Below are 115,343 nucleotides of genomic sequence, written 5' to 3' on the forward strand. Positions count from 1 at the left end.
CGCCACCGCGGCGATTTCTGTCCCCGGGACCGTTCTTCCGGGCAAAGGCGCAGAGCTCCGCACTCCGCTGATCCCGACGGTTTCCCGCCGTTCACCAATGCCACGTCCAGCCAGCATGAGTGGCAGACCCCCGTAGTGGGGCCGGACGGTGACCCAAGGCCTCCCGAGTGCGCGGGGTACGTCACCCCACACCCGCAGGCGCCGCATCCCTGTTCCACCTCAAGACGCCTCTAGAAGCGCCCCTCGCGAACCGGACAATTCGGATAATAATCCCTCAAGGAATATTGTCAACACCTGCGAAGGTCAATATGCGCATGAACTTCGCGGCGCGTGGTGCGACCAACCGGGATGACACAGCATTCAATCGCCGGCTTTCGCCGCTTCCTGCTCGCTCCCCTGCTCTCGCTCGCCCTGCTTGGCACGGCGCAGGCCGGCGACGCCGCCGCGCGCAGAGTGATCGGCTTCTCGCCGGACGGCGCGCATTTCGCCTTCGAGCACTATACGCAGCTCTATGATGCGACCGAGATCGTCGCCGAGATCCAGGTGATCGACACGCGCAGCGACGACTTTGCGAAGGGCACGCCCTTCTCCCTTCGTACCAAAGACGATGACGAGCGCGAGGTGGATGCCGTGCGCGCCGAGCTGATGGCCAGGGCCAAGCCGCTGCTGGGCAGGCTTGGTATTACCGAGCCCGGCACGCGCTTCGCCGGCAAGCCGTCGATGGATCTCGACGAGATCGGCATCTATCAGATGGACTCGAAGCCGCTCGCCACCACGCAGGCCATCACTTTGCAGGACGGCCGCAAGCTGGTGCTGACGATCTCCGATCAGGCGCTCGGCAAGGCGTCATGCTACGGCGCCGGCGGCCGCGGCACCACTGGCAGTGTCATTGCCACCGGCATGACACTGCTACTGAGCATCGATGGCACCGCGCCCATCACCCTGCAGCAGGACAAGCAATTGCCGAAGCGACGCCGCTGCGTCACCGCCTACGGGATCGCCGATGTCTATCATCACCAGGCCAAGGACGGCGCGCAGACGCTGGCTGTGCTGGTGGAGACCGTGGACGCCCACGAATTCCACGCCGGTCCGAACCGGCGGTTCATGGCGGTGACGACGAGGCTGCCGCCGAAATAGCGGCCACATGGCTGCCGCTAACACAACAGAATCGATTATTGCCGGCGCAGCTCCTGAACCCGTTTTGGAAAAATGCTTTCAGCAAACCTAGCCCGGATAAGCGCCGCGATATCCGGGACCCGGGTCACAATGGGCTCGCTACGCGCTAAGAAAAACTTAGATTGAACATGGTCACATCATACGGTTTTAGCTCAACCGTAATGACTAAACAGACCTGCCTTCGATCAGCATCGGCATTGCCAGAGGGTGGAATTAGAAGCGTATCAGTCTCTACAGAAATTTGCGAAACTAGGTCGTCGTCTTCCAACAAAACAAAAAATGGATCTTCGTCTGCTCCGGGTGTCTCATTGCCCTGCAACTCGTTTGCACTTTTGGGTCGCCTTAAGGTGTCGACCAACGTCTTCACTCGATTATCTAAGTCTCCAGCGCTTAATACACTTCCGGGAATATCGCGCCTAAGAAACAGAATATTGAGCGAACAGAGAAGTGATAGCTCCTTACGAACCAGGGGCACGAACCGATAGCCGTTCTCGCGATATTGATTTGCTATATGATCCACCATTGGGATCGGCTGATCGTCCCAAATCTCCAATCGATCAAATGTCTTCGCAATAGGCTGACTAGTTACCCTGTTGCTAACTTGAATTTTATGGTCGCGCAGGAATTTGTTCGTTGACCACAAATGCTTCAACTGAAGATGAAATTCCTTCCTAATGTCCTGCTTATGGCCAGCCAGCCGGTCTCTTTGCCCCGTAGTCGGATCACTCTGTCTCGATTTCAATTCACCCTGATATATGAGCCTGAATCTCATGTTTGTTGCCTGATCTGAGAGACGTAAGCTTGGGGGAGTTGCCGAACGTGGCACACAATGGCACCACCTATGGTAGCGTCCAGCCAACCGGCCACGCAAAGTATTTATCCGTCTTGGAGCGGTGGTTTCCCCCGCCCCAATCTGCTAAAGCGCGGCGTAATCCCCCAAACGTCAGAGTGCGCAATGATCCCTCGCTATACCCGTCCGGAAATGGCCTCCATCTGGGAGCCGCAGACCCGCTTCAAGATCTGGTTCGAGATCGAGGCGCATGCCGCCGATGCGCTGGCGGAACTGGGCACCATTCCGAAGGACGCGGCGAAGACGATCTGGGCCAAGGCCAAGGACGCAACCTTCAATGTGGAGCGGATCGACGAGATCGAGCGCGAGACCAAGCATGACGTCATCGCCTTCCTGACCCATCTCGCCGAAATCGTCGGCCCCGAGGCGCGCTTCGTGCATCAGGGCATGACCTCGTCTGATGTGCTCGACACCTGCCTCAACGTGCAGCTCACCCGCTGCGCCGATATCCTGATCGCCGATATCGACCGTCTGCTGGCCGCGCTGAAGACCCGCGCCTTCGAGCACAAGATGACGCCGACCATCGGCCGCTCCCATGGCATTCATGCCGAGCCGGTCACCTTCGGCCTCAAGCTCGCTTATGCCTATGCCGAATTCACCCGTAACCGCGAGCGTCTCGTCGCTGCGCGCAAGGAAGTCGCGACCTGCGCGATCTCCGGCGCCGTCGGCACCTTCGCGCAGATCGATCCGCGCGTCGAAGAACATGTCGCGAAAGCGATGGGCCTCGTGCCGGAGCCGATCTCGACCCAGGTGATCCCGCGCGACCGTCACGCGATGTTCTTCGCCACGCTGGGCGTCATCGCCTCGTCGATGGAGCGCTTGGCGGTGGAAATCCGCCACATGCAGCGCACCGAGGTGCTGGAAGCCGAGGAGTTCTTCTCCGAAGGCCAGAAGGGCTCGTCGGCGATGCCGCACAAGCGCAACCCGGTGCTGACCGAAAACATCACCGGCCTTGCCCGCATGGTGCGCGCCTATGTGACCCCCGCGCTGGAAAACGTGGTGCTGTGGCACGAGCGCGATATCTCGCACTCCTCCGCCGAGCGCATGTTCGGGCCGGACGCCACGGTGACGCTCGACTTCGCGCTCAACCGCATGGCCGGTGTGATCGAGAAGCTGCTGGTCTATCCCGCCAACATGCAGAAGAATCTCGACCGTCTCGGCGGCCTCGTGCATTCGCAGCGCGTGCTGATCGCGCTGACGCAGAAGGGCGCATCGCGCGAGGACAGCTACAAGCTCGTGCAGCGCAACGCCATGCCAGTCTGGCGCGGCGAAGGCGACTTCCAGACACTGCTGAAGAGCGATCCCGAGGTGAAGAAATATCTCACCGACGACGAGATCTCCGAGAAATTCGACCTCGGCTATCACCTCAAGCATGTGGACACGATCTTCACGCGCGTGTTCGGTACCTCATCCTGAGGAGCGACGTCTTCGTCGCGTCTCGAAGGATGAGCGCCACACGCCATGGTTCGAGACGGCGCCGAAGCGGCGCCTCCTCACCATGAGGACGGAGTCCACTGGCTACATCGTCGCCGTATGCCTGCGGCGCGGTCATCACTTCAGCAAGACGCCAAGCCTGAGCATCCGCCTGCTCGCGGGTCTCGGCGTCGAAGGCGATGGCCATATGGGCGCATTGGTGAAGCACCGCTACGATCGCCGCCGCGATCCCGCCAGGCCGAACCTGCGCCAGGTGCATCTGATCCCGTCCGAGCTGTTCGACGAATTGCGCGCCAAGGGGTTCACGATCCAGCCCGGCGATCTCGGCGAGAATGTCACAACATCGGGGATCGAGCTCGCAGCGCTGCCCACCGGCACGCGGCTGCATCTGGGCACACATGCGGTGATCGAACTCACCGGCCTGCGCGAGCCCTGTGTGCTGATGGATCGCTTTCAGCGGGGATTGAAGGCAGCGACGCAAGATCGCGACGCTGATGGCAACGTCATCTGCAAGGCCGGAGTGATGGCGGTTGTCGTTGCGGATGGCGAAGTGGCGGCGGGCGATGCGATTGAGACTGTGTCGCCGGAAGGTAAGCAACGGCCATTAGAGCCGGTGTAGCCAGCCGCGAGCGCGGTAAGCTCCCTCTCCCCGCATCTTGCGCGGGGAGAGGGGTGGGGTGAGGGGCATGGCATTGGCCTGTCCTATGCGTCTCGTTTTCGGATCGAAGATTCCGATCCGAGAGAGCGCAACAAGCGGTGAGCGCGTGCCATGCCCCTCACCCGCCCGGCTTCGCTGCGCTACGCCGGGCGACCTCTCCCCGTAAAGGACGGGGAGAGGTTAAGAACCGCCGCCCTTCCCGAAAAAGCCCGAATGCCCCTGTCTTGATTGCCAGACCCGCAGCAACTCCGCAGTAACCATCCTCCCCTAGGCTCTCATGATGCCGACGCGTCCCACCATCCTTGTGTTCGACTCCGGTCTCGGCGGCCTCACCGTCCAGCGCGAGATCGCCAAGGCGCGCCCGGATGCCCGCTATGTCTATGTGGCGGATGACGCGTTCTTTCCCTACGGCCAGCACACCGAAGACGCGCTGATCGGCCGCGTCGTGCCCTTGATGGGCGAGCTGATCGCTGCGCACCGGCCGGATCTCGTGGTGATCGCCTGCAACACCGCCTCGACGCTGGTGCTCAACCATCTGCGCGCGGCCTATGCCGTGCCCTTTGTCGGCACCGTGCCGGCGATCAAGCCGGCCTGCGCGCGCTCGGTCAGCAAGCGCGTCTCCGTGCTCGGCACGTCAGGCACCGTGAAGCGCGAATATACCCAGACACTGATCCGCGAATTCGGCGGCGGCTGCATCGTCACGCTGGTCGGCTCCGCCGAACTCGCCGCACTGGCGGAAGGCGCACTCGGCGGCCAAGGCATCGACGACGCCGATCTGTTTCGCGAGATCGCGCCCTGCTTCGTGCAGGACGCCGCCGGTGCCCGCACCGACACCATCGTGCTCGCTTGTACGCATTATCCGCTGTTGCTCGACCACCTCAATCGTATCGCGCCGTGGCCGGTAGCATGGATCGATCCGGCCCCGGCAATCGCACGCCGCGTGGTCGGCCTGATCGGCGATCATCAGCCCGGCGTGCCGCCCGGCGATGCCGTGCTGCTCTACACTTCCGGCAAGCGCCATGCCTGGCCGGAGGCACTGGCGCCGTTCTTCGGCGGACAGGTCGCGGCATAGCGAGCGCTCGACTTTCCCTTGCGCGCTGCTAGCCTTGCGGCGCGCCGTTCCGAAAAGAGAACGGCAAAGGGAGACCAGCATGCTCGATACGAATTTTCTGAAGAATGGCCTTCTCAAGACACTGCTTGTTGGCGCGGCGATCACGGCCTGCGCCGGTGCGGCCAGTGCACAAGGCATCAAGCGCACGCCGCTGCAGGACGTCAAATATCCCGCCGGCCATCGCATCGTGACGGTCGTGGCTGAACTCGGCCCGAACCAGCTCGCCGGCCGCCATACCCATCCAGGTGTCGATACCGGTTACGTTCTCGATGGCGACGCGACGCTGATCGTCGAGGGCCAGCCGGACCAGGCACTCAAGGCCGGCGATTCCTATGCCGTCCCGGCCGGGATTCCGCATGACGTGAAGACCGGCGACAAGGGGCTGAAGATCATGGCAGTCTATGTCGTGGAAGACGGCAAGCCGGTGGCGACGCCCGCGCCGAAATAACAGGATCCAGTTTGACGATGACGACCCCCGCGCCATTTCACGATCTCAAGCAGAAATGGCGCGAGGGGCGCCCCACTTTCGGGGCCATCGCGACCATCCCGTCGATCCAGACCGTGCGCATCATGGCGCAGTCGCTGGACTGGATCATCGTCGATCTCGAACACGGCCCGATCGATCTCAACACCGCCCACGGGATGATCATGGCCACCGCGGGCACGCCCTGCACGCCGCTGGTGCGGATCGCCGCCAACGAGCCGTGGCTGGCGAAAGCACCGATGGATTTCGGCGCGATGGGCATCAACTTCCCGATGATCAACAGCGCCGACGATGCCTACAAGGCCGCGCGCAGCCTGCGCTATCCGACCCAGGGCGAGCGGCTGTGGGGACCGTTCCATGCGCCGTTCCGGTGGAACGTGGGCATGCCCGACTATATGGCGCGCGCCGACGACAGCATGATCTGCATGATCACCATCGAGCATATCGATGCGGTGAACCGGATCGGCGAGATCATGGCCACACCGGGCATCGACATCGCGGTGATCGGCGTCGGCGACCTCGCGACATCCATCGGCAAACGCGGCCAGCCAGGCGATCCCGAGGTGCAGGCGCTGGTGGCAAAGGCCGAAGCGGGAATCCTCAAGTCAGGCGTGCCGCTGGGCGGCGCGGCGCTGAACGCGGAGATGGGCAACGCCATGATCGAGCGGGGCTATGTGGCTCTGGCGCTGGGATTCGACTGGTCACTGTTCCAGCGCGGAATCGCCTCCGGATTCGAAGGCATCAGGCGGTGAAACTGCCATTTCGAGGCCGATTTTGCGCCAAAACTGGCCGGATTGGCGCTATAAGCCCGCAAAACGGCAAAACGCCCGTCTTTCAATTGACATAACCGGGCCTTCACCCTAGAAACCGCCTTGCTCGCGGGCCGTTTTCGGCCCGCGAAGCGTTTCGCACCCGTGGTTCTCCGCCCAGCTTTGGGAATGAACCTGTCGGTGCCGAGATTTTCCAGACTCTGGACTGATCACGGTACACAGGAGGGCGCGTCTCCTCACATTGACCATTGAACATCGAGGACGCGATGACAAAGCGTAGTGAAGCTAAATACAAAATCGACCGCCGTATGGGCCAGAACATTTGGGGTCGTCCCAAGTCTCCGGTCAACAAGCGTGAATACGGCCCCGGCCAGCACGGCCAGCGCCGCAAGGGCAAGCTCTCCGACTTCGGCACGCAGCTGCGCGCCAAGCAGAAGCTGAAGGGCTATTACGCCAACATCTCCGAGCGCCAGTTCCACTCCATCTATGTGGAAGCCGGCCGTCTCAAGGGCGACACCGGTGAAAACCTGATCGGCCTGCTCGAGCGCCGCCTCGACACCGTCGTGTATCGCGCCAAGTTCGTCGCCACCATGTTTGCGGCCCGTCAGTTCATCAACCACGGCCACATCAAGGTGAACGGCAAGCGCGTCAACATCGCGAGCTATCTCGTGAAGGTCGGCGACGTCATCGAGATCAAGGAATCCTCCAAGCAGCTCGCTTTCGTTCTGGAAGCCAGCCAGCTCGGCGAACGCGACACCCCGGATTACGTCGAAACCGACCACAGCAAGATGACTGCCAAGTTCATCCGCATTCCGCAGCTGTCGGACGTTCCTTTCGCCGTGCAGATGGAACCGCATCTGATCGTCGAATTCTATTCGCGCTAATTTCTGACAGCGCAGACGAGATCAAGGCCCCGGATTTTCCGGGGCCTTTTTTGTTTGGCCTCTGTCCCATCAGCCGTCATTGCGAGGTCAAGGAAAGTTGCATGCAACTTTCCCCTTAGCGTAGCGACGAAGCAATCCAGCCTTCGCTCGTTCACTCTGGATTGCTTCGCTCAGCAAAATCGCAAGACGATTTTGCGGGCTCGCAATGACGGGGTAGCTTGTGGTGTGTAACAACGTGGAATTCCCAATGCCCTTCACCCCTGCTCGCCCCGACCCATCACAGCCGCCGGTCCGCATCAATCTGCTGTCCGACACACAGACGAAGCCCACGCCCGCGATGCGCGCGGCGATGGCTGCGGCAGATGTCGGCGATGAGCAGGTCGGCGACGATCCCACGGTGAATGCGCTCTGCGACCGCGTCGCCGAACTGCTCGGCAAGGAAGCCGCCGTGTTCATGCCATCGGGTACCATGTGCAATGTCGCCGGCCTGCTGGCGCATTGCCGGCCCGGCGACGAAATCCTCGCGCATCGCACCGCGCATATCCTCTCGCGCGAGGGCGGTACCCATGCCGCTCTTGGCGGCTTCCAGATTACCGGGCTCGACGGCGCCGATGGCAAGTTCACACCAGATACGCTGCGCGCCGCATTGCATCCGCGCACGCGCTACGAGGCAGCGCAGACCGTGGTCAGCGTCGAACAGACTGCCAATATCGGCGGCGGCACCATCTGGTCGAAATCCGATCTTGAAGCGATCGTCACCATCGCGCGTGACCGCGGCCTTGCCACGCATATGGATGGCGCGCGACTGATGAATGCCTGTGTCGCCACCGGTATCGGTGCGAGCAGGATGTCCGATGGCTGGGACTCGGTGTGGATCGATTTCAGTAAGGGGCTCGGCGCGCCGATCGGAGCCGTGCTCGCCGGCACGCGCGACTACATTGATGCAGTGTGGCGCTGGAAGCAGGGATTGGGCGGCTCGATGCGCCAGGCCGGCATGGTTGCCGCCGCCTGCATCCACGCGCTGGATCATCACGTCGAGCGCCTCGCCGACGATCACGCCAATGCGCGTGCACTCGCTAGCGGACTGGCCCAGATCGACGGGATCGCCGTTCAGCAGCCGGAGACCAATCTCGTGTTCTTCGATCCCGCGGGCGCAGGCATCAGCGGTGCTGCTATGGTGAAAGCCTTGCGCGCGAAAGGCGTGCTGCTCGCCACGATGGACGGCCGCATCCGCGCGTGTACACATCTGGATGTCAGTGCGGACATGATCGGGGAAACGCTGGGATTGATCAGGGACGTGGTGCGAGCGGTTTAGCCTTATCCCGACGGCCCTCATGGTGAGGAGGCGCCGCTTGGCGCCGTCTCGAACCATGAGATGTTTGGCCCATCCTTCGAGACGCGCAAGAACGCGCTCCTCAGGATGAGGGCTGAGTATGTGAAACAGGCACTACGATGACCTGCCCTGCCGCTTACTCCAGCGCCTCGGCGATGATCTTCCGCACATCAACCTCCATCCGCACCCGCTGCGACGGTGCCTGCGTCATCACCAGCATGAACATGTCATTCTTCGGATCGACCCAGAAGAACGTGCCGCCAACACCGTCCCAGCGATATTCGCCGACCGGGCCGGGCTCGCTCGCGAGCTCCTTGGTGCGCACCGCGAAGCCGAGACCGAAGCCGCTGCCGGCGCCCGGGAAATAATAGTAATCGCGCTTCACGCCGCTTTGCGGACCGACGTGATCGCGCGTCATCTCCGCCACCGTTCCCGGTTTGAGATAGCGCTTGCCGTCCAGCGTGCCGCCGTTGAGCAGCATCTGCAGGAAGCGCGCGTAATCCGCCGCCGTGCCGACCAGACCGGAGCCCCCCGCCTCCCATTGCATGACCTCAGCGGGATCGTGCATACCGACCACCGGCCCGACCATGCGATCTCCCGGGAACGGCTCGGCCACACGCGAGCGCCGTTCGCCATCGGTGATGTAGAACGAGGTGTCCCGCATCCCCAATGGACCGAACAGCCGTTCCTCCAGGAAATGATAGAGCGACTGGCCGGATACGACTTCGATGACGCGGCCGAGAATGTCGGTGGAATGGCCGTAGTCCCACAGCGTGCCGGGCTGCTCGGCGAGCGGAAGCTGCGCGATGCGGTCGGCCCAGGAGGCATTGTCCCAGTCGCGGCCGAAGATATCGAGCTGCGCATAACGTTTCCGCGCGGGATCGTCGCCATAGAAACCGTAAGTGATGCCCGATGTATGCGTGAGCAGATCGGCGATGGTGATCGGCCGCTGCAGCGGCACGAGGCCGAATGTGGCGTGTTCGTCGCCCCCGTTGGTGTCGACGCCCACCTTCGTCTTCGCGAAAGCCGGGATGTATTTCGCAACGGGATCGTCGAGGCGCAGCTTGCCATCCTCGACCAGCATCATGGCGGCTACCGAGGTGATCGGCTTCGACATCGAATACAGCCGGAAGATCGCATCCCTGGTCATCGGATGGCCGCTGTCGAGATTGCCGAACGTATCGAAATAGACAGGCTTGCCGTGCTGTTGCACCAGCACCACCGCGCCGGGAATCTTCCGCTCCGCGACCATGTCGAGAAAGTAGCGATCGAGCGCCAGCAGCTTTTCGGCAGAGAATTCGCGCGCAATGGATTGCGGTTTTTCGGCCCGGGCCGGCGGCGAAGGCACGATAACGGTGCCGACGCAGCAGAGCGTCAGCAGCAGGAGTACGGCCCGCCTATTTCTCCAGCGCTTCATAGACCAACAGCTTCAAAGACCTTTGAATGCGCTGTCGCTCCGACGGCGTCTGTTCGAGCAGGATGAAGAAGAAGTCCTGTTTGGGATCGATGATGAAATAGCAACCGCTGGCGCCGTCCCATTTCAACTCGCCGAGCGATCCCGGCGGCGGCGGCTTGGCATTGCCGGGATCGGTGCGCACGGCAAAGCCGTAACCGAAACCGAAACCGTCCCCGGGGAAATACAGATAGTCACGACCGACCCCGGAATCCTTGCCGATATGATCGGTGGTCATGTCCTTGAACGTCGCCGCGCTCATGTAGCGTTTGCCGTCATATTCGCCGCCATTCAGCAGCATCTGTGCAAATTTCGTGTAGTCAGCCAGCGTCGAGACCATGCCGCCGCTGCCGGATTCCCATTTCTGATAGGTGTCGGGTCGGCCCTGTCGTCCGGTGCGGAAATCGCGGTCCCAGGCCATCGGCTTGGCGAGCATGACCTCCTTCGACTTCTCCTTCACGAAGAAGCCGGTGTCCTTCATGCCGAGCGGCCCGAGGAACGCCTGCTCCTCGTAACCGAGCAGCGACTTGCCGGTAACCACTTCAATCACGCGGCCGAGAATATCGGTGGAGTGGCCGTAGTCCCACATGGTGCCGGGCTGGTGCTCGAGCGGCAGTTGCGCGATGCGGTCGGCGAATTCCTTGTTGTCGAAATCGCCGCTGTAGATATCCGCATTGCCATAGGCGCGGCGGACCAGGCTCTCGCCATAGAAACCGTAAGTGATGCCGGACGTGTGCAGCAGGAGATCGCGGATCGTCACCGGGCGGTTGGGCGCGACGATGTCCAGCGCCTTCTCGCCATTCTCCAGCTTCTTCTCAACGCCGACCTTGGCCTTGGCGAAAGACGGAATGTATTGCGAGACGGGATCGTCGAGTTTCAGCTTGCCCTGATCGATCAGCATCATCGCCGCAAACGACGTGATCGGCTTCGACATGGAATGCAGCCGGAAGATCGTATCATCGGTCATCGGCTGCTTCGTGTCGGGATCGCGAACGCCGAAGAATTCCTTGTAGACCGGTTTGCCATGCTGCTGGATCAGGACAATGGCGCCGGGGATCTTGCCGTCGGCGATCTGCTTGCGGAAGAATTCGCCGATCTTGGCCAGCTTCTCCTGCGAGAATTTGGCGCCGGCGGAAATGTCGAAGGTGCCTTCGGCGGCGAAGCGATCCTGGGCGAAGACGGGCGATCCGGCGAGCAGCAGCGCTCCGCAGAGCAGCGCGCGTAGTCTGTGCCGCATAGTCATCGCCGCTCCTTTTACCTGATCACAGGAGTGTAACGGCGGGGCGTTCTCAGACAAGGGGAAGTGCGCGTGCGAGCGCGAGGCGATGCAGATCCGCAGATGGCTCCGAAAAGCAGCAGAAGGTGACGGCCGTGACCACCGGTGCGTCTTTCAGCATCTGGATGACCGAGCCCACGGCGATGGGAGCCGCACGCGCGGCCGGAAAGCCATAGACACCGGTTGAGATGGCCGGAAACGCAACGGAGGCCAGCCCATGCGCCTGACACAGCATCAGCGCCCGCCGGTAGCAGGACGCCAGCGCCTCATCCTCGCCGCTCCGGCCACCATGCCAAACAGGACCCACCGCGTGGATCACATGCGTGGCCGGTAATTTATAACCTTTGGTGATTTTGGCGTCGCCTGTCTCGCAACCCTTGAGGGTGCGGCATTCAGCGAGCAAGTCGGGGCCGGCCGCCCGATGGATGGCACCGTCCACGCCGCCGCCGCCGAGAAGCGACACATTGGCCGCGTTGACGATGGCGTCAACGCGGAGAGTCGTGATGTCAGCCACGACGACGTCGAGCGTCGCCGTGCCTATTTGTCGACTTGAAATCAGGCGGACGCCGGGGCGGCAATCACGCCCTTCTCGGCCAGCAGGCTCTGCAACTCGCCAGCCTGGAACATCTCACGGATGATGTCGCAGCCGCCGACGAATTCGCCCTTCACATAGAGCTGCGGAATGGTCGGCCAGTTCGAGTAGGTCTTGATGCCGTCGCGCAGATCGGCGGATTCGAGAACGTTGAGGCCCTTGTAGCCGACACCCACGTGATCGAGGATCTGGACCACCTGGCCCGAGAAACCGCACTGCGGAAACTGCGGCGTGCCCTTCATGAACAGCACCACGTCGTTGGTCTTCACTTCGTTCTCGATGAATTGCTCAATGCTCATGTCACGTCCCTGTTCAAGGTCCAGATTCAAGGTCTGGAGTTGGCGGCCCAGCCATCGGGCGCTCGCCCGGTCAGACTTGTCATATATGTAGCCGAATCCGTTCCGCACCCCAAGTCTTATGGACGTGATCAAGAGCCTGAAATCACAGGCATTGGGGCTTATTGCCGGCCCGCCACGGTCACTTTTCCGCAGTTTTTGCCAAGTCCGGTCCGGCCAAAGATCATATGACGACAGGCCTTTTATAACCAATCGGATGACCTATTTAGGACAGGCTGCTCGGGAACCCATCACCAAGAGCAACGTTCTCTCCAAAATCGGAGACTTTCGTGACGAATCCAACTTTCGCCAAGAGTTCAGGCATGAGTTCAGGCACCGCGTCCCCCGCCTCCGAATCCGCCCCCGCAGGCGCACTGGTCCAAAGACTGGGCGACGCCTTCCTGACGGTCCGCAACGAAACCGAACGCCGCGCCGCCCCGCTCTCCCCGGAAGACCAGTTGGTGCAGTCGATGCCCGACGCCAGCCCGGCGAAGTGGCACCGCGCCCATGTGACCTGGTTCTGGGAGCAATTCTTGCTCGGCGATCACGCCCCCGGCTACAAGGTCTACCACCCCGACTACGCCTATCTGTTCAATTCCTATTATGTCTCCGCTGGTCCCCGCCACGCCCGCGCCCAGCGCGGGCACCTCACCCGGCCCGGCGCCGACGAAGTCACCGCCTATCGCAAGCATGTCGATGCGGCCGTCATCAAATTCTTCAACGAGACCTCAGACGACAAGCTGGCCTCGCTGATCCCGTTGCTCGAAGTCGGCTTCAATCACGAGCAGCAGCATCAGGAGCTGATGCTCACCGACATCCTGCATGCCTTCGCGCAGAACCCGATCCCGCCGGCCTACGATGCCAACTGGCACTTCCCGGCCTCGACCACATCGGGCGATGCGTGGACCACACTCACAGAAGGCATCCATACCATCGGCCATCAGAGCGAGAGCTTCCATTTCGACAACGAGAAGCCCGCGCATCGCGCGCTTGTCGGCCCCGTGAAGCTCGCACGCAATCTCGTCACCAACCGCGAATGGCTCGCCTTCATGGAGGCCGGCGGTTACGACGAAGCGACGCTGTGGCTGATGGATGGCTTCGCCACTGTGGCCCGCGAGGAATGGCAGGCGCCCGGTCACTGGCGCAAGGTCAATGGCGAGTGGCAGATCATGACCCTCGCCGGCTTGCAGCCGATCGATCTCGACGCGCCGGTGTGCCACGTCAGCTATTACGAATGTGACGCCTTTGCGCGCTGGAGCGGCAAGCATCTGCCCACCGAAATGGAATGGGAAGTCGCCGCGCGCGCCGGTCAGCTCAACGACGCCTTCGGCATCGTCTGGCAATGGACCCGCTCCGCTTACGCGGCCTATCCCGGCTACCGCGCCATCGAAGGCGCACTCGGCGAATACAACGGCAAGTTCATGATCAATCAGCTGGTGCTGCGCGGCTCGTCGCTGGCGACCCCGGACGATCACAGCCGCGTCACCTATCGCAATTTCTTCTATCCCCACCATCGCTGGCAATTCACGGGCCTGCGGCTGGCCGATTACGGCAACTGACTTCCAACATCATCACGGCGCTTCGAAAGCGTTGAGGAGACTGACATGAACGTTCATGCCCCGTTGGCACTGTCGCTGCTGAATGCCTCCGCCTCCGCATTTGCCGCGGATGTCGCCGAAGCGCTGTCGCAGCATCCGAAAAAGCTGTCGCCGAAATACTTCTATGACGAAGCCGGCTCGGAGCTGTTCGAACAGATCACCAAACTGCCGGAATATTACCCGACCCGCACCGAGCTCGGCATCCTCCGCTCGCGCGGCAAGGACATCAACGCGATCATTCCGAAGAATGCCGCTTTGATCGAATTCGGCGCCGGCGCCACCACCAAGGTGCGGCTGCTGCTGGATGAATGCGACGTCGGCGCCTATGCGCCGGTCGATATTTCAGGCGACTTCCTGCAGGCGCAGGCAGTGGAGCTCCGCAAGGATTTCCCCGGCCTGAAAGTGCTGCCGGTGAATGCCGACTTCACCGCACCGTTCGACCTGCCCGCCGATATCCGGATGATGCCGAAGGTCGGCTTCTTCCCGGGCTCGACGCTTGGCAATTTCGAGCCGCACGAGGCCTGCGCCTTCCTGCGCTCGGCCCGCGCCATTCTCGGCAAGGACGCCTTGATGCTGATCGGCATCGATCTGGAAAAGGACGAGAAGCTGCTGCACGCCGCCTATAACGATGCGGCAGGGGTCACCGGCAAGTTCAACATGAATGTGCTGGTGCGCATCAACCGCGAACTCGGCGGCGATTTCGATCTCTCCGCCTTCACCCATCGCGCGATATACAACAAGGAACGCCACCGCATCGAGATGCACCTGATCGCCAGGAAGCCGCAGACCGTGCATGTGCTCGGTCGCAGCTTCGCGTTCCGTGCCGGCGAGAGCATCCACACCGAGAGCAGCTACAAATACAGCATCGAGCGTTTTGCGACGCTGGCCCGGGGTTCGGGCTGGGAGCCGAAGGCGTCATGGACCGACGCGGACAAGCATTTCTCGGTGCACGCGCTGATGGCGGTGGAGTAAAAGACTGCTCCACACTCAGCCTTCATCCCAGCCTAAACCCGAGTGGGTTTAGGCGAGAGGAGCGCGCTCTTGCGCGCGTCTCGAAGGATGGCGGCACGCTTGGGTGCCCACAACTCATGGTTCGAGACGGCGCCAAATGGCGCCTCCTCACCATGAGGACTGAGCTTTACGCCTCTGGCACACCCGTCTGCAGCGCCAGCGCGTGCAGGACACCGCCCATCTGGCCTTTCAGCGACTGATAGACAATCTGGTGCTGGGCGACGCGGGATTTGCCGCGGAAGGATTCCGAAATCACGGTTGCCGCGTAATGGTCGCCGTCACCGGCCAGATCACGGATCGTCACCTGCGCGTCGGGAATCGCGGCCTTGATCATGGTCTCGATATCGCGGGCGTCCATCGGCATTAATCGGGTCTCCAGAAAGGTTCGAATCGCGGCCAGTCGGTGCCGCCTCGGATTGCGAGCCTATCGCGGCTGCCGCATGACGTCACGGCTTTCTAACGATAATCCCTCGCGTGCCCCTTTTAAAGGCCGGAGGGATCGCACATCTGAAGAAGTGAAATATGACCGTCACAAGGGTTTAACCATGAAGCTTCCCGGCCCGGACCACCCGATCACCATTGCGCCCGCCGGCAAACACATCCGTGTTTCTGCCGGAGACGTCGTGATCGCCGACACGACCAATGCCCTGAGCCTCAAGGAGGCCAGCTACCCCGCAGTGCTGTATATCCCCCGCGCGGACGCCAATATGGACGCGGTAGCGCGCACCGACCGTGTGACGCATTGCCCGTACAAGGGCGACGCGAATTATTACAGCATCAAGACCGGCGAGAAGGTTCTCGACAACGCGATCTGGACCTATGAGACGCCGTTTCCGGCGATGGCCGAGATCAAGGATTATCTCGCATTTTATCCAGACAAGGTGAAAATCGAGGAAGTGCCTGCGTGATCCTCGGCTGATTGCCGAAGCGGCTTTCGACATTTATCATGACGGCGCGCATCACTGATGCGCCCGGCGACGCCTGTTGCGCGCGGAAGCGAGGGGGCTCGCCGTTCACATGTCAGACCGTAACGCTGCGCTCGATCGCGCCCGCACCTTTGTCACGCTGCTCGTGCTGGCGAACCACGCGGCGGTCGCTTACACTGCCTTCGGGCGCTATTACCCGAACCACTATCTGTGGTCGACCGCGCCGATCGTCGACAGCCAGCGCTGGATCGGCTTCAATATTCTGACGCTGTTCAACGACACCTTCTTCATGTGTCTGATGTTCATGCTGTCGGGCCTGTTCGTGTGGCCGAGCCTGAAGCGCAAGGGCATCGCCGACTTCCTGCGCGACCGCGCGCTGCGCCTCGGCCTGCCCTTCCTGGCGATGATCTTCGTGCTGATGCCAATCGCCTATTACGCGTCGTTCAGCCTGTCGACGCACAAGACCGGCTTTGTCGAATTCTACGTCAACAATTTCAAACAAGGCCAATGGTTCGCCGGCCCCGGCTGGTTCATCTGGTATCTGTTGTTTCTTGATCTCGTCGCGATCCCGGTTTTCCTGCTTGCGCCGCGACTGGTGGACGGCATCAACCGGCTGTCGATCCGTGCCTTCGAACGACCGTGGTTGTTCGCCGCCGTGCTCGCCGTCATCGCCGTGATCTCCTATGTCCCATTCCTGTTTACGGTCGGCGCTGTCCGCTGGTTCAGCTGGGGCCCGCTGCAGGTGCAGTTCAGCCGCATGGCGATCTATGGCGTGTTCTTCTTCGCCGGCATGGGCATTGGCGCCGCCAATATCGACCAGGGCCTGCTGGCCCGCACCGGCGCGCTGGCACGGCAATGGCTGTGGTGGACCATCGCCGCCGCCGCCTCCTTTGGCTCGCTCGCTTTTCTCGTCAATTTTCGCCGCATGAAGCTCGCCAATCTCACCGGCGCGCCGCCTTTCTGGTGGCAGTCGAGCTACGGCGTGATCTACGCGGTCGCCTGCACGCTGATCTGCCTCGCGGTGCTGGCGCTGTTCCTGCGCTTCGGCCAACGCGAGAAGAGCATCTTCGATCCGCTGCGCGGCGATGCCTATGGCATCTTCGTGCTGCACTACATCCCGATGCTGTGGCTGCAATATGCGCTGCTGAACGCGCCGCTTGGCGCCGGATCGAAAGCACTGATCGCCTTCGCGGGTACGCTGGCGGCGAGCTGGGCAGCGACAAGGGCGCTGCGGGCGATCCCAGGCGTGAAACGCATTTTGTAATCCATTTCACGCCGCACCCTTTTCCGATATTCGACACTGACAGTGATCTGCAGGAGACCAGAATGCGCGCGCGCAACAGCGACAAGGCGATCAATCTTCTTTTCAACGTCACGCCGCCGCTGTTCGAGGACTATCGCGACCCCATTCTGGATGCCCTCCGGCGTCGGAGCATCGACGCGCGAGCCAGTCTCCTGGGTGACATTGCGCATCAGGATGTGGACTACATCATCCACGCGACCGGCGGTCCCATCACCGATTTCGCCCCTTTCAGCAATGCGCGCGCCGTATTGAGCCTTTGGGCCGGTGTCGAGAAGATCGTCGGCAACGCGACGCTGACGCAGCCGCTGTGCCGCATGGTCGATGACGGCCTCCGGCAGGGCATGGTCGAATGGGTCGTCGGTCACGCCCTGCGCGCGCATCTCGGGATGGACCGCTATGTCTGCCAGAAACCGCTGACATGGGAGCAACACGTCCCGCCACTCGCCACAGACCGCTCCGTCACGATCCTCGGTCTTGGCGAATTGGGATCAGCCGCCGCCACGGCACTTGTGCAACTCGGCTTTCGCGTCACCGGCTGGAGCCGTCGCGCGCGCGAGGTGGCCGGCGTCCGCTGCCTCGCAGGGATGGAGAAGCTGCCGCAGGCGCTGGCCTCGGCGGAAATCCTCATCGGCCTCCTGCCTCAAACGCCGGAGACGATTGATCTCCTGAATGCGGAGAGACTGGCGCTACTGCCGAAGGGCAGCTTCATCATCAATGCCGGACGCGGCACGCTGATCGAAGACGATGCGCTGATCGCGGCACTCGACAGCGGACGCGTGGCGCAGGCGACGCTCGATGTCTTCCGTACCGAGCCCGTACCATCAGGCCATCCGTTCTGGTCGCATCCCGGCGTCACGATCTCGCCGCACGTCGCAGCGGCAACGCGTGTTGGAACGGCCGCCGAAAACATCGCCGACAATATCGCACGCGCGGAAAGCGGCACGCCGCTGATGAATTTGGTCGATCGGACCCTGAGCTATTGAGACGGTTGCACGAACGCTCATGGCCTCCCTCCCCCAAGCGAAGCGCAGTGGGGAGGGTCGGCCGATAGGCCGGGGTGGGGTCTCCGCAAACGCCGTCGCTTGTGGCACCCCCACCCGTCCGGCCTTCGGCCGGCCACCCTCCCCGCAAGGGGGAGGGAAAAGATCAGCGCGCCTGTTACGACGCCTTGCCGCTCATATAGTTCGGCAGCCAGCTTTCATGCGCATGCACGAGTGCCTTGATGTCGACCGCGCGTTCGCCGGCAATGGCCACCGCGTGGCCGCCGGTCTTGCCGATCTGCACGCAGGGCACGCCAACATTCTTCAGCTTCGACAGCACCGTCAGCAACTGATCTTCCGCGACAGTCACGATGTAGCGCGCCTGATCTTCGCCGAACCACCAGGCATGCGGCGCCGTCGATGACGGCGCGGCATCGAGCTTGGCACCGATGCCGGAGGCCATCGCCATTTCGGTGAGTGCCACCAGGAGACCGCCATCGGCGATGTCATGCACGGCGGTCGCGGTGCCCGCATGGATCATGCCGCGGACCACGTCGCCATTGCGCTTTTCGGTGGCAAGGTCGACCGGCGGCGGAGCGCCCTCTTCCTTGCCGCAGATGTCGCGCAGATAGACCGACTGGCCGAGCCAGCCCTTGGTTTCGCCGATCAGCAGGATCGCTTCGCCCGGCGCCTTGAAGGCCAGTGTCGCGGACTTGGTGAAATCGTCGAGCACGCCGACGCCGCCGATCGACGGGGTCGGCAGGATGCCGCGGCCGTTGGTCTCGTTGTAGAGCGAGACATTGCCGGAGACGATCGGGAAGTCGAGCGTGATGCAGGCTTCCGCGATGCCCTTCAGGCAGCCAACGAGCTGGCCCATGATTTCCGGCCGCTCCGGATTGCCGAAGTTGAGGTTGTCGGTGACTGCCAGCGGCTTGCCGCCCACAGCCGTGATGTTGCGCCAGGCTTCGGCGACGGCCTGCTTGCCGCCCTCGACCGGATCGGCCTCGCAATAGCGCGGCGTGACATCGACTGACATCGCGAGGCCCTTGGGGCCGTCCTCGATGCGCACCACCGCGGCGTCGCCGCCGGGGCGCTGCACGGTGTTGCCGAGAATGACGTGGTCGTACTGCTCCCATACCCAGCGCTTCGAGCACAGTTCGGGCGTGCCGATCAGCTTCTCCAGTGCATCCGGGATCGACGACGGCGCGGCGATGTCGCGCGCATGGATCACCGGTAGTACCGGCGACGGCACATGCGGACGGTCATACAACGGCGCTTCGTCGCCAAGTTCCTTGATCGGCAGATCGGCCATCACCTTGCCGCCATGCTTCACGACGAAGCGCAGCGTTGGCGTGGTGTAGCCGACAATGGCGAAGTCGAGTCCCCACTTCCGGAAAATATCCTCGGCCTGCTTTTCCTTCTCGGGCTTCAGCACCATGAGCATGCGCTCCTGGCTTTCCGAGAGCATCATCTCATAAGCGGTCATGCCCTCTTCGCGGGTCGGCACTGCATCGAGATTGAGCTCGACGCCGAGGTCGCCCTTGGCGCCCATCTCGACCGCCGAACAGGTCAGACCCGCCGCGCCCATGTCCTGGATCGCGATGACGCAATCCGCAGCCATGATTTCGAGGCAGGCTTCCAGCAGCAGTTTTTCGGCGAAGGGATCGCCGACCTGCACGGTCGGACGCTTCTCCTCGGAATCCTCGTCGAATTCGGCCGAGGCCATCGATGCGCCGTGAATGCCGTCGCGGCCCGTCTTCGAGCCGAGATAGACGATCGGCATGTTCACGCCGGACGCCGCGGCGAGAAAGATCTTGTCGGCATCGGCGAGACCGACGGCCATCGCGTTGACGAGGTTGTTGCCGTCATAGCGGGTGTGGAAACGTGTCTGGCCGCCCACGGTGGGCACACCGAAGGAATTGCCGTAGCCGCCGACGCCGGCGACGACACCCGACACCAGATGGCGCGTCTTCGGATGTTCCGGCGCGCCGAACGACAGCGCGTTCAAACAGGCGATCGGGCGCGCGCCCATGGTGAAGACGTCGCGCAGGATGCCGCCGACACCCGTGGTCGCGCCCTGATAGGGCTCGATATAGCTCGGGTGGTTGTGGCTCTCCATCTTGAACACGATGGCCTGATTGTCGCCGATATCGATGACGCCGGCATTCTCGCCCGGCCCCTGCAGCACCCAAGGCGCCTTGGTCGGCAGCCCCTTCAGATGGATGCGCGAGGATTTGTACGAGCAATGCTCGTTCCACATGGCCGAGAAGATGCCGAGCTCGGTGAAAGTCGGCTCCCGCCCAATCAGCTTGAGAATGCGCTCATACTCGTCGGGCTTGAGGCCGTGGGAAGCGACGAGTTCGGGAGTGATCTTTGGCTCGGTCATGGGGTCTCTTGGCTCTGTAAGGCTTCTTCATAGGGAGATCGGAGCATGCGGAAAAGGCCTATTCCGGCCCGTTCCCCGCATGTCCCAAGCTTTGCCCGGGCAATGCCCGAACTGCTCGAAAAACAGCCTGCATAAGGCCCTGCGCCGGCGCCGGATTGCGCCCGCCGGATGGATCGGATTTAACACTTTTCGCAGCCAATCCAAGGAGTTCAGACCGTGAATGTGCCCGCCGATGCCACCATCCCGTTCCACGCCGACGCCTATACCGCGACGGAGGGGGAATTTGCGGGCTGGACCACCTGGAAGCGGGATTCCTTCGAATCGGTCTCCGGCCCGTTCTGGCACAAGGTCGAGGCCGACGGCTCCGTCCGCTGCGCCTTCCGGGTCGAGAAAAAGCACCTCAACGGCATGAAGAACGTTCATGGCGGCTGCTTCATGACCTTCGCCGATTATTGTCTGTTTGCGTTGGCCTCCCGCGAGCTGCAGGGACCCGGCATCACAGTCTCCTTTGGCTGCGAATTCCTCGATGCCGCCCGCGAAGGCGAGCTGGTCGAGTGTCACGGCGAAATGACCCGGATCGGCGGCTCATTGATCTTTTTGCGCGGAATCCTGAAAGCCGGTGAGCGTTCGCTGCTGACCTTCTCGGGCACCATCAAGCGCGTGAAGAAGCGCCCGAAGCCGGCGGCCATCGCGGCGGAGTAATCGGGCGTCGATTGGCGGGCATGGGCGCACCCTGCTAGGTTCGTCGACGACACATGTGGGCCCGAACATGCTGAGTTCATTCGAACGATTGCGTCACACGGCAAAAGCGGATCTCCTGATCGCGGCGGACGACGAGCATGCGGCTGTCGCCGGCCGCGGCGATTACGCCATGCCGTGGCACTGGCATGATTGCCTGATGTTCATCCTGCCGAGCCGCGGGACGATCGAGCTGAAGCACGAAGCCGGACGCGAAGGCACATGGCTGTCGCAGGACCGGTTCGCGATCGTTCCGCCGAACCAGGCACATGAGACGCGCGCGGGGATCGGCGCACACAGCCACGTCGCCATCTACGCAACTGGCTCGGTCCTGGAGCGCCTCGAAAGAGAGAACGGCTCGCTGAGCGAATTCCGCAGACGAACCACCACGACCCGGCTGTTTCGCCGGTCAGACAGACTGCGCGCCCTGCAGGCGCTGCTGGTCGGGGATGGCAGGCACGCCTATGGCAATGCCCATGTCCGGCACGGACTGTCCTCTGCCCTGCTCGTTCAGTGCATCGCCGAGGCTCTGACCGGTGATGCCGTATCCAGTGCCTCGCATCGCGAACACGGCATGACATTGGTCGCGGAGCTGAGGGACTATCTCACCCTTCATGCCGACCGGGATGTTCCGCTCGACGCCCTGGAAGAACGGTTCGGCGTTTCGCGGCGTCACATCACCCGACTGTTCCGCGCGGGGACCGGCGCGTCGATCGGCGAATTCCAGCAACGGATCCGCCTCGATAATGCAAGCGAGCTGTTGAAGGCAACCGATCTCCCGATCGGCGAGATCGCGCTCCGTGTCGGCTTCGACAGCGGTGCGGCGCTCGCCCATGCGATGCGCCGGGCAGACGGCCAATCGCCAAGCGAAATCCGCAAGCGCATGGCCCGGCAGATCAAAATCTAGGGCCCGCTGGAACGCGCGTCGCAGCAACACCCCCCGTAGCTTCGCACCGGTGAATTCCGTGCAGCGCTGGCTGACGTGCAGTGCGAACGCGCGAGGCTGCTAGAGGGTGCAAACATGATGACGACATCTCCCGAACCGCAGGTTCGATTTGTCAGTGTCTTTGCGGCAGGACCGCAGGGCGGCAATCCCGCCCCGATCGTGGTCGACGCTGCCGGCATGAGTGATGCAGAGATGCAGCAGGTGGCGCGCGCCTACGGGCACGAGAGCGGGTTTGTATTGCCGCCGCCGCCGGGCTCCAACTGCGATTTCGAACTTCGCTTCTGGGTGCCCAATCATGAGATGTCCATGTGCGGACACGCCACCGTCGGCGCGACGTGGCTGATTCAACGGCTCGGCCGGCTGCAGCGCGATCGGATCACGATCCTGACGAAGAGTGGCCGCGTCCATGCGCGGATCGGCCAATCAGACGAACAGGATATTTCGGTCGAGGTCTCACAGCCTGCGGGTGTTATCGAGCCGCTTCCCGATACGCCCCGAAGCGTCGATGACATTCTCGACGTCCTCGGGATCGGTGCCGACGGCCTCGCGCCCTTCCCGATCCAGAATGCACGCACCAGCCGGATCAAGACCCTCATTCCGTTGAAGAGTGTGTCCATCCTTGATGACCTGAAGCCTGACTTCTCGAGGATGGAGCGCCTGTGCAATGGCATCGACTCCACCGGTCTCTATCCCTATGCCGTGTCCGACCGGGACGCTCAGATCATTGACGCACGGCAGTTTCCGAGCTCTTCGGGCTACCCGGAAGATGCGGCAACAGGCATTGCAGCCTCCGCCTTGTCCTTCGGTCTCCTCGCGAACCGGATGGTGGATGCGTCGGAGCGCCAGATCACCATTCGCCAGGGACGCGCCATGAATCGCCCCTCCGCAATCAAGGTGCGCTTCAGCTTCGATGACGGCGATCTCAACGGCTGCTGGCTCGGCGGCGTCGTTCAGCCGACCGAATGCGAGAAGATTGCGTCATGACGGGCAAAGGACAGCCCTCGGCGTTCGAAGCCGACTATGGCTTTGCGCGAAGCGACGTTCGTCTCGATAACTGGCGGCAGGCGCCCTGGAATGTCTGGGCATTCCGTCACGTGTCCGAACTCATTCCGACGGCACGCATCGCAGCGACGCCGGGACTGATCGAGGATCCGTCCGTCGACGCCGGAGATCTCATCAAGCAGGCTTTTTCCACCGATGGAGAAACCGCGACGATCGAAGACGTTCTACGCAGCACTTCGACCGATGCCCTCATCGTGATGAAATCCGGCCGTGTCGTTGCAGATTACCATGCGCCGAATTTCACGGCGCAATCGCGGCACATTCTGTTCTCCGCGAGCAAGTCGGTGACATCAATCGTCGCGGGAATTTTATACAGCGACGGCCTGATCGATTTTGACGAGACGGTCTCGCACTACGTTCCGGAACTCAAATCCTCCGCCTATTCGGACGCGAGCCTGCGCGATGTCCTCGACATGCGGGTGAGCCTGGATTTCGAGGAAACCTATCAGGATCCGCGCGGTGATTTCGCGAGGTATCGTCGCGCCGGCCTGCTCGAACCCTCCAAGGCCGGAGACACCCCTGACTCTCTCATCGCCTTCCTCGCTACGCTGCAAAAGGGCGCCGGCGATCACGGAGGTCCCTTTCACTACTGCTCACCGAATTCCGACGTGCTGGGTCTGGTGATCGAGCGCGCCTCGGGCCAGCGCTTCGCCGACTTTGCCGCCGCGCGTTTGTGGCAGCCGCTCGGCGCGCGGCAGGATGCCTATATCACCGTCGATGCGATCGGCAGCGCCCGGACCGGCGGCGGCTTCTGCATGACACCGCGCGACCTCGCCCGTATCGGCGAGATGATGCGACTGGGCGGCGTCGCTAACGGCCGCCGGATTGTCTCGCAGGATTGGGTGTCGGATACGATCGCGAACGGCTCTGCCGAGGCCTGGCGCGCGGGCAAGTTCGTCGAATGGCTGCCTGAAGGTCGCTATCGCAACAAATGGTACCAGATCGGCAACGCAAGCGGCGCGTTCTTCGCGCTCGGCATTCACGGGCAATATCTCTATGTGAATCCGCGCGCCGAAATGGTCGTGGCAAAATTCTCGTCCCAGCTGGAGCCGGTGGACAACGACTTGAAACGGCTCAACCTCGCACTGTTCGATACGCTTGCGAGATTGTGCTGATGAAGCCGTGTGAGCCGTCCATCGCCGCAATGTTGGGATTTGTCGCTGGCGGAGACCGGCTTCGCGCCTAGCTGTCGTCCGAGCGAACGGACGACGGATGCCGGCACAAGGGTGTCACGCTGACGCGCATGAAGGGGAAGAGCGGCAATGTCGACAGAATGTCGTGCAGCGCCTCATTGCTCGCCACATCGAAAATACTGACATTGGCGTAACGTCCGGCGACCCGCCAGAGATGACGCCACTCGCCTGTCTTCTGCAGCTCCTGCGCGCGTTCACGCTCGGTCTTTTTCAGTTGCTCGACCACCTCGGGGGCGAGACCCGGCGGGATCTGCACGTCCATTTCCACCTGAAAAAGCATCTATCAAACTCCTGTGGTTGTGCCAGCCGGTTGAATGCGCGGCGCGTAACCATCGCGGCGGAAGAATGCGACGCGGTCCATGTCCAGTTCGACACCAATGCCGGGCGCCGGCGGCACCTGCAACACGAAGTCGCCATAGCGGAGCGGCGTCGCTAGGATTTCCTCGGTCAGAAGCAGCGGGCCGAACAATTCGGTGCCCCATGCGAGCTTCGGCAGCACGGAGAAAACCTGAGCCGACGCCGCGGTGCCGACACCGCCTTCCAGCATGGTGCCGCCATACAGGCCGATGCCTGCAGCGTCGCCGATCGCAGCCATCTTCACGGCATCGTACAGACCACCTGCCTGGTTGATCTTCAGAGCGAACACGTCAGCAGCGCCCCGCGAAGCAACATCGAAAGCATCGGTCGTGCCATGCAGTGCCTCATCCGCCATGATGGGGACGGCATAGCGACCGCTGAGGCGGGCCTGTGCCCCGCGATTGTCACGCGACAAAGGCTGCTCGATGAGGTCCACGCCGGCCGCCTCTAAGGCGGGAATGCCGCGGCGTGCGTCGGGCTCGCTCCAGGCCTGGTTGACGTCGACCCGCACGCTGGCGCGATCTCCGAGGGCGCGCTTGATGGCCGCCACATGCGCCACGTCGTCGTCCACGGACCGCAGGCCGATCTTGAGCTTGAAAATATTATGCCGGCGCGCGTCGAGCATCCGCTCGGCTTCCTCGATGTCGCGTATGGTGTCGCCGCTGGCCAGCGTCCAGGCCACCGGCAACGTGTCGTGCTGGCGTCCGCCGAGCAGCTCCGACACTGGCAGGCCCAGGCGCTTGCCGAGCGCGTCCAGCAGCGCCGTCTCCACTGCGCATTTGGCGAAGCGGTTGCCCTTCACCCGTCGCTTCACGTCGGCCATGAGCGCGGCGACGCGTGACGCATCCATGCCGATGATGGCCGGAGCGATATAGGTATCCACGGTCAGCTTGATGCCCTCGGGACTCTCCTCGCCGTAGCTAAGGCCGCCGATGGTCGTGCCCTCGCCGATTCCGATCGTTCCGTCGGAGCAGCGGATGATGACCAGGACCAGGGTCTGGCTGTTCATCGTATGCATCGACAACCGATGGGGGCGGATCGTCGGCACATCGACCAGGATGGTCTCGACCTGGTCGACGCGGACTGCCACGCTGGTGCTCATGAGGGGCATCTTCCTGTTGTCCATGGATGGGGCCTTGAACGGATCGCCGCTACCTTCCCGGCGACCCGTCGCTTTGCCATCTGCCGCTGCGCTACTTCTTGATGAGCGGGCAGCGTGACGCCGATAGCGGCTGGAACGCGTCGTCGCCGGAGACGGTCGCCAGCAGCTTGTAGTCATCCCAGCGCGCCTTCGATTCCGACGGCTTTTTCACTTCGAACAGGTACATGTCGTGCACCATGCGGCCGTCCTCGCGAATCCGGCCGTTCTTGGCGAACATGTCGTTGATCGGCGTGTCCTTCATGACCTTCATCACGGCCGCTGAATCGGTGGTGCCTGCCTTCTTCACCGCGTTCAGGTAGGTCGTGACGGAGGAATAGACGCCGGCCTGCGCCGACGTCGGCGCGCGCTTGGTCCGCTCCATGAAACGCTTCGCGAATGCGCGCGTTTCATCGTTGAGATCCCAATAGAACGCCTCCGCCAGCAACAGGCCCTGCGCGGTCTCAAGCCCGACGCTGTCGATGTCGGAAATGAAGGCCAGCAAGGGCGACAGCTTCTGCCCGGACTGGGTCAGGCCGAACTCGGCGGCCTGTTTGATCGCATTGATGGTATCGCCGCCCGCATTGGCGAGACCGATCACGCTGGCCTTGGTGCTCTGCGCCTGGAGCAAGAACGACGAAAAATCCGAGGTGTTGATCGGGTGCTTCACATTGCCGACAACCTTGCCGCCTGCCTTGGTGACGACGTTCGAGGTGTCGCGCTCCAGTTCCTGGCCGAACGCGTAGTCGGCCGTGAGGAAGAACCAGCTATTGAGGCCGCGCTTCACCGTGGCGAGACCGGTGACGCTGGCCAGTGCGTAGGTGTCATAGGTGTAGTGGACGATGTAGGGACCGCACGCCTCGTTGGTCAGCCTGACCGCGCCCGGACCATTGAACATGATGATCTTGCCGCGCGTCCTGGCCATTTCCGCCGCAGCCAGCGCCGTGGCGGAGCCAGCCACATCGACGATGGCCTCGACACCCTGGTTGTCGAACATCTCACGGGTGAAGTTCGCAGCCAGGTCGGGCTTGTTGAGATGGTCGGCGACCACGATCTGGACCTTGCGCCCGAGAACCTCGCCGCCGAAATCCTCAACGGCCATCTTGGCTGCAGTCTCGCTGCCTGGCCCGGTAATGTCGGCAAACAGGCCGGACATATCGAGGACGGCCCCCAGCTTCAGCGGCCCGGTGTTCTGCGCCATGGCAACCGAGGTGGCGACGAGCATGACGGATGCCGTCAGGCCTGAAAGTAGCTTCTTCACATCATTCTCCATCAGCGCTCTCATCCTGAGCGCGCGTCTCTTGCTTGATATTCGTCAGTGATTGATCGCCGTATGTGTCAGGCGTCTGTCGTCACTGGCTGCCGCGAATGCCTGCCGTCTCGACGATCTGCTTCCACTTGGCGCTTTCCTGCGCCAGATGCGCAGCAAGTTCCTGGGGCGACGACGCGATGACGCGCCCGCTGACATCGGCGAAACGCTTCTGCACATCCGGATCCGCCAGAACCTTGCGGATATCGCCGCTGATGCGCTCCGCCAGCGCCGGCGGCATCTGGCCCGGACCAAAAATGGCCCACCAGTTGGCGAGCTCGAAGCCCGGCAGCCCGGATTCGCTGATCGTCGGCACGTCAGGCAGTGCGGCGATGCGCTCCCTCGTGGTGACGGCAATGGCGCGGAGGCTGCCGCCCTGCACCTGCGGAAGCGCCGTCGAGGCGTTGTCGAACATCAGGTCGATCCGGCCGGCCATCAGATCTGTCAGGGCCGGCGACGAGCCACGATAGGGAACGTGGGTCATCTCGACCTTGGCCTGCTGCCGGAACACTTCCGCCGCCAGATGCAGAGAGGAACCGACGCCGGCAGAGCCATAGGTGGCGCCGCCCGATGCCGCCTTTTCTTTCGCAAAGGCGATCAGATCCTTGATGTTCTTGATCGGCGATGAGGGCGGCACAAGCACCACATTCGGCGTCTCGAGCGCCAGCGTCAGCGGTGTCAGATCCTTCACAGGATCGTACGGCATCGACTTGAAAAGCCAGGGATTGACGGCCACGGCGATCGACGCGAGCACCAGCGTGTAACCATCGGGAGCGCTCTTGGCGGCAGCGTTGATGCCGATATTCGATCCGGCCCCGCCCCTGTTTTCGACGACGACCTGTTGGCCCCAGATCTGGCTCAGCTTTTCCGCGATCGTGCGGCCGATGATGTCGGCGGCACCGCCGGCCGCGAAGGGAACGATCAACTGGACTGGCTTGGTCGGATACTCCTGCGCCGTCGCACGGTTTGCGCCCAGGGCGATACAGCAAGCCGCCACCGCGGCGTGGGTCGCCCGGGCAAATAAGGTGCGTCGTGACAGCATGAAAAGAGCCTCCCAGTCGGTTCTTATGTTTCGACGGCCGCACAAAAGCGTGCCGGCCAGGTCCGATATTGACAAACACTGGCACGAGACGCGTGATAGGCCAACACAGTCAAAACTATAGATGTGATAGAAGATTGTAATCGGCTATGGATCCCAGACGTCTCGGCTATTTTCTGGCAATCGCGACCCACAAGCGCATGGCGAAGGCTGCGGAAGCCCTCGGCGTCGCCCAGCCAACGCTGTCGCAGCAGATCCGCGCCCTCGAACAGGACCTCGGCACCGTTCTGTTCAACCGGACGCCCCAAGGCATGCAACTGACCGAGACAGGACATGCACTGCGCGAACACGCACAACGTCTGATGGTTCAGACCGAAGCGGCGCGCACGGCAATCGCCGAGCTGGAGGGCGGCATGGCCGGCACGCTTCGTGTCGGCGTCATCTACACCTACAGCACGACATTCCTGCCGAAGATCATCGGCAGCTTCGGCGAGAAATATCCCGAGGTTCGGCTCAGCGTGGAGGTCGGCTCCGCAAACGATGTCGAGCGACACATCCTGTCCGGAGATCTCGATCTCGCGATTGCTTTCGCGCCGCCCCAGCACGCGGAATTGGGCGTCGACCTGTTGTTCGAGGAGCGGCTCGTCCTGGTGCTTGCGAAGTCGCAAAATCAATCACGACAACAGTCGATCACGCTGCAGGCGCTCGCCCAACGTCCGTTAGCACTTTTGACCCCCGCCTTTGCGACCCGCCGCATTCTCGACCAGTCACTACCGCCCGATATACAGCTCGATGTGCGCGTCGAGATGAACTCGGTCGAGGCCCTGATCGAACTCGCGAAATCGGGAGGGCTGCCGACGGTTCTTGCTGACCGAAGCCTGAACGCCCGAAAGGACCTCGCGATCATTCCGATCGGGCCTCCGTGGATACGCCGCTCCGGAGCCTTGCTGTGGGATGCCCATCGCTACCAGACAGCGGCCGCGCGCGCTTTCATGGCGATCGCCCGCAAGACGACCAAAAGCGCACAAACCATTCGCGCGTCATAGCGAACAATCGTGGACGTCGGCATTACGCGAGGAGCGCTGGTTGATAGCGACGCGCGCGTCGATGCGATCAGGCTGCTCAGCTTCCCAAGCGAGCAATGGCCAGGCGCGACCTACCACCAGCCGGTTTGCGGCTGGCGCTGATACGGCGCGACCCTGCGGCGAGCCTGCACGGGCGCGGGGTCCGCATTCCAGCGCTGGAAGAACGAGCCAAAGCCATCGCCATCCGCATCGTCGCTGCTCGCCATGAGATCGGCAGGTGGCGTCGGCTTGCGCGTAATGAAACCACCCTGAGGCTGATTACTCAGCACTGCGACGAATTCGGTGCGATAGTTGGTCTCGGTGCTGAGCGGCTCGTCGGAGATCACAATCGACGAGCGTGGCAATGCGGTCGCTCCGATCCGGTCGAGCACTTCCTGTGGAATGGTGATGCGGTCGAGGGCGGCCTTCGCGCTATCGCCTTCGTCGATCGTGACGGCGCTCCAGCGCAGGCCTGCGTCGTTCCGCGCCATTGCCGTAAACACATGCGTGCCGATCGGCTTGCCGGGGTCGCGGATGGTGATGGGAACTTCGATGCTTGAATCGAACACCTCGCCGCCGCCGTCCGGTGCCGGCTTGTGCGTATTGCGCCGAACGTAAAGCATCTGCGTCTCGCGGCTGATATAGATCGAGACCGGCTCAAGCGCGAGTTTCGCATCGCTCGCTGCCTTGGCGGTGGCGACCTTTTTGGTCTCCGCGGCCTTGGCGGCATCCTTCGCAGCGGCCGCGGCATCAATCTTCGACGCCGTATCGGCCTTTGCGGTTTCGAATTGCGCCCCGAGCTCCGCGGCCCTGGCGGCAGCCTTCTGCTTTGCGTCCTCAGCCCGCGCCTTGGCCTCATCGGTCTTTGCCACAACGACGGCCTTGTCGGCAGATACGAGCTCGACATCGGCGCGCGCCTTCAGCGATTGCAGCTTGCGCAGGGCCCCCGGCAGCGGCTTCGCCTCGCGCGCAGAAGTCGCTGCGAGTTTCTTCGTCGCGTCCGCGGCAGCAGCGGCCTCCGCAGCCTCGCGGGCGAGCACCTCGACACGGCCCGGAGCAGCGGCGATGGCTTCCGCTTTCGGCATCAGAAGCGCCGGATGGGAAAACTCGACGGGCGCCGCGTCATTCGGCGAGATGATCACCCGCATTCCGATCCGCGTCTTGTCGAACAACCTGTCCGCGAAGCCGTATGGCATCCGCACACAGCCATGCGACGCGGCATAGCCGGGCAACGGCCCGCCATGCAGTGCGACACCGTTCCAGGTGATCCGCTGCATGTTCGGCATCGCGGCATCGTCATACATGTTGGAGCGATGGTCCTTGTTCTTCTCGAGAACCGCAAAGACGCCTGCCGGCGTCTCGCGGCCGGACACCCCGGTCGAGACCGGTGCGCGCGTGATCCATCCATCGGCGTCGTAGAATGTGACCTGCTGGCTCTTGATCGACACGATCGCCATCATCGGCTCGCCTGCTTCGCGCGGGGCGGTCGCCTCGACGACGCGGGCGGGACGCGCCTGCTTTGCGGCGGCTCCGGCCGCCGGAGCGGCCACCGCAACCATTGCTGCCAACACCACGACGGGAGATATCCAGTGCCGCATCCCGACGTTGGGTTGCGCCGTCGCCAATCGATTTGCCATTCAGTGCCCCGGTCAAATGCCTTCCGATCGCGAATCGTACAGGCGTTTGATTGCGATTGTATCAATTCGCCGCCGCTTCGCTTGCCCGATGTCTCGTTGACGCGGCGAGCGCGGCGAAAGTTCATTCGTAGCCGACAAACGGCGCCGGACAAAGGTGGCTCACTGCCACACCCGGCACGTGGTCGACTGCGAAATCTGGACAAAACGGCGGTTGGGGCCGGAGTTCAAAATGAGCCCAGTGCGGAGCCCATGGCAATCACGGCGGCAAGAGCGACAACCGAGCTCACGATGCCGACCATCACAATGTCGAGATAACTTTGGCGATGCGTCAGGCCGCAGATCGCGAGCAGGCTGACGACCGCACCATTGTGAGGGAGAATGTCCAGGGTGCCGGAGCCGATCACAGCTACCCGGTGTAGCAACCCGGGATCGATCCCCTCCCGCGTAGCAACGTCCATATAGGTCTGACCGAGTGCATCCAGCGCGATTGTCAGTCCGCCGGATGCCGAACCTGTCAACGCGGCGAGCAGATTTGTGGAAACGGCCAACGACACCAGCGGGCCTCCTTTAATGCCCAGCGCCCAGTCCCGCACCATGTCAAATGCAGGCAGCGCTGCGATGACAGCGCCAAAGCCAACGAGGCTCGCGACAGTCAGCGCTGGCAGCACGGATGCATTGGCCCCGGCATCCATCGTTTGCCGCAGTGCAGGCAATCGCCTCCAGTTGCAGATGACGACTGTCGCGGTCGCTCCTGCGAGCGCGACGACAACGGACCACACGCCGGCAACGGCAGGTAGAGACGTGCTGCCCCAGCGCTGCTCGGCCAGGAAGGAGACATCAAGCCGGGGCAGAACAACGAGCGACATCACGAGATTGACGACGACAACGACAACCAGGGGAAGAACGGCATTGACGATAGGCACCTCCGCTTCGCTGCGATGCCCATGGGATATTTCGGCCGGGTCGAATTCGCGCGCCGTCGTAGCACGCCCGCGCAAGCGCTCGTCATCGGCAGCGGCGCTGGTCGCGATCGACAACTCTTCGCCATAACCTTCATTCGCTTGTCGTGCCGCCTTCTCGGCGCGGAGCAACCACCACAGTCCAATACCCAGCATGATCAATGACGCGATCACGCCGAGGCCCGGCGCCGCGAAGGGCGTGGTGCCAAAGAAGGGCATGGGTATCGCATTCTGAATCGATGGTGTGCCCGGCAAGGCTGACATGGTGAAAGTGGACGTTCCAAGAATGACCGTCGCGGGCACGAGGCGGCGCGGAATCCCCGCCGCGCGAAACAGCGACTGGGCCATCGGAACGATCACAAAAAATGCGACGAAAAGGCTGACGCCGCCATAGGTGACCAGTGCCCCCGAGAGCACCACGGCGAGGATGACCCGGCGCTCGCCAAGGCGGCGGGTGATGAAGTTCGCGACCGCAGTGACCGCGCCGCTGTCGTCCATCAGCTTCCCGAATACGGCGCCGAGCAGAAAGATGGGAAAGAACTGAGCGAGAAACTGGGCTGCGCTGCCCATGAAGGTCTGCGTCCAATTGGCAAGCAATGGCTCTCTGCCGAAAGCCGCCGCAACCAGCGCGGAGAGCGGAGCAAGCAGCAGAACACTCCAGCCCCGGAAAGCCAGCCAGATGAGAAGACCAAGCCCGACGAGAATGCCGAGAAGCCCCATGACGTCAGCACTCCGCCAACAGGATGTCGAGATCGGCCGTCGAACGCTCGCCAAGATCGGTGCCATGCGCGTCGAGAAAATCACCGGCCGCTTGCCGCCCCTCGTCGCGCAGCTTGGATACGAAGGCCCATTCGGCGTTGAGCTTGGATGACGCGGCAAAAGTCGCGAGCAGATCGCTCTTGATCCGGTGCGTCTTCATGTGAGCCCAACGGGCGCCTTCCCCGGTGCCGGGATCCACCACCTGACGAAGCAGCGCAATCATCCGCAGCTCCTTTGCCAGCGGCGAGTTGAATGAAATTTCATTGAGACGGTTGAGAATGTCCGCAGCCGTGCGCGGCTCCTCCAGTCGCTCGGTCGGATTGATCTGCACGACGATAGTGTCCTGCGCATCTGTCTCGCGAACAAGCGGCGTGATCGTGGGGTTGCCCGCGTAGCCCCCATCCCAATAGGCTTCGCCTTCAATCTCGATCGCGCGGAACATCGTTGGCAGGCATGCCGACGCAAGCAACACATCCGCGGTGATCTCGGCGTTACGGAAAATTCGCCCGCGACCTGTCCGTACCCGCGTGGCCGTTACGAAGAGTTTGATCGGTGCACCGGCGAGACGCTCGAAATCAATGCTCTCGGCCAGTATTTCGCGCAGCGGATTGTAACCGAGCGGATTGAGATCATAAGGCGACAGAACGCGCGACATCAGATCGGCGAAGAGATAGGCCGGAGAAGTGTCGAGCGACCAGCGTCCCATGAGGCGATCGAGGGGGGAGCGTTGAAACGGACTGAAGGCCGCCGCACGCGAGACGCGCCGCCAGTATTTGTCCAGAGCCTCGCGTGCTCCGTCGGCACCGCCGGCAGTCCAACCGTCTGCCAGAACGGCAGCATTCATCGCTCCTGCCGATGTTCCGGATATGCCGGCAATTTGTAGCCACGGCTCCTCAACCAGCCGATCGAGGACACCCCACGTGAATGCGCCATGGGAGCCTCCGCCCTGGAGCGCCAAATCCACGAGTACCTGCCTTCGGTTCATCATGCAGCTTCTCCAACTGCCGAGAGACACGCTGGTAGCCAACCGTCGAGCACTTCAGAAACCACGCACCGAATAGGCGTGGCCATCATAGACTTGGAAAGTCTGCTTCAGGTCGCTTTCGACCGAGCCCTGCGACCTCTGCGTGCTATTTGATGCCCACCTCGCGCCAAAAGCAACCTGCCGGGGCCTGGCCAGAAACATCGTGCTGGACCCGACAATCGCACGCGGCGACCTGCAGAAGGACAAATACCAGGCCGACGCTCCGTGAATGAGGCAATGGGCGGCGCTGAAAATTTGAGCCGTACCGAGATGGCACAGCTTCGAGCAAGGGATGATTACGGCGTCAGGAGCTTGTTGTATTTCGCCACATCGCGCGTCACCAATTGCTGCAGCACCTCCGGTGCATGCTCGTTGGCGTCGGGCGCCACGGTCGACAGATCCTGGAAACGCTTTTTCACCAGATCGCTTTCAACCGACGAGCGAGCAGCAGCGTTCAGCTTGGCGATGATCTCAGGCGGCGTGCCCTTCGGCGCGAACAGGCCATTCCAGCCCTGCGCCTCGAAGTCGGGCAGCCCTGCTTCTGCCGAGGTCGGCAAATCAGGCAGCGTCGCCAGCCGTACCGTCGAGCCGACTACGATGCCCTTCACCAGCTTGTCGTCGATGGCCTGCGAGACGGAGGCTGCAGAATCGCAGACGCCGTCGATCTGCCCGCCGATGGCATCGGTGAGCGCGGGCGCCGCGCCGCGATAGCCAACCAGCGTGACGTCGATGCCGGCGGCCTGCACGAAGCTCTTGCAGATCAGGTAATTCGAGGAGCCGATCCCGGCATGGCCGAGATTGACCTTGCCGGGATTGGCTTTGGCATAGGCGATGAAGCCCTTGAGATCACTGGCCGGGAAATCCTTGCGCAGCGCCACGACGCCGAAGGTCTTGGCCACCATGCCGATGGAGGCAAAGGAGTCCGGCGTGAAGGACAGTTTCGGATAGATCGTGTAGGTCGCCGCACTGGTGCCGGCATTGCCGATGGCGATGGTGTAGCCATCGGGCGCAGACCGCGCGGCCCGGGCCAGCGCCGTGGAGCCACCGGCGCCGACGACATTCTCGATGATGATGGTCTGGCCCAGCGTCGCCGCCATCTGCTCGGCCACCGCACGCGCGATGACGTCCGACGTACCGCCGGCCGCGAAAGGCACGATCATGGTGATGGGGCGCTTGGGATAATCATCGGCGGATGCCGAGACGCACGTCACCAGCACGAGCGCAAGCGTTGCGGCGAGCTTCGACAGCCGCGCCACAGCGACGATCACGCAGCGCGCTCCAGATGCTCGACAAGACCAGCAAACAGACCGCGGCCGTCGGTGCAGCCCATGATGTCTTCGACGTGATTTTCCGGATGCGGCATCATGCCGAGCACGTTGCCCTTCTCGCTGACGATTCCGGCAATCGACGCAGCAGCGCCGTTGATGTTGTGCAGATCACCAACCTCGCCCGTCGGCGAACAATAGCGATACAGCACGCGGCCATCGCCTTCGAGGCGCTTCAGCGTTTCGGCATCGGCGGTGTAGTTACCCTCGCCGTGTGCGATCGGCACGCGGATCACCTGACGGGCATTGTAGCCGCGGGTAAACGCCGTGTCGGAACGCTCGACGCGCAGATGCACGTCGTGGCAGAGGAATTTCAGCTTGGCATTGCGCATCAGGATGCCCGGCAGCAGGCCAGACTCGCACAGGATCTGGAAGCCGTTGCAGACGCCCATCACCAGGCCACCGTCAGCCGCGAACGCCCGCACCGCATCCATCACCGGAGAGCGCGCTGCAATGGCGCCGCAGCGCAGGTAGTCACCATAGGAGAAGCCGCCGGGGACGACGACGAGATCGGTGCCCTTGGGCAGCGCGGTCTCGGCGTGCCAGACCATCGTGGACTCCTGCCCCGATGCCAGCTTGAGCGCCCGCGCCATGTCGCGCTCGCGGTTGATTCCGGGGAAGACGAGAACGGCGGATTTCATAGCGATAACCTGGCTCAGAGCACTTCGACGCGATAGTTTTCGATCACCGTATTCGCCAGCAGCTTGTCCGCTGCCGCCTTCAGCGCCTCTTCGGCTTTCGCCTTGTCGGCGCCGGCGAGTTCGATGTCGAACACCTTGCCCTGCCGCACAGAGGCAATGCCATTGACGCCGAGCGACTTCAGCGCGCCTTCGATGGCCTTGCCCTGCGGGTCAAGGATGCCGTTTTTTAGGGTAACAGTTACGCGGGCTTTCACGTCTTGATCCTCAGCTCTTGACCAGTACCGGGCCGGTGCCCATCGGGCGTTCGTTTTCGGAGAGAATGCCGAGACGCTTGGCGACCTCGGTATAGGCCTCCAGCACGCCCCCGAGATCCCTGCGGAAACGATCCTTGTCCAGCTTCTCGTTCGACTTGATATCCCACAGCCGGCATGAGTCGGGCGAGATCTCGTCGGCGACGATGATGCGCATCATGTCGTTTTCGAACAGGCGGCCGCATTCCATCTTGAAATCGACGAGGCGGATGCCGATGCCGAGGAAAAGACCGGTGAGGAAGTCGTTGACGCGGATGGCGAGCGCCATGATGTCATCGATTTCCTGCGGGGTGGCCCAGCCGAACGCCGTGATGTGCTCTTCCGAGACCATCGGGTCGTTGAGCTGGTCGTTCTTGTAATAGAACTCGATGATCGAGCGGGGCAGCTGGGTGCCTTCCTCGATGCCGAGGCGCTGCGACAGCGAGCCCGCCGCCACGTTACGGACCACCACTTCCAGCGGCACGATCTCGACTTCGCGAATCAGCTGCTCGCGCATGTTGAGTCGGCGGATGAAATGGGTCGGCACGCCGATGTCGTTCAGATGCTGGAACAGGTATTCCGAAATCCGGTTATTGAGGACGCCCTTGCCCTCGATCACCTGGTGTTTCTTGGCATTGAACGCGGTCGCGTCGTCCTTGAAGTGCTGAATCAGGGTACCGGGCTCCGGGCCTTCATACAGGACCTTGCCCTTGCCTTCATAAATGCGACGTCGACGGCTCATGGGGATGTACCGGGTGTTGTTGAAATCCATGGATGTGGTGTGCTCCGAATAACGGGATCGACCCACGACGGAGCTGCCGTGAAGGCCAGGAACGGGAAGAAACAGAACGAGAACCGGGCCTGCAGGCAACCTACCCGATCGGCCCTGCCAGTACAATCGACCCGGCCCGCCCAGTGGGGGTTTACCCCAACCTCGCGCAAGCCTGGTCCGATAAGCCTCGCCCGATACCGTCTTGCCTGCGACCTTGCGGCCGATTGTTCCAACGGTATCTCGACCTTATTTAAGCTCCGAACCGGCGTTTACAACGTCGTCCTGACCGCCCAACAACCCCGACGGGAACTTTAACCATGTCATCATTCGACAAGCGCGGCGAAGCCTTCGAGAACAAGTATGCGCTCGATGAAAGCCAGAAGTTCAAGGCCGAGGCCCGCCGCAACAAGCTGCTGGGCCTGTGGGTCGCCGAGCAGCTCGGCAAGTCCGGCGACGAGGCCGCCGCCTATGCCAAGGAAGTCGTCGCAGCTGATTTCGAGGAAGCCGGCGACGGCGACGTGGTGCGCAAGGTGCTCGCCGATCTCACCGCCAAGGGCGTCGCGATCACCGAGCCGCAGCTGCGCGTGAAGATGGATCAGCTGACCGCTGAGGCCGTCGCGCAGGTGAAGGCGGGTATCTGAGGTCAACAGCTTCGAGTTGCAGCGAGACATCTCGCTGCAACTCACAACGTTTCCATAGAGAGCCGCGCATCGTATGATGGCGCGGCTCTTGTCTTTTGAAACGTTCCAGACTCGCAGGGTCTCGCTGAAGCTTCCGAATTGCGATCTGCAAATTCTGAAACGGAGTCGCACAGCGTGCCGATGGCGGCTCGCAGGCGCGTGCTACAAATTGCTCAAAATGCACGTTGATTGTTCAATCGTGTCGCGGCTCACCTTGCGACTGCATCACCGAAGACACACAGGCTCGCGAATCTCGTCGCTTTAGAGCGATTCAACCTCCCATTCGAAGTTTTCATTCAAAGCTACTGCTAGATCGCCTGCGCATGTTTCTCAAACGCGAAGGCGACACAAAGTGACGACGGACAACCATTGCAATCTCGACAGCAACGCACGCAGCATCTTCAGGGTGCGCCGCGCGTATTGGTTGATCGGCGCGACGTTCCTGCTGGGCGATCTCTCCACCGATATGTCGGTCGCCAACGCACAATCGAGCACAGCACTGCCGCCTGTCACCGTCGAGTCGCCCACCGAAGCACGCCGGCCCGCACGTGCTGCGAGCACCACGCCGAGCCGGGCGCGCACTGCCGCCGCCCGCCGCAATGCCACGCCGCCGCCCGCCCCGCCGACACCGACCGAGCGCACGATCGCCGCTGCTGCCGCCAAATATGAACAGATCCTCGGCTATCGCGCTATGCCGAGTGGGACCACGCTGCGGTCAGGCCAGCCGCCGCTCAACACGGCTCAGACCGTCAATGTCGTTCCCGAGCAGGTGATCAAGGATCAGTTGCCGCGCAACATCGACGACGCGCTCTCCAATATCAGCGGCGTCACCCAGACCAATACGCTGGCCGGTACGCTCGACGCCGTCATTCGCCGCGGCTTCGGCGACAACCGTGACGGCTCGATCATGCGCAACGGCCTGCCGCTGGTGCAGGGCCGCAGCTTCAATCCCGCTGTCGAAAGCGTCGAAGTGCTGAAAGGACCGGCCTCGCTGCTCTATGGCATTGTGGACCCCGGCGGCATCGTCAACACGATCAGCAAGCGGCCCGACCTCTATCAGCACGGCTCGGTCACATTGCTCGGCTCGACCTATGGCAACTCGAAGAACGGCATCGACGGTACCTTCGACATCACCGGTCCGATCGGCAATGACGGTCTCGCCTATCGTTTCATCGCCTATGGCACGAACGAGGATTACTGGCGCAATTTCGGCACCCGCAAGGACACGCTGATTGCGCCATCGCTGTCCTGGTATGGTGACGATACCACGGTGCATTTGAACTACGAGCACCGCGACTTCTCCTATCCGTTCGATCGCGGCACATCGCTCGACAGCCGCACCAATACGCCACTTGCTATTCCGCGCGAACGCCGTCTCGACGAACCCTACAACAACATGTGGGGCACCACGGATCTGATGCAGGCCTCGGTGGATCACCGCATCAACGAGAACTGGAAGCTCTACGCCGCCTACAGCTTCAACACCGAAACCTTCAGCGCGAACCAGCTCCGCATTGTCACCGTTAATCCGGTGTCCGGCCTCATCACCCGCAGCAATGACGGCACGCGCAATTCGTTCAGCAATGTAAGCGCCGGCACCTCCTACATGCAGGGCACGGTCTGGACCGGCGGCTTCCGCAACGATGTGGTGTTCGGCGGCGACGCCCAATATCGGACCATCTGGCGACAGGACCTGATCCGGCAGGCCACGCCGAACGTGTTCAACATGTACAATCCAGTCTATGGCCTGCTGTCGCCCGGCACGACGGTGCTCGCGACCGACAGCGACCAGACCGACGCGCTGTCGACGCGCGCACTCTTCCTCCAGGATACGTTCTATCTGACCAACCAGCTTCTACTGGTCGGCGGCGTGCGCTGGATGGAATTCGAGCAGTTGGCCGGGCGCGGACGTAATCCTTTCATCACCAACACCAATCTCGCCGGCGACAAGGTGCTGCCGATCGGCGGTGTGATCTACAAGTTCACCGACGAGGTCTCCTGGTATCTCAGCTACACGGAGTCGCTGAAGCCGACTGCAACAATCAACTTGTTCACCGGCGCTCCCGTTGGTTTCATAGTCGACTCCAACATCCAGCCTGAGGAAGGCGTGCAGTGGGAAACCGGCATCAAGTTCGACATCAACAAGCGGCTGTCGGGCAATGTCGCATTCTACGACATCGACAAGAAGAATGTGCTCGTGTCGATTCCTATCAGCGGCGGCGTGAGTCAGGTGCGCGCGGCCGGCAAGGTGCGCTCACGCGGCTTCGAGGTCGATATCACCGGGCGCCTGACCGACAATATCAGCATGATCGGCAGCTATGGCTATACCGATGCCCGCGTCACCGACGACCCCACGTTGATCGGCAAGGCGCTGCAGAACGTCGCACTCAATACAGCCTCGCTGTTCATGGTCTATGACTTCGGCACCATGCTGCCCGGCCGCCTGCGCATCGGCGGCGGTGCGCGCTATGTCAGCGACCGCCCTGGCGATGCCAACAATAGTTTCTACCTGCCGTCCTATGTGGTCGCCGATACGTTCGCGAGTTATGAGGTCAAGCAGATGGGATTCCCGGTGATCTATCAGTTCAACGTGAAGAACCTCTTCGACCAAACCTACTATCCCTCGGCGGTCAATAACCTGAACGTTGCGATCGGCGACGCCCGTCGCTTCTCGCTGGCAGCGACGGTGAAGTTCTGAGGATGACCAAATCACGTCACGCCACCGCAGGACTGATTGCGTTGGCAGCGACGTGGCTGAGCTTCGGCACGGCCCCAAGCCACGCCGAAGAGATCAATCTCTATTCGACGCGCGAACCGCAACTCGTCGAACCGGTGATCGCATCCTTCACGGCGACGACCGGGATCACGGTCAGGCTCACTTATATCGAGGACAATCTCGTCACGCGCATGAAGGCCGAGGGCGACGCCTCCCCCGCCGACGTGCTGATGACCATCGGTCTCGACAAGACATCGCAATTCGCCGCGAATGATCTGTCGCAACCGACCACGTCTCCCCTGCTCGACAGGACAATCCCGCCGCAGCTGCGCGGCAAGGAGTGGATCACTTTGTCGGTGCGCCCGCGCGTGGTGGTGATGCGCAATGATTCCACACAAGGTGCGATCCGCTATGAGGATCTCGCCGATCCCCGCTTTCGCGGCCAGCTCTGCATCCGCTCGCCCTTGCATCAGAACAATGTCGCACTGATTGCGGCCTACCTCGTGCATCATGGTGCGGACACCACCGAATCCTGGCTGCGCGGCATCAAGGCCAATCTGGCCCATGCGCCGGAAGGCAAGGACAACGACGTCATTCGCCAGCTTGCGGAAGGCCGCTGCAGCATCGGCATCGCCAATACCGTAGCATTGGCGCAGCTGCGCGACGGCCGCGAAGGCGCGGAGTGGACGGCCTGGGCGAACAAGGTGAAGACGGTGCCGACGACATTCGCGGGCGGCGGCACGCATGTGAACCTCACCGGCGCGGCGCTGGCGAAACACGCGCCGCATCGCGCCGCCGCGCTGAAGTTCCTGGAATTTCTGGTGACACCGGCCGCGCAGAAAATCTACGCCGCGGCCGAACTGGAATATCCGGTCACATCAGATGCCGAGAGCGCGCCGCTGGTGGCGGCGATAGGAGCGTTTCCGAGCGATACGCTTGATATCGATGCGATCGCTGCGAACCAGAAGGCGGCGATTGCGCTGATCAGGAAAGTTGGGTTTGAGAAATAGGCGTGCATGATGCGCCACCTCCGCCCACGCGTCATTCCGGGGCGCGTGCGTCTTCGCACGCGAACCTCAGCCACTCCACTTGGAGTAGCGGGGAATCCCGGCATGGCGGTCACCTCTCCGCCGCCCGGAATGTCGAGATGATGAACACGCGGGGATTCCGGGTTCGTGCTTGGCCGGCTTCGCCGGCAACGCACGCCCCGGAATGACGACGTGTGGTTAGCTACCGCCAGCCCATACCGGGCGCGACGTGTTTCAATATCGCCTCGATCACATGGGCGTTGTAATCGACGCCCAGCTGATTTGGCACCGTCAGCAGCAGCGTATCCGCTTCCGCGATCGCCTCATCGCCCTTCAGCTGCTTGATCAGCGCATCCGGCTCTGCTGCAAAGCTGCGGCCGAAGATGGCGCGCTCGGTGCCGTGCAGGTAGCCGACCTTGTCCTCGCCCTCGTTGCCCCGGCCGAAATAAGCGCGGTCGCGGTCGTCCACCAGCGCGAAGATGCTGCGGCTCACTGACACGCGCGGGTCGCGCGTGTGCCCCGCGGCCTTCCAGGCGTCGCGATAGAGCCGGATCTGCTCGGCCTGCTGCACGTGAAACGGCTTGCCCGACTCGTCGATCTTCAGCGTCGATGACTGCAGGTTCATGCCCTGCTTCGCCGCCCATTCCGCCGTCGCATTGGTGGAGGCGCCCCACCAGATGCGTTCGCGCAGGCCTTCGCTATGCGGCTCGAGCCGCAGCAGGCCGGGCGGGTTCGGAAACATCGGATTGGGATTCGGCTGCGCAAAGCCCTTGCCCTGCAGCACATCGAGAAACACCTCGGTATGCCGCCGCGCCATGTCGGCGTCGGTCTGGCCCTCAGGGGGCGCGTAGCCGAAATAGCGATAGCCGTCGATCACCTGCTCCGGCGAACCGCGGGATATGCCGAGCTGCAGCCGCCCGCTTGCGATGAGATCGGCGCTCCCGGCGTCCTCCGCCATATAGAGCGGGTTCTCGTAGCGCATGTCGATCACGGCGGTGCCGATCTCGATCTTCTTGGTGCGCGCGCCGACCGCCGCCAGTAGCGGAAACGGTGCGGCGAGCTGACGCGCGAAATGATGCACCCGGAAATAGGCGCCGTCGGCGCCGAGCTCCTCGGCGGCAACGGCGAGATCGATGGATTGCAGCAGCGCATCGCCCGCCGAGCGCGTCTGCGATGAGGCCGAAGGGGTCCAGTGGCCGAAGGAAAGAAAGCCGATGTTCTTCATGGGACGGGTACTCAGGGTGGGTTTGCTGACCACCTATTTAGGCGTGAATGGGAGCAAGAAAAGGGAAACGATGGAAACGCATCGTTTCCGGTGAGGCGATCATTTTCGTGGACTGCAGATCCGTGTCCACTTTCGCGCACCCCGGCACGACGTCACACAACCCCTCGCCCGCACCCCTTAAGCGTGCATCCTGTCACAAATCTTCTATAGGTTGACCAAAATACGGCGTTGGGCGAGCATCAGCGTCACGTCGAAAAACGGGGGGACAGGCCATGCGCGTTACGACGTCTGCCGGAGCTTTCGAAGCGAGCGCGATCTCGGGCACGCGCGCCATCATGATCGCCCTCAATTGCGATGAGGCCGCGTGCAAGGGGCTGCTGGGATTTGCGTTCCAGCGCGCCAAGGGCGCCGGCAGACCGGAATTCCTGCGCTCGCTGAAAGTGTTCGAAGAGGTCGAGCCGAACCCCGATACCGAGCACGGCGAGTATTTCACCGACAAATTTCCGATCCAGAGTTTCCTCTGGAGCGACTACACCGCGGAGCCCGGCACGACCTATCACTTCGAGGTCATCCCCGTATTTGGCGATCCGACCGCGCCCGAACTGCGCGACGCCGAGAAGCTCGCCTTCACCGTCACGACGGAGAAGGAGGACGATGGTCAACACGGCATCTGGTTCAACCGCGGCGCCATCGCCAGCCAGGCCTATGCGCGCAAGTTCAAGAACCACAAGCCGACCGAAGCGGAGATGGACAATCCGAAGGACAAGCACACGGTCTGGCTCTCGCGCGGCCTGCTGGAGGCCTGCCTGGACTATATCGACACGACGAAGAAGAGCGAGGCACTGCGCGCCTGTATCTACGAATTCACTTACGCGCCCATCATCGAGGCGTTGAAGACCAAGATCGATGGCGGCTTCGACGTCCGGCTGATCGTGCATGACGACAAGAAGGGCAAGAACCGCAAGGCGATGAAGGCCGCCGGCCTCGACGTCAAGGCAGAGCACAACGGCGAGCCGGTGGTGATCTGGCGCACGCGGCCGCCGATCCCGCACAACAAGTTCATCATCAAGCTCGACGGCGACGCACCGCAAGAAGTGTGGACCGGCTCCACCAACATCACGCCGTCCGGATTCCTCGGCCAATCGAATGTCGGCCACCTCGTCCATGACAGCGACGTTGCCGAACAATACCTGAAATACTGGACGATCCTGAGCGACAACCCAACCGGCAAGCCGGCGAAGGAAGGCGTTGCGGAGATTTCGCCCTACCCGCCCGCCCTCGTGAAGCCGGGATCGCAGACCTGCATCTTCTCGCCGCGCCAGACGGCGTCGATGCTGAACTGGTATGCCGACCGGATGAGCGACGCCACGTCGTCGATCATGTTCACGGCCGCGTTCAACGTCGCCGCCGATTTCATCGAGCCGCTGGCGCGCGACCGCGACTTCCTGCGCTTCGTGCTCAAGGAGAAGCCGCCCACCGCCGACGAGCGCAAGGCGCTCAAGGGCGACCGCGACCTGCAGATTTCGTTCGGCGCCGTGCTGGGCGCCGAGTTCAAGGTGGTCGACGGCAAGCTGGTCGCCAAGCGCAAGGTGAAGGAATTTCCGCTGGACCGCTGGTTTCTCAAGGAAGAGCTCACCCGCGACGAAGGCAATATCTTCTTCGTTCACACCAAATATCTGCTGATCGATCCCCTCAGCGACGATCCCCTGATCTGCACCGGCTCGGCGAATTTCTCGGAGGGGTCGCTGACCACCAACGACGAAAACATGATCCTGATCCGCGGCTCGACCCGCGTGGCCGACATCTACATGACCGAGTTCGACCGGCTGTTCCGGCATTTCTATTTCCGCGATGTCGCCAATGACGTGGCCAGCAAGCGCAAGAAAGGCGAGAAGCCGGAAAAGGTGTTCCTCGATCCGGACGACCGATGGACGGAGAGCTACTTCAAGCCCGGCGGATTCAAGTCGCGGCGCCGCGAGATGTTCTTCACGATCCCGGCGTCCAACTGGACCGTCAATGCCGCAACCCATAGCGATGACGAACCGGTGCGTCCGCCGAAAAAGAAGAAGGCAGCGAAGGCTGTAGCGAAGAAGGCCAAGGCAAAGACAGCCAAGAAGAAAACAACCAAGAAGACGGCAAAGGCCGCGACAGCCAAAAAGGCAAAAGCCAAGACAACCAAATCCAAGAAGGTCGCGAAGGCCAAGGTCAAAAAAGCCAAGACCAAAACGACCAAGGCGAAGAAAGCCAAGACCAAGACGTCAAAGGCCAAGAAATCAAAAACCAAGTCGAAACGCTGAGTACGACACCACGCCGGGCCTCCCGCGCCCGGCGCTAGCTCAGTACCCCCGTGCCATCGCGCGGCGCGCCGCCGCGGGTGGCGGCGGCCTTGATGCCCCAGTCGGCCATGAATTTCGGCCGCGGTCTGTCCTGCAGCATGAGCGCGCCGCCGACCACCGCGCGTGTCGGGATCGCGTCGCGGTCGATGGCGCCTTCGAGAGTCATTGCGAGGTCGCGCGCGAAGACGCGGTTGCCGATGTGCCAGGAATGAGTGAAGTCGCCGAAGAAGGTGCTCTTCTTCGGATCGAGCGTGGCGAAATAGTCCCCGCAATTGACATTGGTGGCTTTCGAATGCGCATCCGCCGGCAGGCCGACGCGGCCTGCGCGCGGCGCCACGCCGAGCCGCTTGGCATTGGAGGCCGCCAGCACGCTGTCATAGGGGTTTGAATAGTTGGTCAGCCGCAGGATGCGCTTGAACATCGGCCCCGACCAGGAATCGTTCACCGACAGGCTCGACGACGCCACGTCGCCGGCGATGAAGGCGACCTGGCTGACGCGCCAGTTGCTCTTGAACAGCGCGCCGTCCTTCTCCGCCTGCACGAAGGCCTCCATGGCCACATAGGCGCCGGTGGAATGGCCGAGCAGATGGACATTGGTGACGCAGTCCTTCTCCTGCCCCTGCGCCAGCACGGTGATGCAATCGCTGACCAGCTTCACCGCCACTTCGGCGCCCTTGGAGCGATCCTGCCAATAGGCCAGCGTCTCGTTGTCGCTCGGCCAGTCGAAGCCGATGACGAGGCCCTTCCAGCCCTCGGCCTTGAGATCCTTCGCCAGCTGGCGCTGGCGCTTCATGATGATGTCGAGATCGTTGTTGTAGCCATGGATGAAGACGAGGATGTCGCCGGCCACGCTGATCGAATTCTGGTTGGGATCGCCATCCGCAATGTCGCGCACCTCCTTCACCCATTTGGCGAGATCGGTCTTGCTCGATGTCGCCATCGCCGGCGTCGGGATCGCCACATTGGACGGCACCCGCAGATAGCGGATGGTGCCGACATTCTCATTGAAGGCCGCGCCCGAGACGCCGCGCGCGGTGATCAGATAATCGACACCTGCCATGAAATCCCCCTGCCGTTCCCGCCGGGTTTCCTCCGCATCGCGCCGCCCCCTCTTTGTGAGCCAGGCACGATCGACGTGTGCCAGCCTATCGCGCAATCACAGGTGCAGCCAAGTGACCGGATGCGCGCCTCCCACGATATCGGCGGCGACGGACGGCGATGCATCGGACGCCGCACGCCCGGCTTGCGCAATCCTGTTTATAGGTATATATTCTTTAACATGACCCATCCCTTCTTCGGCCCCATCCTCCGCCTGCGCGTGACGCCCGATGAGCCCGAGGCGCCGGATGCCTTTGTGGGCGGCCCACGCGTGCGCGGCTCCAGGCGGCCGCATGGGGATGCCAAATGCGCGCAGGTGCGCCGCCTGATCGAGACGACGGTGCTGACCTATGGCGAGATCGCGAAGCAAACCGGCGTCGGCCGCGCCTCGATCTGCCGCTGGACCCGCGACGGCGGCTGGAAGCGCCCGCTATTCGCGCCGCGCGCCACCGACACCGTGCCCTCCGCCCGCGCCTCGCAGAAGCTTAAGCTGCGCAAACTCGCCGAGCGGCTCCACGCGCTGGCAGAGCGCGCCGTGCGCGCGCTGGAAACGCAGCCCGATGTCGACATCGACCGCCTGATGCAGGCGCTGCAGGTGGTGAAGATGGCGCGGCTGGAGGCGATGGGCCGCCGGCGCCCGCGTCGCCACATCGACATGCCCGCGCGCACCGGCCGCGAGATGATGGAGCGCGACGCTGCGATCCGCACCGCGCTGAAGGAAATGCGCCGCGGCGGCGTCGATGTGACACAGATTCCGGACGACGCGATGGCGCTGCTGGAAGCCGCGCATACGCCGCCGGAGCGGGATCACCCGGCGCTGCGGCCAAGGGGAAGCCGGCGGAGATAATGGCGCTCCGTCAACCTCCGCACACTCCACGTCATCCCCGGGCAAAGCGCGAAGCGCGGCTTCGCTGGATGACCCGGGGATCCACGCCTTTCTCATCTTGCGGCAAGACGTGGATGGCCGGGTCAAGCCCGGCCATGACGTGAGGAGGGAACAGCGTGCAACACGCGGTCCCGCCCGGCCATGACGTGGAGAAGACGAAGCCTCACACCTCCACCGGCAAATAGAAATCGATCACCGCGCCCTTCTTGGTCGGCGCGAACTCGCTGTCATAGCGCTCGAAGTCCGGCCGGTCGGCGACTGTGAGCCCGGAGGCCGGCACCAGTTCGCCCCAGATCATGGCCATCGCACGCTTGAGCTGCGGATGCACCGCCCCGCCATTCAGTGTGATGCGAAACACCGCATAGGTCGAAGCCACGATGCGTTTCGCCGCAAAACCCGCAGGCAGCGCCGCATCGCTTTCAACGCCGACGCCGGCCATGTAATCGAAACTGCCTTCGGCGCGGTCGACATTCCACACCACGCCATAGGTGGTCCAGCTCGGGGCCTGCCCTTTGAACGGCAATGCGCCCATCAGCTTCGACCACAGTTGCGGAATCTCGGCCTTGTTTGCCTCATCGAACCGCGCCGAAGGACCTGCGACGGTGAAGTTGTCCAGCGCCACCAGGTCCGGCAAGCGGGTAACAGCGACGGCGACGTCATCGGGCATGGTCATCGGATATTGTCCTTCGATGGGCGTGACACTGAAGCCGCGCCGAAACCGCCCGGGCGCGACGCCGAACAGGCGGGCGAACGCGCGCGTGAACGCCTCCTGCGAGTCGAAGCCGCAATCGAGCGCGAGATCGACCAGGCGCAGATCGGGATCGGCCGTGAGCCGCTGCGCGGCGCGGACCAGCCTGCGCCCACGCACATGCGCCATCACGCCGCGGCCCATCGCGGCGGAGAACAGGCGTGAGAAGTGATAGGGCGAGAGCTTGGCGCGCGCGGCGATGGTCTCGACGCTGAGGGGCTCGTCGAGATGCTGCTCGATCCAGGCGAGAACGGCGACGAGGTCAGGCGTGCGGTGCGGGAGGGAATGGTTCATGCGACCGATATGGCACGAGTGGATGGGGGTGTCTTGATCGGTCTTGCTGTGCGGAGCGCCTGCAGATAAGCCGCACTAATCCGCTTTGCTATTGCGTCCTTCACGTTAAGATGACTGTCTAAAATCTCATAGCAACAACAGGGAGGAAGCCTGTATGCCCGAGGCAGGCGGTCCAACAGCGCAGTCTGGAATTCTCTACCAGAACAGCATAGCTGCACTCTACCTCGGACGCCTGCTCGATCTGCGGCCCACCCCCTCTGGAAAACGGATTAGCTCCATACGACTAGAAGCCCCTGAGCAGGTAGATGACATCGTCATAAATTATGCCAGCGGCTCACGGCTTCTAATTCAAGCCAAAGAATCTATCTCGACTTCAAGCACTCCGTGGAAGCAGTTTTGGCTCGACTTGAAAGAGCAACAACTCGCGATCGAATGTCGATTGGATGAGTACCGACTCATCGTCGGCACATTCAGCAAAGAAATCGACACTCTTCGTGAAGCATGTGATCGCTCCCAAGGAAAAGACAATCATTCCGAATGGCTGGACGCTCTAAACAAAGATCAAAAGCACATCGTTGATCAGATCGCAACTACGCTGGCCAGCACGGTCGAAGTTGTATTCCTCACTATACGGCGCCTTTCCATCGAATTCTTGCCTTTCTCTCACATCGAATCCACCGGAATTCGCGACTGGATTCCAGACTCGTCCAGCAGTCGCGAAACGCTATTTGCGATTCTTCGGGATGCATGCGGCGGAGCCGCTAGAGTTCGAGGCACATTCACCGCCCGCGACTTTGCATCGAAGATATTTAGCATTCATGACATCAAGCTTCTCGGTTCCCCTGGAGACGGTCTCGCAAACTATCTCAGATCAATCGGCACACAGTTCAACGCAATCACCGTACCCGGCACATCTCTCAACTCAAATGAGATGGAATTGCTAGTATGGCCACACGTGACCTCGATCGCCCGAACAATTCACACCGACTTTGAGGAAGAATCTCCATTCACACCTCGACCGACCATTGACAGCTTTTTTGATCTCAAGAAATTTCCGCACGAGACTGCATCTTTTGGGCTTATCGTCGCTGGCGCAGGATTTGGAAAATCGACCTTCCTCCGCGCCATTGCCCGTCACCTAGCTACAAACACATCTCACGTCCCCGCATACATTACGTCAGACACGCTTCAAAACTATCAAGACCTCGATCAATATCTGTCCACTGCGACCAACCAACACTTCCGATCGCAAATTGACTGGGCTGTACTGTGCGAGCAAGGCCGTGCAATCCTACTCATTGACGGACTAGACGAGCTAAGCGACGAAGGACGCTCCAAGGTTTCGACAATGATCGCCCGTGCTCACGCGATATATCCGTCATTGCCAATCTTAGTCGCAGCACGAGATAGCGCGGTCATCGCACTTCCCACCAGCTTTCAGTACTATCGTCTTGAGCGCCTTGATGTTCAGCAACTATCAGAACTATTGAAAAGATACCTCTCGACAAGAGGCAACTCAGACCACTCGTCTCTAATCTCTCAAGTCATTCACAAACCAGAGCTTGTTGCACTATGCAGCATCCCGCTTTTCGCTGCCATGCTTGTAGCAACTCTACCGCCGAATGGAAACATTCCTGAAACTCGCACAGAACTTCTTGAGCGATATCTTGATATCGTCCTTTCGCCGCACCGTCACAAGAACACCGAGCGCCCTCGGCTGCCGTTAAGTACTCTCAGGACTGGCGCGGAACTACTTGCCAGAGCAGGCCTGGACAGCAATCAAATTTCCATCCCTGAAACAAGAGCCCGCGACAAGCTGAACACCAAGTTTGGCGACATTCGCGGCGACTCGTGCGTTGAGGAACTCCTACGCTGCGGACTGCTCGTCAAACGTGGCTTTCGCGTAGGCTTCGCAATCGCCACCGTTCAGGAGTACTTGGCAGCTTGCGACCTTGCCAAAGACCAGAATCCCGACCCGGACGCGTGGTTTCACAGCACAACTCGACGACCATGGGCACAGGCGGTCCAATTTGCTATTGAGAAACTCACTAATGTGAACGATCTCCTTTCTCGGCAGCTCGCAAGACCTGACGACTATTACAAAACAACAACCCGGCTGATTGCTCGAGGCATTGTCAATGGCGCTCACGTATCCCAAGAACTACGGAAAAGTGTAGCTAGCAATCTTATAAGAAGCTGGTTCTCATCAACCTATGAAGTCAACCACAGCATCGGAATACTGATCAACGAAGGCTTCTCAACGCCACCATCGACCGAGCTGATCGAAGCACTTAACACTAAAGCCGCCAAACGATACGGCGGAATGCGAATTCTGGAAAAAATCGACGACGCAGATTTGATCCTAGATTGCTTTAAAGGCCTGATCGACGAAGCTGACATTCGCGACCTATGGCACCCTGTTTGGCTACGAGCCTCGACACGACATGCGGCAGAGATGATCTCGCTCCTAGTCGAGCGCATATCTAGGCCGAATGATGACAGCTTCAACGTCAGCGTTGTTGCGGACATTATGTATCGAATGCGAACCGCTCAGGACGTAGATTGGGCGAGCATCGCAAAAAGTGAACGTCACCCTCTAACGATAAGAGCAGCGGCGCACTTCGGTGCGAAGAACGAAAATTCCGAGAGCGGAAAGAAAGATATTCAAGAACTAGTTCGACAAGCGAGACCACAGAATCTTTGGAAATCGTTCTCAGAAGCACTTCTTTCGACCACATGGTGGCGGGAACACGTCAAGGGCATACTGGCTACAACGCGCCTTAAGAAGACTACATCTGGCGAACTTGATTGTTACCTCAACATAGACCCCCAAAAACCAGCAGCACAAGATTTTCTCAGAGAATTAAAAACTCTTGTCTCTAGTGGTGAAATGCATGCCACCTCCCGAATGGCGCCCCTCACAATATTAGCGGCAAATGGCGACGTCGAAGCGGGAGAGTTGGCAACAGAGCTTTTGTCGTCTGCAAATGATAGAGCGATCTTTCAGTGGTTAGAGATCAGTGCCTTTCTAGAAGATGGACTGCAAGCAGCAGGGTTGCGCAAACTCAAAGAGCGCTCGATGCCAAAAACAAACGAGTTGCGACTTCTCCGCGACATAAATAACCGCATAACGTTTGCGCCATCTGGCCCTCAGCGGGTCCTAAATGGACGAGGTCCATTCAGGACAACGTCGGATCGGAAGGCTTCCCGTGAAGTTGCTATGATTTGGACCCTGGATGTATTGGAGCGATTACCACTGGAAGGCGTTGAACGCGCAGAACTCATCGTCGCCAGCATTGAAAACAAATATGGAGTAAGCTCATCTGTACTTATTTCGATGTTGCGAGAATATTTGGATAAAGCGATAGCTATTGACCGCGAGAACTGGAGCTGGATTATTGGCGGCATTCACGCCCTTGCCAGTCAAAACGAACGAATTGGCGCTAATATTCTATGGTCGATCCTCAACAAGGGCATCGATTTACCGACTTGGTCGATCCTCGAATTGATCTGGGCCGAGGAGGGGCCGACGTGTTGCGATCGCTTGATAGAGGTATTTTCGAGGAACGAGGAAAAGCGATGGGAGATACTAAGTTTGCTTGAAAAAGCTGCCCCCATCCACGGGCTTTCAGTACGTGTTCGTGGCGCGGACCTATTAGTAGAGGGCCTCGATAAACTTGGGAAATAAACCAATCACTACGAAACCAAACGATCCGTTGATTCTCGATTCTCGCTGCTGTTTAGCGCTATTCCCGCGGCACTTATATGCTGACACTAGAGCTTCCCTCTTCTCGCTCTGCATCGACTGATCGCTATCGGCTTGCACTGGGATAACGATCATTCGACCGAGTAAACGCCGCGGGCGAGCTTCTTTACTCACATCCACTCCGAACTCTAGAGCTTCTACAGCCCCCCTACCCCTCCTTGAACCCATATTCCGGCACGTTGCCCGTCGCGCCGTAATACTTGTACGGCAGGAACTTGCCGGACATCGTGATCTGGACGCGGTCGCCCTTGGGGTTGGCGATGCGCTGCATCACCATGTCGAAATCGATCGCCGACATGATGCCGTCGCCGAATTCCTCCTCGATCAGCGCCTTCCAGGCCGGGCCGTTCACCATCACCATCTCGTAGAAGCGATAGATCAGCGGATCCTGCGGCGGCATCTGCACGTTTTCGGCGCGCATCGGGATCTCATTGAGCATCGCCGTCTCGCTCTTCGAGAGGCCGAACAGCTCGCCGGCATTGGCCGCCTGCGGCTTGGTCAGCTTCATGTTGCCGAGAATGGCGCCGACGATCAGCACTTCGCTGTAGCCGCCGATCTGCTCGCAGATATATTTCCAGGTCCATTCCTTCTCGCGCTTGATGTCGAGCAGCTTTTCGGTGAGGTCGGATCGCAGCATGGTCGTTTCTCCTTCGGTCGTGAGGCTTCGGTTGACGCGGCTAGCGCGTCGCGCTGTGAAGAGACGGCATCGTTGGCGCCTCGGGGAATGCAGGCCGCACCACCGGCACATGGCGCGGGTCGTGGTGCGGCGTGGCGGCGGTGAACGTCTTGCTGCGCGTCACCAGGAAATCGATGATGTGGTTGCGCAGCGCGTAATAATGCGGGTGCTTGTGCAGATCGATGCGCGAGCGATCCCGCGGCAGCGGGTTCTCGACGATCTCCGCCAGCACGGCGCCGGGGCCGTTGGTCATCAGAAAAATCTTGTCGGCGAGATACATCGCCTCGTCGACGTCATGGGTGATCATGAAGGTGGTCTGGCCGGTCTCCAGCGTCACGCGCCGCACCTCGTCCTGCAGCGTCCCCCGTGTCAGCGCGTCGAGCGCCGAAAACGGCTCGTCCATCAGCATGATCTTCGGCGTGATCGACAGCGCGCGCGCGATGCCGACGCGCTGCTTCATGCCGCCGGACAGTTCCGACGGCCGCTTGTGCTCGGAGCCCGTGAGGCCGACCTTGTCGATATAGGTCTGCGCATGGGCGCGGACTTTCGCCTTGTCCCACTTGCGCCATTTCGACGACACCGCATAAGCGATGTTGCCCATGACCGTCAGCCATGGCAGCAGCGCGTGACTCTGGAAGATCACCGCGCGGTCGAGGCTGGTGCCTGATATCGCCTGGCCGTCGACGATCACGGTGCCTTCACTGGGCTCATCCAACCCGGCGAGGATGTTCAGCACCGTGGTCTTGCCGCAGCCGGAATGGCCGATGATGCAGCCGAACTCGCCAGATGGCATCGACAGCCAGAGATCCTCGAAGATCGTGGTCGCGCCGTTGCCTGATGACGCCGGATAGCGCTTGGCGATGCCCTCGATGGAGATGAATTTGGTGGTCATCGCATTCACTCCGGAAACGTAACCATGCGGGTGAAGCGCGCGAGGATCTGATCGAGCAACATGCCGACGATCCCGATCAGGAGGATCGCGATAATCACATTTGTGATCGATAAATTATTCCATTCGTTCCAGACGAAGTAGCCGATGCCCGTCCCACCGACCAACATCTCGGCGGCGACGATCACCAGCCACGCGATGCCGATGGAAATGCGCATGCCGGTGAGGATCGTTGGCGCCGCGGCGGGCAGAATGACGGTGAAGGCGCGGCGGAAGGTGCCGACTTCCAGCGTGCGCGCGACATTGATCCACTCCTTGCGCACGGCGGCGACGCCGAAGGCGGTGTTGAGCAGCATCGGCCACACCGAACAGATGAAGATTACGAAGATCGCCGAGAGGCTGGAATCCTTGATGGTGTAGAGCGCGAGCGGCATCCAGGCGAGCGGCGAGATCGGCTTCAGCACCTGGATGAACGGATCGAGCGCCTTGTTCATCAGCGGCGACATGCCGATCAGAAAGCCGAGCGGGATCGCGACGATTACAGCGATCAGATAGCCGAGCCCGACGCGGCCGATGGAATAAGCGAGCTGGATCCCGAGCCCCTTGTCGTTCGGCCCGTTGTCATAGAACGGCCGCTTCAGGTGCTCCCAGAGTTTCGCGCCGACATCGAGCGGCCCCGGCATCGCGGATTTGCCGGATGTGGCGGTGAGGCCCATCAGTTTCGCGTATTCGGGCGACATGGTGCCGACGCTCAAAGTCTGCCGCGTGGCAAGGTGCCACACGCCGATGAAGGCGAGGAAGATCGCGATGGAGACGACGGCCGCGCGGAAGCGAAGGGATTGGATCATTGTGGTCCTTTCCTTCTCCCCGCTTGCGGGGAGAAGGTGGCGCGAGCTTGCGAAGCAAGTTCGCGCCGGATGAGGGGGACTCTCCGCAAACTGCGGAGCGTGCGGAGAGTCCCCCTCACCCGACTTCCACGCGCTCCGCGCGTTACAGTCGACCTCTCCCCGCACGCGGGGAGAGGCAAGAAAGAAGCGCTCGCGACAACCATTCTCACGTCGCCTTCCTGATCTTAAAACTCGCCAGATATTCCTTCGGCTTTTCCGGATCGAAGGTCTTGCCCATCACCGCGAACGACTTGTAGCTCGTCGTCGGTGGCGTCAGACCCATTTCCTTCATCACCTTGGCGGTGTCGGTGGCGAGGTAGATCTGTTCGGCGACGCCCTTGTAGTCGACATCGCCCTTGATCTGGCCCCAGCGCTGCATCTGGGTCATCATCCACACCGCAAAGGACTGCCACGGGAACGGATCGAAATCGACGCGCTTGGCGTCGGTCTTGATGCCGCCGAGCCCGTCGGCATAGGTGCCGGTCAGCACCTGCTCCAGCACCACCGGCGGCGCGTTGAGATAGGCGGCCGGCGCGATGGCCTCCGCAATCGACTTGCGGTTCTCCGCCTTCGACGCATAGGCGGTGGCATCGACGATGGCGCGCGTCAGCGCCGCGAAGGAATTCGGCGACGTGGTGATGAACTCCTTGGACGCTGCGAACGAGCAGCACGGATGGCCGTCCCAGATTTCCTTCGACAGGATATGCATGAAGCCGACGCCGTCATAGATCGCGCGCTGGCAGATATTGTCGGGCGCGAGGAAGCCGTCGATATTGTCGGCGCGCAGGTTGGCGACCATTTCCGGCGGCGGCACCGAGCGGAGCTGCACATCGGTGTCGGGATCGATGCCGTGTTCGGCGAGATAGTAGCGCAACAGATAATTGTGCATCGAATAGTCGAACGGGATGGCGAGCTTGAAGCCTTTCCAGTCCTTCGGGTCGCGCTTGTCCTTGTGCTTCATGGCGAGGGTAATGCCCTGGCCGTTGATGTTCTCGATCGCCGGCACGGTGTAGGGGATCGGCTGCGAGCCGAGGCCCAGCGAGATCGCGATCGGCATCGGCGCCAGCATATGCGCGGCGTCGTATTCCTTGTTGATGGTCTTGTCGCGAATGACGGCCCAGCCGGCGGTCTTCACCACTTCGACATTGAGCCCCTGCTTTTTGTAGAACCCGAGCGGATCGGCCATGATGATCGGCGTCGCGCAGGTGATCGGAATGAAGCCGACCTTGAGGTCTGTCTTTTCCAGTTTGCCCGCGCCTTGCGCGAATACTTCGGTCGCCGTCTTGATCGGGAAGAACTGCGACAGCGCCGCCAGCGCGCTGGACGCACCGACCGATTTCAGAAAGGCGCGGCGCGCGACCTCTTTCGGGAACACCGCGCGCATCACCGCCGAGGCGACGACGCCCTCGTAGCGTTTGTCCTCGGTCTCGGGAATGTCGCAGCGAAGCTGCAGCCCTGCCTCATGCTCGGACTGGCTGGCATGCTGGCCGCAGCTGCAGGCGCCAGCGCGCAAACGGCGGGCGGGATCGAACGGATTGTCGAATGTGGACATGTGACCTCCTCGGTGACGCTCCGGTCAATTACGCAAGGAGTGTGCCATCCCCGCTCCCGCCGGAATGTCCAATCGCCGCAGGCATTTCGGGCCTGCATTGGCGATTACGAGAATTCGTGCTACACGAAAATTCGTAGCCTGATTACGAATTTTCGGAGTTTCGCCGATGGATTTTGCAACGGCCCAGCCGCATGATTTGCGAACCATCGCCTTCGATTATTCGGTCGAGCCGACGCTGCTGCTCGATCCCCATGCCGACCAGATCATCGACGCTAATCCCGCCGCCTGCACCCTGCTCGGCTATGACCGCGCGCTGCTGCGCCAGATCAAGATCAGCGCGCTGCATGCGGGCCAATTGCCGGCGCTGATCGTGTTCACGCAGGCGGTGCTGGCCAAGGGCTCCTACTGGACCAACACGCTGACGCCGCGCCACGCCACCGGCGAAGCGTTGCAGCTCGAATATGCGGGATCGCTGGTGCCGCAGGGCGAGCGCACCTTGCTGCTGCTCACCATGAGCGATCTCGAACAGCGCCGCCGCCGCCATGTGGACGCCGCCGCCGAGGATCACATGCGCGGCGGCATTGCCGCGTGGCAGCGCGTCGAGCGCGTGTTTCAGGACATCGAGCGCGAGAACCAGTTGATCCTGCGCGCGGCGGGCGAAGGCATTTACGGCGTCAATGCCGACGGCAAGACCACCTTCGTCAATCCCGCTGCCGAGCGCATGCTGGGCTGGACCGCCGATGAACTCGTCGGCAAGGAAATCCACCCGATCGTGCATCACAGCCATCACGACGGCAGCCACTATCCGGATCACGACTGTCCGATCTATGCGGCGTTTCGCGACGGCGCCGTGCACAATGTCGACAACGAGGTTTTCTGGCGCAAGGACGGCACGCCGGTCTGGGTCGAATACACCTCGACGCCGATCCGCGACCGCCACATGGTGGTCGGCGCGGTGATCGTGTTTCGCGATGTCAGCCAGCGCCGCGAGGCGGATGAAAAGCTGCATGCCGCATTGGCCGAAGTCGATCGGCTGCGCGAGCGTCTCGAACTCGAAAACGCCTATCTGCAAGAGGAAATCCGCATCGAGACCAATCCGCGCGGCATCATCGGCCAGAGCGAGGCGATCCAGAAGACGCTGCGGCAGGTCAAGCTCGTCGCACCCACCACGGCCGCGGTGATGATCACCGGCGAGTCCGGCACCGGCAAGGAACTGATCGCGCGCGCGATCCACGAAGCCTCAGGTCGCCGCGACCGGCCGCTGATCCGCGTCAATTGTGCGGCGATCCCGCGCGAATTGTTCGAGAGTGAATTCTTCGGCCATGTCCGCGGCGCCTTCACCGGCGCGGTGCGCGACCGCATCGGCCGGTTTGAGCTGGCCGATGGCGGCACGCTGTTTCTGGACGAGGTCGGCGAGATCCCGCTGGAGCTGCAGGGCAAGCTGCTGCGCGTGCTGCAGGAAGGCAATTTCGAGCGGGTCGGCGAGGAGCGTACCCGCTCCGTCGATGTCCGCGTCATCGCCGCCACCAACCGCAACCTGAAACAGGAAGTGGCGCGCGGACGGTTTCGCGAGGATCTGTATTTCCGGCTCAACGTGTTTCCCGTGGAGTCGGTGCCGCTGCGCGACCGCCGCGAGGACATTCCCCTGCTGGCGCAGCACTTCCTGCTCAGCGAGAAACTGAAATCCGATCTGCGCCTGTCCGAAGGCGATGCACGCCGGCTGTCGCGCTACGACTGGCCGGGCAATGTGCGCGAGTTGCAGAACGTCATCGAGCGCGCGGTGATCCTGGCGCAGAACGGCCGCTTGCGGATCGACCTGCCCGATGCGCCCGGCCCGCATCATGCCGCAGGCGCCCATCGCGTGAAGCCCGACGCCCGGCCGGCGGTGATGACCTCAGCCGAACTGCGCGATCACGAACGCAGCAACATCCTCGCAGCGCTTGCCGCGACATCAGGCAAGGTGTTCGGTCCCGGCGGCGCGGCCGAATTGCTCGACATCAAGCCGACGACGCTGGCGTCGCGGATGAAGGTGTTGGGGATCGAGGGTGCGCGCGGGCGGATGGGCGCGTAAGGCCCCACACCGTCATTCCGGGGCGCGCGGCAAAGCCGCGCGAACCCGGAATCCCGAGATAGTTGAAACTCCGATTGCAAAACACTCGGAGATTCCGGGTTCGCGTCCGGCTGACGCCGTCCACGCCCCGGAATGACGAGCCTAGTTTTGCGAAAACAGCGCGCTCCGCTGCCACGCCTCGCTTGCGCTTTCCCGTAATAGGCATATATTCCACACCCGATTGACCGCGGTCTAAAAGGAGTCAGCATGCGCTATCCTGCCTATCCTCTGTTTCCCTCCAACATCCGCGTCATCGACTCATCCGCGGACGCGGTGACACGCGTTCGGGTCGATGCCGATCCCGGACCGCCGCCCGTTCCGGGCGGCCGCCCGAAGGGCTGCAAGAAGCTGCACACCAACGCCACGGTTGCCGCGGCGCGCCGCCTGATCGAGGAGACGACGCTGACCTACAAGCAGATCGCGGCGAGGACCGGCGCAACCCATGGCACTGTCGGGCGCTGGGCCCGCGAGGGCGGCTGGCAGCGTCACCCCTTTGCGCCCGTGGCCAGCGACTCGCTGCGCGGCGCCCGCGCCGGCCGCCGGCTCAAATTACGGGTGCTGCGCGAGAAGCTGCAGGCGCTGGCCGAGCGCTGCGTCACCGAGCTGTGGAACAGCCCCACGGTCGATCTCGACCGGCTGATCCAGGCCATGCAGGTGGTGAAGATGGCGCGGCTGGAAGCCATGGGCAACCGCCGCCCGCGCCGCCACCCCGATGCGCCGGCGCGCACCGGCCAGGACTGGATCGACCGCGACACCGCGATCCGCTCGGCACTGAAGGAGATGCGCCGCGGCGGCGTGAATATCGACCGCATCCCTGATGAAGCGATGGCGCTACTAGAGGACGCGCATACGCCGCCGGAGCGCGACCACCCGGCGCTGCGGCCGAGGGGGCCGCGGCGGAAGGTCTAGGGGTCAATTAGCTGGGACTGATCAGGCTCCGCTCCCGATCGTCCGCAAAGCGCTACACCGCGCGGACCAGCCGCTACCGCGCACAGGAAACCACGCTATTCAAATCGCTCATCTCGCTCACTATCGCGCTCGTTTTCCCATCTCCGAATACGCACGATTTCGTCCACAAGTTCAGGGCGCTTCTGCGTCACATAGTCTGCGAAGGACGTATTTTCCAACTCCTTAAGACGATCAAGCAAAGGCAGCCGGGACTCGACGATGGCTGCTCGCGACCCGGACCAAATTTTCGGAGAAAAGCGCTCCACAAACGTCGCTAGGACCACCAACGGATCAGGCGCTCTCTTGAACATCTCCACTGCAAGAGGCGTCCAATCAACCACCCCATCAGTGGACGTTGCGTGATAGGATATAACGCGGGAGATCGACCGGTAACGTTCCAAGGGTTTCTCGTCACACCATCGAAGCATTTCGTCGGCGGTCACCTCATCCAACGCGTTTCTTCGACGCTCGGAAGGACTGTCGAAATAATCGACGCCAAGATCGGAATCGTCATCCTCACTCACACCTCCGAAAAATACGTCGAGCGCCACTCGCGACTGAGACGCGAAGATGCTGCTAAGTAGATTAGGGTGGTTGAATGCCCGGAATGTGTAGTCTGCCAAGCCGCTTCTAATCCGCTCACAAAGCGACTTCGCAGCATTAACCCCTTCTGCTCCGCGCAAACAGATACCTGCAATCTTACCCAAACGGTGATCATGCATATTATCGCTCACACTGAAGATTGGCGATGACAGCAATGAGCGGCCGGCCACGATCAACTCCTTCGGATACTCCTTCTTCTGATCTGCATCCGAATGGAAGCGCATCGACAAAATATCAACAGCGACCCCGTACCCGTTTTCCTGACCAGCAAGTATTGTAATTATGTCTCGCAGGTCCTCGCCACTAATCGCGTCTGAAGAGCGTCCCCAACCGAGAGAGTGGAACGCGGAAGCTCGCGCTTTCCCGATAGCCGCAGCCCGCTTTAGCCGACCGGCTCCAGCAATAGATATTGGAATCGACGTTTGCAAAATTGGGAACCATGCGCCAAGCACGTCGTGCTCGACGGCCGCTTCTAGAATAGCCTCACAGACATCTCGATCCATTGTCGAAAGCCCGACCAAAAAGCCGATCAAAGCTCCGATGTTTCGCCTGCCGTCCTCGGCCTCCGCCAGAGCATGCGTAAGCTGCGCCCATACCATACAAAAATCGATTGAGGCGAGCGCCAAGCCTTTTCCAAAGGAAGGCAATCGCCCCCCATCACCAATTACCAAAGAAGGCAACAGCGAAGCGAATAGCGCTCCGTCGCGGCAAACGACCTTTCCAAGTTCCTCAGCTGCGGCGTTAGCTCTCTCGTAAGCCGCCATCGGTTTTTCCGCGTCAGCCTCGTCTCTACCTTCCGTGTCGGCATAGTCGAGGGCACCCCAACTGGGAGTCAGAACGACCGCTCGCACCTGCTCGGTCACATTTTTAGGGCATAATCGGCGCTCGAGATTTCGAAGACGCTGGATTGCTGCAGCATCCGCATCATCCAGGGAGCGCGAAAGAACGATTCTGACAGCTATCCATCCTTCCTGCCAATAGTCATCCTTAGCCACCTCCTCCGCAATCGCCTCAAACTGATCTTGAACTTCGGGACCGAAGAACCAGAGCCCCTGAATCGCCTGAGCAACACTCGATCGAATTGCTTGCATCAGCTGGTCATCGCTCTCGGCGATCTTTCGGATCAGCTTCAGCGTTGAAACAAACCAATGCGCTCTTTCTTCGCGTGAGCTCGGCCAGTATCCATAATCGCGCACCCACGCACCAAACTCGAATGACTGCGTTGCCGAGAAATGGTCACCCTGAAGAAGAGTTCGTAGAAGCGCGACGCCTAGCGATCGATTTCGAGACTCGCTCGAATGAAGGAGGCGATCAACAACTACCAACCGCTGCTCAATGTTAGCATGAGACCCCGACAAGAATAATTGGAAAAGACCTTTAAGAGCATCCTCGGCAGGATGGTTTCGACTATCCGGTGCCTCTGCGATCGCTAGCGAGATCATTGCTACGGCGCATCTATCAAACAACAGCGCATCATATGCGATTGAATGAAGCACGGAGGCGATCCTGCGTCGCATCAGTTGCAGGTTCGACAACTCGTCAGTGACAGACTCAGACAGCTCCCTCTCTATTGCCGCAAGGGTCGCCTCAGGCGAAACGGGCGCGATATTGTTAAACATCGCCATGCCAAATTCATTCAACCTGCCGACATTGGCAAGCAAACCATCTTTGGCCAACCATTTTTCGACAATACGTCTAGCTTCATCACTCTCGTGGAGGTACCCAAGCCTCCGACTGAATGACTTTAACAGGCGCTCGGTATCGAAATATTTTTCAATCTCGTCGAGATGAATTTCTCGAAGCGCCATTTTGGCAAGCCTGTTGGAGATTGCGTGGGGCAAAACCGCCCGCCAAACACTGCGGCGCTGAACAAGGTCACGCCCCTTAAGCTGCGAAACCTTTGCGAATACCTGTTGAGTGCTCATTCCGACCAAAGCAGCAATCTTGGGCAACTCTGCTTCATCACCGCTAAGCGCCTCGCCTTGAAAGGAGTAGAGCAAGGCGCACGCTTTAGCGACCGTGAGTAGATTGTCGTCACGCTCCTGTCGTTGCTGAAAAAGTCGCTTGAAGAGCTCTTCGTCCTGTAGACCGGCAACGGATTCGTGACGTTCCAGCGTATTGGCCAATGCCAACGCAACGCGCGCGTTGCCGCCGGAAAATTCCGCGATCTTGTCGACATCTAGCGGCGTCATTGCCGAAAATCGACGCGCAATCAATTTGGAAACGAGATCGACCGAAGACGGCTCAAGACGGAAAACTTCCGTTCCTTCAGGCTCATCTTCTTGAACATCATATTCAACTGTGACAGCGCTTATTAGGCTATCAGAAGTTCGACAGACCTCCGTGATGCGACGATGAAGCTCGGGCGCACAATTGTCGACCACCACAATTGCGCGTGTTCGTGAAGCGATCAGGTCAGAAATCATCCCAGTCGGCTGCGGCGATGGATTGTCATTCATATCGGTGTAAATCACCAATGACGGGCTGAGCGCACCCTTTCCGACGCGGTCATCAAACAACGCTTGCACAAAACGCGTTTTTCCTACGCCGGATAGCCCTGCAAGTCGGACAACGCTGCGAACATCTCGCAAGGCGTTCCGGACTCGATCAACGCCTTGCGCTACATCGCATCCTGCGTTGTCAGCAACGCCGGCGTGCAACCGCGCTTTGTCATCAAGGAGATATTCGTCTTGAATGCCATCAGGCGAGACCGCCCACGAACTGTATGGCTGCCACCCGGACATACCGCGGCCAATTTTCTGGCGAACCCACACAATGAGTCCAACGTGTGCCCGGGTCCACGTTGCCAGGCGACTACGGTCGTAGAAATCAAGTTGTATCTCCGCATTCCGAACGTCGTCGGCCACGGCAGATCGCATAATATTTACCCGGTCGGCCAAGGCTGTATCTGAAGTATCGGAGCCCGAACTGGCGATGATGTAAGCCCCACCTTCAGCGATAAGATCGCTAATCGAAACTCGAAGGCTACCGGACGGTCGCATCTCGGGAGTGATTAAACCCGGCGTGAGATCAGACTTCTTGACCTGAAAGCCAATACTGGCTCTAGGGAGAAACCCGCCTGGAGCCACACCGTCTTGGATTCTGACGCGGACATCGATTCCTCCATCGGTAGCGTTCTGATTCCCTCCCCATGTGACGGCCGACGTTGACAGACCATGCGCGCGTAATTCGGCTTCACACAGCAGACCAACAAGGCTGCGCAGGTCAGCGTCGGTTAGTTCGGCGATATGGCTTCCTTCAATTTCGAACATATAAAAAGATAGTCGCGCGCGGACTACACGGTCAAATACGCGCAGGGTCGTATGCACAACTCAATAGGGAGAACTCTACTTTCCGCCATTCGCGGATCTTCTAATTTGCACGCGCAAAGAGGCGCGCACGCCCTCAGACTCGCCAAACGGTGTGTGAGGGGGACTAACGAGAGTTTCGCTAAGTCCCAAGCAGCTTGTTCAGCTCACCGCCCTTCGCGCCCTGCGCAAAGGCTGTAAACGTCCCCTTCCCCGCAATCTCCTGCGCCGCGCCCATGAACCCCGCCCAGGCCACGCGCGCGAGCGCGCCGCCGACGCTGATGCGGCGGACGCCGAGGCTGGCGAGATGCGCCACGGTCATGGTCGGCTGCACGGTCAGGACATTGAGCGGCTTGCCGCCGATCGCCTTCACCAGCGTGGTGATCTCATCGTCGGTGGCGACGCCCGGCGCATAGAGGCAATCGGCGCCGGCCTCCGCAAAGGCGACGAGGCGCGCCGTGGTCTTCTTGAGGTCGCGCTCGCCATGCAGAAAACCTTCGCAGCGGGCGACCAGCATGACAGCGGGGTCGACGCTGTCGATAGCGGCGCGGGCGGCCTTGATGCGCTCGACCGCGAGCTTGTCGTCATAGAGCGGCTTGTCGGACTTTCCGGTGGAGTTCTCGATGGAGAGGCCACTGATGCCGCTCTTCACCGCGCGGGCGACATTGGCGGCGACGCCTGCGGGGTCATCGGCAAAGCCGGCCTCGAAGTCGGCATTGACAGGCAGATCGGTGGCGGCCGAGAGCAGCGCGAGATGTTCGATGACATCGTCGGCGGTGACCTTGTTGTCGGGGCGGCCGGTGGACCAGGCATAGCCGGCTGACGTCGAGGCCAGCGCCTTGAAGCCGAGATGCGCGAGATAGCGGGCGCTGCCGACATCCCAGGGATTGGGCAGCACGAAACAGCCGGTCTCGTGGAGCTTGCGGAAGTTGGCGCGCTTCTCGGCGGTGGAGATGGTCATGGGGCCTCCCGGTCTTAGTGCCGCGTTGATCGCGGCCGGTCACCGCCATCGTAGCCCGGGATGCGCCATTGATCACGCCGTCATTCCGGGGACGGTCCGACGCCGCAGGCGGCGGAACGGAGCCCGGAATCTCGAGATGGTAGTCTCCGGTGAGCCAAGCCACTCAGAGATTCCGGGTTCGCTCGCCAAGTGGCGAGCGCCCCGGAATGACAGTTCTAGTTATTGCCCTGCCCCGGCATCCCGCTGGCCAGCAACGCCTCAAGCCGATCCAGCTCCGCCGCGATGTCGCTGATAACATCGTCCGCCCGCATCGCGATCACGCGGTAGCCGCGCTCTTGCAGCCAGGTCTGCCGGGCGGCGCGGTCGCTGACAATCACGTCGGTCTCGCCGGGATTGACCAGCTCGATGGCGATGCGCTCCGGGAAGGAGACGAAATCCGGGATGTGGCGGCCGACCGGGGTCTGGCGCTTGAACTGGCCGGCGAAGCGGCGATCGGCGCGGAGCTGGTCCCACAACAGCCGCTCGGCATCGGTCGGATTGCGGCGGAGCATGCGCGCCAGGCCGCGGACCGTGCCGCTCTCATGCGCCTGCGCGCCCTGCCCGTGTTCGGCCAGCAGCGCCCGCAGCCGGGTCGCCTGTTCGCCGTCGAGGACGCCGCCCTTGGCCGGGCCCTTGCGGCCCTCGGCGATGGCCATGACCACCCCGTGCAGCGTGTGCATGTCCTGCTTGGTCGGCTCCATCCGGGTGAAGATGTTGCGCAGGTTGACCAGCATGGTGTCGCGCTTTTCCGGCGGGCGCAGGAATTCGACCTTGTCGAGCTCGCCGACGAGGTTGTCGAAAAAGACGCTCATCTGGTGCTGCGACGCCGGCTCCGACCGCTCCGGCATGGCATAGGGCAGCGCGTTCGCGGTGGCCTGCTTGAACCATTCATAGCCGCACAGCAGAACCGCCTGGGCGAGGTTGAGCGAGGCGAAGGCCGGGTTGACCGGGAAGGTGATGATCCGGTTGGCGAGCGCGACCTCCTCGTTCTGGAGCCCGTAGCGCTCCCTACCGAACAGGATGCCGGCGGTCGCCCCGGTGGCGACATGGGCGATGGTCTCGGCGGCCGCGGCCTCGGGCGCGACCACCGGCTTGGCCTGGTCATGCGCCCGGGCGGTGGTCGCGAACAGCAAGGTGCAATCGGCCACCGCCTGCTCGACGGTGTCGAACAGCTCGACCTTGTCGAGGATGTGGTCGGCGCCGGAGGCGGCCCGGCGGGCATGGACGTTGGGCCAGCCGTCGCGTGGATTGACGATGCGCAGCCGGGTCAGGCCGAAATTGCCCATGGCCCGCGCGCACATGCCGATGTTCTCGCCGAGCTGAGGTTCGACGAGGATGACAACGGGGCCGACCAGGTCGGTATGCGCCTTGGTAGAGTCGGTGCCTGAACCGGACATCGCACTTCACTTTCTGATTCAATCTCTGAAGGTCTTGAATCAACCCGTGAAGGTTTTGATTCAACACCTCATCCGGGCGCTGCAAGTCACATGAAGCTGGACGGTTTTTGCCAGCCGGATGAGCGGCTTGCCGGGATTTGGTAGATTTCCCCTAAAACCGGCCCGCGTGGTCGCGCGCTCCGTTTGCTTTGGGTCTGGTTTCGGTTACCGGTAGCAGCAACGTTCAAACGAAACTGCAAACGAACCCGGTCACCAGTATCACTGGCGCGGGATTATGGGAGGAATGCAATGCGCGCAAGATGGACATTGGCGATAGTTGGCGCCGCAATGATGGTTGCAGGCAGCCTGCTCGCCCATCTGACGCAAACCTCGGGCGGCATCAAGATCGAGGACATTCGCTTCAAGGGCGCCAAGGGCAACACAATGAGCGCCCTGCTCTACACCCCGCCAAACGCCACGCCGCAGACCCCGGCGCCGGGCATCCTCGCGGTCCATGGCTACATCAATTCCCGCGAGACCCAGGACGGCTTCGCCATCGAATTCGCACGCCGCGGCTATGTGGTGCTGGCGCTGGACCAGACCGGCCACGGCTATAGCGACGGGCCGGCATTCTCGAACGGGTTCGGCGGACCGGATGGCCTCGCCAAGCTCCGCAGCCTGGACATCGTGGACAAGACCAATATCGGACTCGAGGGCCACTCGATGGGCGGCTGGACCGTGCTCGCCGCCGCCACCGCCATGCCCAACGACTACAAGGCCATGGTGCTCGAAGGCTCCTCCACCGGCAAACCCTTCGCCGCCGACGGCACGCCCACCTGGCCGCGCAACCTCGCACTGGTGTTCGCCAAGTATGAGGAATTCTCGACCCTGATGTGGGGCGTCCCGAAGGCCCGCGACACCGTCAGCAGCCCGAAGCTGTGGGCGCTGTTCGGCACGAATGCGGCGGTCGAACCGGGCAAGGTCTATGGCGACCTCGCCGCCGGCACCGCCCGGGTGCTCTATACCCCGGCCATCACCCATCCCGCCGAGCACATCTCCCATGAGGCGATCGGCTACGCGCTTGACTGGTTCGGCAAGACGCTGACCGGCGGCACGCCGCTGCCGGCCTCCGACCAGATCTGGTTCCGCAAGGAGATCGGCACCGGCATAGCGCTGCTCGGTTTCGTCGCCTTCCTGATCGGCATCTTCGACGGGTTGCTGGAGGCCCGCATGTTTGCCCGGCTGATCCTGCCGGAGCCGGCGGATGGCTCGAAGCCTTTGGAGACCCCAGTCGACCGCAGCCGCTGGCTCGGCGCTCTGGTCCTCTCGGTTCTGATCCCGGCTTTGACCTATTATCCGGCCTTCACGCTGGCCGGGAATTGGGTCAAGGCATCGCCCTGGCTGCCGCAGGGGATCACCAACCAGATCGTGGTCTGGGCCCTGATCAACGCCGCCATCGCGCTGGTGCTGATGCCGTTCGCGCCAAAACGCGCCAGCCGCCGCGGGATCATCGGCCTGTCGATCGCCATCGCGCTCGCCACCGTCGCGTCAGGCTACCTGGCGCTGTGGCTGGCCGACCTGATCTTCACCGTCGACTTCCGCTTCTGGATCGTGGCGCTGAAGCTGCTCAACGGCAAGCAGGCGCTGATGGCGCTGATCTACCTCGCCCCGATCACCCTGTTCTTCGTCATCGCCCTGCACGTGATGCACCGGAATTTCTCGACGCTCAGCGCCAGCCGGTCCGCCGTCTACCTCACCAACATGACCGCGCTGGCCTTTGGCTTCGCTCTCTTGCTGGGCATCCAGTACGGCGCCCTGTTCCTGAACGGCCAGTTGATCGACCCGGCACCCGCGGTGATCACCTCGGTCCCGCTGAACACCATCGTGGCAATCCAGTTCGTGCCCCTGATGGCGATTGTGGCCGTGATTGCCACCTTCACCTGGCGGCGCACCGGATCGAGCCTGCCGGGCGCCCTGATCTGCAGCTTGCTGGTGACCTGGTACGTGGTGGCGGGCACAGCGACGCAAGCTGCATTTTAAGCACGAACAACCTGCGTTTTGGGTTCAAAATTGGGCTGAAACCGCTTAACGCCCCGGCTTTCGCCGGGGCAGGCGTGCGAGGCCGCGGACCGTGCCGCTCTCATGCGGCGACGATGCCTTGCCGTGTTCGCGGCCTGCCTGCCCTGACAATCCGGATGAAGGCGAGTTCCCGGCCAAGCGCTCGTGATTTGCCGGTCGTAGCGGGGGGTAGGTAATGTGCCGCTCCCGGGAACGACCTTGCAGCCTTCATGCCTCAGCTTATCCTCAGCGTTCACTCCGGCGTCCATGACGCCGCCGTCGCCATTTTCGAAGATTACGATCTGAAGGCCGCCATCGCGCTGGAGCGACTGACCCGGCGCAAGAGCGATGGCAGCACTCACCCCGATGCGGCCATCGACGAAGTGCTGTCGATCGCCGGCGCCACCCGGCGCGATGTCGACGTCGTCGCCACTAGCCGCGCGATGTTTCCCAAGGCCTACTTCCCCCGCCTCGGTGGCCTCCGCTGGCTGCACGAGCAGTATCGCAGCCGGGTCGGCAAGGACCGCCTGCTGCTCGGCGCCGAGCAGCATCGCTACCGCGCGCAGCGGGCAGAGGACGTCTTCGATGCCGCGGCGTGGCGGCGCGACGGCGGTTTCCGCGACGACGCCGCGGTCCATTTCTACAATCACCACGAAGCGCATGCGCTTCCCACTTTGTTCTACAGCCCGTGGCCGGATGCCCTGCTGGTGACGGCCGATGGCGGCGGCGACAATGTCAATTACAGCTACCGGCACTTCGCCGACCGCCGCCTGACGACGCTCTACGGCGACGACACCTGTCTGTTCCTGCCAAATCCCGTCGACAGCCTGGGCCGCGCCTATAGCGCGGCGACCAAGTCGCTCGGATTTCGGCCCAACCGGCATGAGGGCAAGCTGACCGGGCTCGCGGCCATGGGCAAACCGACAGTGGCCGATACGATCGCCGGGTATTTTTCGGTCGGCCCGGACGGACGTATCCAGTCGAGCTTTCGCAGCTATCACCAGATGAACGCGTTGATGCGCCGGCTGGCCAAACAGGCCGGCCGGGAGGATTTTGCGGCGTCGATCCAGAAGGTGCTGGAAGACACCATGCTGCTGTCGCTGCAGCGCCTGTTGCAGCGGCATCCGGCGCGCCATCTCGGCCTGTCCGGCGGCGTGTTCGCCAACGTCAAGCTCAACCGCCTGCTCGCGGAGCAATTGCCGATCGACGAACTCTTCATTTTTCCGGCGATGGGCGACGACGGCCTGCCGATCGGCGGTGCGCTGTCCTACCTGATGCAGCGCGACGGCCTGGCGCCATGGCTGGGCCGCCGCCGCGATCTCGGGACTGTCTATCTCGGCCGCGATTTTCAGACCGGGCTCGACGCCGGCATCGCAGCCACCCCGGGGATTCACCGCGTCGACGAGGTGCCGGTCGATGGCGCGGTGAAGCGGCTGGTGGCGGGCGAGATCGGCGCGATCTTCAATGGCCGGATGGAATACGGCCCCCGCGCATTGGGCGCCCGGACCATCCTCGCCAATCCGGCCCGGCGCGGCACCCACGACCTCTTGAACGAACGGCTGAGCCGTTCCGAATTCATGCCGTTCGCCCCCGTCATCACCACTGAGCGTGCTGCGGAGGTGTTCGACGTCAATCCCGTCAATGCGCGCGCCTGCCGCTACATGACCATCGCCTGCGACGTGAGGCCGGAATGGCGGGACCGCATCCCCGCCGTGGTCCATGTCGATGGATCGGCGCGGCCGCAGGTGATCGCGCGCCCGGACAATCCGCTCTATTATGACATTGTCGAGGGGTTTGCAGAGGCCAGCGGATTGCCGGTGCTGGTCAATACCAGCTTCAATGTCCACGAGGAGCCCATCGTCAACAGCCCGGACGAAGCGCTGCGGGCGCTGCTCGACGGGCGGATCGATTTCCTGGTCACCACCGGCGGCCTTTACCGGCGCGACGCGGCGTAACGGCATGGCACGGCAGCCTGCCGGGGGCCTTGATCTGCAGCCGGCCGGTGACCCGGTACGTGGTGGCGGGCACCGCGGCGCAGGCTGCATTTTGAGCAAAAACAGCCTGCGTTTTGGGCTGAAAATTGCGCCGAAACTGCATGACGCCCCGGCTTTCGCCGGGTCCTGCGCGGTGCTATAGCCCCCCTACAAATCATCCCTCCCGCAACGCGCTAAAGGCCCGAACCACCATGGCAAAAATCAAGGTAGCCAACCCCGTCGTCGAACTCGACGGCGATGAGATGACCCGGATCATCTGGCAGTACATCAAGGACAAGCTGATCAACCCCTTCCTTGACGTCAACCTGATGTATTTCGACCTCGGGATGGAATACCGCGACAAGACCGACGATCAGGTCACCATTGACGCCGCCCACGCGATCAAGAAATACGGCGTCGGCGTGAAGTGTGCCACCATCACCCCCGATGAAGCGCGCGTGAAGGAATTCGGCCTCAAGCAGATGTGGAAGTCGCCGAACGGCACCATCCGCAACATCCTCGGCGGCGTGATCTTCCGCGAACCGATTATCTGCAGCAACGTGCCGCGCCTGGTCCCCGGCTGGACCAAGCCGATCATCATCGGCCGTCACGCTTTCGGCGATCAGTACCGCGCCACCGACTTCAAGTTCCCCGGCAAGGGCACCCTGACGATGAAGTTCGTCGGCGAAGACGGCGCCGTGATCGAGCGCGAAGTGTTCCAGTCCCCCGGCGCCGGCGTCGCACTGGCCATGTACAACCTCGACGACTCGATCCGCGACTTCGCCCGCGCATCGCTGAACTACGGCCTGTCGCGCGGCGTTCCGGTCTACCTGTCGACCAAGAACACCATCCTCAAGGTCTATGACGGTCGCTTCAAGGACATCTTCCAGGAAATCTTCGACGCCGAATTCAAGACCAAGTTCGAAGCCGCGAAGATCACCTATGAGCATCGCCTGATCGACGACATGGTGGCTGCTGCCATGAAGTGGTCCGGCGGTTACGTCTGGGCCTGTAAGAACTACGACGGCGACGTGCAGTCCGACACCGTGGCCCAGGGCTACGGTTCGCTCGGCCTGATGACCTCGGTACTGCTGACGCCGGATGGTTCGGTGGTGGAAGCCGAAGCTGCCCACGGCACCGTGACCCGTCACTACCGCGAGCACCAGAAGGGCAAGGAAACCTCGACCAACTCGATCGCGTCGATCTTCGCCTGGACCCAGGGTCTCGCCCACCGCGCCAAGCTCGACAACAATGCCGAGCTGGCGAAGTTCGCCAAGACCCTCGAAAAGGTCTGCGTCGACACCGTCGAAGCCGGCTACATGACCAAGGATCTGGCGCTGCTGGTCGGCGCCGATCAGCGCTGGCTCTCGACCACAGGCTTCCTCGACAAGGTCGCGGAAAACCTGACCAAGGAACTGGCGGCCTGATTTCCGCCCTCTCCTGACTGCACCATCCGAAAGTCCGGGTTGCCTCAGGCACCCCGGACTTTCTTTTTGAGACGTTCCGTTTTCGAGGTGACCCATGACTGCGCCAAATCCCGCCGACGGCAGCAATGATCCATATGTCTGGCTCGAAGAAATCGAGGGCGAGAAAGCCGTGGCATGGGTCGAGGCACAGAATGCGCGGACCGACGGCTTCCTCTGCGACGATAGCTACAAGCGCGATTTCGACGCAGTCATGAAGATCCTCGACGCCGACGATCGCATTCCCTTCGTCGGAAAGTCTGGCGACTATCTCTATAATTTCTGGAAAGACGCCGCTCATCCACGCGGACTTTGGCGCCGCACGGTGCTGGAGAGCTACAAGACCGATACGCCTGAATGGGACGTGCTGCTCGACATCGATGCACTGAACCAAGCGGAAGGCATCTCCTGGGCCTTCGCAGGTGCTGCGCGTTCCCCAGATAAGACCCGCGCGTTGATCAGCCTGTCGTTCAACGGCACTGACGCCATCGAGATCCGTGAGTTCGATATTCCCAGCAAGAGCTTCGTTGCCGACGGCTTCATCATCCCAAAGGCCAAGACGCAGGTGAGCTGGGTCGATCAGGACACGCTGCTGCTCGGCAGCGCGCAGACGCCCGAGGACAGCACCGAGGCCGGCTATACCCGCACCGTACGCAAATGGACGCGCGGCACACCGTTGGCTGCGGCTGAAACCGTCTTCGAGGTCGAGAAGCGGGACGTGGCCGCCTGGTTCGGCGTCAACCGCCGACCGAGCCATGAAGGCGTGATGTACTGGCGCGCGCTGGATTTCACGCGCTCGCATATCTTCGTCGAGCGCAAGCATGGCCCGCATGCCGGAAAGCGCCTGCGCCTCGAACTGCCGGAGGAGATCTCGGTCTCGGCCGAAGCCAATGATCTTCTGGTCAGCCCGAAACAGGACTGGACCGTCGGCGACCAGACGATCCCGACCGGCGCACTCGCCGTCATCGACCTCGATCACTTCCTGTCTGGCGCACGCGATTTCGAGATCGTCTTCATGCCGACACCGACCCGCGCGCTGCAGTCATGGTCGGAGACCCGGCACGGCATCGTGCTCGAAATCCTCGATAACGTCCGCGGTCGCCTCGCATTGCTGCAGCGAAGCGAGGCCGGGTGGCGCGAGACGGCACTTCCGGGATTGCCCGATAACGCCACGATCTCGGCGCAGAATTTCGGCGGCGAGGACGATCCCGATCTCGGCACCGACATGCTCTTCACCGTCACGGGCTTCGACCGGCCGACAACGACGGCACTGTGGACAGGCCACGGCGCGCCCGAGCCGCTGAAGAGCTCGCCGCCCAATTTCGATCCCGAGGGCATCGAGGTGCAGCAGCGCCATGCGGTGGCGGCGGACGGCACCAGGATCCCCTACTTCCTGATCGGCAAGAATCTCTCGGCCGGCGCCCCGCCCCGGCCGACGATTCTCTATGGCTATGGCGGCTTCGAGATATCGCTGACGCCCGCCTATATGGGCATCGCCGGCAAGCTATGGCTCGAACAAGGTCATCTCTACGCCATCGCCAATATCCGCGGTGGTGGTGAGTTCGGCCCGGCGTGGCATCTGGCTTCGCGCAAGATCACCAAGCATGTGGCGCATGACGACTTCGCTGCGGTGGCGCGCGATCTCGCAGCGTCTGGCATCACGACGGCGCAAAAGCTTGCGTGCCACGGCGGCAGCAATGGTGGCCTGCTGGTCGGCAACATGCTGACGCGCTATCCGGAACTGTTCGGCGCGGTCTGGTGCAGCGTGCCGCTGCTCGACATGGCGCGCTATACCAAGCTGCTCGCCGGCGCGAGCTGGATCGCCGAGTATGGCGATCCGGAAATTCCCGACGAGTGGGCCTATCTGCAGAAATACTCGCCCTATCACTTGATCGCGCCCGGTAAGACCTATCCGCCGATCTTCATCACCACCAACCGCACCGACGACCGCGTCCATCCCGGCCACGCCCGCAAGATGGCAGCGAAGCTCGAAGAGCTTGGCTATCCCGTCTGGTTCAACGAGACGGTGGCGGGCGGACACTCCGGCGCCGTCGACAATACCAAGCAGGCACAGAGCCAGGCTCTGGGATTTGCGTTTCTACGGCGGACGATTGGAGCTGCGTAAAACGAACGACAGAGCAACTACCAACCAGAGCAAGAGAGGGTTCACATGACCTGCAATACGCCCCATGTTTTCAAACGCCCGATCCTGACCATGATTGTCGCGCTCTCGCTCAGTGACGCGGGCCTATTCTCTGCTTCGGCGCAGGTGCCGGATGCGATTGCAGCCCCCGGCGAGACGCAGATCGCCAAGCTGCATGCTGAAGGCGCGCAGGTCTATGAGTGCAAGGCCGACGCTTCAGGAAAGCTGACATGGACGTTCCGCGAGCCGATCGCCACGCTGATGGCCGATGGCAAGACCGTGGGGCGGCACTATGCCGGACCGAACTGGGAATACAGCGATGGCAGCGCCGTGGTCGGTAAGGTGACCGGCAACGCACCAGGCACCACTGCCAAGGACATTCCGTGGCTCCGTCTCGAAGCCGCCTCGCATCGCGGCAGCGGCATGTTGAGCGGCGTGACCACGGTACAGCGCATCAACACCGTTGGCGGCACGCTCGGCGGCACCTGCAGCGGCGCCGGCACTTTACAGAGCGAGCCCTATTCGGCCGACTACGTGTTCCTGCGCAAGGGCTAAGGACATTTCGCCGGCGGACACTCCGGCGCGGTGGAGAATACCAAGCAGGCACAGAGCCAGGCGCTGGGTTTGCGTTTCTACGCCGAACGATTTGCCGCTAGAGCAAGACGACCAGAAAAACATTCAGGGAGACCGCCTCATGTCATCTAGCAAAGTCGCCATCATCACGGCCGGTGGAAGCGGCATGGGCGCCGCATCGGCGCGCCGCCTTGCCGCCGACGGGTTCAAGGTTGCGATCCTGTCGTCGTCCGGCAAAGGCGAAGCGCTCGCGCAAGAGCTCGGCGGCATTGGCGTCACCGGCTCCAACCAGTCGAGCGACGATCTGAAGCGACTGGTGGATGGCACGCTGGAGAAATGGGGCCGGATCGACACGCTGGTAAACAGCGCCGGTCACGGCCCGCGTGCGCCGCTGCTCGATATCACCGACGAGCAGTGGCACACCGGCATGGATGTCTACTTGATGAACGTGATCCGGCCAACGCGACTGGTGACGCCGATCATGCAGAAGCAAAAATCCGGTGCGATCATCAATATCTCCACCGCATGGGCATTCGAGCCCTCAGCGATGTTTCCGACTTCCGCCGTGTTCCGCGCCGGTCTCGCCTCTTACACAAAATTGTTCGCAGATAGTTTTGCCGCCGACAATGTACGGATGAACAATGTGCTGCCCGGCTGGATCGACAGCCTGCCCGCCACCGAAGAACGCCGCCAGAGCGTCCCGATGCAACGCTATGGCAAAAGCGAGGAGATCGCGGCCACGGTCGCATTCCTCGCATCGGATGGCGCTGGCTATATCACCGGCCAGAACATTCGCGTCGATGGCGGCATGACGCGGTCGGTGTGATGACCTGATCGCAACGGCGCTACTAAACCACGCCCGTCGCGCCGATCTGCAGCAGCATCGCCTTGGCGATTTCCTGCTCGCCCATGATCACGACATTGGCGCCGTGATGCTTGAGATGCGCGATCTCTTCTTCGGAATGGGCGCGGGCGATGATTGGAAGCGTAGGGTTGAGCGCACGGGCCTTGGCGACGATCTGACCGCCTTCGAAGGCGTCCGGGATGGCGACGAGCAATCCCCTGGCGCCCATCACATTTGCAGCCTGCAACATGTCCGGCGCCGCGGCATTGCCGGTGACGACCTCAACACCTTCCTTCTGCAGACGCTCGACAACGCCCGGCGTGTCCTCGATCACCAGCAGCGGCGTGTTGTTCAAGCGCAGCGCCCTGCTGACCACGCTGCCGACACGACCATGGCCGACCAGCACGACGTGATCCTTGAGTTGCGTCTCCGGCAACGGGACGCGCGTGACCGCTTTCTCCTTGCTGTCCGCAGCGGCCGCTTCACTCGCAGCCGCCGCTTTCGCGTCCTTATCGGCCAGTAGGCGATCGAGCAATGCGAAGAACAGCGGATTGAGCATGATCGAGATAATCGCGCCTGCGAGCACGAGATCGCGACCGCGATCCGGCAGCAGACCGAGGCCCACGCCGAGGCTGACGAGAATGAAGGAGAACTCGCCGATCTGCGCCAGCGAGGCGGAGATCGTCAGCGCCGTCGAGGTCGGATAGCCGAACAGCCGGACGATGCCGAAGGCAGCCGCCGATTTGCCGAACAGGATGATGAACACGGTGGCGAGCAGCGGCAGCGGTTCGCGCAGGACGATCGCCGGATCGACCAGCATGCCGACCGAGACGAAGAACAGCACCGCAAACGCATCGCGTAGCGGCAGCGTCTCATTGGCAGCGCGCTGGCTGAGTTCGGACTCGCTGAGGATCATGCCCGCAAAGAACGCACCGAGCGCGAACGACACGTCGAAGACGAGGGCTGCGCCGAAGGCAACGCCGAGCGAGATCGCGAACACCGCAAGACGAAACAACTCGCGCGACCCGGTATGCGCCACATAGTGCAGCAGCATCGGGATGACGCGGCGGCCGACCACCAGCATGAAAATGACGAATCCCGCGACCTTGCCGAGCGTGATCAGCACCGGCATCGCCAACGCTGACATGCTGGCACCATTGCCCTCGCCTTTAAGCAGGCCAGCGATCGCCGGAAGCAGCACCAGCGTCAGCACCATCGCGAGGTCTTCGACAATCAGCCAGCCGATGGCGATGCGGCCACGCTCGCTGTCCACCAGACGTCGTTCCTGTAATGCGCGAAGCAGCACCACCGTCGAAGCCACCGACAGCGCGAGGCCAAACACAAGGCCACCACCGAACGACCAGCCGAGCGCCTCGCCGAGACCGATGCCGAGCAGTGTCGCCACGGCGATCTGCACGATGGCGCCGGGGATCGCGATATTCTTGACCGAGAGCAAATCCTTCAGCGAGAAATGCAGGCCTACGCCAAACATCAGCAGGATGATGCCGATTTCCGCGAGTTCATTGGCGATATTCTGGTCCGCCACATAGCCGGGCGTAAATGGGCCCATGAAGACGCCGGCGAGCAGATAGCCCACCAGTGGCGACACGCGAATGCGCTGTGCGATCAGGCCGAGGATGAATGCCAGTACGAGGCCGACGACGACGGTGGAAATCAGCGGGGTGTTATGCTCCATGCCGCTTTTTGCCGCATGGGCGCGTGGGATGCCACCCTTAACGAGGGCTACTCATGGTCGCAGGCGCGAGCGGTCACGTCATCGCGAGATGGGGTTGTGTGACCCACACTGCCATTCCGGGGCGCGATCTCAGCGAAGCTGAGAGCGTGAACCTCAGCCATTCCAGTTGGAATGGCGGGGAATCTCGACGTAGTAAAACACTACGGGATTCCGGGTTCGCGCCCGCCTGGCGGCGTTCGCGACACCGGAATGACGAGATTAGTTGCCGATCGCCGCTTCGATCGCCGCCAGCGCAGCATCGGCCTTGGCGCCGTCCGGACCACCGGCCTGCGCCATGTCCGCCCGCCCACCGCCGCCTTTGCCGCCCAAGGCTTCAGAGGCGAGCTTCACCAGATCGACAGCGCTGAAACGCTTGGTCAGATCCTCGGTCACGCCGACCACGACGCCGGCCTTGCCGTCTTCACCGACATTGATGATCGCGACCACGCCGGAGCCGAGCTGCTTCTTGCCGGCATCGGCGAGGCTCTTGAGATCCTTCATCTCGATGCCCGACACACTCTTGGCCATCAGCTTGACGTCACCGACAGTCTTGACGTCTGCAACCGTGCCACCGGCGGCCGATGCACCAGCGGCAGCACCGCCGCCCATGGCGATGGTCTTCTTCGCCTCGGAGAGCTCACGCTCCAGCTTCTTGCGCTCGTCCATCAGCGCAGCGATGCGCGCTGGCATGTCGTCGAGCGTTGTGCGGAGCTCGTTCGCAGCGGTCTTGGCGAGCTGGATCGTCTCGTTGGCGTGATGACGCGCATGATTACCGGTCAGCGCCTCGATGCGGCGCACGCCGGAAGACACTGCGCTTTCGCCGGTGACCGAGATCATGCCGATGTCGCCAGTGCGCCGGACATGGGTGCCGCCGCAAAGCTCGACCGACCAGCCGAGCGCATTGCTGCCGCTATCGCGCGGCATCTTGCCCATCGAGACGACGCGGACCTCGTCGCCGTATTTCTCTCCGAACAGCGCGCGGGCACCAGCTTCGCGGGCATCGTCCACTGCCATCAGGCGCGTGGTGACGGCATCGTTTTCCAACACGACATTGTTGGCGATGTCCTCGACGCGGCGGAGCTCGTCGGCCGTGATCGGCTTCTGATGCACGAAATCGAAACGCAGCCGGTCCGGCGCCACGAGCGAGCCGCGCTGCGCGATGTGATCACCGAGCACCTGACGCAGCGCTTCATGCAGCAGATGCGTCGCCGAGTGATTGGCGCGGATCGATGAGCGACGGGCGTGGTCAACTTCCAGCGCGAGCGCTGCGCCAATTTTCAGCGTGCCCTGCTCGACCGTACCGATATGCACGAACAGATCGCCGGCACGCTTCTGGGTTTCGGTGACGCGGAAGGTTACGCCCTCGCCGGTAATCACACCAGTGTCGCCGACCTGGCCACCGGACTCTGCATAGAACGGCGTCTGGTTGAGAACGATGGCGCCGGTGTCACCTGCCTTGAGGCTGTCGACTTCCTTGCCATCCTTCACCAGTGCCGTAACCGCACCTTCCGCAGACTCGGTCTCGTAGCCGAGAAATTCCGTCGCACCGAGTTTTTCACGTAGCTCGAACCAGATCGCTTCGGTCGCGGTCTCGCCGGAGGAAAAGCGCGACGCGCGGGCCTTCTGTTTCTGCTTCTCCATCGCATCGGTGAAGGACGCGATATCGACCGAGATGCCGCGGTTGCGCAGCGCATCCTGGGTCAGATCGAGCGGGAAACCATAGGTGTCGTACAGCGTGAACGCGGTCTCGCCGTCGAACATGTCGCCCTTCTTCAGCGACGCGCTCTTGTCATCGAGAATGCCGAGACCACGATCCAGCGTTTTGCGGAAGCGCGTCTCTTCGAGGCGCAGCGTTTCCTCGATCAGGCTCTCGGCGCGCACCAGCTCCGGATAGGCCTGGCCCATCTCGCGCACCAGCGCCCACACAAGGCGCCACATCAGCGGCTCCTTGGCGCCGAGCAACTGGCCGTGACGCATGGCGCGGCGCATGATCCGGCGCAGCACATAGCCGCGGCCTTCATTCGACGGCAGCACGCCATCGGCAATCAGGAACGACGAGGCGCGCAGATGGTCGGCGATGACGCGCAGCGAGGCCTTCATCGGGCCCTGCGGATCGGCGCCGGTGAGATCGGCGATGGCGCGGATCAGTGCGACGAACAGATCGATGTCGTAATTGTCGTGCTTGCCCTGCAGCACCGCAGCGATGCGCTCGAGGCCCATGCCGGTGTCGATTGACGGCTTCGGCAGCGAGATGCGGTTGCCCGGCGCAAGCTGGTCGAACTGCATGAACACCAGATTCCAGATCTCGATGAAGCGGTCGCCGTCTTCATCGGGCGAGCCGGGAGGGCCACCGGGAATCTTGTCGCCATGGTCGAAGAAGATTTCCGAACACGGGCCGCACGGGCCGGTATCACCCATCTGCCAGAAATTGTCCGAGGTCGGGATGCGGATGATCTTGGAATCCGGCAGGCCAATCTTCTTCCACAGAGCGAAAGCTTCATCGTCCTCGGAATAGACGGTGACCAGCAGGCGATCTTTCGCCAGACCGTATTCCTTGGTGATCAGGTTCCAGGCCAGCTCGATCGCGCGTTCCTTGAAATAGTCGCCAAACGAGAAGTTGCCGAGCATCTCGAAGAAGGTGTGATGGCGCGCGGTATAGCCGACATTGTCGAGATCGTTATGCTTGCCGCCCGCACGGACGCATTTCTGCGACGTCGTCGCGCGCTGATAGGGCCGCTTCTCGACGCCGGTGAAGACGTTCTTGAACTGCACCATGCCGGCATTGGTGAACATCAGCGTGGGGTCGTTGCGCGGCACCAGCGGCGACGACGACACGATGTCGTGACCATTCGCCGCGAAGTAATTCAGAAATGCCGACCTGATCTCGTTAACGCCGCTCATATCAGTCCCATTGCGCCCAAGACTTGTTACGTTCAAGACTTGGCGCCTAAAAATCGCCCACGGCCAAATTGTTTGAAGATTTGCCGCCGGCCAATGCCACAACCGGTTGCTTTTAGACCGGCGGCACTAGGCCTGTCCAGAAACTGTGCAAGGGGATGACAAGGGATCATTCAAGCGGATCAGGGGCTTGCCGCAGCAGCACAGGGCCGTTGATAGGTGCCGGAACCGCGTTGACAGATTCAGGGAACGCATGCTCTTGTGCCGGCGTTGAAAGACGTCACGTCGGGAGAGACCGGCCCCGTTTGGGCCGGCGCCGAAGGAGCAACCGCCCCGGAAACTCTCAGGCAAAAGGACCGCGTGACAGGTTAGCATCTGGAAAGAGATGCCTTTGAGCCCGAATGGGCCAATGGCGTCCGCCGACGGGATAATACTCTCAGGCACAGCGACAGATGGGGCTCGTACAGGCACTCCGGGAATGGTCCCGGGGAACCGCGAGGACCCGTCACCATGCTAGCGACCGATAAACCCTCAACTTTGAAACAAACGCCGCTGCACGCGCTCCACGTCACCCGTGGCGGCAAGATGGTGCCGTTCGCCGGCTATGACATGCCGGTTCAATACGCCACCGGCGTGCTGAAGGAGCACCTTCACACCCGTGCTGCCGCCGGCCTGTTCGACGTCTCGCATATGGGTCAGATGACCCTGCGGGCAAAGTCCGGGAAACTCGAAGACGCCGCTCTGGCACTCGAGAAACTGGTGCCGATGGACATCCTGGCGCTGGCACCCGACCGCCAGCGTTATGCTCAGTTCACCAATGAGACCGGCGGCATTCTCGACGACCTGATGGTAGCGAATTTCGGCGATCACCTGTTTCTGGTCGTCAACGCCGCCTGCAAGGATGAAGACGAGGCGCATCTGCGCGCGCATCTCTCCGACAACTGCATCATCGAAACCCTGCCCGACCGCGCACTGATCGCCTTGCAGGGTCCGAAGGCGGCGGACGTGCTGGCAGAGTTCTGCCCTGAGGCACCGGCGATGAAGTTCATGGATGCCGGCCCGCATCAGGTGAACGGCATTGCCTGCTTCGTCTCACGCTCCGGCTATACGGGTGAAGACGGCTACGAGATCTCGATCCCGAACGATCAGGCCGAAGCGTTGACCTCTGCCCTGCTCGACCATCCCGACATGCTGCCGATTGGCCTCGGCGCCCGCGACAGCCTGCGTCTCGAAGCCGGGCTGTGCCTCTACGGCCATGACATCGACACGACGACCACGCCCATCGAAGGTGGGCTGAACTGGTCGATCCAGAAGAGCCGCCGCACCGGCGGCGCCCGCGCCGGCGGCTTCCTCGGCAGCGACAAGATCCTTGCCCAGCTTGATGGCGGCGCACCGCGCAAGCGCATCGGCCTGCTGCCCGAAGGCCGCGCGCCCGTGCGCGAAGGTGTGCTGCTGTTTGCGGACGCGACCTCCACCGAATCGATCGGCAGCGTCACCTCGGGCGGCTTCGGCCCCAGTCTCGGCGCGCCAATTGCAATGGGCTATCTGCCCAGCGCGCAGGCAGCCGACGGCACCACCGTCTATGCCGAGCTTCGCGGCCAGCGGATGCCGATGAAAGTGTCACCCATGCCCTTCGTCCCCCACAGCTACAAGCGTTGAGGAACTGATCCATGACCACCCTGTACACCGAAGACCACGAATGGCTCCTGATTGACGGCGACGTCGTCACCGTCGGCATCACCGACTACGCGCAGTCACAGCTCGGCGACGTCGTGTTCGTCGAACTGCCCAAAGTGGGCCGCGCGCTGAAGAAGGCCGAAGCCGCCGCCGTGGTCGAATCGGTCAAGGCCGCCTCCGACGTCTATGCGCCGATCACCGGCGAGGTTGTCGCGATCAATGACGCGCTCGCGGCCGAGCCCGCGCTGGTGAATTCCGATGCCGACGGCAAGGCGTGGTTCTTCAAGCTCAAACTCGCCGACAAGAGCGAGCTTGATGGCCTGATGGATGCCGACGCCTACAAAGCCCACACCGCCTAGTCGTCATGCCCGGCGAATGCCGGGCATGACGAGCTTCTGAAATTCGTTCGAGGAACAACAGATGACCCTGAACAAATCTTCCGGCGACGTCGCCACCGATTTCGTCCGCCGCCATATCGGCCCTTCGCAAGCCGATATTCGTGTGATGCTTGAAGCGGTCGGCGCGAAAAGCCTGTCCGCACTGATGGGCGAGACGCTCCCTGCCTCGATTCGCCAGAAGACGCCGCTCGATCTCGGCCGCGCGCTCAGCGAAACCGAGGCGCTGGCGCATATGACCGAGATGGCGGCCAAGAACGCGGTGTTCACGTCGCTGATCGGCCAAGGCTATTCCGGCACGGTTCTGCCGACGGTGATCCAGCGCAACATCCTGGAGAACCCGGCCTGGTACACGGCCTATACGCCGTATCAGCCGGAGATCAGTCAGGGCCGACTCGAGGCGCTGTTCAACTTCCAGACCATGATCTGTGACCTCACCGGTCTCGACGTCGCCAATGCGTCGCTGCTCGATGAAGCAACCGCCGCCGCCGAAGCCATGGCGCTGGCCGAGCGCGCCTCAAACATTCAGACCAAGACCTTCTTCGTCGACCATGAAGTTCATCCGCAGACCCTCGCGGTGCTGCGCACCCGCGCCGAGCCGCTCGGCTGGAAGCTTCAGATCGGCAATCCGCTAACCGATCTCGACAAGGCCGACGTGTTCGGCGCGATCCTGCAATATCCCGGCACGACAGGCACCGTGCGTGATTTCAAGTCGGCCATCGCCGCCCTTAAAGCGAAGGGCGCGCTTGCCGTCGTCGCCGCCGACCTGCTGGCGCTGACGCTGCTGGCCTCGCCGGGCGAACTCGGCGCAGACATCGCGATCGGCTCGGCGCAGCGCTTCGGCGTGCCGATGGGCTATGGCGGTCCGCATGCCGGCTACATGTCGGTGCGCGACGCGATCAAACGCTCGATCCCGGGCCGTCTCGTCGGCCTCTCCATCGATTCCCGCGGCGAGCCCGCCTATCGCCTCGCGCTGCAGACCCGCGAACAGCACATCCGCCGCGAGAAGGCGACGTCGAATATCTGCACCGCGCAGGTGCTGCTCGCCGTCATCGCCTCGATGTATGCGGTCTATCACGGCCCCGAGGGTCTCAAACACATCGCCCGCACGGTGCATCGCCGCACACTGGTGCTGGCCGCCGGCCTGAAGAAGCTCGGTTTCGCGCCGGAGAGCGAAGCGTTCTTCGATACGCTGACCGTGACCGTTGGCGACAAGCGCGACGGCATCATTGCCGCAGCCCAGGCCGAGAAGATCAACCTGCGCATCGGTGACGGCACGATCGGCATCGCGCTCGACGAGACCACGACGCCGGAGACTGTGGAAGCCATCTGGCGCGCCTTCGGCGGCAAGCTTGGCTATTCAGACGTCGAGCATGGCGTCAGCGACGCCCTGCCCGCCTCGCTGAAGCGGAGCTCGGCCTTCCTCACCCATCCCGTCTTCCACAGCCATCGCTCCGAGACCGAACTCCTCCGTTACATGCGGAAGCTCTCGGACCGCGATCTCGCGCTCGACCGCGCGATGATCCCGCTCGGCTCCTGCACCATGAAGCTGAACGCGACCACCGAGATGATGCCGTTGACCTGGCCCGCTTGGGGCTCGCTGCATCCATTCGTGCCCCGCGAACAGGCCGCCGGCTATCACCAGCTTTTCGCGACACTGGAAAAGTGGCTATGCGACATCACCGGCTACGACGCTGTATCGCTGCAGCCCAATTCCGGCGCGCAGGGCGAATATGCCGGCCTGCTCGCGATCCGCGCCTATCACGCGGCGCGCAGTGACAGCCATCGCAATATCTGCCTGATCCCGTCATCGGCGCACGGCACCAATCCTGCCTCGGCCAGCATGGTCAATATGGATGTGGTTGTCGTCGCCTGCGACAAGCGCGGTGACGTGGACGTCAACGACCTGCGCATCAAGGCCGAGAAACACGCGGCCAATCTCGCGGCAATCATGATCACCTATCCGTCGACCCATGGCGTGTTCGAGGAGCATATCCGCGAGATCTGCGAGATCGTCCACGCCAATGGCGGTCAGGTCTATCTCGACGGCGCCAACATGAATGCGCAGGTCGGCCTGTCGCGCCCCGGCGATTACGGCGCTGATGTCAGCCATCTCAACCTGCACAAGACCTTCTGCATCCCGCATGGCGGCGGCGGGCCGGGCATGGGCCCGATCGGCGTCAAGGCGCATCTGGCGCCCTATTTGCCCGGTCATCCCTCGGCCAACGGCGATGTGCCGGTGGGTCCGGTCTCCGCCGCGCCTTACGGTTCGGCGTCGATCCTGACGATCTCCTACATCTACATCCTGATGATGGGCGGTGCAGGCCTCACCTCGGCCACCGAACTTGCGATCCTCAATGCGAACTACATTGCCACACGGCTGCATCCGCATTTCCCGGTGTTGTATCGCAACGAAAAGGGACGCGTGGCGCATGAATGCATCATCGATCCGCGCGCATTCAAGACGTCCGCCGGCGTCACCGTCGACGACATCGCCAAGCGCCTGATCGACTACGGTTTCCACGCGCCGACCATGAGCTTTCCTGTCGTGGGAACGCTGATGATCGAGCCGACGGAATCGGAATCGAAACTCGAACTCGATCGGTTCTGTGAGGCGATGATCGCGATCCGCAAGGAGATCGCGGATATCGAGAGTGGCCGCTGGAACGTCGAGGCGTCGCCGCTGCGTCATGCACCGCATACAGTGCACGATATCGCGGATGACGACTGGAAGCGCGCTTATACACGCGCCGAAGGCTGCTTCCCGGCTGGGACCTCGCGCACCGATAAATACTGGTGCCCGGTCGGCCGCGTCGACAACGTCTATGGTGATCGCAACCTCGTCTGTTCGTGTCCGCCGATGGAAGACTACGCACAGGCCGCAGAGTAAAGTTCAACGCCAAGCGACGGCCTCGAGCACCCTCGCCCCGCTCTTGCGGGGAGAGGGCTGGGGTGAGGGGCTCTTGCGATCCGCAAATTGTGTAGTCGAGGTGAGTACCTTGCCATGCCCCTCACCCGCCGCGAAGACGCGGCGACCTTTCCCCGCGCAGAGCGGGGAGAGGTTAAGCAAGCGCCACCGATGCAAATTAGTCTACGCCGCTGCAGCCAGATTGACCGCTGATTTCGCCAGCACCGACAGTGATTCATCGGTCTTCTTTTCCTGATTGAGCGTCTCGTCGAGCAGCCGCACCGCGTCCTTCATGCCGAGTTCCGTGGCCCAGGCCTTCAAGGTGCCATAGCGCGAGATCTCATAGTGTTCGACAGCCTGTGCCGCAGCAAGCAGGCCAGCATCGAGCGAACTCGTGCCCTTGTACTCGTCCATGATCTCCTTGCCTTCGTCGAGGATACCCATGATGGCATCGCAGGTCTTGCCGCGGGCGGGCTTGTCGAGCAGTTCGAAGATCTGTTCCAGCCGCTCGACCTGACCTTCGGTTTCGTCGTGGTGCTTTTCGAAAGCGGCGCGCAGTTTGTCCGAGGTTGCGGCCTTGGCCATCTTCGGCAGGGCTTTCAGGATCTGCTTCTCGGCGAAGTAGATATCCTTGAGCGTATCGAGAAAGAGATCGTTGAGGTCTTTGTCTTTGGTCGCCATGACGCGCACTCCGTTAAGCCAGGGGTTGTTTCCCGCGGCTCAACGTCACCTGTTGTGTCTTGTTCCTGAGGTTGTGACGCAACTATTAAAAATCATTGCGTGGACGCCCGCTGTCAGGCCGCCAGCGTGGTCTCCACCAGCTTCACCCAATAGGACGTGCCGTAGACGATGGCGTCGTCGTTGAAATTATAGGCGGGGTGGTGCAGCCCGGCGCTGTCGCCGTTTCCGCAGAAGATGAAGGCGCCGGGGCGCGCTTCCAGCATATAGGCGAAGTCTTCGGCGCCCATCACCGGCGGCATGTCGATATTGACCTTCTCAGCCCCGGAGATTTCGCTGGCGACCCGCACCGCCATGTCGGTCTCTGCGCGATGGTTGACCACCACGGGATAGCCGCGGTCATAGTCGAGCACGATCTTCGCGCCGGTCTGCAGCGCGACGCCGTTGACCACCTCGTTCATGCGCTTCTCCATGAGATCGCGCACTTCGGCGTTCAACGTTCGCACGGTGCCGCGCAGTTCAGCGGTCGCCGGGATGACATTGCTGGCATGCCCGGCATGGAATTCACAGATCGACAGCACCGCGGATTCCAGGGGATTGACGGTACGGGAAACGATCGTCTGCAGCGCCATCACGAGCTGCGAGCCGACCAGCACGGAATCGATGGTCTTGTGCGGATAGGCGGCATGGCCGCCCTTGCCCTCGATCTGGATTGAGATGCGGTCCATCGCCGCCATGATCGGACCCGGACGCAGCGCGAAGGAGCCGACGGGCATGCCGGGATTGTTGTGCATGCCGTAGACCTGATCGATCTTGAAACGGTCCATCAAGCCGTCCTTGATCATCGCCGCAGCGCCCGCACCGCCCTCTTCGGCCGGCTGGAAGATCACGACGGCATCGCCCGCGAAATTGCGTGTTTCGGCGAGATATTGCGCCGCTCCCAGCAGCATGGACGTGTGGCCATCGTGACCGCAGGCATGCATCTTGCCGGGGGTCTTCGAGGCGTAAGGCAGATTGGTCTCTTCCTCGATCGGCAACGCGTCCATGTCGGCGCGCAGCCCGATCACCTTGTGCTCGCCCGAAGCCGGCTTGCGGCCCCTGATGACGCCAACAACACCCGTTTGTCCCAGGCCCGTCACAACTTCGTCGCAACCGAACTCCTTCAGTCGTTCCGCCACGAAGCCCGCGGTCCGGTGCACGTCATACATCAGCTCGGGATGGGCATGCAGGTCACGGCGCCAGGCCATGATTTCCGGTTGCAGATCGGCGACACGATTGATGATGGGCATGGGTCAAGGTCTCGATGCGGTGGAACGGCGATATCCTTGTCTAGCATGTCGCGTGCCAACGGCCCACCCCACCGGCCCCATCACACGCTGTACAGACGCCCGCCGCCTCGTTAATCCCTTTCGGCACGGCAGGTGAGACCGTGAAACGGATGCGGCAGGGAAACGATGACGACACGGCTCGAGGGTGATTTCGATTATATCGTGGTTGGTGCGGGTACCGCCGGTTGCATCGTCGCCAATCGCCTTTCGGCAGATCCCAGCAAGCGCGTCCTCATCCTGGAGGCCGGCGGCAACGACAACTGGATCTGGTTTCACATTCCGGTGGGCTACCTCTTTGCCATCGGCAATCCCCGCTCCGACTGGATGTTTCGCACCGAGCCGGAGCCCGGCCTCAATGGCCGCGCGCTGGCCTATCCGCGCGGCAAGGTGATCGGTGGCTCCTCCGCGATCAATGCCATGATCTCGATGCGCGGCCAGGCGGCCGACTACGATCACTGGCGACAGCTCGGCCTCAATGGCTGGGGCTATGACGATGTGCTCCCGGCGTTCAAGACATTGGAAGATCATTTCCTTGGCGCCAGCGAACACCATGGCGCAGGCGGCGGCTGGCGCATCGAAGAACCACGGCTGTCGTGGAAGGTACTCGACGCCGTCGGCAATGCTGCGGCTGAAATGGGCATTCGCAAGACCGCCGATTTCAACACCGGCGACAATGAAGGCATCGGCTATTTTCACGTCAACCAGAAGCGCGGCCGCCGCTGGTCGTCGGCCCGCGGCTTCCTCAAGCCGGCATTGCACCGCCCGAACCTGCGGCTCGAAACCAAGGTGATGGTCGATCGCCTGATCGTCGAAAACGGCCGCGCGGTCGGCGTACGCTTCACCCAGAACGGCCAAGAGATCGAGGCACGCGCCAGGGGTGAAGTCGTCCTGTGTGCTGGCGCGGTTGGCTCGCCGCATCTGTTGCAGCGCTCCGGCATCGGACCCGCGGAGTGGCTGTCCGCCGCTGGTGTCGACATCACACTCGATCGTCAGGGCGTCGGTCGTAACCTGCAGGACCACCTGCAGCAGCGCGCGATTTACAAGGTCTCCGGCGTGCGCACGCTGAACGAGACCTACTACAATCTGTTCCGCCGTGGCTGGATGGGCGTCGATTACGCGCTTCGCCGCCGCGGGCCGCTCACCATGGCGCCATCGCAGCTTGGCATCTTCACGCGCTCCGATGCCCATCGCGAACGCGCCAACATCCAGTTTCACGTGCAGCCGCTCTCGCTCGACAAATTCGGCGATCCGCTGCATCGCTTTCCGGCGATCACCATTGCTGCCTGCAATCTGCAGCCGACATCGCGCGGCGAGATCAAACTGCGCTCGGCGAAGCCCGATGACGCACCCGCAATTGCTCCCCACTACCTCTCGACAGACGACGACCGTCAGGTTGCTGCCGATGCGATCCGTGTCACGCGCAGGCTGATGAAGCAAAAGGCGCTCGCCGCCTATCATCCCGAAGAATATCTGCCGGGGCCATCGGTTGGCGACGATGCGGCGTCCCTGGCCAAGGCCGCCGGCGATATCGGCACCACCATCTTCCATCCTGTCGGGACCGCGAAGATGGGCACAGCCTCGGACCCGATGGCCGTGGTGGACGAGCGGCTGCGCTTTTACGGGATCTCCGGATTGCGCGTCGTGGACGCCTCGGTGATGCCGACGATTACATCGGGCAATACCAACACGCCAACCGCAATGATCGCGGAAAAAGGCGCGTCGATGATCATCACGGATTCGCGATAACCTCATTTCGCGGGAATAAACACCCGCCATCTCCGATCCAGTCCCCATAGCCCAATGCAGGGCGATGGAGATTGGCGATGAGTGCATTCGATCACGATCATTCCCAGGACGACCCGAGACTTAGCCGTCGAAAGGTATTGGAATGCATGACGTGGGCCGGCACCGGCGTGCTCTGGAGCATTTCCGGTGGCGTCCCGCACGCCCTTGGACTCATTGATTCAGCACAAGCGGCAGAGCCCACCGGCCTGACGTTCCTGCAGATCAGTGACAGCCATATCGGCTTCGACAAGCCCGCCAACCCCAACGTCATCGGCACGCTCGAGGAAGCCATCGGCCGGATCAAAGCCATGCCGGTGAAGCCGTCGTTCATGATCCATACCGGCGATATCAGCCACCTCTCCAAGGCCTCCGAATTCGACGATGCCGACCGCATCATCTCGCAGGCGCGGCTCGATGTGCATTACGTCCCCGGCGAGCATGATTTCATCGACGAAGAGGTCAAGCTCTACCGCGAGCGCTACGGACGCGGGACCAAGGGCTCCGGCTGGTATTCCTTCGATGCGAGCGGCGTGCACTTCATCGGGCTCGTGAACGTCGTCGATCTCAAAGCCGGCGGACTTGGAAACCTCGGCGCCGAACAACTCGCGTGGCTGGAAGACGATCTGCGCGGCCGATCTAAATCGACACCTATCGTGGTGTTTGCGCATATTCCACTCTGGACCGTTTATCCGACCTGGGGATGGGGCACCGAAGACGGTGCGCGCGCGCTGGACTACCTCAAGGGCTTCGGCTCGGTCACGGTGCTGAACGGCCATATCCATCAGGTGATGCAGAAAGTGGAAGGCAACGTCACGTTCCACACCGCACGCTCTACTGCGTTTCCACAACCGGCACCGGGGGCAGCGCCCTCACCCGGCCCCATGAAGGTGGCCGACGACAAATTACGCGGCCTGCTGGGCATCGCCAGCATCATCTTCAAACCCGGCGATGAACGCCTCGCCATCATCGATACCCCGTTGCAAGGCTGAGGGCATCGCAACATGACATCCGTCGCCTTACGCAACATCTGCATCCGTGTCGCCGTTCTTGCCGTCATGACCGCTTGCATGACAGCGGCGCGGTGCGAAGACCTCGCGGTGATGATCGACAACTTCACCTTCGAGCCGGCGCAGCTCACTATCAAGGTCGGCACGACCGTCACCTGGAAGAACCGAGACGACATCCCGCACGCCGTGGTCTCAGCCGGAAAATTCAGGTCGAAAACGCTCGACACTGACGACAGCTATTCCTTCACGTTCACGTCACCAGGTGACTACGCGTATTTTTGCTCGCTGCATCCGCATATGACGGGGATGATCAAGGTTGAGTAACCGCCAAAACCAAGGCATCACAACGATGCCCGGCCTCTGGAAACCCGGCAGCCGGGCATCGGCCGGCAAGGGCAAGTCGATGCCAGCGCACAGAGCTGACGACGATGGCGAAAGGACGCGCCGTTTTCGCGACGCCGCGCTGCCATGCCTCGACGACGTCTATACGCTGGCCCGCTATCTGCTGCGCGATGCCGACGCCGCCGAAGACGCCGTCCAGGAATGCTATCTGCGCGCGCTGAAACATTTCGACAGCTATCGTGGCCCTGCAATCAAACCATGGCTGTTCGCCATCCTGCGCAATATCTGCCATGCGGAGTTCGCCCGTCGCATGAACTCACCAACCGCGATCGCCGAAATCGCCGAGGCAGAGTCGCAGGAAGCCGCGCCGCTCTGGCATGAGGCACAAGCTTCACCGGAGGCGGAATTGCTCCGACGTCGCGATGCCACGACGATCCAGCGTCTCGTAAGCGCGCTTGCCGAACCATTCAGGGAAATCCTCGTGCTGCGAGAAATGCAAAACCTGTCTTACCGGGAGATTTCCGACATCGTCGGCGCGCCCATCGGCACCGTGATGTCACGCCTCGCCCGCGCACGCGCGATGCTCCGCACCGCGTGGATGGCCGAAGAGGAGCCGCACAAATGACCTGCGACGAGGCCGAGATTCTTCTTCACGCATTGCTCGATGACGAGCTCGACGCCGGGCATGTCCGTGAGGTCGAGGCGCACATTGCCACGTGCCAGCGCTGCGCTGCTGAACTGAACGCCTATCGCGACATGCGATCCGCAATGGCCACCAGCGATCTGCATTTTACGGCGCCTCCACAGCTACGCCAGCGCATCGAGGTGGCGTTCCCCAAGGCTCACACGCCAAATCGTCGCGCCGTGCTGAAAGGCTTCGCGATGGGATCGGTGTTGTCCGCTTTAGCTGCGACCGGCCTCGTGGTCGTCGTACTTCGCCATGAAGACGAGCAGCGCATTCTTTCGGAGGTGGTGTCGGCGCATCTGCGCGCGCTGCAGGCCGGACACCTCACCGATGTGCTCTCCACCGATCAGCACACGGTGAAGCCCTGGTTCAACGGTCGGCTTGACGTGGCGCCGCCGGTTGTCGATCTCACCGCGCAAGGTTTCACGCTCATCGGCGGGCGGCTTGATCATGTCAATGGACGAACGATCGGTGCCATCGTCTACCGGCGGCGCACCCATGTGATCAATCTGTTCGTTGCACAGACGACAAATGCAGAATCACGGATGGCCAAGATCGAGACCGTTCAGGGCTTCAACATTCGCCACTGGAGCGAGCGCGGCCTGACCTACTGGGCGGTCAGCGATTTGAACGCCGATGAACTTGCTGATTTCGGCAGCAAGGTTGAACTTGCAGCGGGGGCGAGCTGAAACCTAGGCTGACTTCCGCACGGCGTTGTCGACCAGCGTCTTGCCGAGCGACCAGATCGCACCAGGAACCTTATGGCTATCGGCGATCACCGTACGGAACGAGTTCTCGATCCACTTTCCGTCGTCCTCGGTGACCACCAGCGGCGGCAGTAGCTTGATGGTGTGACTGCCGTGGCCGGAGACCTGGGTCAGGATCTTCTGCTCCTTGAACAGCGGTACGGTGATCAACTGGCAGAACAGGCCTTTGCTGGCCGACTCCAGGATGTTCCACGATGCCTTGAGGCGCAGCGACTTCGGCGGGCCGAATTCGACACCGATCATCAGACCTTTGCCGCGCACTTCCTTCAGAAGCTCGAATTCGGGAATCATGTTCTGCAGAGCGAGCCGCAATTCGGCACCGCGCTTGGCCGCGTTCTCGACCAGCTTCTCATGCTTCATGATTTCCAGCGTGGCGATACCGGCGGCCATCGCCAGATCGTTCTTGCCGAAGGTCGAACCATGGACCAGCGAGCGATCCATCCGGTTGAAGATCTTGTCGAAGATGCTTTTTCGCGTCAGCAGCGCGCCAACAGGAACATGACCTCCCGACAAGGCTTTTGCGAGAAGGATCATGTCGGGCTCGACATTCCAGTGCTCGATCGCCAGAAATTTTCCGGTGCGTCCGAGGCCGGTCTGGATTTCATCGGCGATGAACAGCGTGCCGTATTTGCGGCACAGCGCAGCGGCGCCCGACAGGAATTCGTCGGTGGGCAGGTTGACGCCTTTGCCCTGGATCGGTTCGACGATGAAGCCGGCAACCTGCTTGGACGACAGCGCCTTCTCCAGCGCTTCGAGGTCGTTGAATGGCACCGTGGTGCAGCCCGAGAGCAGCGGGCCGAAGCCGGTGCGGAAATTGGTGTCGTCGGTCAGCGACAGCGCGCCATAGGTCAGTCCGTGATAGGCGTGATCGCAATACACGATCCCGTCGCGGCCGGTCGCATTGCGAGCAAATTTGATCGCCGCCTCGACGGTTTCCGCGCCCGAGTTCGCGAAAAACACCTTGTCCATATAGGGGACGTTTTCCAGCAGCTTCTCTGAGAGGATACCTGCGAGTGTGGAAACATCCATTTGCACCAAATTGGGCATGTCGGCGTCGAGCACGCTTTTGAGCGCATTCCGCATCACCGGATGGTTCCGGCCAATCGCAAAAACGCCAAATCCGCTCAGTAGATCGAGATAACGGGCGCCGTCCCGATCGAACAAATACTGGCCGATGCCTCGCTGAAAGCCAACGTCATATCCGATGGTCTTGAGGACTCGAACGAGCTGTTCATTAAGATGGCGCGTATGCATCGAGCTACGCTGCGCCTCCCGTTCAACAAACATCTCGGAAACGTCTAGATTCGGATATACCATGAGTTACATACGTCGGTTGATGGTCGCTTCGTCAACTGAAAACCGTAAATGCGGCGATTTGACTTCGCCGAGAACCGCTACTTAAGCATAGGTCTAAACATGTTGCAGCGCCCACGCATTACTACGCGTACTCTTACATATTGCGGAATCCTTTTTTCGGCAGGCTTGTTTTCGGCAGGGCTGGCTCCCGCATTTGCAGCTGATCCGACCGGCGATTGGAAGGTCGAGGACGGTGTCGCGCATATTCGTGTTGCCGAATGCGGTGGCAGCATGTGGGGGGCCGTAGCCTGGGAAAAGACCCCCGGCGGGATCGACAAGAACAATCCCGATGCCACCAAGAAGGCGCGCCCCACTCTGGGCATCGTGACATTGCTGGACATGAAAAAGAATGCCGCAAACGACAAATGGGCGGGTCAGGTCTACAATGCCAAGGACGGAAAATTCTATAAATCGACGATCAAGCTCGGTGATACTGCTGACGAACTTGAAATCGAAGGATGCGTCCTTGGTTTCCTGTGCGGCGGTCAGACCTGGACGCGCGTAGGCCCGTCGATTCCGTCGAGCCCCTCGAACCTCACCGCCAAGGGTGCCCTGCCCAAGGCAGGCGCCGCCACCGGCGGCAAGATGGCCCCAGCGGCTACTCCGACGGCTTCTGCTGTTGCACCCAAGGCTACACCGGCTCCCGCTGCCGGCGCCCCCAAGGCCGCCGCTCCTGCCGGTCAGAAAACCGCTGCAGCAACGGTGCCGGGACAGCCGGCCGATATCGGCGATATCTGCCTGCTGCCCGAAATCAACAAGGTCACTCACTAGTCTCGCGCGGCTTACCCATGAGAGCCGGCTGGAATAGCAGCACGGCCGCCAGCGTCACGACAAAGGACATCGCGAGCAATTTACCCATGCTCGCGGTGCCTGGATGGTTCGACAGCCACAGGCTGCCGAACGCCGTGGCAGTCGTCAGCGCGCTAAAGAAAATCGCGCGTGTCAGTGATGACTGCAGCAGGTTCTTGTAGCCTGCCCGCCACGCCGTCACATAGTAGATCTTGAACGCCACGCCGACGCCGAGCAGCAGCGGCAGCGCGATGATGTTGGCGAAGTTCAGCGGCAAGCCGATCAACACACAGATCTCCAGCGTGACCGTTCCCGCCACCAGCAAGGGAACGATAGTCAGCAGCACGTCGCTGATGCGCCGCAAAGCCAGCCACAGCAACAACGAGATCGAAAGCAGCGCCCAGATGCCCGCATGAATGAAGGCGGTGACAATGGTGTCGCCCGACTTCAGGATAGAGATCGGACCACCGACGGCGAGCGGCTCGGACTTCAGCACGGCATCGGCGAACTTGCGCAATGTGTCGTTATCGTTCGGATCGCCGTTGGGCTGCGCCTCGACGCGGATCTGGCCATCCTTAGTCTTCCACGAATTCACCAATTCGGCTGGCAAGGTCTGCAAACTGATCGGGCTCGCCTGCATCAGATTACGCAATTGCCCCAACGCAAGCTTGAGCGGCACCACAAAGGTCGCCTGCACCTGATCGCGCACAGGCTGGCTAGCATCAGCGGTCTTGGCCAATGCATCCGCCAGACGCTTCGCAGCGACAGCGCCGGGACTGGTCTGCGTTCCCGCAAGTTTGCGCAGGCTCGCCGCGGAGTCCTTCAGAGAGGTGACATTTTCCGCATCGGTTGGCGCCTTGTCGATCGACTCAGGGTTCAAAGCCGGCTCGAGAATCTTCGCACCCTCCTGGATCGCCTTCAGCTTGGCGGGCTGATCCTCAGGCACGAAGCTGCCGAGCGAAATCGTACGAGCAACTTCCGGGACCTTCGAGAGACGTTCTTCGACCTGCTTCGCAGCCGCCTCGTTCGGCGCCATGATATTGACGGCATTGGCGCCGGTGTTCGGATCCTTGCGCAGATCGAGGAAGGTCGCGATCGACTCGACATTCGGATTGCGCAGGTTGATCGGATTGAAGTCGAACTTCAGGAAGTAGAGCAATGGCAGACCGGCGATCGTGAGCGCCAGTGTGATGCCGATAATCCAGAAGCGCTTCTCTTCCAGGAAACGGTCGACAGGTGCCAGGAACGCATAACCGACGGGCTCCTTTTCGCCCGCGGGATTCAAGAGGTCGAGCAATGCCGGCAGAACGGTGATGCTGGTCAGGAACGCGATCATCATGCCGGCGCCGGCGATCTTGCCGAGTTCGGACACGCCTTTGTAATCGGTCGGCAGGAACGACAGAAAGCCGGCAGCCGTTGCGAAAGCGGCGAGCGACAGCGGCACGGCGCAATATTCGGCAGCCTTCGTCAAAGCCAGCGGCAGATTGTCGTTCTTGTAACGCTCGGAGCGGTAACGCACGCTGAACTGGATGCCGAAATCGACACCCAAGCCGACGAACAACACGGCAAATGCAATCGACAGCAGGTTCAGCGAACCCACCATCATGAGACCGACGGCGGTGGTTGTGGCGAGGCCCACGAATAGCGTTGCGAACACGGCACCGATGATCTTGGCCGAGTGCAGCGCCATCCAGAGGATGACCAGCACGATCAAAACCGTACCGATCCCGTTGACGATGGCTCCATCCTGCACGGTGGAGAATTCCTCGTTTGCGATGGGGACCGGGCCGGTCAACCGCACGCGTGCGCCGTATTCGCCAGCGATGTTCAGGTCGATGGCAGCCTGCCGGATCGCATCTGTCGCGGTCTTGCCGGGCTCAAGCGCGTTGAAGTCGAGGATAGGCTTGATTTCGATGAAGCCACGCTTGTCGCCATCCGTCAGAGGCTTGTCGCTGACCAGCCCGCGCCATGAGAAGGTGCCCTTGCCGTTTTTCAGCACGTCCTCGATGGTCTGCGAGACGGCGTTGAAGGTCGGCGCTGCAGCGTCAAGCTGAAGCTGCCCACGGCGAATGCCGGTAAGGCCGGTCTCCAGCGCGCCGGTGAGACCGCGCAGACTGGGATCGCCGGCCATGATTTCAATCAGGGGAGCAGCTTGCTGGAACTGGCCCGTCAGTTGCGCAACTTCCTTGGTCGGCAGGAACAGCAAGCCGTTTTTCTCGAAGAACGCTCCGCCATCCAATCGGCGAACCGAGTCGAAATCCGTCTTGTTGGTGACCAGCTTCGCTTCCATCGCATTGGCTGCGGCATTGGCGAATTCAGGCGTGGGCGCCTCAACCACCGCGATAATCAGGCGCTCCTGGTCGAAGGCCTTATCGAAGGCAATGTCGCGCTGACGCCAATCGAGATTGGGCGAGATCAGCTTGTTGATGTCTGTATTGATCGAGAAATTCTTCGCCGTGTAATAGCTCGCGCCAATCGAAAGAAGCACACAAACGAGCACCACCGGCAGGGCAAACCGGGTGCAGAAGTTCACGACCGAGACGACAACTCTTGTCAGCACGCTTTTTCTTTCTATTTGGGCGAGGCACGCAAAGAATGCGGTTCACGAGGGAGGGTTCCGCAAACCATTACTTTCGCATTGGATGCGCTTTGCTTTCAGCAATGTGATGGGATGGCATAAAACGTGCTGATCACCGTAGCAACGGCCGTGTTAGCGACGCCTCGTCGCGCCGTAAAGTGACGAACAAGTGAGAGTTTTCAGGTTCTTGGGCGCAACCGCAAGATATTACCGCAACCCGGCCAGTTGTCGCAAACCACGTTTTCGGTTCGTGATTGCATACTGAGTGATTTTTGTCACACAGAACGGCTCAAATATCCAGCTGGGCTGGATATGTGCCTGATTGTGGTACAGAATTAAGGATTATACCGGAATCGATATGGACTTTGTACCACGTGCTTGATCGTCGTCCCCTTGAAATCTTCCTGGCTCAGCCGCGCGGCTTCTGCGCGGGCGTCGTGCGTGCCATCGAGATCGTGGAGCGTGCTCTCGAGCGCTACGGGGCGCCGGTCTATGTCCGCCATGAGATCGTCCATAACAAATACGTGGTCGAGAGTCTGAAGGCCAAGGGCGCCATTTTCGTCGAGGAACTCTCCGAAGTACCTCCGAATGCCATGACCGTCTTCAGCGCCCACGGCGTCGCCCGGAGCGTCGAGGAAGAAGCGGCCAGCCGTGGCCTGCCTGTTTTGGATGCAACTTGCCCGCTTGTCACCAAGGTCCACAACCAGGGCAAACGGTACATGTCCAAAGGCCGTAAGGTCATCCTGATCGGCCACGCAGGCCATCCGGAGGTCGACGGTACCATGGGACAGGTACCCGGCCCGGTTTACCTTGTTCAGAGCGTTGAGGACGTCAAGGCACTCACGCTGCCACCGCAGGAACCGGTCGCCTATATCACCCAGACGACCCTCAGCGTGGATGACACCAAGGACATCATTTTAGCTCTGGAACAGCGTTTCAGTGACATTGAGGGCCCCGATACCCGCGATATCTGCTATGCAACACAAAACCGCCAATCTGCGGTAAGAGACCTCAGTAAACTTGTAGACGTCATCCTGGTCGTCGGGGCGACCAACAGTTCCAACTCGAACCGGTTGCGCGAAATCGGCACCGAGGTCGGTGTCGCAAGTTACCTCATTGCCGATGGCAGCGAACTCAACCCCGCCTGGTTGAAGGATGCGCGTGCCGTAGGCATCACGGCTGGCGCATCCGCGCCAGAAGTGCTTGTAGATGACGTGATCGAGACCTTACGGCGGATCGGACCGGTTGCGGTGTCGGTGTTGCCCGGACGTGAAGAGAATATCGAATTCAAACTACCCGCCGAACTGACCGCGGTTCGATCCACCTTCGTCACGATGTGATGCGCAGAGAGAAAATTCGAAATGGCCATTCCGTTTTTTAAAGAAATGAAGATCGGCTCCTATCTGTTGAAGAAGAAGCTGACTGGCCAGAAGCGCTATCCGCTGGTGCTGATGCTGGAGCCACTTTTCCGCTGCAACCTGGCCTGTGTCGGCTGTGGCAAGATCGACTATCCGAACGCTATCCTCAACCGCCGCATGTCGGCGCAGGAATGCTGGGATGCTGCGGACGAGTGCGGCGCGCCGATGGTTGCGATCCCGGGCGGCGAGCCGCTGATCCACAAGGAAATCGGCGAGATCGTGCGCGGCCTGGTCGAGCGCAAGAAGTTCGTCTCGCTCTGCACCAACGCGCTGCTGCTGGAGAAGAAGCTCGACCTGTTCACGCCGTCGCCCTACCTGTTCTTCTCGGTGCATCTCGACGGTCTCAAGGATCATCACGACAAGGCCGTGTCGCAGGAAGGCGTGTTCGACCGCGCCGTCTCCGCGATCAAGGCCGCCAAGGCCAAGGGCTTCGCCGTCAACGTCAACGCGACCATATTTGACGGCCACGCGGCCGAGGACATTGCCAAGTTCCTCGACTTCACCGTGGAGCTCGGCGTCGGCGTCTCGATGTCGCCCGGCTATGCCTATGAGCGCGCACCGGATCAGGAGCACTTCCTGAACCGCACCAAGACCAAGAAGCTGTTCCGCGACGTCTTTGCGCTCGGCAAGGGCAAGAAGTGGAACATCATGCATTCCGGCCTGTTCTTGGACTTCCTCGCCGGCAACCAGGAATACGAGTGCAAGCCGTGGGGCATGCCCGCACGCAACATCTTCGGCTGGCAGAAGCCCTGCTACCTGCTCGGTGAAGGCTACACCAAGACCTTCAAGGAATTGATGGACACCACCGATTGGGACACCTACGGCACCGGCAAGTACGAGAAGTGCGCCGACTGTATGGCCCATTGCGGCTACGAGCCGACCGCCGCGGACGCAGCCATCAGCAACCCGTTCAAGGCCATGTGGGTGGCGATGCGCGGCGTGAAAACGTCGGGCCCGATGGCGCCGGAAATCGACCTTACCAAGCAGCGTCCGGCACAGTACGTGTTCTCGTCGGAAGTGCAGAAGCGCCTGTCGGACATCCGCAAGGAAGAAGCTGTCGCCGCTGCCGCAAAGGCCGAGGAAAAGGCCCAGAAGGCTTCGACCGCCGCCTGAGCGATTTCGAGCTGAATATAAAAAAGGGCGCGATGCAAATCGCGCCCTTTTTCTTTGAAAGATTGGATTCGCGAGACGCCCGGCAAACACCGCCAGAGCAGCGCTCAGACGTCCGCGGAAACGAGGTTGGTGTGACCCAGCAGATAGCTGCGGCAGTCGCGCAGGCTGCGTAGCGCGCGATTGAAGTCGCGCCCGGTCGAAACCAGCGCCCGAATCACCAGCGGATTGCGGGCGATGCCGCGCAGCACCTTGCGCAGATCGACATCACCATTGGGTTTAATCGCAGTGGTGGCGATTTCCGGCAGGGCGCGATGGGCGGGATCGCTGACGACGCGCAGTGCGGCGAACGGCAGTCCGGCCATGGCGGCAAATTCCGCGGCGATGTGGCTTTCCATATCGACGGCAGCGGCGCCGAATTCCGAGCGCAGCGCGGCCTTGCCGGCCTGCCCCGTCACGACCTTCTCGACACCAACCAGACCACCGCGAAACACTTTCTGGCGCCCGACGCCGGCACCGGCGATCAGTTCGTCGCTAAGGACCTCAGAGGCTGACCAACGGCTGTTGCCGGCAACCACTTCCGTGGCCACAACGACAGCGCCTGATTTGAGATCAGGATCGAGGCCGCCGGCGACGCCAAAGCTGATGACGCCGCGGATGGTCGTGGGGTCGAAGTCAGCCAGCAGGCTGCGGAGCTGGACGGGGTCGCTTGAGCTGCAAATCACGGTCATTCCCGGCCCGGCAGCGATTTTCGCTTCCTGGACCAGCCCCGTGACGATCAATACCGGCCGCGGGTCGGTTGTATCGCCCGCGGTCGAAATGCCCCCATCGCCCAAAATCACATCCCAACCCCTACCGTCTTGCTGTTGGTGCTCTTCAAATTCCGGAACCGCGCCAACGCCCAGAGCGGGAAGAATTTCGAGTAGCCATGATAACGCAGATAAAACACGCGGGGGAAGCCGGTAGCCGTGTAACGGGCCTCGTCCCAGAGTCCTTTTTCCGTCTGTGTGTCCATCAGGTACCGCGTTCCACGGGCGACAGCCGGATTATCGACCTCGCCTGCCGCCATCAGGGCAAGCAAAGCCCATGCCGTTTGCGACGACGTGCTCGGGGCCGCCTCGAATCCCTTGTAGTCGAGTCGGTAGCTGACCGCATCTTCGCCCCAGCCGCCGTCCTCGTTCTGGATCGACAGCAGCCAGGCCACCGCCTTGCGGAACGCCGGGTCCTGGTGGTCAATGCCAACAGCATTCAGCGCACACAGCACCGACCAGGTGCCGTAGATGTAGTTCAGGCCCCAGCGGCCATACCAGGAGCCCTCCGCGAGCTGGGTACGGCGCAGATATTCCACACCGTCTGCCAGCGGCTTCGAGGTCTCGACCGTGTCGCCAAGCTGCGCCAGCATCGAGACGCAGCGCGCGGTGACGTCCTCCGTCGGCGGATCGAGCAGTGCGCCATGGTCCGAGAACGGGATGTTGTTGAGGTAGTATTCGAGGTTATCGACCTCGAACGCTGCGAAGCCGCCGTCGCTGCTCTGCATGCCCAGGATCCACTCCCGGCCGCGATCGAGCGCAACGTCGTATTCCTTGCCGCCGGTCTGACGGCGCGCGCGGTCCATCGCCATCATCACCACGGCCGTGTCGTCGAGATCCGGGTAATACGCGTTGTTGTACTGGAACGCCCAGCCGCCCGGACGCAGGTCCGGCCGCTTCACCGCCCAGTCGCCCTTCACGTCGAGCACCTGCTTCGTCGCCAGCCAGTCGAGCCCTTCTTTCGCCGGACCGAACGCTTCATCGCCGCCGGTCTCCAGCATCGCATGCGCGGTCAGCGCGGTGTCCCACACTGGCGATACGCAAGGCTGGCAATAGGCTTCGACCTCACCGACAATCAGAAGTTTGTCGATACCGCGGCGCTGGATGGCGCGGGGCGGATAGTCGGCGGGGAAGCCGAGCACTTCATACATCATGACCATATTGGCCATCGGCGGATAGATCGCACCGAGACCATCCTCGCCGTTCAGGCGCTCCTCGCAGAACTCGACGGCTTTCGCGATCGAATGGGCGCGGAGTTTCTTTGGGAAATACGGTTCGGCGGCGCGGAGCAGAATATCGATACCGGTGAAGAAGGCGAACATCGCGCGGCTCTGATGCGGCGCGCGTTTAATGCCACCGATCCTGGATGGATCTTCCAGGAACAGCTCGTCGATGCCGACGCCCTTCTTGTTCTGCGCGCGCGGCTTCAGCGCTGCGAGCACCATGAGCGGCACGATCGTGGTGCGCGCCCAGTAGGACATCTTGTTGAGGTGGAACGGAAACCACATCGGCAGCAGCATGATCTCAACCGGCAGCACCGGAGTGGCGCGCCACGAGAGGATGCCGAACATCGCCAGCAGGAAGCGTGTGAAGACGTTGACGTTGACGGCGCCGCCGCGCGAGCGGATCGCTTCGCGGGCGCGGACCATATGCGGCGCGTCGATCGAATCGCCGATCATCTTCAGCGCGAAATACACTTTCACGCTGGCGCTCATGTCGAAGTCGCCGTCCTGCACCAGCGCCCAGCCGCCATGCTTGCCCTGGGTGCGGCGCAGATAGTTGGCGATCTTGCCTTCAAGCTCGGCATCGACGGGCTCGCCGAGGTAGTGCCGCAACAACACGTATTCTGACGGGATCGTGCCGTCGGCTTCGAGCTCAAATACCCAATGGCCGTCAGGCTGCCGGAACTTCAGCAGGCCCTGCTTCGCCGAAGCGATGCTCGTCTCGAGCGCCGCGTTCTGAATTGTGATCTCTGGACTGACCGAATGCATCTCGCTCGCCATATCTCCGTACTCGTCGTGAATGATCGTCTGGCTGCGCAACGGTCAGCGCATCGCCAGAACGAGATCGGCCGCGCGGTCACCCGACCGCACCGATCCCTCAATAGTCGCCGGCAGACCGGTATCGGTCCAATCGCCTGCAAGAAACAGGTTCTTGAAATCGGTGCGCGTGCCCGGACGCAGGGCATCTTGGGCAGGCGTAGCCGCAAAAGTAGCACGGCGCTCGCGCACGATCTGCCAGGCGGGCAGCGGCGCCTGGATATTCGAAATCTTGCAGATCTCGTCCCAGATCTGTTGCGCAAACTGTTCGCGCGGTGTGTTCACGAAACGGTCGCCATTGCTGATCGTGATCGACAGGCGATTGTGGAAAGCAAACAACCATTCCACCACACCGCCGACAACGCCAACCAGCGGCGGGTGGCCCGCTGGCGGGACGTAGTTGAAATGCGCATTCACGATCGCGCGGAATTCGGTCGGCGTCTTCACACCAGGCAATAGCGACTTCGCGGCCCATGGCGGAACAGCCATCACCACGACGTCGTCCGCACCAAGCGTGATGACGTCATCAGCGCCAAACTTCAGCTCGCTGATGCGATCCCCACTCATGGTGTAACCGCGCAGCTCATGACCAAAATGAACGCCAGCGCCCTTGGCACGCAGCAATTCGATCGCAGGCTCGACCAGAACATCGCTAAGACCAGCGCGCGCGATCAGCGGGCGGCAGGCCTGCCCGCCTGCCAGCAGCGTTTCGCGCACGATGGCGCCGGCCAGACCAGCCGAACCTTCCGGCGGATCGACATTGAGCGCGGCCAGCAGCAGCGGCTGTACCAGACGATCGTAGAGGACGCCTTCACAGCGAATGGCATCGCCGACCAGGCGACTATTCGATGACCAGATCAGCGGCGACAGCGCGAGATAATCGGCGACTGATGTGTCCGGGACACGGCGCGTCTTGTCGAACAACCATGTCGGGATCTTGCCATCGCCGAGATCGAGCTGCCAGCGCTTGCCAGTCTTGGCATCGGCAAATGCGAATTGTGCCCGCTGCGGACCAACGAGCCCGGCTTCGGTGCCGATCGACTTTGCATAAGCGACGACATAGCTATTACCCGACAGAACCAGATGGTTGCCGTTATCGATCTGGAGCTGCGTCTGCGCGTCGAAATACGACCGGCAGCGGCCACCGGCCTGCTGCGTCGCCTCATGGACGTGAACCTTGAAGCCGGCATTGACGAGACGCACGGCGGCCGACAGGCCGGAAACGCCGGCACCAATGATATGAGCGGTCTTTTGCATCAGATGATCGCGTATCGCAGCAGGATCGCTATCTTGGAGGCCTTGCCGAGACGAACGGGGTCGCGCGGCAAAGCAAAGCCACGCGCCACCAGCAATTCCAGGATGGCGTGATAATATTTCGACATGATCCGCGGCGCGCGCACCACGCGGCGCTTGTTACGCGCCATGATCTCGTCGGACTTTTCGAAATGCGCCTGCGCCCGCTTCACCAGCGGCACACAGACCTTCGGCAATGCCGGGCTGGCGCGCACCACGTCCGGATCACTCGACGTGATGCCGGCGTGATAGAGCAGCTCACGCGGCAGATAGAGACGGCCGATACCGGCGTCTTCGTCGATATCGCGCAGGATATTGGTAATCTGCAGCGCACGGCCAAGATGATGCGCAAGCAGAATGCCATCTTCGTCCGGCATGCCGAACACCTTCACCGACAGGCGGCCGACGGCACTGGCAACACGATCGCAATACAGATCGAGCGTTGCGTCATCGGGCGCGCGAATATCTGCGGGGATATCCATCTCCATGCCGTCGATGACGGCGATGAAATCCTCCTTGCGCATGCCGAACTGCTTGACCGGCCCGACATAGTCGCGCACACGCGCCGGCGGATTGCCTGCATAGAGCGCATCGATATCTGCGCGCCACTGCTGCATGTCGGCGAGCCTGACGTCGCGCGGACCATCGGAATCCGCGATATCGTCGACCTGACGGCAGAAGCTGTAGATCTGGAACATCGCATCGCGCTGGGCACGCGGCAGAATGCGCATCGCGGCATAGAACGAGCTGCCGGCAGCAACGCCCTGAACCTCGCTCTGAGATTCGCTATTATTCACCTGGCTCGTCATCTGGTTCATGCGCCCGGCGTCGTCGAACGAGGCATCGGCGCGCTGGTGGTGGCGCGGCGCCACAGCCCGCCGGCAATGCCGGCCAGCGCGTAGCCAGCCATGCTGGCCTTAGAGAGGTGAACCTTCTCGCTGAGCGGATCGCGCAACTTCAGCATCTTCAGGATCTGCCAGGCAAAAGTCTCGATGACGGCCACATCGCAGCCCAGCCGGACGTCGGCGATATGGACCGTCAGTGTCTCGCTCTCATGCATCAGGGTCTCGGTCTTGGCGACCAGCTCGCGAATACAGGCCAGCAGCGCCGGCGACGCCTTCGCCTGCTTGAGATCTTCCACCGAGGCGCCGTGCCGGTCCAGCGTGTCCTGCGGAATGTAGACCCGATCGAGATCGCGATAGTCGTTGCCGCAATCCTGCAGGTGATTGTTGATCTGCAAGGCCGCGCACAGCGCATCCGACGCCGGCCAGGTGGCTTTGCTTTCGCCGTGCACGTCGAGCATGAAACGTCCGACCGGCATCGCCGAGAACGAACAATAATGAATGAGCTCATCCCAGTCGGCGTAGCGCAGCTTGGTCACGTCCATCCGAAAAGCTGTCAGGACGTCGAGCGCATGACGCGGGGGCATCTCGCGCATCTGGAGCGCCTCGCGCAGAACGACGGCTTCGGCCTGGCCGTCACCCTGACCGAGCAGGTCGGCCTCCAGCTCGTCGAGCAGGGCCAGTTTCGCCGGCGCATCGAGCAGCGCGTGATCGGCAATGTCGTCTGCGGTCCGGACGAAATTATAGAAGGCAAGAATCAGCGCCCGGTGGCGCGGATGGATAATCCACGACGCGACAGGAAAATTCTCGTCACGATCGGTCTTGCCGGATCGCAGTTCGCTCGCAGGGGTCATCCAGAACTGGCTACGTTGGATTTGAACAGGGTGGCTCGGGGGCCGCCAAGGTCCGGTAATACCGGCAGGCGGGGTCGGCCGCGAGCCCCCATATAGGGCAAATTGGCCCGTGAGACCAATGCCAATATGCCACTTTCGGCCGCAGCCAGTGCCGGGCCGAATCACGTCTTGGCGGGCTCGCGGCGAGACCAAAACGGCGCCACGAGCCCGGAATCTCGCATTAGGGCGGGGTTATTGGCCGTGGCTGACCAGCACGTCGTTGCAGGCCTTGCTGATCTTGGGGCGGTTTTCCTTCAGGCAGGACAGAACAACGAGGTCGCCCTGATCCATGACGGCGCGGCAGAGCTTCTGCACGTCGCGGGTGCAGGCCTTCTGCTCCGCGTCGGTGCCGCTGCGGGGCTGGTTTTGCTGGGCCAATGCGCCGGTCGAGGCAGATGCGGAAAGCACGGACAGTACCAGGAGAAATTTACGCATTGTCTTCCTTCAGTATGGTGACGAGATCACAGCCCGTGTGGTGCATAGCATAAACTGAAACATTCGCATCGCCGGGAAGGCTTTATCTTCAGGCACATCGGCGAATTCGCGGCGATGGATGCAATCAGGACACAGAACATTCCCGCCACCACAGACACGAATAAATGCGGCGAAAGCTTGCGGACATGGCCGCACTGGCTGCAGGACCGGCTGATGCCACCCCGCAGGACAAGATAAGGTTTTACGACAATTGTTCAGACGCGCATCATCTCCACCCGTTCCGCTCCGGGAACCTTCGCGCTTGTGGGCGGTGACATGTTACTTTTACAATCGTCCAATTATGATCGCTCTATTGAACCTAAAGATGTGCAGCGACACTTAAACTTCGATGAGGCGCGGCATAACTCGGTTACACAGCGCTATTTTGGGAAAACTTACATGACATTCCATTCTGCAAAGCGGTTCGGGCACGCCCTCAAGGCCGCCGGCGCTGGCGCGATCCTGCTGCTGTCGGTATCCGCAGGCCATGCCCAGTCCGGACCGTTCGCCGGCTTCGACGGGGCCTGGAGCGGTACCGGAACGGTCTCCATGTCGGACGGCTCCTCGGAGCGCATTCGCTGCCGGGCAACCTACAAGGTGGATGGCGGCGGCAGCGCCCTGGCGCAGACGCTGCGCTGCGCCAGCGACAGCTACAAGTTCGACCTCTCCAGCAATGTCACCAGCCAGGGCAACAACGTGTCCGGCAGCTGGAGCGAAGCCAGCCGCAACGTCTACGGCAATCTGGTCGGCAAGGCGGGCGGCGGCCAGATCGACGTCTTCGTCGAGGCCGCGGGCTTTGCGGCCAACATCACGCTGACGACCCGCGGTAACAAGCAGTCGGTGTCGATCAGCTCCAAGGGCGAAATTCGCGGCGTTTCGATCAATATGGTCAAGAGCTGAGACGTGACCCGTGCATCAGGTGCGAAGCCACAGGCTTCGCGCCGCAGAAATTCATTCGACCTCGTCGCATAGATAGCGATTGATCTGGTAGGGACGCGCTGCCAGTCCCGGACAGAACGATGCCACCACAGGCTCCAGGCGCTCGAACAGACTACGCCATTCCGCATTGAGTATCTCGAGCCGATCTCGCGCGGCCTCCGCTTCCCGTGCCAGTCTGGCCATGTCCAGCGTCAGCAAGCGGCCGTCGCGAACCACGAAGCTGCCGCCGATCATCACGTGGCGCACCGAGGTCGCATCTTCGGTATGAACCAGTTGGTTGACGCTCCAGTTGTGCGGGATCCAGTTGATCGCCCCGAGATCCAGGAACACGATGTCGGCCTTGTAGCCCGGCGCCAATACGCCGGTATGCGACAGCCCGAGCGCCCGCGCCGAGCCGGCCGTGGCAGCATAATAAATCTCCTCGACCGCAGCCCATTTGCGTGGGTCGGGCCCTTGTACCTTGGAGGCCATCGATGCGTAGCGCATCGCCTCATACATGTTTTGATTGTCGGAGCAGTTCGCACCGTCTGTCCCGATGCCGACATTGACGCCGAGGTCGAGCGCACGGCGCATCCTGAACAGGCCGTTGCCCAGCCGCATGTTGCTGCCAGCGTTATGCGCCAGCGAGGCGCCACGGTCGGCCATCAGCCGAAAATCATCATCATCGAGCCAGACCGCATGAGCCGCGGAGAATTGTTCGTTGATCAGGCCTAGTTCGTCGAGATGCGCAATCAGCGTCTTACCGTAACGTTCCTTGCCGACCACCGCCTGCACCTTGCTCTCGCCGACATGGCTCTGCAGGGGAATGCCATGGTCGCGTGCCAGCTTGGCGCAGCCGCACATGAAACTGTCGCTGCAATGGATCGGAATGGTCGGCGCCACCGCAGGTCGGATGTCATGTGAAGACCATTTCCAGCGTTCGAGAATCGATCCGATGGCCGAAATAGTCCGATCGCCCGGCCCCAGCCTTAGCCGATCGACCTGGTGCTGAAGATCTTCCGGAAGCGCATCGCGCAGTCCGGGAATGGCTTCGTAGAAACTGTGATCCGCGACCATCGGCGCGATGACGGCACGCATGCCGACTTCCGCATAGGCCTCAGCGACGGCATCCATGCCGTCGATGCTCGGTGCCGGATATTCGTAGTACAGATCATAGGCCGCGGTGCAGCCTTTCAGCACCATTTCGGCAGCGCAGATCTGGGTCGTGAGCTTCTTGTCCTGCAGCGAGCGGCTACCGCTGATCCACGGGGCGGCAGCCAGCAGCACCTCCAGCGTCCAGCGATCGCCCTGTCCGCGGCCGAGGCCACCATGGCCATGGGTATGGGCGTTGACGAGGCCGGCATGAACCAGCATGCCGGAGGCATCGACGATGTTCGCGCCGTCTGGCGCGGCAAGATCAGGCCCCATTTCCGCAATGATCCCGTCTTTGATCAGAATATCGCCCTTCACGCCGCGGCGGGACCCCGCGTCGGAGATCAAAGCGTCACGGATCAGTACATATCCCGGATAGTTCTTTGCCATTGCACCTGACCTAGTTGTTGTCGTTGGAGTTGCTGTCCAGATTGCTCGACCACGGCACGAGCAGGCGCTCGATGACCTCGACCAGTTGGAACAGCGCGATGCCCATGATGGCGAGAATCACCACCGCGCCGAACGCGACCGGTGTGCGGAAGAACGCCATCGAGGTCTGGATCAGATAGCCGAGGCCGGAATCCGCGCCGACGAATTCGGCCACCACGGCACCCACTACGCAAAGCGCAGCCGCGACGCGCAATCCGCCGAACACGAAAGGCAAAGCGTATGGCAGACGGATGCGCAGCAATTCCTGGACACGGGTCGCGCGGCACGAACGTCCGAGTTCGATCAGTTCGGGCGGCGCGGCCAAGAGTCCCGCGACAGAACTCACCACGAGCGGGAAGAACGCGACGAGGAAGGTAATGATCACCCTTGAAAACTCGTTGGCCCCGAGTGCCACCAGAAGAATCGGCGCCAGTGCCACCTTGGGCACCGACTGGGTGAGCACCAGCAGTGGATAGATTGCCGCCGACATCGTGCGCGAGCTTGCAATCAGCATGGCAAGCGGCAGGCTGATCGCAATGGAAGCCGCGAGCCCGAGCAGAACGGTCCGCAGCGTAGTCACCGTATGCATGGCGATGTTGGGCCAGACCGGTACTACCGCTGTCCAGATCGCGCTCGGCGACGGCAACAGGAACGGCCTGATGCCAAACCCTCGGCAGAGCAGTTCCCAGCCGAGCAAGAATGTCAGGGTCGACACGATGACCGGCAGGTTGCGGCGGCCCCAGTCTGCAGCATTAGTGAGCATGGGCCGCTCCGCCATAGATCCGGTCGCGGATCAGTTTCGAGCAGCGGTGGAATTCCGCGCTGGCTTCCTGGTCGAACGATCGCGGGCGAGGCAGATTGACCTCCACGATCTCCGCGACACGGCCCGGCCGCGGCGACATCACCACGACCCGATCCGCAAGCAGCACGGCTTCGGAAATCGAATGAGTCACGAACAGCACCGCCATCGGATTTGCCTGCCACAACGCGAGCAGGGACAGACTCATCTCCTCGCGCGTCAGAGCATCGAGTGCGCCGAATGGTTCATCCATGAGCAGGATGCGCGGCTGTTGCACAAGGCCGCGGCAGATCGCGACGCGTTGCTGCATGCCACCAGAGAGTTCACGCGGCATCCGATGCTCGAAGCCCGCGAGACCCGCCGAATGCAGCAGCACGCGAGCGCGCTCGCGCGCTTCGGGCCCATCACCGCCAGACAGGCTCAATGGAAATGCAACGTTGCGCTCCACATTCATCCACGGCAGCAGGGTCGGCGATTGGAACACCATCGCCGTGCCTTTCGTCGCCCCTGTGACCAGTTTGCCGTCGAGCGTGAGATGCCCGATATCGGGCAGCACCAATCCGGCCACCATGCGCAGCAACGTCGACTTGCCGCAGCCGGAGGCACCGACGATGGCGACGAACTCCCCCGGCCGTATGGAGATCGTGACGTCGTCCAGCGCCTGCACATGGCCGCCGCGGCGGGTCTTGAAGGTCTTGCCGACCCGGGCAAGCGAGATCACGGGACGAAACTGTCGTCGATGGCCTGGGCCGGATTCCACGACGCATCGAGTTTGAGGCTCTCGGCCACGGCCTTCCACGTATCTGCCAGGCGATCTTTTGCGAAGTGCCCCTGCCCTGTTGCACGCTGGTGATCGTTGAAGATGAAGCCCATCGTGGCCTTCTGCGACGCTTCGCATTCGTCCTGCAGGACTTCCGGATTTTTCTGCACATGGAGCTTGCAGGTCTCGCCCGGATTGTCGCGCGCCCACGCGTAACTCTTCACAGCGGCACCGACGAAACGCCTCACGAGATCCGGATTGGTCTTGATCGTCTCATCGGTGGCGATCAACGATGACGCATAGATCGCAAAGCCCGCCGAGACGAAGGGCAGCGCTACGATTTCCTCGCCGGCCTGCGTGGCTGCCTTGTTCTGATAGTATTGATGGATGGAGTAGAATGGCGCCGCATCGACGCGCTTGGCAATCAACATCGCCGCCATTGCCGATGCGTCCGTCGTGACCCAGGTTACGCTCTCCGGGTCGATTCCGACCCGGCGTGCGACTTCCGGAAAATAGATCCGGTGACTGTTGCCCGGGCTCACGGCGATTTTCTTGCCGGCAAGATCCTTGAAGCCCTTGATCGCTGACGATTTCAGAATGAACAGCGAGTGCGGCGAATAGGTATAGACCGCCACAATCGATTTGACCGGTACTGACTGTTGCGCGCGTCCCGCGAGCACCGCGCCGACGTCGGCAACGCCGAACTTGGCCGCGCCTGCCGCCACCTTGTTCACCGTGTCGCCCGATCCATAACCCCTGACGATGGTGAGATCGATACCAGCGTCCTTGAAAAATCCGCGCTGCTGGCCCGCAAAATACGCCGCGTGCTCCCCTGTCGGGATCCAGTCGAGCTGCAATATGGCCTTGTCCTCGGCGTATGCGCCTTGCGACAGGCCTGCGGCCAATACAACCGCCAGCAGTAAACGCTTCATGCTCATGAACAACCTCGTGAATGTTGCAGTCCGGCTGCCGCCGTTCTCCTCCATTCCCAAGCAACACTGATGCCGAGATACCGGCTGGCATTGTCCAAAAATGAAAGTATGATTTTCAATTATAGACAGCGGCGGGGCAGCAAAGATGGCCGCGTTTACATGGGACGACCTGCGCGTGGTGCTGGCCATCGAGTCCAGCGGCACGGCGCTTGGCGCTTCCAAGCAGCTGGATGTCAGCCACAGCACGGTCCTGCGCCGGCTGGCAACGCTCGAGCTCGCGCTGGACACCAAACTGTTCCGGCGCAGTGAGGGCCGCCTGATTGTGAGCCCGCCCGCCGCCGCGCTGATCGCGAAGGCACGATCAATTGCGGAAGCCCTCGACGCGCTTCCGCAACTGATCGATGGCCCTCATTCAGAGCTGGAAGGGGTCGTTCGCGTTGCCGCGCCCCACGCATTGATCTGTCACGCGCTGACCGATGCCTTCGCCGATTTCCGCAACACGCACCCTTCGATCCGGATCGCACTATGCGCCGACATGCAGTTCGACGAATTCCGGCGCGGCCACGCCGACGTCGCACTGCGGATCAGTCTTGCGGTTCCCAACGAACTCGGAATCCGCCGGCTCTGCGACTACCGCTTTGCCCTTTACGCCCGTGATGATCTGGCACTCCGCCTGCGCGAGGGTGCCACGTTGGCGGAGATGCCTTTTATCCTTCTCTCCGACGCAAGCCGCGAGATGCCGGAGCGGAAGTGGATGGTCAGTCTCGCCAAGGCGCGCGCGCCGGCGGTGGAAACCAGCTCGACCGTTTCGCTGCGCGCGGCGGTGGCCTCTGGCCTGGGCGTCGGAGTGCTTCCCTGCTACGTGGGCGATGCCCTGCCTGGCGTCACGCGTATCGAGATGGGTCCTGCGACGCCCCGCGAGGGCATCTACCTGATCACCCATCCGACCCAGAGCAAGCTGGCCAGGTCGCGTGCGGTTGCCGACTTCCTGGTCAAGTTCATAGCGCGCAATCACGACATGTTTTCCGGCGTCAGACGTAGCTGAGCGGCGGATGCAGCGCCGGTTGACTACTTCTCTTGCTTCGCAAGAACCGAACTGCCCGTAAGGCGCTGCTGCAGATTGATCAGCCACATCGCGGTCGGGCGCAGGATGAACAGATCGGCCACCAGTGCCGCGACCATCGAGAAGGCGCTGAGCCAGCCGAACAGCCGCAGCGACGGCAGATCCGAGAACACCGTCACCACGAGGCCGCAGGCCAGCACCACCGTCGTCAGGATCAGCGCGGGACCAACGAGCACAGTCGCACGCTCGACGGCGATCGCGGGATCGGTGCCCGGCGTGTCTTCCAGACGCAAGCGGTTGAGGAAGTGGATCGTGGCGCTGAGGCCGAGACCGAAGGACACTGTCAGTGCCACCACACTGGCGAATTGCAGCCCCTCCCCGAGTAGCCACAATACGAAGCCGGCCAGCACCACCGGGAAGATGCCCGGCAGGATACAGGCCAGCATCACCACCCACGAGCGGAACGCGAGGCCGATGAAGACGGCGACCAATCCGAATTCGATGGTCAGGCCGTGATTGAGCTTCTCGATCATCCCGGCGCTGTTGCGCGCCGCGATGGCCGAGAGACCAGTCACCGCGATCTCATAGCCCGGGTGCTTGGTGCGAACGGCGTTCAGCGCATTGTCGAGCTTGTCGACCACCGGCAGGATCTTGCTCGAATCGCTGTCGGGCACACGGCCGGACACCACCACCGCCGTCTGATCCGCCGAGATGAAGCGGCGCACCAGATGTTCGGGTATCACGCTGACATATTCCTTCAGCGTCGCGACATCCGACGAGCCGGCCTTTTCCGCCAGCCAGCGCCGCAGCGTTTCCAACGACCAGACATTGCCGACACCCGCCTGCTTCTCGACCATGGCGTGGACTTCGGCGATGGTTGCCAACGTGTCCGGCGAATAAAGATCCGCGCCCTTCGGAAATTCGATCAGCACGTCGATCGGATTGGCGCCGGTCAGCTTGGCGTCGAGCCGTCCGCTGGCCGCGACCGCCTGCTCCTTGTCCGGCACCTGATCGGCCAGCCGATAGCGCGGCTCGAGATTGGCGTAAACGATCCCGAGACCAACGACGACGACGAGCGAGATCAGGCTGAACAGGCCAGGACGGCCGACCATGCGCACCGCAATCCAGTAGCAGAAGGCGCGCAGCGCCTGCACGCCGGCATCGGCGGTCTGAAACTTGGCGGCAAAGATCTTCTCGTTGCGCACCAGCAGCACGCCGAACACCGGCACCAGCGACAGCACCGCGACCAGCGCGATGATGGTCGCGGTGAGACCAGCCTCGCCGAAGGCGCGGATCAGGTCCGAGTCGGAGAACTGCAACGCCAGGAACGAAATGCCGGCGGTGCCATGGGTGAGGACGCAGGCGGGACCCACGACACGAACCGCATTCGTAAATGCTGAATACTTGTCCTCGCCTGCAATCAACCGGTCACGCGCCGCGAAAGTGAGCTGCATCGAGTCGGCAAAACTGATCACCATGATCAGCGGCGTCATCACGTTGAGGAACATGTTGAGGCTGAAGCCGGCCCAGCCGAGCGCGCCGAGCGACAACAGGATCGCCAGCAGCGGCGGAAACGCCGCGATGATCATGAACGAGATCTTGCGGAAGAAGATGATCGCAATGACGCAGCCGGCGAGAATGCCGGCGATGTTATAGATCAGGCCGTCGCGCTCGACCGCATTGCGGATTTCGAGCTGCATCACCGGCACGCCCGACAATTCCTTGGTCAGACCGCTATTGGCCAGGTCCTCATTCATGGTCTTGCGGATATCGGCGACGACGGTGCTGAGCTTGCTGTTGCTGACCACGGCCGGGTCCAGCGACAACACTACCAACGCCAGAGTTCCATCGTCGGACAAGAGCTTGCCGCGGATCAGCTCGTTCTGCTTCACCGTCTCGATGAACTTGTCGTAGTCGGCGCCTTCAGGAAGATCGTTGGGAAACAGCGCTGCCGGCAACTTGCCGGGGGCCGGCGTCTGACGCGCCGAGAAGATCGAGATCAGCCCGCGCACGCCATCGACCAATTGCAGGTCGGTGACGAGGTCGCGCATCTTTCCAAGATTGTCGCGCGCAAGCAGCGTCTTGCCTTCGAGCACCACGAGCACGTCGAACTCGGTGGACGGGAAGCGCTTCGTCACTTCCTCGTATTGCTTGTATTCCTTGCTGTCAGAACGAAATAGCTGGCTCAGCGAATCGTCGATCTTGATGCGCTGGATGCCAAAGATCGCACCGATCACCAGCGCGAGCAGGATCACGCAGGACAGTACCGGCGCCTTCACCGCGATCAGACCGATGCGCTCGAGCCCGAAGGCGATGCTGATCGGCCCCTTGCGCAATTTATTCATATCCGCGTCGTGGGGGGGAACCGTATCGTGCATACCCTGTCCAGTCCTGTCGTCAGCGGCGTCTGCCTAGCAAGCGTCGCGGGCAGTAGTAAGGCTGGAATCGGCGAGACCGAACAGCGCTAGCCCTTGAAAACATGCGGTAAATTTGCCGCGGGCAGATGTAGCAGGTCTGTATGACATATCGCAAGGCGGCGCGCGCGCCGAGGTTGCGTTTCAGGTCACAAAATGGAGCGCAGAGGCTGTTGTTTCATGCTGGTGCAACGAGCGGTGCTACCAGTTGCAGACCGCTTTCGTCTTTCAGAGCCACACCGGTGATGTTGCGATTCAGCCCTTCGCGCGCCAGCCAGGCAATCTTGCTCGCTGCCTCCTCGAAGGACAGACCGGCCACCTGGATGTTCGACACGCAGTTGCGCGCAGCGTCCGTCAGACCCGGCTGCGGTGCGAAGGTCAGGTAGGCACCGAGACTCTGCGGCGCCGAGAGACCCGGACGTTCGCCGATCAGCATGATCGTCATCCGGGCCCTCAATAACGCACCGATCTCGTCGCCGAGCGCGACTCTGGCCCCGCCGGCAACCACAACAGCGCCGATCCCGACCGCCGCCAATTTGGGCATTAACGCGCCTAGTAGGCCAAGCGCATGCGCATTGACCGCAGCCGGAGACAGGCCGTCCGCAATCACGATCACCAGATCGCACGCGGCGCTGTCGCGACCTTCAAGCATCTCCTGTGACTCGCGAGACAGTCGGCGGCCGAGATCGGGACGCTTGAGATAGTCGGCCCGATCTGCGACCTGGCTCGTCACCACCAGCGCGCTCGTCCCCAGCCCGGCCAGTGCGGCCGCGATGGCTTCGGCCTCGAAGGGCGCATGGACCGCGTCACGTGCGCGGGCATGGTCGAGCGTGAAATCAAGCAGGGCCCGCGTGGTCAGGCTGGCTCCGGCCCGGCCGAGCCCGACACGCGCCGGCGTCAACGCCCGCAGCTCCGCGAGGGAGCGCTGCGGCACCGGCGGCGTCACATCATTCCGATCTGTCATGACACCAACTTATCGCTCATTCGGCCGGAACGGCAGCGTCCTGCAGTTTCAGCGAATAATAGGACGCGTTGGTCTGACCACCGGACGCATCGCGGGCAAAGTTGATCAGGTGGTGCGCCACCATGATCCCGCTGATGAGATATTCGATCTCGCCACGGGCCAGCCGACGGAGCGCGAATTTCCAGAACGCCCGCTTGTAATCACCAAGCACGCCGACCTTCCAGAAGATGTTGCGCAGCATGACCAGCCCGAGCCGGATGCTTTTCCAGGTGAGCATGGCGCCGACCGGCGGCTTGATCCGATTGGGATAGGTGTGGCGGATCTGGTACTCGAAGCGCTCGAGCAGCTTCTCCGGCACATAGGCGCTGCCCATGGCGCGCCGCCAGCTTTTCACCACGTCCTCATACGGCAACAGGAAGTCGACGTTGGAATCGCGGCCCTCGTCCTCGTTCAGGCGTCCTTCCTTCTTCAACCTGTCCCAAAGCGGCGTCTGCGGCAGCGCCTGCAGCAGGTTGATGGTCAGAAGCGGAATCTGTGACGTTTCCACGAACTCGAGCAAATGCTGGCCGGTCTCGGGCTTGTCGGTATCGAGGCCGAGGATGATGCCGGACACGACTTCCATGCCGAAACTGTTCAGCGTCTCGATCGCCTCCATGATAGGGACCATCATGTTGTGATCTTTCTTCATCGCCTTGAGGGCGACGGGATCGGGCGTCTCGATGCCGCAGAAGATCGTGCCGAACCAGGCTTCGCGCATCAGCGAAAGGATTTCCGGCCGCTTGGCGATGTTCAGCGTCGCCTCGCAGGACAGGCGCAAGACAAAACCGGTCCTCTTCTGCCATTCGACCAGATGCGGCAGCAGATCGAGTGCGGCCTTGCGGTTGCCGATGAAGTTGTCATCGACGAAATACACTGAGCCCATGATGCCGCATTCGAGCAGCTTGTCGAGTTCGGCGGTGATCTGCTCAGGCGACTTCAGGCGCGGATTGCGACCATAGAGGCCGGGGATATCGCAGAATTCGCACTGATACGGGCAGCCCGAGGAATACTGGATGCTGCCCAGGAAGTAGCGCGGAATATCGGCCAGTTCATAGGCCGGAATCGGAAACCTGGTCATGTCCAGACGGTCGGTGGTCTTCAGCACGACCTGCTGGTCCGGCCGCGACGTATCCTTTTCCAGGATATCGATCAGTTGATCGGTGGCATCACCGAGTTCGCCGATATGGAGATAGTCGAAAGCTGGGTAGTAGTCCGGACAGGAGGATACCGAGGGTCCGCCGATCGCCACCGGAAGATCGTAGGAATGCGCGCGGTAGCAGATGTCGTTCATCTGCGTGCGCTGGATGTGCATGCCTGACACCAGCACAACTTCGGCCCACAGGAAATCATTGGGCGTGGCGGCGCGGATGTTCTCGTCGATGAAACGGACTTCCCAGTTCTCGGGCATATAGGCGGCAATCAGCAGCAAGCCCTGGGGAGGCATGAAGGCCTGAACGCCGTCGGTCAGAGGGTATGAATATTCAAACGTGCCAAATGAAGACGTGTATCGCGGAAAGACGCACAGAATGCGCCGGACCGTCTGCCTGCCCTCAGCTCTCATCAAAATTCCTCTGTGAATGCATCAGCGGTCCCCATAAGCGCTGAACCTTCAATAACGTCGCCGAGCTAAAACCGTTCCACTCCTGCCGAATACTTTGAGCGATCTAATCACGACGTCCGAATCTGGGCCAGAATTTCTTCAAGATTGTGGCGGGCGGTGACAAGGTCGTGACCAGCTCCGCGCAAGTGCGCACAAAGCGCCAAGCCTTATGACGGTTTATTGACGTCAGGCGATCAGACGCGCGGCCAGATCGGGCAGCAGGCCTTCCCGATCGCGGATGCGAAGGTCCGCTCCGGAGAGCCCGACCCGTTGCAGCCAGTCGTCGAATTCCGGTGCGCGTTTGAGCCCAAAGAGGTCGCGGATATAGAGCGCGTCGTGAAATGACGTCGACTGGTAGTTCAGCATCACGTCGTCGGCACCGGGGACGCCCATCACGAAGGTCACGCCTGCCGCGGCCAGCAGCGTCAGCAAATTGTCCATGTCGTCCTGATCGGCTTCGGCATGGTTGGTGTA

At 61.9% G+C, this 115,343-nt stretch carries 93 protein-coding genes and 1 riboswitch (1 of these 94 running past the window's edge); of the genes, 45 read left to right on the plus strand and 48 right to left on the minus strand.

Features of this window, described 5'->3' with window-relative positions; genetic code table 11:
- The first annotated feature begins 348 nt into the window (after positions 1-348).
- Positions 349-1,137 carry a DUF2259 domain-containing protein gene (locus tag HP556_RS17355; protein WP_175367897.1) on the plus strand — a complete coding sequence of 263 codons (789 nt, stop codon included), beginning with the start codon at positions 349-351 and terminating at the stop codon, positions 1,135-1,137.
- Between the two features lie 145 nt (positions 1,138-1,282).
- On the opposite strand, the gene HP556_RS17360 is transcribed toward HP556_RS17355, so the two are convergent.
- On the minus strand, positions 1,283-1,948 hold the full coding sequence (locus HP556_RS17360) for a hypothetical protein (protein ID WP_175367898.1): 666 nt from the start codon (positions 1,946-1,948) through the stop codon (positions 1,283-1,285).
- A gap of 183 nt (positions 1,949-2,131) precedes the next feature.
- Here HP556_RS17360 and purB point away from each other — a divergent pair, with 183 nt between their 5' ends.
- The 7 genes from purB (at position 2,132) to HP556_RS17395 (ending at position 8,682) form a co-directional block, all read left to right on the plus strand.
- The gene (gene purB, locus HP556_RS17365) at positions 2,132-3,442 is read left to right on the plus strand and encodes an adenylosuccinate lyase (protein WP_175367899.1); all 1,311 of its coding nucleotides are present in this window, start codon (positions 2,132-2,134) and stop codon (positions 3,440-3,442) included.
- Between the two features lie 82 nt (positions 3,443-3,524).
- Positions 3,525-4,079 (plus strand): MOSC domain-containing protein, encoded by a 555-nt coding sequence (locus HP556_RS17370; RefSeq protein WP_175367900.1) that lies wholly within the window; start codon positions 3,525-3,527, stop codon positions 4,077-4,079.
- A 319-nt stretch (positions 4,080-4,398) separates the two neighbouring features.
- The gene (gene murI, locus HP556_RS17375; RefSeq protein WP_175367901.1) at positions 4,399-5,190 is read left to right on the plus strand and encodes a glutamate racemase; all 792 of its coding nucleotides are present in this window, start codon (positions 4,399-4,401) and stop codon (positions 5,188-5,190) included.
- Between the two features lie 79 nt (positions 5,191-5,269).
- Positions 5,270-5,677 (plus strand): cupin domain-containing protein, encoded by a 408-nt coding sequence (locus HP556_RS17380; RefSeq protein ID WP_093756467.1) that lies wholly within the window; start codon positions 5,270-5,272, stop codon positions 5,675-5,677.
- A gap of 17 nt (positions 5,678-5,694) precedes the next feature.
- Entirely contained in the window at positions 5,695-6,465 is a 771-nt protein-coding gene (locus HP556_RS17385) for an HpcH/HpaI aldolase family protein (protein ID WP_175367961.1), read from the plus strand.
- Between the two features lie 284 nt (positions 6,466-6,749).
- The gene (rpsD, locus tag HP556_RS17390; protein WP_089265666.1) at positions 6,750-7,367 is read left to right on the plus strand and encodes a 30S ribosomal protein S4; all 618 of its coding nucleotides are present in this window, start codon (positions 6,750-6,752) and stop codon (positions 7,365-7,367) included.
- A 247-nt stretch (positions 7,368-7,614) separates the two neighbouring features.
- Entirely contained in the window at positions 7,615-8,682 is a 1,068-nt protein-coding gene (locus HP556_RS17395; protein WP_175367902.1) for a threonine aldolase family protein, read from the plus strand.
- Between the two features lie 154 nt (positions 8,683-8,836).
- On the opposite strand, the gene HP556_RS17400 is transcribed toward HP556_RS17395, so the two are convergent.
- The 4 genes from HP556_RS17400 to grxD are packed head-to-tail and all read right to left on the minus strand — an operon-like array spanning position 8,837 to position 12,320.
- The gene (locus HP556_RS17400) at positions 8,837-10,117 is read right to left on the minus strand and encodes a serine hydrolase domain-containing protein (RefSeq protein ID WP_175367903.1); all 1,281 of its coding nucleotides are present in this window, start codon (positions 10,115-10,117) and stop codon (positions 8,837-8,839) included.
- Entirely contained in the window at positions 10,098-11,396 is a 1,299-nt protein-coding gene (locus HP556_RS17405) for a serine hydrolase domain-containing protein (RefSeq protein WP_175367904.1), read from the minus strand. Before HP556_RS17405 ends, HP556_RS17400 begins: the two co-directional genes overlap by 20 nt.
- Before the next feature lie 46 nt (positions 11,397-11,442).
- On the minus strand, positions 11,443-11,985 hold the full coding sequence (locus HP556_RS17410; RefSeq protein WP_175367962.1) for an O-acetyl-ADP-ribose deacetylase: 543 nt from the start codon (positions 11,983-11,985) through the stop codon (positions 11,443-11,445).
- Positions 11,985-12,320: a Grx4 family monothiol glutaredoxin gene (gene grxD / locus HP556_RS17415; protein ID WP_068736311.1), complete on the minus strand. Its 336-nt coding sequence runs from the start codon at positions 12,318-12,320 to the stop codon at positions 11,985-11,987. Before grxD ends, HP556_RS17410 begins: the two co-directional genes overlap by 1 nt.
- A 359-nt stretch (positions 12,321-12,679) precedes the next feature.
- Here grxD and egtB point away from each other — a divergent pair, with 359 nt between their 5' ends.
- Positions 12,680-13,915: an ergothioneine biosynthesis protein EgtB gene (egtB, locus tag HP556_RS17420; RefSeq protein ID WP_175367963.1), complete on the plus strand. Its 1,236-nt coding sequence runs from the start codon at positions 12,680-12,682 to the stop codon at positions 13,913-13,915.
- A gap of 45 nt (positions 13,916-13,960) precedes the next feature.
- Positions 13,961-14,926, plus strand: coding sequence for an L-histidine N(alpha)-methyltransferase (gene egtD / locus HP556_RS17425; protein WP_175367905.1), 966 nt, complete (start codon positions 13,961-13,963; stop codon positions 14,924-14,926).
- A 166-nt stretch (positions 14,927-15,092) separates the two neighbouring features.
- On the opposite strand, the gene HP556_RS17430 is transcribed toward egtD, so the two are convergent.
- The gene (locus HP556_RS17430; RefSeq protein ID WP_068735968.1) at positions 15,093-15,329 is read right to left on the minus strand and encodes a BolA family protein; all 237 of its coding nucleotides are present in this window, start codon (positions 15,327-15,329) and stop codon (positions 15,093-15,095) included.
- A 181-nt stretch (positions 15,330-15,510) separates the two neighbouring features.
- Between HP556_RS17430 and HP556_RS17435 the strand changes: the two genes are divergently transcribed.
- The 3 genes from HP556_RS17435 (at position 15,511) to HP556_RS17445 (ending at position 18,177) form a co-directional block, all read left to right on the plus strand.
- A complete protein-coding gene (locus HP556_RS17435; protein WP_089265668.1) occupies positions 15,511-15,873 on the plus strand; it encodes a DUF427 domain-containing protein in 363 nt (120 codons plus the stop codon).
- A gap of 109 nt (positions 15,874-15,982) precedes the next feature.
- Positions 15,983-17,155 (plus strand): acyltransferase family protein, encoded by a 1,173-nt coding sequence (locus HP556_RS17440; protein ID WP_175367906.1) that lies wholly within the window; start codon positions 15,983-15,985, stop codon positions 17,153-17,155.
- A 62-nt stretch (positions 17,156-17,217) separates the two neighbouring features.
- Positions 17,218-18,177, plus strand: a complete 960-nt coding sequence (locus HP556_RS17445) for a 2-hydroxyacid dehydrogenase (RefSeq protein ID WP_175367907.1) — start codon at positions 17,218-17,220, stop codon at positions 18,175-18,177.
- 175 nt (positions 18,178-18,352) lie between these two features.
- On the opposite strand, the gene purL is transcribed toward HP556_RS17445, so the two are convergent.
- Positions 18,353-20,560 carry a phosphoribosylformylglycinamidine synthase subunit PurL gene (gene purL / locus HP556_RS17450; protein ID WP_175367908.1) on the minus strand — a complete coding sequence of 736 codons (2,208 nt, stop codon included), beginning with the start codon at positions 20,558-20,560 and terminating at the stop codon, positions 18,353-18,355.
- Positions 20,561-20,782: 222 nt separating this feature from the next.
- Here purL and HP556_RS17455 point away from each other — a divergent pair, with 222 nt between their 5' ends.
- From HP556_RS17455 to HP556_RS17470, 4 genes are all read left to right on the plus strand, one after another.
- Complete coding sequence (locus HP556_RS17455) at positions 20,783-21,262, plus strand: PaaI family thioesterase (RefSeq protein WP_371419948.1); 480 nt, start codon at positions 20,783-20,785, stop codon at positions 21,260-21,262.
- A 196-nt stretch (positions 21,263-21,458) separates the two neighbouring features.
- Complete coding sequence (locus tag HP556_RS17460) at positions 21,459-22,205, plus strand: helix-turn-helix domain-containing protein (protein WP_175367909.1); 747 nt, start codon at positions 21,459-21,461, stop codon at positions 22,203-22,205.
- Positions 22,206-22,319: 114 nt separating this feature from the next.
- Positions 22,320-23,228 (plus strand): PhzF family phenazine biosynthesis protein, encoded by a 909-nt coding sequence (locus HP556_RS17465; RefSeq protein WP_210269226.1) that lies wholly within the window; start codon positions 22,320-22,322, stop codon positions 23,226-23,228.
- Complete coding sequence (locus tag HP556_RS17470; RefSeq protein WP_175367910.1) at positions 23,225-24,421, plus strand: serine hydrolase domain-containing protein; 1,197 nt, start codon at positions 23,225-23,227, stop codon at positions 24,419-24,421. Before HP556_RS17465 ends, HP556_RS17470 begins: the two co-directional genes overlap by 4 nt.
- A gap of 67 nt (positions 24,422-24,488) precedes the next feature.
- On the opposite strand, the gene catC is transcribed toward HP556_RS17470, so the two are convergent.
- The 4 genes from catC to HP556_RS17490 form a co-directional block, all read right to left on the minus strand.
- Positions 24,489-24,779 (minus strand): muconolactone Delta-isomerase, encoded by a 291-nt coding sequence (gene catC, locus HP556_RS17475; protein WP_093756482.1) that lies wholly within the window; start codon positions 24,777-24,779, stop codon positions 24,489-24,491.
- 3 nt (positions 24,780-24,782) lie between these two features.
- Positions 24,783-25,958: a muconate/chloromuconate family cycloisomerase gene (locus tag HP556_RS17480; protein WP_175367911.1), complete on the minus strand. Its 1,176-nt coding sequence runs from the start codon at positions 25,956-25,958 to the stop codon at positions 24,783-24,785.
- Between the two features lie 91 nt (positions 25,959-26,049).
- Positions 26,050-27,255 (minus strand): ABC transporter substrate-binding protein, encoded by a 1,206-nt coding sequence (locus HP556_RS17485; RefSeq protein WP_175367912.1) that lies wholly within the window; start codon positions 27,253-27,255, stop codon positions 26,050-26,052.
- 91 nt (positions 27,256-27,346) lie between these two features.
- Positions 27,347-28,345, minus strand: coding sequence for a Bug family tripartite tricarboxylate transporter substrate binding protein (locus HP556_RS17490; RefSeq protein WP_175367913.1), 999 nt, complete (start codon positions 28,343-28,345; stop codon positions 27,347-27,349).
- A gap of 146 nt (positions 28,346-28,491) precedes the next feature.
- On the opposite strand from HP556_RS17490, the gene HP556_RS17495 reads away from it, so the two are divergent.
- The gene (locus tag HP556_RS17495; protein WP_175367914.1) at positions 28,492-29,388 is read left to right on the plus strand and encodes a LysR substrate-binding domain-containing protein; all 897 of its coding nucleotides are present in this window, start codon (positions 28,492-28,494) and stop codon (positions 29,386-29,388) included.
- A gap of 110 nt (positions 29,389-29,498) precedes the next feature.
- Here the strand turns inward: HP556_RS17495 and HP556_RS17500 are convergent, their stop codons facing one another.
- The 7 genes from HP556_RS17500 to purC form a co-directional block, all read right to left on the minus strand.
- On the minus strand, positions 29,499-31,043 hold the full coding sequence (locus HP556_RS17500; RefSeq protein ID WP_175367915.1) for a L,D-transpeptidase: 1,545 nt from the start codon (positions 31,041-31,043) through the stop codon (positions 29,499-29,501).
- 224 nt (positions 31,044-31,267) lie between these two features.
- The gene (locus HP556_RS17505) at positions 31,268-32,722 is read right to left on the minus strand and encodes a GntP family permease (protein ID WP_175367916.1); all 1,455 of its coding nucleotides are present in this window, start codon (positions 32,720-32,722) and stop codon (positions 31,268-31,270) included.
- 4 nt (positions 32,723-32,726) lie between these two features.
- Complete coding sequence (locus HP556_RS17510; RefSeq protein WP_175367965.1) at positions 32,727-33,746, minus strand: patatin-like phospholipase family protein; 1,020 nt, start codon at positions 33,744-33,746, stop codon at positions 32,727-32,729.
- 335 nt (positions 33,747-34,081) lie between these two features.
- Positions 34,082-35,041, minus strand: coding sequence for a tripartite tricarboxylate transporter substrate-binding protein (locus HP556_RS17515; protein ID WP_420878679.1), 960 nt, complete (start codon positions 35,039-35,041; stop codon positions 34,082-34,084).
- 8 nt (positions 35,042-35,049) lie between these two features.
- Positions 35,050-35,751 (minus strand): phosphoribosylformylglycinamidine synthase subunit PurQ, encoded by a 702-nt coding sequence (gene purQ / locus HP556_RS17520; protein ID WP_175367917.1) that lies wholly within the window; start codon positions 35,749-35,751, stop codon positions 35,050-35,052.
- A gap of 14 nt (positions 35,752-35,765) precedes the next feature.
- Positions 35,766-36,005, minus strand: a complete 240-nt coding sequence (gene purS / locus HP556_RS17525) for a phosphoribosylformylglycinamidine synthase subunit PurS (RefSeq protein WP_116664401.1) — start codon at positions 36,003-36,005, stop codon at positions 35,766-35,768.
- 10 nt (positions 36,006-36,015) lie between these two features.
- A complete protein-coding gene (gene purC / locus HP556_RS17530; protein ID WP_170849540.1) occupies positions 36,016-36,783 on the minus strand; it encodes a phosphoribosylaminoimidazolesuccinocarboxamide synthase in 768 nt (255 codons plus the stop codon).
- Between the two features lie 347 nt (positions 36,784-37,130).
- Here purC and HP556_RS17535 point away from each other — a divergent pair, with 347 nt between their 5' ends.
- From HP556_RS17535 to HP556_RS17545, 3 genes are all read left to right on the plus strand, one after another.
- Positions 37,131-37,454, plus strand: a complete 324-nt coding sequence (locus HP556_RS17535; RefSeq protein WP_175367918.1) for a DUF1476 domain-containing protein — start codon at positions 37,131-37,133, stop codon at positions 37,452-37,454.
- Positions 37,455-37,959: 505 nt separating this feature from the next.
- A complete protein-coding gene (locus tag HP556_RS17540) occupies positions 37,960-40,191 on the plus strand; it encodes a TonB-dependent siderophore receptor (RefSeq protein WP_175367967.1) in 2,232 nt (743 codons plus the stop codon).
- Between the two features lie 2 nt (positions 40,192-40,193).
- Entirely contained in the window at positions 40,194-41,219 is a 1,026-nt protein-coding gene (locus HP556_RS17545; protein ID WP_175367919.1) for an extracellular solute-binding protein, read from the plus strand.
- A gap of 220 nt (positions 41,220-41,439) precedes the next feature.
- Here the strand turns inward: HP556_RS17545 and HP556_RS17550 are convergent, their stop codons facing one another.
- Entirely contained in the window at positions 41,440-42,462 is a 1,023-nt protein-coding gene (locus HP556_RS17550; RefSeq protein ID WP_175367920.1) for an LLM class flavin-dependent oxidoreductase, read from the minus strand.
- A gap of 272 nt (positions 42,463-42,734) precedes the next feature.
- Between HP556_RS17550 and HP556_RS17555 the strand changes: the two genes are divergently transcribed.
- Positions 42,735-44,759, plus strand: a complete 2,025-nt coding sequence (locus tag HP556_RS17555; protein WP_175367921.1) for a phospholipase D-like domain-containing protein — start codon at positions 42,735-42,737, stop codon at positions 44,757-44,759.
- Between the two features lie 34 nt (positions 44,760-44,793).
- On the opposite strand, the gene HP556_RS17560 is transcribed toward HP556_RS17555, so the two are convergent.
- Positions 44,794-45,858 (minus strand): alpha/beta fold hydrolase, encoded by a 1,065-nt coding sequence (locus HP556_RS17560; RefSeq protein ID WP_175367922.1) that lies wholly within the window; start codon positions 45,856-45,858, stop codon positions 44,794-44,796.
- Positions 45,859-46,077: 219 nt separating this feature from the next.
- Here HP556_RS17560 and HP556_RS17565 point away from each other — a divergent pair, with 219 nt between their 5' ends.
- Entirely contained in the window at positions 46,078-46,743 is a 666-nt protein-coding gene (locus tag HP556_RS17565) for a hypothetical protein (RefSeq protein ID WP_175367923.1), read from the plus strand.
- A gap of 202 nt (positions 46,744-46,945) precedes the next feature.
- Here HP556_RS17565 and HP556_RS17570 read toward each other — a convergent pair whose 3' ends face one another.
- Positions 46,946-47,824, minus strand: a complete 879-nt coding sequence (locus tag HP556_RS17570) for an AraC family transcriptional regulator (RefSeq protein ID WP_175367924.1) — start codon at positions 47,822-47,824, stop codon at positions 46,946-46,948.
- Between the two features lie 154 nt (positions 47,825-47,978).
- On the opposite strand from HP556_RS17570, the gene HP556_RS17575 reads away from it, so the two are divergent.
- Complete coding sequence (locus HP556_RS17575; RefSeq protein ID WP_175367925.1) at positions 47,979-51,512, plus strand: NACHT domain-containing protein; 3,534 nt, start codon at positions 47,979-47,981, stop codon at positions 51,510-51,512.
- A 226-nt stretch (positions 51,513-51,738) separates the two neighbouring features.
- Here the strand turns inward: HP556_RS17575 and cynS are convergent, their stop codons facing one another.
- From cynS to HP556_RS17595, 4 genes are all read right to left on the minus strand, one after another.
- On the minus strand, positions 51,739-52,227 hold the full coding sequence (gene cynS, locus HP556_RS17580; RefSeq protein WP_092146678.1) for a cyanase: 489 nt from the start codon (positions 52,225-52,227) through the stop codon (positions 51,739-51,741).
- A gap of 40 nt (positions 52,228-52,267) precedes the next feature.
- Positions 52,268-53,158, minus strand: coding sequence for an ABC transporter ATP-binding protein (locus HP556_RS17585; RefSeq protein WP_175367926.1), 891 nt, complete (start codon positions 53,156-53,158; stop codon positions 52,268-52,270).
- Positions 53,159-53,163: 5 nt separating this feature from the next.
- Positions 53,164-54,003 (minus strand): nitrate ABC transporter permease, encoded by an 840-nt coding sequence (gene ntrB, locus HP556_RS17590; RefSeq protein ID WP_175367927.1) that lies wholly within the window; start codon positions 54,001-54,003, stop codon positions 53,164-53,166.
- 205 nt (positions 54,004-54,208) lie between these two features.
- Positions 54,209-55,594 carry a CmpA/NrtA family ABC transporter substrate-binding protein gene (locus tag HP556_RS17595; protein ID WP_175367928.1) on the minus strand — a complete coding sequence of 462 codons (1,386 nt, stop codon included), beginning with the start codon at positions 55,592-55,594 and terminating at the stop codon, positions 54,209-54,211.
- A 166-nt stretch (positions 55,595-55,760) separates the two neighbouring features.
- On the opposite strand from HP556_RS17595, the gene HP556_RS17600 reads away from it, so the two are divergent.
- Entirely contained in the window at positions 55,761-57,665 is a 1,905-nt protein-coding gene (locus HP556_RS17600) for a sigma 54-interacting transcriptional regulator (RefSeq protein ID WP_175367929.1), read from the plus strand.
- Between the two features lie 246 nt (positions 57,666-57,911).
- The gene (locus HP556_RS17605; RefSeq protein ID WP_175367930.1) at positions 57,912-58,613 is read left to right on the plus strand and encodes a hypothetical protein; all 702 of its coding nucleotides are present in this window, start codon (positions 57,912-57,914) and stop codon (positions 58,611-58,613) included.
- A gap of 95 nt (positions 58,614-58,708) precedes the next feature.
- Here HP556_RS17605 and HP556_RS17610 read toward each other — a convergent pair whose 3' ends face one another.
- The 3 genes from HP556_RS17610 to HP556_RS17620 all read right to left on the minus strand — a co-directional run bounded on the left by HP556_RS17610 (position 58,709) and on the right by HP556_RS17620 (position 64,960).
- Positions 58,709-62,527 carry a hypothetical protein gene (locus HP556_RS17610; protein ID WP_175367931.1) on the minus strand — a complete coding sequence of 1,273 codons (3,819 nt, stop codon included), beginning with the start codon at positions 62,525-62,527 and terminating at the stop codon, positions 58,709-58,711.
- Positions 62,528-62,705: 178 nt separating this feature from the next.
- A complete protein-coding gene (locus tag HP556_RS17615; RefSeq protein ID WP_175367932.1) occupies positions 62,706-63,524 on the minus strand; it encodes an isocitrate lyase/PEP mutase family protein in 819 nt (272 codons plus the stop codon).
- Positions 63,525-63,739: 215 nt separating this feature from the next.
- Positions 63,740-64,960 carry a TrmJ/YjtD family RNA methyltransferase gene (locus HP556_RS17620; protein WP_175367933.1) on the minus strand — a complete coding sequence of 407 codons (1,221 nt, stop codon included), beginning with the start codon at positions 64,958-64,960 and terminating at the stop codon, positions 63,740-63,742.
- Between the two features lie 288 nt (positions 64,961-65,248).
- On the opposite strand from HP556_RS17620, the gene HP556_RS17625 reads away from it, so the two are divergent.
- The 6 genes from HP556_RS17625 to HP556_RS17650 all read left to right on the plus strand — a co-directional run bounded on the left by HP556_RS17625 (position 65,249) and on the right by HP556_RS17650 (position 73,975).
- On the plus strand, positions 65,249-66,979 hold the full coding sequence (locus HP556_RS17625; RefSeq protein ID WP_175367934.1) for an alpha/beta hydrolase: 1,731 nt from the start codon (positions 65,249-65,251) through the stop codon (positions 66,977-66,979).
- 248 nt (positions 66,980-67,227) lie between these two features.
- Entirely contained in the window at positions 67,228-68,952 is a 1,725-nt protein-coding gene (locus tag HP556_RS17630) for a carbamoyltransferase C-terminal domain-containing protein (protein WP_175367935.1), read from the plus strand.
- Between the two features lie 230 nt (positions 68,953-69,182).
- Positions 69,183-70,397, plus strand: coding sequence for an NADP-dependent isocitrate dehydrogenase (locus HP556_RS17635; RefSeq protein ID WP_068735892.1), 1,215 nt, complete (start codon positions 69,183-69,185; stop codon positions 70,395-70,397).
- Positions 70,398-70,491: 94 nt separating this feature from the next.
- The gene (locus HP556_RS17640; protein WP_175367936.1) at positions 70,492-72,558 is read left to right on the plus strand and encodes a prolyl oligopeptidase family serine peptidase; all 2,067 of its coding nucleotides are present in this window, start codon (positions 70,492-70,494) and stop codon (positions 72,556-72,558) included.
- Between the two features lie 90 nt (positions 72,559-72,648).
- Positions 72,649-73,131, plus strand: coding sequence for a DUF3455 domain-containing protein (locus HP556_RS17645; protein WP_175367968.1), 483 nt, complete (start codon positions 72,649-72,651; stop codon positions 73,129-73,131).
- A gap of 139 nt (positions 73,132-73,270) precedes the next feature.
- Entirely contained in the window at positions 73,271-73,975 is a 705-nt protein-coding gene (locus HP556_RS17650) for an SDR family oxidoreductase (protein WP_175367937.1), read from the plus strand.
- 22 nt (positions 73,976-73,997) lie between these two features.
- Here HP556_RS17650 and ybaL read toward each other — a convergent pair whose 3' ends face one another.
- Together ybaL and alaS are read right to left on the minus strand one after the other, a co-directional pair.
- A complete protein-coding gene (ybaL, locus tag HP556_RS17655; protein WP_175367938.1) occupies positions 73,998-75,689 on the minus strand; it encodes a YbaL family putative K(+) efflux transporter in 1,692 nt (563 codons plus the stop codon).
- 258 nt (positions 75,690-75,947) lie between these two features.
- Positions 75,948-78,629, minus strand: a complete 2,682-nt coding sequence (gene alaS / locus HP556_RS17660) for an alanine--tRNA ligase (RefSeq protein WP_175367939.1) — start codon at positions 78,627-78,629, stop codon at positions 75,948-75,950.
- A gap of 272 nt (positions 78,630-78,901) precedes the next feature.
- Positions 78,902-78,995, plus strand: a riboswitch (glycine riboswitch).
- A 141-nt stretch (positions 78,996-79,136) separates the two neighbouring features.
- On the opposite strand from alaS, the gene gcvT reads away from it, so the two are divergent.
- The 3 genes from gcvT to gcvP all read left to right on the plus strand — a co-directional run bounded on the left by gcvT (position 79,137) and on the right by gcvP (position 83,588).
- A complete protein-coding gene (gcvT, locus tag HP556_RS17665) occupies positions 79,137-80,285 on the plus strand; it encodes a glycine cleavage system aminomethyltransferase GcvT (protein ID WP_175367940.1) in 1,149 nt (382 codons plus the stop codon).
- Between the two features lie 11 nt (positions 80,286-80,296).
- The gene (gene gcvH / locus HP556_RS17670) at positions 80,297-80,662 is read left to right on the plus strand and encodes a glycine cleavage system protein GcvH (RefSeq protein ID WP_093756518.1); all 366 of its coding nucleotides are present in this window, start codon (positions 80,297-80,299) and stop codon (positions 80,660-80,662) included.
- A gap of 61 nt (positions 80,663-80,723) precedes the next feature.
- Positions 80,724-83,588, plus strand: a complete 2,865-nt coding sequence (gene gcvP / locus HP556_RS17675) for an aminomethyl-transferring glycine dehydrogenase (protein ID WP_175367941.1) — start codon at positions 80,724-80,726, stop codon at positions 83,586-83,588.
- 201 nt (positions 83,589-83,789) lie between these two features.
- Here gcvP and HP556_RS17680 read toward each other — a convergent pair whose 3' ends face one another.
- Entirely contained in the window at positions 83,790-84,287 is a 498-nt protein-coding gene (locus tag HP556_RS17680) for a YciE/YciF ferroxidase family protein (RefSeq protein ID WP_068735876.1), read from the minus strand.
- Positions 84,288-84,400: 113 nt separating this feature from the next.
- Positions 84,401-85,573, minus strand: a complete 1,173-nt coding sequence (locus HP556_RS17685) for a M20 aminoacylase family protein (protein ID WP_175367942.1) — start codon at positions 85,571-85,573, stop codon at positions 84,401-84,403.
- 165 nt (positions 85,574-85,738) lie between these two features.
- Here HP556_RS17685 and HP556_RS17690 point away from each other — a divergent pair, with 165 nt between their 5' ends.
- The 5 genes from HP556_RS17690 to HP556_RS17710 all read left to right on the plus strand — a co-directional run bounded on the left by HP556_RS17690 (position 85,739) and on the right by HP556_RS17710 (position 90,120).
- A complete protein-coding gene (locus tag HP556_RS17690; protein WP_175367943.1) occupies positions 85,739-87,358 on the plus strand; it encodes a GMC family oxidoreductase in 1,620 nt (539 codons plus the stop codon).
- Between the two features lie 77 nt (positions 87,359-87,435).
- The gene (locus HP556_RS17695; RefSeq protein ID WP_175367944.1) at positions 87,436-88,386 is read left to right on the plus strand and encodes a metallophosphoesterase family protein; all 951 of its coding nucleotides are present in this window, start codon (positions 87,436-87,438) and stop codon (positions 88,384-88,386) included.
- Between the two features lie 12 nt (positions 88,387-88,398).
- Positions 88,399-88,728: a cupredoxin domain-containing protein gene (locus tag HP556_RS17700; RefSeq protein WP_089265065.1), complete on the plus strand. Its 330-nt coding sequence runs from the start codon at positions 88,399-88,401 to the stop codon at positions 88,726-88,728.
- Positions 88,729-88,753: 25 nt separating this feature from the next.
- Complete coding sequence (locus HP556_RS17705; protein ID WP_420878676.1) at positions 88,754-89,371, plus strand: sigma-70 family RNA polymerase sigma factor; 618 nt, start codon at positions 88,754-88,756, stop codon at positions 89,369-89,371.
- Positions 89,368-90,120, plus strand: coding sequence for an anti-sigma factor family protein (locus HP556_RS17710; RefSeq protein WP_175367945.1), 753 nt, complete (start codon positions 89,368-89,370; stop codon positions 90,118-90,120). The genes HP556_RS17705 and HP556_RS17710 overlap by 4 nt, the downstream gene beginning before the upstream one ends.
- Before the next feature lie 3 nt (positions 90,121-90,123).
- Here HP556_RS17710 and hpnO read toward each other — a convergent pair whose 3' ends face one another.
- The gene (hpnO, locus tag HP556_RS17715) at positions 90,124-91,515 is read right to left on the minus strand and encodes an aminobacteriohopanetriol synthase HpnO (protein ID WP_089265067.1); all 1,392 of its coding nucleotides are present in this window, start codon (positions 91,513-91,515) and stop codon (positions 90,124-90,126) included.
- Positions 91,516-91,614: 99 nt separating this feature from the next.
- Between hpnO and HP556_RS17720 the strand changes: the two genes are divergently transcribed.
- Positions 91,615-92,325: a DUF2147 domain-containing protein gene (locus HP556_RS17720; protein ID WP_175367969.1), complete on the plus strand. Its 711-nt coding sequence runs from the start codon at positions 91,615-91,617 to the stop codon at positions 92,323-92,325.
- Here HP556_RS17720 and hpnN read toward each other — a convergent pair.
- Positions 92,315-94,903, minus strand: coding sequence for a hopanoid transporter HpnN (hpnN, locus tag HP556_RS17725; protein ID WP_175367946.1), 2,589 nt, complete (start codon positions 94,901-94,903; stop codon positions 92,315-92,317). The genes HP556_RS17720 and hpnN overlap by 11 nt on opposite strands.
- 392 nt (positions 94,904-95,295) lie before the next feature.
- On the opposite strand from hpnN, the gene ispH reads away from it, so the two are divergent.
- Together ispH and hpnH are read left to right on the plus strand one after the other, a co-directional pair.
- Positions 95,296-96,261 carry a 4-hydroxy-3-methylbut-2-enyl diphosphate reductase gene (gene ispH / locus HP556_RS17730; protein WP_175367947.1) on the plus strand — a complete coding sequence of 322 codons (966 nt, stop codon included), beginning with the start codon at positions 95,296-95,298 and terminating at the stop codon, positions 96,259-96,261.
- Positions 96,262-96,282: 21 nt separating this feature from the next.
- Positions 96,283-97,452: an adenosyl-hopene transferase HpnH gene (gene hpnH, locus HP556_RS17735; protein ID WP_120292861.1), complete on the plus strand. Its 1,170-nt coding sequence runs from the start codon at positions 96,283-96,285 to the stop codon at positions 97,450-97,452.
- 104 nt (positions 97,453-97,556) lie between these two features.
- Here hpnH and HP556_RS17740 read toward each other — a convergent pair whose 3' ends face one another.
- From HP556_RS17740 to HP556_RS17765, 6 genes are all read right to left on the minus strand, one after another.
- Entirely contained in the window at positions 97,557-98,291 is a 735-nt protein-coding gene (locus HP556_RS17740; RefSeq protein ID WP_175367948.1) for a phosphorylase, read from the minus strand.
- Entirely contained in the window at positions 98,288-100,261 is a 1,974-nt protein-coding gene (gene shc, locus HP556_RS17745; RefSeq protein WP_420878677.1) for a squalene--hopene cyclase, read from the minus strand. The genes HP556_RS17740 and shc overlap by 4 nt, the downstream gene beginning before the upstream one ends.
- A gap of 42 nt (positions 100,262-100,303) precedes the next feature.
- Positions 100,304-101,554 (minus strand): hydroxysqualene dehydroxylase HpnE, encoded by a 1,251-nt coding sequence (gene hpnE / locus HP556_RS17750; RefSeq protein WP_175367949.1) that lies wholly within the window; start codon positions 101,552-101,554, stop codon positions 100,304-100,306.
- Entirely contained in the window at positions 101,554-102,408 is an 855-nt protein-coding gene (hpnD, locus tag HP556_RS17755) for a presqualene diphosphate synthase HpnD (RefSeq protein WP_420878678.1), read from the minus strand. Before hpnD ends, hpnE begins: the two co-directional genes overlap by 1 nt.
- Positions 102,405-103,286: a squalene synthase HpnC gene (hpnC, locus tag HP556_RS17760; protein ID WP_068735856.1), complete on the minus strand. Its 882-nt coding sequence runs from the start codon at positions 103,284-103,286 to the stop codon at positions 102,405-102,407. Before hpnC ends, hpnD begins: the two co-directional genes overlap by 4 nt.
- A gap of 231 nt (positions 103,287-103,517) precedes the next feature.
- On the minus strand, positions 103,518-103,760 hold the full coding sequence (locus HP556_RS17765; RefSeq protein ID WP_068735855.1) for a cysteine rich repeat-containing protein: 243 nt from the start codon (positions 103,758-103,760) through the stop codon (positions 103,518-103,520).
- A 438-nt stretch (positions 103,761-104,198) separates the two neighbouring features.
- Here HP556_RS17765 and HP556_RS17770 point away from each other — a divergent pair, with 438 nt between their 5' ends.
- Complete coding sequence (locus HP556_RS17770) at positions 104,199-104,699, plus strand: hypothetical protein (protein WP_068735853.1); 501 nt, start codon at positions 104,199-104,201, stop codon at positions 104,697-104,699.
- 51 nt (positions 104,700-104,750) lie between these two features.
- Here the strand turns inward: HP556_RS17770 and HP556_RS17775 are convergent, their stop codons facing one another.
- From HP556_RS17775 to HP556_RS30290, 4 genes are read right to left on the minus strand one after another with little or no spacing between them, the layout of a single operon-like run.
- Positions 104,751-106,259, minus strand: coding sequence for an amidohydrolase family protein (locus HP556_RS17775; RefSeq protein ID WP_175367950.1), 1,509 nt, complete (start codon positions 106,257-106,259; stop codon positions 104,751-104,753).
- A gap of 10 nt (positions 106,260-106,269) precedes the next feature.
- Positions 106,270-107,061, minus strand: coding sequence for an ABC transporter permease (locus tag HP556_RS17780; RefSeq protein WP_093757285.1), 792 nt, complete (start codon positions 107,059-107,061; stop codon positions 106,270-106,272).
- Entirely contained in the window at positions 107,051-107,818 is a 768-nt protein-coding gene (locus HP556_RS17785) for an ABC transporter ATP-binding protein (protein WP_093756532.1), read from the minus strand. Before HP556_RS17785 ends, HP556_RS17780 begins: the two co-directional genes overlap by 11 nt.
- Entirely contained in the window at positions 107,815-108,795 is a 981-nt protein-coding gene (locus tag HP556_RS30290; protein ID WP_175367951.1) for an ABC transporter substrate-binding protein, read from the minus strand. The genes HP556_RS17785 and HP556_RS30290 overlap by 4 nt, the downstream gene beginning before the upstream one ends.
- A 139-nt stretch (positions 108,796-108,934) precedes the next feature.
- Between HP556_RS30290 and HP556_RS17795 the strand changes: the two genes are divergently transcribed.
- Positions 108,935-109,834, plus strand: coding sequence for a LysR family transcriptional regulator (locus HP556_RS17795; RefSeq protein WP_175367952.1), 900 nt, complete (start codon positions 108,935-108,937; stop codon positions 109,832-109,834).
- Between the two features lie 23 nt (positions 109,835-109,857).
- Here the strand turns inward: HP556_RS17795 and HP556_RS17800 are convergent, their stop codons facing one another.
- The 4 genes from HP556_RS17800 to HP556_RS17815 form a co-directional block, all read right to left on the minus strand.
- Positions 109,858-112,197 (minus strand): efflux RND transporter permease subunit, encoded by a 2,340-nt coding sequence (locus HP556_RS17800; RefSeq protein ID WP_231079997.1) that lies wholly within the window; start codon positions 112,195-112,197, stop codon positions 109,858-109,860.
- Between the two features lie 247 nt (positions 112,198-112,444).
- A complete protein-coding gene (gene eutC / locus HP556_RS17805) occupies positions 112,445-113,230 on the minus strand; it encodes an ethanolamine ammonia-lyase subunit EutC (protein WP_175367953.1) in 786 nt (261 codons plus the stop codon).
- Positions 113,231-113,246: 16 nt separating this feature from the next.
- Positions 113,247-114,830: a B12-binding domain-containing radical SAM protein gene (locus HP556_RS17810; RefSeq protein ID WP_175367954.1), complete on the minus strand. Its 1,584-nt coding sequence runs from the start codon at positions 114,828-114,830 to the stop codon at positions 113,247-113,249.
- Between the two features lie 225 nt (positions 114,831-115,055).
- Positions 115,056-115,343 carry the end of an ethanolamine ammonia-lyase subunit EutB gene (locus tag HP556_RS17815; RefSeq protein ID WP_175367955.1) on the minus strand. Its footprint extends 1,095 nt past the window's final position, so only the last 288 of its 1,383 coding nucleotides appear in the window; its start codon lies beyond the right edge, outside the window — the gene reads right to left on this strand; it ends in the stop codon at positions 115,056-115,058.

The organism is Tardiphaga robiniae, from assembly GCF_013359755.1.
Taxonomy (GTDB): Bacteria; Pseudomonadota; Alphaproteobacteria; order Rhizobiales; family Xanthobacteraceae; genus Tardiphaga; species Tardiphaga robiniae.

Excerpts from the sequence above, each read along its gene's own strand:
- HP556_RS17690 (WP_175367943.1), top strand. The coding sequence starts at position 85,739 with ATGACGACACGGCTCGAGGGTGATTTCGATTATATCGTGGTTGGTGCG.
- HP556_RS17640 (WP_175367936.1), top strand. The coding sequence starts at position 70,492 with ATGACTGCGCCAAATCCCGCCGACGGCAGCAATGATCCATATGTCTGG.
- cynS (WP_092146678.1), bottom strand. The coding sequence starts at position 52,227 with ATGCTGCGATCCGACCTCACCGAAAAGCTGCTCGACATCAAGCGCGAG.
- HP556_RS17810 (WP_175367954.1), bottom strand. The coding sequence starts at position 114,830 with ATGAGAGCTGAGGGCAGGCAGACGGTCCGGCGCATTCTGTGCGTCTTT.
- HP556_RS17635 (WP_068735892.1), top strand. The coding sequence starts at position 69,183 with ATGGCAAAAATCAAGGTAGCCAACCCCGTCGTCGAACTCGACGGCGAT.
- HP556_RS17430 (WP_068735968.1), bottom strand. The coding sequence starts at position 15,329 with ATGCCGATGGACGCCCGCGATATCGAGACCATGATCAAGGCCGCGATT.
- HP556_RS17400 (WP_175367903.1), bottom strand. The coding sequence starts at position 10,117 with ATGAAGCGCTGGAGAAATAGGCGGGCCGTACTCCTGCTGCTGACGCTC.
- shc (WP_420878677.1), bottom strand. The coding sequence starts at position 100,261 with ATGGCGAGCGAGATGCATTCGGTCAGTCCAGAGATCACAATTCAGAAC.
- HP556_RS17435 (WP_089265668.1), top strand. The coding sequence starts at position 15,511 with ATGAAGCTTCCCGGCCCGGACCACCCGATCACCATTGCGCCCGCCGGC.
- HP556_RS17500 (WP_175367915.1), bottom strand. The coding sequence starts at position 31,043 with ATGGCAAATCGATTGGCGACGGCGCAACCCAACGTCGGGATGCGGCAC.
- HP556_RS17695 (WP_175367944.1), top strand. The coding sequence starts at position 87,436 with ATGAGTGCATTCGATCACGATCATTCCCAGGACGACCCGAGACTTAGC.
- HP556_RS17575 (WP_175367925.1), top strand. The coding sequence starts at position 47,979 with ATGCCCGAGGCAGGCGGTCCAACAGCGCAGTCTGGAATTCTCTACCAG.
- HP556_RS17545 (WP_175367919.1), top strand. The coding sequence starts at position 40,194 with ATGACCAAATCACGTCACGCCACCGCAGGACTGATTGCGTTGGCAGCG.
- HP556_RS17460 (WP_175367909.1), top strand. The coding sequence starts at position 21,459 with ATGTTCATCCTGCCGAGCCGCGGGACGATCGAGCTGAAGCACGAAGCC.
- HP556_RS17470 (WP_175367910.1), top strand. The coding sequence starts at position 23,225 with ATGACGGGCAAAGGACAGCCCTCGGCGTTCGAAGCCGACTATGGCTTT.
- HP556_RS17555 (WP_175367921.1), top strand. The coding sequence starts at position 42,735 with ATGCGCGTTACGACGTCTGCCGGAGCTTTCGAAGCGAGCGCGATCTCG.
- HP556_RS17645 (WP_175367968.1), top strand. The coding sequence starts at position 72,649 with ATGATTGTCGCGCTCTCGCTCAGTGACGCGGGCCTATTCTCTGCTTCG.
- HP556_RS17560 (WP_175367922.1), bottom strand. The coding sequence starts at position 45,858 with ATGGCAGGTGTCGATTATCTGATCACCGCGCGCGGCGTCTCGGGCGCG.
- HP556_RS17405 (WP_175367904.1), bottom strand. The coding sequence starts at position 11,396 with ATGACTATGCGGCACAGACTACGCGCGCTGCTCTGCGGAGCGCTGCTG.
- HP556_RS17550 (WP_175367920.1), bottom strand. The coding sequence starts at position 42,462 with ATGAAGAACATCGGCTTTCTTTCCTTCGGCCACTGGACCCCTTCGGCC.
- purB (WP_175367899.1), top strand. The coding sequence starts at position 2,132 with ATGATCCCTCGCTATACCCGTCCGGAAATGGCCTCCATCTGGGAGCCG.
- HP556_RS17700 (WP_089265065.1), top strand. The coding sequence starts at position 88,399 with ATGACATCCGTCGCCTTACGCAACATCTGCATCCGTGTCGCCGTTCTT.
- egtD (WP_175367905.1), top strand. The coding sequence starts at position 13,961 with ATGAACGTTCATGCCCCGTTGGCACTGTCGCTGCTGAATGCCTCCGCC.
- HP556_RS17570 (WP_175367924.1), bottom strand. The coding sequence starts at position 47,824 with ATGAACCATTCCCTCCCGCACCGCACGCCTGACCTCGTCGCCGTTCTC.
- HP556_RS17465 (WP_210269226.1), top strand. The coding sequence starts at position 22,320 with ATGATGACGACATCTCCCGAACCGCAGGTTCGATTTGTCAGTGTCTTT.
- HP556_RS17535 (WP_175367918.1), top strand. The coding sequence starts at position 37,131 with ATGTCATCATTCGACAAGCGCGGCGAAGCCTTCGAGAACAAGTATGCG.
- gcvT (WP_175367940.1), top strand. The coding sequence starts at position 79,137 with ATGCTAGCGACCGATAAACCCTCAACTTTGAAACAAACGCCGCTGCAC.
- grxD (WP_068736311.1), bottom strand. The coding sequence starts at position 12,320 with ATGAGCATTGAGCAATTCATCGAGAACGAAGTGAAGACCAACGACGTG.
- HP556_RS17440 (WP_175367906.1), top strand. The coding sequence starts at position 15,983 with ATGTCAGACCGTAACGCTGCGCTCGATCGCGCCCGCACCTTTGTCACG.
- HP556_RS17445 (WP_175367907.1), top strand. The coding sequence starts at position 17,218 with ATGCGCGCGCGCAACAGCGACAAGGCGATCAATCTTCTTTTCAACGTC.
- HP556_RS17490 (WP_175367913.1), bottom strand. The coding sequence starts at position 28,345 with ATGCTGTCACGACGCACCTTATTTGCCCGGGCGACCCACGCCGCGGTG.
- HP556_RS17510 (WP_175367965.1), bottom strand. The coding sequence starts at position 33,746 with ATGAACCGAAGGCAGGTACTCGTGGATTTGGCGCTCCAGGGCGGAGGC.
- hpnE (WP_175367949.1), bottom strand. The coding sequence starts at position 101,554 with ATGCAAAAGACCGCTCATATCATTGGTGCCGGCGTTTCCGGCCTGTCG.
- gcvH (WP_093756518.1), top strand. The coding sequence starts at position 80,297 with ATGACCACCCTGTACACCGAAGACCACGAATGGCTCCTGATTGACGGC.
- HP556_RS17800 (WP_231079997.1), bottom strand. The coding sequence starts at position 112,197 with ATGAATAAATTGCGCAAGGGGCCGATCAGCATCGCCTTCGGGCTCGAG.
- purQ (WP_175367917.1), bottom strand. The coding sequence starts at position 35,751 with ATGAAATCCGCCGTTCTCGTCTTCCCCGGAATCAACCGCGAGCGCGAC.
- HP556_RS17540 (WP_175367967.1), top strand. The coding sequence starts at position 37,960 with ATGTCGGTCGCCAACGCACAATCGAGCACAGCACTGCCGCCTGTCACC.
- HP556_RS17795 (WP_175367952.1), top strand. The coding sequence starts at position 108,935 with ATGGCCGCGTTTACATGGGACGACCTGCGCGTGGTGCTGGCCATCGAG.
- ybaL (WP_175367938.1), bottom strand. The coding sequence starts at position 75,689 with ATGGAGCATAACACCCCGCTGATTTCCACCGTCGTCGTCGGCCTCGTA.
- egtB (WP_175367963.1), top strand. The coding sequence starts at position 12,680 with ATGAGTTCAGGCACCGCGTCCCCCGCCTCCGAATCCGCCCCCGCAGGC.
- HP556_RS17680 (WP_068735876.1), bottom strand. The coding sequence starts at position 84,287 with ATGGCGACCAAAGACAAAGACCTCAACGATCTCTTTCTCGATACGCTC.
- HP556_RS17495 (WP_175367914.1), top strand. The coding sequence starts at position 28,492 with ATGGATCCCAGACGTCTCGGCTATTTTCTGGCAATCGCGACCCACAAG.
- HP556_RS17710 (WP_175367945.1), top strand. The coding sequence starts at position 89,368 with ATGACCTGCGACGAGGCCGAGATTCTTCTTCACGCATTGCTCGATGAC.
- HP556_RS17585 (WP_175367926.1), bottom strand. The coding sequence starts at position 53,158 with ATGACCACCAAATTCATCTCCATCGAGGGCATCGCCAAGCGCTATCCG.
- HP556_RS17600 (WP_175367929.1), top strand. The coding sequence starts at position 55,761 with ATGGATTTTGCAACGGCCCAGCCGCATGATTTGCGAACCATCGCCTTC.
- hpnD (WP_420878678.1), bottom strand. The coding sequence starts at position 102,408 with ATGAACCAGATGACGAGCCAGGTGAATAATAGCGAATCTCAGAGCGAG.
- purC (WP_170849540.1), bottom strand. The coding sequence starts at position 36,783 with ATGAGCCGTCGACGTCGCATTTATGAAGGCAAGGGCAAGGTCCTGTAT.
- purL (WP_175367908.1), bottom strand. The coding sequence starts at position 20,560 with ATGACCGAGCCAAAGATCACTCCCGAACTCGTCGCTTCCCACGGCCTC.
- HP556_RS17620 (WP_175367933.1), bottom strand. The coding sequence starts at position 64,960 with ATGTCCGGTTCAGGCACCGACTCTACCAAGGCGCATACCGACCTGGTC.
- HP556_RS30290 (WP_175367951.1), bottom strand. The coding sequence starts at position 108,795 with ATGAGCATGAAGCGTTTACTGCTGGCGGTTGTATTGGCCGCAGGCCTG.
- HP556_RS17720 (WP_175367969.1), top strand. The coding sequence starts at position 91,615 with ATGTTGCAGCGCCCACGCATTACTACGCGTACTCTTACATATTGCGGA.
- HP556_RS17480 (WP_175367911.1), bottom strand. The coding sequence starts at position 25,958 with ATGAGCACCAGCGTGGCAGTCCGCGTCGACCAGGTCGAGACCATCCTG.
- HP556_RS17615 (WP_175367932.1), bottom strand. The coding sequence starts at position 63,524 with ATGACCATCTCCACCGCCGAGAAGCGCGCCAACTTCCGCAAGCTCCAC.
- hpnC (WP_068735856.1), bottom strand. The coding sequence starts at position 103,286 with ATGACCCCTGCGAGCGAACTGCGATCCGGCAAGACCGATCGTGACGAG.
- HP556_RS17685 (WP_175367942.1), bottom strand. The coding sequence starts at position 85,573 with ATGCCCATCATCAATCGTGTCGCCGATCTGCAACCGGAAATCATGGCC.
- HP556_RS17355 (WP_175367897.1), top strand. The coding sequence starts at position 349 with ATGACACAGCATTCAATCGCCGGCTTTCGCCGCTTCCTGCTCGCTCCC.
- hpnH (WP_120292861.1), top strand. The coding sequence starts at position 96,283 with ATGGCCATTCCGTTTTTTAAAGAAATGAAGATCGGCTCCTATCTGTTG.
- HP556_RS17360 (WP_175367898.1), bottom strand. The coding sequence starts at position 1,948 with ATGAGATTCAGGCTCATATATCAGGGTGAATTGAAATCGAGACAGAGT.
- HP556_RS17770 (WP_068735853.1), top strand. The coding sequence starts at position 104,199 with ATGACATTCCATTCTGCAAAGCGGTTCGGGCACGCCCTCAAGGCCGCC.
- HP556_RS17565 (WP_175367923.1), top strand. The coding sequence starts at position 46,078 with ATGACCCATCCCTTCTTCGGCCCCATCCTCCGCCTGCGCGTGACGCCC.
- gcvP (WP_175367941.1), top strand. The coding sequence starts at position 80,724 with ATGACCCTGAACAAATCTTCCGGCGACGTCGCCACCGATTTCGTCCGC.
- HP556_RS17705 (WP_420878676.1), top strand. The coding sequence starts at position 88,754 with ATGCCCGGCCTCTGGAAACCCGGCAGCCGGGCATCGGCCGGCAAGGGC.
- HP556_RS17385 (WP_175367961.1), top strand. The coding sequence starts at position 5,695 with ATGACGACCCCCGCGCCATTTCACGATCTCAAGCAGAAATGGCGCGAG.
- HP556_RS17595 (WP_175367928.1), bottom strand. The coding sequence starts at position 55,594 with ATGTCCACATTCGACAATCCGTTCGATCCCGCCCGCCGTTTGCGCGCT.
- murI (WP_175367901.1), top strand. The coding sequence starts at position 4,399 with ATGCCGACGCGTCCCACCATCCTTGTGTTCGACTCCGGTCTCGGCGGC.
- HP556_RS17650 (WP_175367937.1), top strand. The coding sequence starts at position 73,271 with ATGTCATCTAGCAAAGTCGCCATCATCACGGCCGGTGGAAGCGGCATG.
- HP556_RS17395 (WP_175367902.1), top strand. The coding sequence starts at position 7,615 with ATGCCCTTCACCCCTGCTCGCCCCGACCCATCACAGCCGCCGGTCCGC.
- ntrB (WP_175367927.1), bottom strand. The coding sequence starts at position 54,003 with ATGATCCAATCCCTTCGCTTCCGCGCGGCCGTCGTCTCCATCGCGATC.
- eutC (WP_175367953.1), bottom strand. The coding sequence starts at position 113,230 with ATGACAGATCGGAATGATGTGACGCCGCCGGTGCCGCAGCGCTCCCTC.
- HP556_RS17505 (WP_175367916.1), bottom strand. The coding sequence starts at position 32,722 with ATGGGGCTTCTCGGCATTCTCGTCGGGCTTGGTCTTCTCATCTGGCTG.
- rpsD (WP_089265666.1), top strand. The coding sequence starts at position 6,750 with ATGACAAAGCGTAGTGAAGCTAAATACAAAATCGACCGCCGTATGGGC.
- catC (WP_093756482.1), bottom strand. The coding sequence starts at position 24,779 with ATGCTTTTTCAGGTGGAAATGGACGTGCAGATCCCGCCGGGTCTCGCC.
- HP556_RS17605 (WP_175367930.1), top strand. The coding sequence starts at position 57,912 with ATGCGCTATCCTGCCTATCCTCTGTTTCCCTCCAACATCCGCGTCATC.
- HP556_RS17370 (WP_175367900.1), top strand. The coding sequence starts at position 3,525 with ATGAGGACGGAGTCCACTGGCTACATCGTCGCCGTATGCCTGCGGCGC.
- HP556_RS17775 (WP_175367950.1), bottom strand. The coding sequence starts at position 106,259 with ATGGCAAAGAACTATCCGGGATATGTACTGATCCGTGACGCTTTGATC.
- HP556_RS17610 (WP_175367931.1), bottom strand. The coding sequence starts at position 62,527 with ATGTTCGAAATTGAAGGAAGCCATATCGCCGAACTAACCGACGCTGAC.
- HP556_RS17625 (WP_175367934.1), top strand. The coding sequence starts at position 65,249 with ATGCGCGCAAGATGGACATTGGCGATAGTTGGCGCCGCAATGATGGTT.
- alaS (WP_175367939.1), bottom strand. The coding sequence starts at position 78,629 with ATGAGCGGCGTTAACGAGATCAGGTCGGCATTTCTGAATTACTTCGCG.
- HP556_RS17630 (WP_175367935.1), top strand. The coding sequence starts at position 67,228 with ATGCCTCAGCTTATCCTCAGCGTTCACTCCGGCGTCCATGACGCCGCC.
- hpnO (WP_089265067.1), bottom strand. The coding sequence starts at position 91,515 with ATGGTATATCCGAATCTAGACGTTTCCGAGATGTTTGTTGAACGGGAG.
- HP556_RS17765 (WP_068735855.1), bottom strand. The coding sequence starts at position 103,760 with ATGCGTAAATTTCTCCTGGTACTGTCCGTGCTTTCCGCATCTGCCTCG.
- HP556_RS17380 (WP_093756467.1), top strand. The coding sequence starts at position 5,270 with ATGCTCGATACGAATTTTCTGAAGAATGGCCTTCTCAAGACACTGCTT.
- HP556_RS17780 (WP_093757285.1), bottom strand. The coding sequence starts at position 107,061 with ATGCTCACTAATGCTGCAGACTGGGGCCGCCGCAACCTGCCGGTCATC.